Annotated in this window: 77 protein-coding genes; 46 read left to right on the forward strand and 31 right to left on the reverse strand. The window is 65.5% G+C overall.

All coding sequences use genetic code 11. The features are described 5' to 3' along the window. Positions 1-168 (reverse strand): metalloregulator ArsR/SmtB family transcription factor (locus A6723_RS26085; RefSeq protein WP_139093060.1); only part of this gene is annotated, 168 nt, incomplete at its 3' end. On the opposite strand from A6723_RS26085, the gene A6723_RS31870 reads away from it, so the two are divergent. Both A6723_RS31870 and A6723_RS26090 read left to right on the forward strand, forming a co-directional pair. Next, positions 167-472, forward strand: coding sequence for a hypothetical protein (locus A6723_RS31870; RefSeq protein ID WP_139093061.1), 306 nt, complete (start codon positions 167-169; stop codon positions 470-472). The two genes, A6723_RS26085 and A6723_RS31870, sit on opposite strands and share 2 nt — an antisense overlap. A gap of 321 nt (positions 473-793) precedes the next feature. Further along, on the forward strand, positions 794-1,657 hold the full coding sequence (locus A6723_RS26090; protein ID WP_054909758.1) for a GyrI-like domain-containing protein: 864 nt from the start codon (positions 794-796) through the stop codon (positions 1,655-1,657). Between the two features lie 195 nt (positions 1,658-1,852). Here A6723_RS26090 and A6723_RS26095 read toward each other — a convergent pair whose 3' ends face one another. The 3 genes from A6723_RS26095 to A6723_RS26105 form a co-directional block, all read right to left on the reverse strand. Next, complete coding sequence (locus A6723_RS26095; protein ID WP_054909757.1) at positions 1,853-4,279, reverse strand: TonB-dependent siderophore receptor; 2,427 nt, start codon at positions 4,277-4,279, stop codon at positions 1,853-1,855. Positions 4,280-4,355: 76 nt separating this feature from the next. Then, the gene (locus A6723_RS26100) at positions 4,356-5,315 is read right to left on the reverse strand and encodes a FecR family protein (RefSeq protein WP_064979889.1); all 960 of its coding nucleotides are present in this window, start codon (positions 5,313-5,315) and stop codon (positions 4,356-4,358) included. Beyond that, on the reverse strand, positions 5,315-5,791 hold the full coding sequence (locus A6723_RS26105) for a sigma-70 family RNA polymerase sigma factor (RefSeq protein WP_233298557.1): 477 nt from the start codon (positions 5,789-5,791) through the stop codon (positions 5,315-5,317). Before A6723_RS26105 ends, A6723_RS26100 begins: the two co-directional genes overlap by 1 nt. Positions 5,792-6,178: 387 nt before the next feature. Here A6723_RS26105 and A6723_RS26110 point away from each other — a divergent pair, with 387 nt between their 5' ends. Together A6723_RS26110 and A6723_RS26115 are read left to right on the forward strand one after the other, a co-directional pair. Continuing rightward, entirely contained in the window at positions 6,179-6,844 is a 666-nt protein-coding gene (locus A6723_RS26110; protein ID WP_054909754.1) for a TetR/AcrR family transcriptional regulator, read from the forward strand. A 55-nt stretch (positions 6,845-6,899) separates the two neighbouring features. Then, the gene (locus A6723_RS26115) at positions 6,900-8,426 is read left to right on the forward strand and encodes an MDR family MFS transporter (protein ID WP_054909753.1); all 1,527 of its coding nucleotides are present in this window, start codon (positions 6,900-6,902) and stop codon (positions 8,424-8,426) included. A 75-nt stretch (positions 8,427-8,501) separates the two neighbouring features. On the opposite strand, the gene A6723_RS26120 is transcribed toward A6723_RS26115, so the two are convergent. The 3 genes from A6723_RS26120 to A6723_RS26130 all read right to left on the reverse strand — a co-directional run bounded on the left by A6723_RS26120 (position 8,502) and on the right by A6723_RS26130 (position 11,452). After that, entirely contained in the window at positions 8,502-9,044 is a 543-nt protein-coding gene (locus A6723_RS26120; protein WP_064979890.1) for a GNAT family N-acetyltransferase, read from the reverse strand. Between the two features lie 93 nt (positions 9,045-9,137). Then, positions 9,138-10,424, reverse strand: coding sequence for a glycosyltransferase (locus A6723_RS26125; protein ID WP_054909752.1), 1,287 nt, complete (start codon positions 10,422-10,424; stop codon positions 9,138-9,140). An 86-nt stretch (positions 10,425-10,510) separates the two neighbouring features. After that, positions 10,511-11,452: a GntR family transcriptional regulator gene (locus tag A6723_RS26130; protein ID WP_054909751.1), complete on the reverse strand. Its 942-nt coding sequence runs from the start codon at positions 11,450-11,452 to the stop codon at positions 10,511-10,513. 201 nt (positions 11,453-11,653) lie between these two features. On the opposite strand from A6723_RS26130, the gene A6723_RS26135 reads away from it, so the two are divergent. From A6723_RS26135 to A6723_RS26175, 9 genes are all read left to right on the forward strand, one after another. Further along, positions 11,654-12,703 (forward strand): spermidine/putrescine ABC transporter substrate-binding protein, encoded by a 1,050-nt coding sequence (locus A6723_RS26135; RefSeq protein WP_054909750.1) that lies wholly within the window; start codon positions 11,654-11,656, stop codon positions 12,701-12,703. A 184-nt stretch (positions 12,704-12,887) separates the two neighbouring features. Further along, a complete protein-coding gene (locus tag A6723_RS26140) occupies positions 12,888-13,760 on the forward strand; it encodes an ABC transporter permease (protein WP_054909749.1) in 873 nt (290 codons plus the stop codon). Continuing rightward, the gene (locus A6723_RS26145) at positions 13,753-14,556 is read left to right on the forward strand and encodes an ABC transporter permease (protein WP_054909748.1); all 804 of its coding nucleotides are present in this window, start codon (positions 13,753-13,755) and stop codon (positions 14,554-14,556) included. Before A6723_RS26140 ends, A6723_RS26145 begins: the two co-directional genes overlap by 8 nt. Further along, entirely contained in the window at positions 14,549-15,628 is a 1,080-nt protein-coding gene (locus A6723_RS26150) for an ABC transporter ATP-binding protein (protein ID WP_054909747.1), read from the forward strand. The genes A6723_RS26145 and A6723_RS26150 overlap by 8 nt, the downstream gene beginning before the upstream one ends. 33 nt (positions 15,629-15,661) lie before the next feature. Continuing rightward, the gene (locus A6723_RS26155) at positions 15,662-16,966 is read left to right on the forward strand and encodes a glycosyltransferase (protein ID WP_054909746.1); all 1,305 of its coding nucleotides are present in this window, start codon (positions 15,662-15,664) and stop codon (positions 16,964-16,966) included. Next, complete coding sequence (locus tag A6723_RS26160) at positions 16,959-17,339, forward strand: cupin domain-containing protein (protein WP_054909745.1); 381 nt, start codon at positions 16,959-16,961, stop codon at positions 17,337-17,339. Before A6723_RS26155 ends, A6723_RS26160 begins: the two co-directional genes overlap by 8 nt. 138 nt (positions 17,340-17,477) lie before the next feature. Then, complete coding sequence (locus A6723_RS26165) at positions 17,478-17,822, forward strand: cupin domain-containing protein (protein ID WP_017519228.1); 345 nt, start codon at positions 17,478-17,480, stop codon at positions 17,820-17,822. 4 nt (positions 17,823-17,826) lie between these two features. After that, positions 17,827-18,879, forward strand: a complete 1,053-nt coding sequence (locus tag A6723_RS26170) for an aminoglycoside phosphotransferase family protein (protein ID WP_054909744.1) — start codon at positions 17,827-17,829, stop codon at positions 18,877-18,879. Beyond that, positions 18,876-20,378, forward strand: a complete 1,503-nt coding sequence (locus A6723_RS26175) for an aldehyde dehydrogenase (RefSeq protein WP_054909743.1) — start codon at positions 18,876-18,878, stop codon at positions 20,376-20,378. Before A6723_RS26170 ends, A6723_RS26175 begins: the two co-directional genes overlap by 4 nt. Positions 20,379-20,382: 4 nt before the next feature. On the opposite strand, the gene A6723_RS26180 is transcribed toward A6723_RS26175, so the two are convergent. Both A6723_RS26180 and A6723_RS26185 read right to left on the reverse strand, forming a co-directional pair. Continuing rightward, positions 20,383-20,979 (reverse strand): GNAT family N-acetyltransferase, encoded by a 597-nt coding sequence (locus tag A6723_RS26180; RefSeq protein ID WP_054909742.1) that lies wholly within the window; start codon positions 20,977-20,979, stop codon positions 20,383-20,385. Positions 20,980-21,138: 159 nt separating this feature from the next. After that, positions 21,139-22,461, reverse strand: coding sequence for a CapA family protein (locus A6723_RS26185; RefSeq protein WP_054909741.1), 1,323 nt, complete (start codon positions 22,459-22,461; stop codon positions 21,139-21,141). 282 nt (positions 22,462-22,743) lie between these two features. Between A6723_RS26185 and A6723_RS26190 the strand changes: the two genes are divergently transcribed. The 6 genes from A6723_RS26190 to A6723_RS26215 all read left to right on the forward strand — a co-directional run bounded on the left by A6723_RS26190 (position 22,744) and on the right by A6723_RS26215 (position 31,048). Beyond that, positions 22,744-24,597 carry a DUF1302 domain-containing protein gene (locus tag A6723_RS26190; protein ID WP_054909794.1) on the forward strand — a complete coding sequence of 618 codons (1,854 nt, stop codon included), beginning with the start codon at positions 22,744-22,746 and terminating at the stop codon, positions 24,595-24,597. A 37-nt stretch (positions 24,598-24,634) separates the two neighbouring features. After that, a complete protein-coding gene (locus A6723_RS26195; RefSeq protein ID WP_054909740.1) occupies positions 24,635-25,993 on the forward strand; it encodes a DUF1329 domain-containing protein in 1,359 nt (452 codons plus the stop codon). Positions 25,994-26,379: 386 nt separating this feature from the next. Further along, the gene (locus A6723_RS26200; RefSeq protein ID WP_054909739.1) at positions 26,380-27,285 is read left to right on the forward strand and encodes a LysR family transcriptional regulator; all 906 of its coding nucleotides are present in this window, start codon (positions 26,380-26,382) and stop codon (positions 27,283-27,285) included. Positions 27,286-27,405: 120 nt separating this feature from the next. Next, on the forward strand, positions 27,406-28,593 hold the full coding sequence (locus A6723_RS26205; protein WP_054909738.1) for a M20 aminoacylase family protein: 1,188 nt from the start codon (positions 27,406-27,408) through the stop codon (positions 28,591-28,593). 2 nt (positions 28,594-28,595) lie between these two features. Next, entirely contained in the window at positions 28,596-29,870 is a 1,275-nt protein-coding gene (locus A6723_RS26210; RefSeq protein ID WP_054909737.1) for an MFS transporter, read from the forward strand. A gap of 68 nt (positions 29,871-29,938) precedes the next feature. Further along, entirely contained in the window at positions 29,939-31,048 is a 1,110-nt protein-coding gene (locus tag A6723_RS26215; RefSeq protein WP_054909736.1) for a M14 family metallopeptidase, read from the forward strand. Here the strand turns inward: A6723_RS26215 and A6723_RS26220 are convergent. The 13 genes from A6723_RS26220 to A6723_RS26280 form a co-directional block, all read right to left on the reverse strand. Continuing rightward, positions 31,018-31,533 (reverse strand): GNAT family N-acetyltransferase, encoded by a 516-nt coding sequence (locus A6723_RS26220; protein ID WP_054909735.1) that lies wholly within the window; start codon positions 31,531-31,533, stop codon positions 31,018-31,020. The two genes, A6723_RS26215 and A6723_RS26220, sit on opposite strands and share 31 nt — an antisense overlap. 107 nt (positions 31,534-31,640) lie before the next feature. After that, positions 31,641-31,820 (reverse strand): hypothetical protein, encoded by a 180-nt coding sequence (locus A6723_RS26225; protein WP_024762799.1) that lies wholly within the window; start codon positions 31,818-31,820, stop codon positions 31,641-31,643. A gap of 165 nt (positions 31,821-31,985) precedes the next feature. Next, positions 31,986-32,462 carry a hypothetical protein gene (locus A6723_RS26230; protein ID WP_233298526.1) on the reverse strand — a complete coding sequence of 159 codons (477 nt, stop codon included), beginning with the start codon at positions 32,460-32,462 and terminating at the stop codon, positions 31,986-31,988. 311 nt (positions 32,463-32,773) lie between these two features. Then, on the reverse strand, positions 32,774-34,132 hold the full coding sequence (locus A6723_RS26235) for an OmpA family protein (protein ID WP_054910956.1): 1,359 nt from the start codon (positions 34,130-34,132) through the stop codon (positions 32,774-32,776). Positions 34,133-34,318: 186 nt separating this feature from the next. Beyond that, positions 34,319-36,112: an acyl-CoA dehydrogenase gene (locus A6723_RS26240; protein ID WP_054910955.1), complete on the reverse strand. Its 1,794-nt coding sequence runs from the start codon at positions 36,110-36,112 to the stop codon at positions 34,319-34,321. Between the two features lie 231 nt (positions 36,113-36,343). Continuing rightward, the gene (locus A6723_RS26245; RefSeq protein WP_054910954.1) at positions 36,344-36,940 is read right to left on the reverse strand and encodes a GNAT family N-acetyltransferase; all 597 of its coding nucleotides are present in this window, start codon (positions 36,938-36,940) and stop codon (positions 36,344-36,346) included. Then, positions 36,937-38,004, reverse strand: coding sequence for an alpha/beta fold hydrolase (locus tag A6723_RS26250; protein WP_233298522.1), 1,068 nt, complete (start codon positions 38,002-38,004; stop codon positions 36,937-36,939). Before A6723_RS26250 ends, A6723_RS26245 begins: the two co-directional genes overlap by 4 nt. 2 nt (positions 38,005-38,006) lie before the next feature. Continuing rightward, a complete protein-coding gene (locus A6723_RS26255; RefSeq protein ID WP_054910952.1) occupies positions 38,007-38,447 on the reverse strand; it encodes a hypothetical protein in 441 nt (146 codons plus the stop codon). Positions 38,448-38,461: 14 nt separating this feature from the next. Beyond that, a complete protein-coding gene (locus tag A6723_RS26260) occupies positions 38,462-39,772 on the reverse strand; it encodes an alpha/beta hydrolase (protein WP_139093062.1) in 1,311 nt (436 codons plus the stop codon). Between the two features lie 165 nt (positions 39,773-39,937). Beyond that, on the reverse strand, positions 39,938-40,354 hold the full coding sequence (locus A6723_RS26265) for a MaoC family dehydratase (protein ID WP_054910950.1): 417 nt from the start codon (positions 40,352-40,354) through the stop codon (positions 39,938-39,940). A 14-nt stretch (positions 40,355-40,368) separates the two neighbouring features. Continuing rightward, entirely contained in the window at positions 40,369-40,809 is a 441-nt protein-coding gene (locus A6723_RS26270; RefSeq protein ID WP_054910949.1) for a MaoC family dehydratase N-terminal domain-containing protein, read from the reverse strand. A gap of 18 nt (positions 40,810-40,827) precedes the next feature. Beyond that, positions 40,828-42,012: a lipid-transfer protein gene (locus tag A6723_RS26275; RefSeq protein ID WP_054910948.1), complete on the reverse strand. Its 1,185-nt coding sequence runs from the start codon at positions 42,010-42,012 to the stop codon at positions 40,828-40,830. A 25-nt stretch (positions 42,013-42,037) separates the two neighbouring features. Further along, entirely contained in the window at positions 42,038-43,138 is a 1,101-nt protein-coding gene (locus A6723_RS26280) for an acyl-CoA dehydrogenase family protein (RefSeq protein WP_256235802.1), read from the reverse strand. 260 nt (positions 43,139-43,398) lie between these two features. On the opposite strand from A6723_RS26280, the gene A6723_RS26285 reads away from it, so the two are divergent. Further along, positions 43,399-44,955, forward strand: a complete 1,557-nt coding sequence (locus tag A6723_RS26285; RefSeq protein WP_054910946.1) for a long-chain-fatty-acid--CoA ligase — start codon at positions 43,399-43,401, stop codon at positions 44,953-44,955. Positions 44,956-44,992: 37 nt separating this feature from the next. Here A6723_RS26285 and A6723_RS26290 read toward each other — a convergent pair whose 3' ends face one another. Beyond that, a complete protein-coding gene (locus A6723_RS26290) occupies positions 44,993-47,803 on the reverse strand; it encodes a LuxR C-terminal-related transcriptional regulator (protein WP_054910945.1) in 2,811 nt (936 codons plus the stop codon). A 287-nt stretch (positions 47,804-48,090) separates the two neighbouring features. Between A6723_RS26290 and A6723_RS26295 the strand changes: the two genes are divergently transcribed. The 17 genes from A6723_RS26295 to A6723_RS26375 all read left to right on the forward strand — a co-directional run bounded on the left by A6723_RS26295 (position 48,091) and on the right by A6723_RS26375 (position 70,148). After that, positions 48,091-49,251 carry a CaiB/BaiF CoA-transferase family protein gene (locus A6723_RS26295; RefSeq protein WP_054910944.1) on the forward strand — a complete coding sequence of 387 codons (1,161 nt, stop codon included), beginning with the start codon at positions 48,091-48,093 and terminating at the stop codon, positions 49,249-49,251. A gap of 190 nt (positions 49,252-49,441) precedes the next feature. Beyond that, positions 49,442-50,581, forward strand: coding sequence for an acyl-CoA dehydrogenase family protein (locus A6723_RS26300; RefSeq protein WP_054910943.1), 1,140 nt, complete (start codon positions 49,442-49,444; stop codon positions 50,579-50,581). Between the two features lie 28 nt (positions 50,582-50,609). Beyond that, positions 50,610-51,797 carry a lipid-transfer protein gene (locus tag A6723_RS26305; protein ID WP_054910942.1) on the forward strand — a complete coding sequence of 396 codons (1,188 nt, stop codon included), beginning with the start codon at positions 50,610-50,612 and terminating at the stop codon, positions 51,795-51,797. A 108-nt stretch (positions 51,798-51,905) separates the two neighbouring features. After that, positions 51,906-53,063, forward strand: a complete 1,158-nt coding sequence (locus A6723_RS26310; protein WP_054910941.1) for an acyl-CoA dehydrogenase family protein — start codon at positions 51,906-51,908, stop codon at positions 53,061-53,063. A 25-nt stretch (positions 53,064-53,088) separates the two neighbouring features. After that, positions 53,089-54,105 (forward strand): acyl-CoA dehydrogenase family protein, encoded by a 1,017-nt coding sequence (locus A6723_RS26315; protein ID WP_054910940.1) that lies wholly within the window; start codon positions 53,089-53,091, stop codon positions 54,103-54,105. Further along, the gene (locus tag A6723_RS26320) at positions 54,102-54,890 is read left to right on the forward strand and encodes a crotonase/enoyl-CoA hydratase family protein (RefSeq protein WP_054910939.1); all 789 of its coding nucleotides are present in this window, start codon (positions 54,102-54,104) and stop codon (positions 54,888-54,890) included. The genes A6723_RS26315 and A6723_RS26320 overlap by 4 nt, the downstream gene beginning before the upstream one ends. Before the next feature lie 59 nt (positions 54,891-54,949). Then, on the forward strand, positions 54,950-55,783 hold the full coding sequence (locus A6723_RS26325) for an SDR family NAD(P)-dependent oxidoreductase (RefSeq protein ID WP_054910938.1): 834 nt from the start codon (positions 54,950-54,952) through the stop codon (positions 55,781-55,783). Positions 55,784-55,940: 157 nt separating this feature from the next. After that, positions 55,941-57,497, forward strand: a complete 1,557-nt coding sequence (locus A6723_RS26330; protein ID WP_054910937.1) for a long-chain fatty acid--CoA ligase — start codon at positions 55,941-55,943, stop codon at positions 57,495-57,497. 39 nt (positions 57,498-57,536) lie between these two features. Next, entirely contained in the window at positions 57,537-58,361 is an 825-nt protein-coding gene (locus A6723_RS26335; RefSeq protein ID WP_082450910.1) for an SDR family NAD(P)-dependent oxidoreductase, read from the forward strand. Between the two features lie 138 nt (positions 58,362-58,499). Beyond that, positions 58,500-58,982, forward strand: coding sequence for a PaaI family thioesterase (locus A6723_RS26340; protein WP_054910935.1), 483 nt, complete (start codon positions 58,500-58,502; stop codon positions 58,980-58,982). Between the two features lie 152 nt (positions 58,983-59,134). After that, a complete protein-coding gene (locus A6723_RS26345) occupies positions 59,135-60,970 on the forward strand; it encodes a DUF1302 domain-containing protein (protein ID WP_054910934.1) in 1,836 nt (611 codons plus the stop codon). A gap of 22 nt (positions 60,971-60,992) precedes the next feature. Continuing rightward, positions 60,993-62,357 carry a DUF1329 domain-containing protein gene (locus tag A6723_RS26350; protein ID WP_064979893.1) on the forward strand — a complete coding sequence of 455 codons (1,365 nt, stop codon included), beginning with the start codon at positions 60,993-60,995 and terminating at the stop codon, positions 62,355-62,357. Positions 62,358-62,576: 219 nt separating this feature from the next. After that, positions 62,577-65,027, forward strand: coding sequence for a LuxR C-terminal-related transcriptional regulator (locus tag A6723_RS32575; RefSeq protein ID WP_054909285.1), 2,451 nt, complete (start codon positions 62,577-62,579; stop codon positions 65,025-65,027). A gap of 183 nt (positions 65,028-65,210) precedes the next feature. Next, positions 65,211-66,551, forward strand: a complete 1,341-nt coding sequence (locus A6723_RS26360) for a coniferyl aldehyde dehydrogenase (RefSeq protein ID WP_256233823.1) — start codon at positions 65,211-65,213, stop codon at positions 66,549-66,551. Positions 66,552-66,623: 72 nt separating this feature from the next. Further along, positions 66,624-67,709, forward strand: a complete 1,086-nt coding sequence (locus A6723_RS26365; RefSeq protein ID WP_054909287.1) for a Zn-dependent alcohol dehydrogenase — start codon at positions 66,624-66,626, stop codon at positions 67,707-67,709. A gap of 84 nt (positions 67,710-67,793) precedes the next feature. Next, positions 67,794-68,990 (forward strand): acyl-CoA dehydrogenase family protein, encoded by a 1,197-nt coding sequence (locus A6723_RS26370; RefSeq protein ID WP_054909288.1) that lies wholly within the window; start codon positions 67,794-67,796, stop codon positions 68,988-68,990. 12 nt (positions 68,991-69,002) lie between these two features. Next, on the forward strand, positions 69,003-70,148 hold the full coding sequence (locus A6723_RS26375) for an acyl-CoA dehydrogenase family protein (RefSeq protein WP_054909289.1): 1,146 nt from the start codon (positions 69,003-69,005) through the stop codon (positions 70,146-70,148). Positions 70,149-70,202: 54 nt separating this feature from the next. Here A6723_RS26375 and A6723_RS26380 read toward each other — a convergent pair whose 3' ends face one another. Then, positions 70,203-70,544, reverse strand: a complete 342-nt coding sequence (locus tag A6723_RS26380) for a hypothetical protein (RefSeq protein ID WP_054909290.1) — start codon at positions 70,542-70,544, stop codon at positions 70,203-70,205. A gap of 142 nt (positions 70,545-70,686) precedes the next feature. Here A6723_RS26380 and A6723_RS26385 point away from each other — a divergent pair, with 142 nt between their 5' ends. After that, positions 70,687-71,460 carry an ABC transporter ATP-binding protein gene (locus tag A6723_RS26385; RefSeq protein WP_054909291.1) on the forward strand — a complete coding sequence of 258 codons (774 nt, stop codon included), beginning with the start codon at positions 70,687-70,689 and terminating at the stop codon, positions 71,458-71,460. A gap of 134 nt (positions 71,461-71,594) precedes the next feature. On the opposite strand, the gene A6723_RS26390 is transcribed toward A6723_RS26385, so the two are convergent. From A6723_RS26390 to A6723_RS26420, 7 genes are all read right to left on the reverse strand, one after another. After that, entirely contained in the window at positions 71,595-73,220 is a 1,626-nt protein-coding gene (locus tag A6723_RS26390; protein ID WP_054909292.1) for a dienelactone hydrolase, read from the reverse strand. Then, positions 73,217-74,413: an MFS transporter gene (locus A6723_RS26395; protein ID WP_054909293.1), complete on the reverse strand. Its 1,197-nt coding sequence runs from the start codon at positions 74,411-74,413 to the stop codon at positions 73,217-73,219. Before A6723_RS26395 ends, A6723_RS26390 begins: the two co-directional genes overlap by 4 nt. A 1-nt stretch (position 74,414) precedes the next feature. Then, on the reverse strand, positions 74,415-74,606 hold the full coding sequence (locus tag A6723_RS26400; RefSeq protein WP_054909294.1) for a hypothetical protein: 192 nt from the start codon (positions 74,604-74,606) through the stop codon (positions 74,415-74,417). Further along, positions 74,603-75,754: a PepSY domain-containing protein gene (locus A6723_RS26405; protein ID WP_054909295.1), complete on the reverse strand. Its 1,152-nt coding sequence runs from the start codon at positions 75,752-75,754 to the stop codon at positions 74,603-74,605. The genes A6723_RS26400 and A6723_RS26405 overlap by 4 nt, the downstream gene beginning before the upstream one ends. Before the next feature lie 20 nt (positions 75,755-75,774). Then, positions 75,775-78,186 carry a TonB-dependent receptor gene (locus tag A6723_RS26410; protein ID WP_054909296.1) on the reverse strand — a complete coding sequence of 804 codons (2,412 nt, stop codon included), beginning with the start codon at positions 78,184-78,186 and terminating at the stop codon, positions 75,775-75,777. A 124-nt stretch (positions 78,187-78,310) separates the two neighbouring features. Next, positions 78,311-79,249: a FecR domain-containing protein gene (locus A6723_RS26415; protein WP_054909297.1), complete on the reverse strand. Its 939-nt coding sequence runs from the start codon at positions 79,247-79,249 to the stop codon at positions 78,311-78,313. Beyond that, a complete protein-coding gene (locus A6723_RS26420; RefSeq protein ID WP_054909298.1) occupies positions 79,246-79,752 on the reverse strand; it encodes a sigma-70 family RNA polymerase sigma factor in 507 nt (168 codons plus the stop codon). Before A6723_RS26420 ends, A6723_RS26415 begins: the two co-directional genes overlap by 4 nt. 521 nt (positions 79,753-80,273) lie before the next feature. Here A6723_RS26420 and tssB point away from each other — a divergent pair. From tssB to A6723_RS26460, 8 genes are all read left to right on the forward strand, one after another. Continuing rightward, complete coding sequence (tssB, locus tag A6723_RS26425) at positions 80,274-80,774, forward strand: type VI secretion system contractile sheath small subunit (RefSeq protein WP_054909299.1); 501 nt, start codon at positions 80,274-80,276, stop codon at positions 80,772-80,774. Positions 80,775-80,795: 21 nt separating this feature from the next. After that, positions 80,796-82,340: a type VI secretion system contractile sheath large subunit gene (tssC, locus tag A6723_RS26430; RefSeq protein WP_054909300.1), complete on the forward strand. Its 1,545-nt coding sequence runs from the start codon at positions 80,796-80,798 to the stop codon at positions 82,338-82,340. A gap of 21 nt (positions 82,341-82,361) precedes the next feature. After that, a complete protein-coding gene (gene tssK, locus A6723_RS26435; RefSeq protein WP_054909301.1) occupies positions 82,362-83,717 on the forward strand; it encodes a type VI secretion system baseplate subunit TssK in 1,356 nt (451 codons plus the stop codon). After that, complete coding sequence (gene tssL, locus A6723_RS26440; RefSeq protein WP_054909302.1) at positions 83,714-84,385, forward strand: type VI secretion system protein TssL, short form; 672 nt, start codon at positions 83,714-83,716, stop codon at positions 84,383-84,385. Before tssK ends, tssL begins: the two co-directional genes overlap by 4 nt. A gap of 2 nt (positions 84,386-84,387) precedes the next feature. Next, entirely contained in the window at positions 84,388-86,139 is a 1,752-nt protein-coding gene (locus A6723_RS26445) for an OmpA family protein (protein ID WP_306304367.1), read from the forward strand. A gap of 12 nt (positions 86,140-86,151) precedes the next feature. Next, a complete protein-coding gene (locus A6723_RS26450; RefSeq protein ID WP_054909303.1) occupies positions 86,152-86,643 on the forward strand; it encodes an Hcp family type VI secretion system effector in 492 nt (163 codons plus the stop codon). Positions 86,644-86,761: 118 nt separating this feature from the next. Next, positions 86,762-89,398: a type VI secretion system ATPase TssH gene (gene tssH, locus A6723_RS26455; protein ID WP_054909304.1), complete on the forward strand. Its 2,637-nt coding sequence runs from the start codon at positions 86,762-86,764 to the stop codon at positions 89,396-89,398. Positions 89,399-89,400: 2 nt separating this feature from the next. Beyond that, a partial coding sequence (locus A6723_RS26460) for a contractile injection system protein, VgrG/Pvc8 family (RefSeq protein WP_256546978.1) occupies positions 89,401-89,762 on the forward strand: 362 nt, incomplete at its 3' end.

The following is an 89,762-nucleotide window of genomic DNA, read 5'->3' on the forward strand; positions in this document are numbered from 1 at the left end:
GCCGCTGCTGCGCAGTTGTGCCAGGTGGCGGCTGATCTTCGGCTGGCTATCGTCCAGCGCGCACATCAGCTCGCAGACACACAGCTCGCCCAGGCTGGCGATGAGCAGGGTGGCGCGAGCGCGGGTCTCGTCGGCCAGGCTCTTGAAGACTTCGGGTGGAGTGATCATGGCTTTATCTGGATATATGGAAAAACGAATATACGGTTTTCCATATATCCTGCGCAAGCTTCCGGAGCCCGAACATCTGCAACGGACAGTTGCGCACCGCAGGCGCGAGGCACCTTTCGAGCAGTCTGTCGCGCACGCCTGCTGGCGGGACATCCGTTTCTCCTGCGGCGCAGTGATCATCACCGCGCTGATCGATGGCTTCTGGCTGGAGTGGGCGCTGGACCACAAGGCCTTCAGCGCGCGCAAGGCGGAGAAATGCTGCCTGCAGACGGCGCAGCTGTTGACCGGCGTTACGCCGGCCTAGGTGGGTTACATCGCGGACGATGGCGGCCTGCGCGACATTCCGCCAATCGCCGACTCCTCGCACGGTAGTGCTGACCGACGGCCCTGCGGCCGAGCTTCCGAAAGTCCTTCGATGAAGATCAATGCTTTCCGGCAGGCGGGCAGGGGCGTGGTTGTTCTCGCCCTTATCCACCTTGCGTGGAGCGAGCGCCAAGGCGGTGAGGCTGCCGCTATCGCACAAAGCTGGCATGCTCCGGGCTTGATCTGAGCAAGCCCGGCTAGGTGCGCCCCTGCAGGATTGGGGGATCCTGTCGTCGACCGCATATCCAGGAGCTGCCGTCCGGTGTCCGATATCCCGATTGCTTACGCCAAACGCTTCGACGCGGTGCTCGCCTATATCGATGGCCACCTTGAAGGTGATCTTTCGGTAAAGGCGTTGAGTGAGGTGGCCCATTTCTCGGTGTACCACTTCCACCGGCAGTTCACCGCCTATGTGGGTGTGCCCGTTGCCCGCTATGTGCAGTTGATGCGGTTGCGGCGAGCGGCGCATCGCCTGGTGGCCGGCGCGCAGTACTCGGTGCTGGAGGCCTCGCTCGACGCCGGCTTCGACAGTCCCGAGGCCTTCAGCCGAGCCTTTCGCCGGGACTTTGGCATGGCTCCCAGGGCCTTCCGGCAGCAGCCGGACTGGCGGGCCTGGCATGCGGTCTTCGCCATTCCCCACTTCTCCAGGAGCATTACCATGCAAGTACGTATCGTCGATTTCGCCGAAGTCCGGGTCGCAGTCCTCGAGCACTGCGGTCCTCCCGCACAGCTCGACGAGAGCGTGAATCGGTTCATCGAATGGCGCATGGGCAGCGGCTGCTCGCCCGTCGTATCGAGTCGCACCTTTGGCATCCCCTACGGCAACCCTGACACGACACCGGCGGAGGAGTTTCGCTTCGCCATCTGCGGTGAGATCGACGGGGAGGTGGCGCCGAACGACTATGGGGTTCGCGAACTGGTCATTCCCGGCGGCCGCTGCGTCGTCGTGCGCCACGTCGGCTCGCCCGATCACATTGGCGAGAGCATCTACCCGGTTTATCGAGACTGGTTACCCGGAAGCAACGAAGAGCTCCGCGACCATCCCCTGTTCTTCCACTACCTGAGTGTCTATCCGCACACGCCGCTGGAGCAGTGGCAGACGGATGTCTACATCCCGTTGCGATAAGGCGGAGCCTCACCCCTGGGCCGTCGTCACGAGTTGCGCGTGACGACGGCATTCCGGTGCGCCAGTCTGGCAGACATGGCCAAGGCCTGGACTCCCGGTGAGCGCGCGTTCCCCAGCAATGCGGTGAGGCATGGATGCCTGGAGCCGGCCGTCGATGAGGTCGGCCCCGGGCATCGCTGCGGTTCCGCGTCGTGGCTACCAGTCGTAGCTCATTTCCAGCGAGGCCACCCGCTCCTGGCCGTAGTAGCAGCCGAATGCGTAGTTACAGTCGGAGACGTACTCCCGGTCGAACAGGTTCTGCACGTTCAGGCGCGCTTGCAGGCCCGCCATGCTTGGCGAGAAGCGGCTGAAGTCGTAGCCGAGGGTGGTGTCGTAGACGACATAGGCGGGGGTATGGAAGCTGTTCGCCGCGTCACCCGGCTTCCTGCCCGTGTAGCGTGCGCCGACGCCCCAGGTGAGGCCGTCGACGGTGGCCTGGCTGAAGTGGTAATCCACCCACGCAGTGGCCGAGACAGGCGCCTGGGCTTCGCTGCGGTTGTCCTCGTTGCCGTAGGTTTCCCTGGTGTAGAACGAGTCGATGTAGGTCGCTGCGGCGAGCACGTCGAACTGCTCGATGCTGGACTTGAGCTCCAGTTCGACACCGCGCGAACGTACCTCGCCGGACTGGCTTTCGTACTGCGGATAGTCGACGTCGCCGGTAAGGACGTTCTTCTGCTTGATCTGGAACACCGCGGCGGTCAGCAGGGTCTTGTCGAACGGCTGGTACTTCACCCCCACTTCGTACTGCTCGCCCTCGGTGGGCTTGAACGCATTGCCGCCGCGCTCCGGCGCGGCGGTGCCCACCGTTGGCAGGAAGGACTCGGAATAGCTGACGTAGGGCGCCAGGCCGAAGTCGGTGACGTAGGTCAGGCCGATGCGCCCGGTGAACTTGTTGTCGCGCTGCTCGGTGATGCTGCGTGCGAGCAGGTCCTTGTTCTCCACCTCGGCCCAGTCCTGGCGCCCGCCGATGGTGAGGATCCACTGGTCGAGCTTGATCTGGTCCTGCAGGTAGAGCCCGGTCTGGCGAACGGTGTTATCCCACTTGGTGGTCAGCTCCGGGCGCACGTTGCCGGTGTCGGTGTTGTTCTTCCCATAGAGGTTCACGGGTTCCGCGTTGTAGGCGTTGTAGCCGTCGTACTTGCGGTTGAAATGCCGATAGTCGACGCCGGCCAGCGTGGTGTGCTGCAGGGCGCCAGTGTTGAAGCGGTATTCCAGGTTGTTATCGAGGGTGTAGGCGCTGTTGTGCTGGCGCCAGTCGACCTTGGTCCGGTTGGCGCGGGTGTAGTCGGTGACGCCATCGGCGTCGGTAACGAAACTGCGCAGGTAGAAGCCCCGGTAGCGATCATCCACGTCGGTGTAGCGGGCGGTGGAGCGGAACTGCAGGTCTTCGTCGAAGCGGTGGCTGAAGTCGTAGCCGAGGATGTACTGGTCGCGCTTGTAGTCGTTGTAGCGCGAGTCGCCGGAGAAGAAGTCCCGGTCGATGCGCTGGCCGCTGGGGCCGCGCACCAGGCTGCCGATGCGCGGCAGCGACTGGTAGTCCTCCAGCCCATCGTCGCGCTGGACCTGGGCGAGCAGGGTAAGGGCGGTGTCCTCGGTGGGCGCCCAGGTCAGGCTGGGAGCCAGCAGCATTCGCTCGCTGTGAGTGTGGTCGACCTGCTCATTGCCCTTCTTGGCGACCCCGATGACGCGGTAGGAGAAGGCTTTCTGCTCATCCAGCGGACCGCTGGTATCGAACGCGCCATTGACCCGGTGGTAGCTGCCCAGACCAAACCTGACCTGGCTGCGCTGCTCGGTGGTGGGGCGCTTGGAGACCATGTTGACCAGCCCGCCGGGCTGGTTCTGGCCGTACAGCACCGAGGACGGGCCCTTGAGTACCTCGACACGTTCCAGCGTGTAGGGATCGATCTGCGGGGCGCCGCCCAGACTGCCGGCGTAGGGAAGGTAGGCGCCGTCGAGGTACAGCGGCGTCGGCGCAAAACCACGGCTGGTGATCTCGTCGGCGATGGAGTTGCGGTCCGTGTAGCCGTTGACGCCCAGGCCGGGGGTGTAGCGCAGCGCCTGGGTGAGGTTCTGCGCGCCCTGGGCCTGGATCTGGTCGGCGGTGATCACATTGATGGTCTGCGGGACCTCCAGGATCGGTGTGTCGGTCTTGGTGGCGGTGCCGGTGCGGGTCGCCACGTAGCCTTGCACCGGTCCCCAGGCCGATTCAAGGTTGGCGCCATTGATGGTGGTCGGTGACATCTCCAGTGCGTCATCGGCGGGAGCCAGCACGTATCCGTCGGCCACCGCCCGGGCCTGCAGGCCGCTGCCGTGCAGCAGCTGGGCGAAGCCTTCCTCCAGCGAATAGCTGCCGTGCAACGCTGACGCCTGGAGGCCGCGTACCTGTCCGGCATCGAAGGACAGCGCCACGCCAGCCTGGCTGGCATAGCGGTTCAGGGCGGTGCCCAGGGGGCCGGCGGGGATATCGAAGCTGCGGCTGTCCGCCTGGGCTGCCAGCGACAGTGCCGGCAGGCCCAGGGAGGCGGCCAGGCCCAGTTGCAGGGCCAGGGCCAGCGGAGAGAGGCGACGCGAGGAGCGGTTCATGAAGGTTCCTGTTGGGTTGGCTTATGTCATTCAGGACGGGCCACTCGGCCAAACTGGAACCGATATTGAAAAATAATTATTCGCGTGGATTTTCCCGGGTCACCTGCAGCAGCCACGGTCCGTAGGACTTCACCTGCAGCGGGAAGCTGCGCGCCAGCAGGCGCAGTGCGCGCTGCGGGTCATCCATCGGCAACACCGCGGAAACCCGCAGGCCGGCCAGCGTCTTGGCGTCGTAGGCCAGGTAGCCGCTGAAGTTGCGATCCAGTTCCTTGAGCACTTCGGGCATCGGCCGGTCCCAGACCACCAACTGGTGGTTGCGCCAGGATCGCTCGAAGGTGTTGCTGTCCACCCGCTGCGGCTGGCCGAGGCCCTGATCGTCCAGGCGCAGGCGCTGGCCGGCCGCCACTTCCACGCTGGCGCCGGAGACGCTGCGCACTTCGACGCGGGATTCGAGCATCGTCAGCCAGGTGGCGTCGTCGCGGCGTTCGACGATGAAGCGCGTACCCAGTGCGCGGATGCTGCCGTGGGCGGTTTCGACGACGAAGGGGCGGGCGGCGTCATGGGCCACCTGCACCAGGATGTCGCCCTGGATGAGGTGCACGGTGCGGCGATGGGTGTCGAAGTCGAGGTCTGCTGCCGAGCGGCCGTCGAGGATGACCTGGCTGCCATCGTCGAGACGTGTTTCCTGCCACTGGCTGGTTCCGGTACGCAGGTCGGCGAGCAGGTAGGCCGGCGGATTGGCGTGCAGGAACAAGCCCAGTGGCAATAGCGCCGCCAGGGCCAGTGCGACCCCGCCGGTGCGACGCCTCTGGCGTTGCCGGTCCAGGCTGTGTGCTGCATCCAGTGCTGCATGCGCGGGTGCTGCAGACAGCCTGTCGAAGCGCCGCAAGGTGCTCGTCAGGCTGGCTGCCGCCGCTGCGCGACGAGCATCGCTCGCGCACCATGCATCGAACTCGGCCTGCCGTTGCGGCTCGGCTTCCAGGCGCACCAGCCACTCGGCAACCTGCTGGAGCAGGGCGTCTTCGTGCCGGCTCATCATGCTCCGCCCAGTTGCCGGTGGCAGTGCAGCAGAGCCTGCACCAGGTACTTCTGCACCATGCGCGTGGAGACGCCGAGGCGTTCCGCGATCTGCTCGTGAGTCAGGCCGTCGAGATGGCGCAGCAGAAACGCCATGCGCGCCTTGGCGTTGAGCCCGAGAAGGGCATGGGCGATCTGTTCCAGCGCGTCGATTGCCTCGGCAACCTGCTCGGCGGAAGGGTGACCATCTGCTTCGTCGAGGACGCGTGCCAGTTCGTCCAGGTAGGCCTGCTCGATGGCTTGCCGGCGCGCGCGGTCAATGAGCAGCCGCCGCGCGATGGTGCAGATGAAGGCGCGCGGTTCCTGCAGTCCCAGAAGGTCCCGGGAGGCCAGTATGCGCACAAAGGTGTCATGGGCCACGTCGGCCGCGTTATCGCGATGGCGCAACCGCTTGCGCAGCCAGCCCAGCAACCAGGCATGGTGATCGAGATACAAGGCCTGTACGTCAGCGTGTCGAGGGCTGGAAGCAGCGGGTGGGGGCAACGCGAATCCTTGCGTGATAACGTCTTGCAGTTGCGAAGTAATCTCATCTTAATGTGCGTGCCATCAGGCAGGCAAGGAAAATGGAGTAGTCGGCGAGTGCCCAGCCGCTTCGGCAAACGAGCAGTTGCGGCTGGCCGACCGCCGTTGTCGCAAGCGTTCCTGTCCATCGAAGGTCTAGATGGAGCGCGCCTCCAATGATCCGCTCAGGAGGGCACCGACCAACGCCCGGAGGCTGATCCCAACCGAGAGAGCAGCTCGTCGTAATCCTTAAATTTAAATTGAATTTAGATTTAACCTGCTTCAGGCTTGTCGGCACTGTTCAGCTATTGAGGAAAAACCATGGCCTCCCGCGAAGCTCGAAAAGATGGTGAAGCGACCCGCCTGCGCATTCTTGAAGCCGCCGGTGAGCTGTGCGCCACGCTCGGCTTCGGTGAAACCAGCAACAAGGCCGTCGCCGCCAAGGCGGAGGTCGACCTGGCGTCGATCAACTACCACTTCGGCAGCCGCAACGGTCTCTACCAGGCCGTGCTGGGTGAGGCCCGTCGACGCTTTCTCGACATCGCCGACCTGCAGCGGATCATCCAGGGCGGGCAGTCGGCGCCGGACAAGCTGCTCGCGCTGACCGAACTGGTCGTGCGCAAGGCGGTGCGCGGGCGGGAAAGCTGGCACCTGCGGGTGCTGGCTGCCGAAGCACTGGCGCCCAGTAGCCATGGCCAGGAAGTGCTGCACCCCGAAAAGGCGCTGAAGCTGACGTTGCTCAAGCAGCTGTTCAGCGAGATCACCGGGATTCCGCCCGACGACCCCGCGTTGGTGCCCTGCATTCTCAGCGTCACGGCGCCCTGGGCGATGCTGCTGATCGGACCTCGTGGCGGGCATGGCGCCCTGCGCGACATTCTCGACATGCCAGGTCCTGCGGTCGTCGCCCAGCTCTACAGCTTCACTCTGGCCGGCCTGCAGGAAGTAGGGCGGCAGCACCGTCTGCGCCTGCCCACCACGGGCGAATGAGCCCGCTTCCATTCCTTCTACTTCCCACGACACCTCATCTCATCAGGTCCGCTCCATGCAAACGGCTTCCGAACAACCCCTGGCCACGAACCTGAGCCCCTCGGACGACGCTCAGGCGACGCAGCCATCCATCCCCCTGTTGCTGGCGGCGTTGCTGCTGGTGATGTTCCTCGCGGCGCTGGACCAGACCATCGTGTCCACCGCGTTGCCGACCATCGTCGGCGAACTGGGCGGCCTGCACCTGTTGTCCTGGGTGGTGACCTCCTACCTGCTGGCCTCCACGGTCGTGGTCCCGCTGTATGGGAAATTCGGCGACCTGTACGGCCGCAAGCTGGTGCTGCAGACCGCCATCGTGCTGTTCCTGGCGGGCTCGGCGCTCTGCGGGCTGGCGCAGAACATGACCGAGCTGATCCTCCTGCGCGCGCTCCAGGGCCTGGGCGGCGGCGGCTTGATGGTGGTGGCGATGGCGGCCATCGGCGACGTCATTCCGCCGGCCGAGCGTGGCCGCTACCAGGGGCTGTTCGGTGGCGTATTCGGCCTCGCCACGGTGGTCGGTCCGCTGGTGGGCGGCTTCCTGGTCGAGCAGTTGTCCTGGCGCTGGATCTTCTACATCAACCTGCCGCTGGGCTTGCTCGCCCTGCTGGTGATCGGCAGCGCGTTCAAGCCCCACGTCGCGCGGGTGAAACACGTCATCGACTACTTTGGCGCGTTCTTCCTGACCCTGGCCCTGGCCTCGCTGGTGCTGATCACCAGCCTGGGCGGCAGCACGCTCGAGTGGACCTCGATCGACATCCTGTGCCTGTCGCTCTTCGCCGTTGTCGGTGTGATCGGCTTCGTCCACGAGCAACGCATCGCGGCGGAACCTATCATGCCGCTGCACCTGTTCCGCCACCGAACCTTCGTGCTCGCCGGGCTGATCGGGTTCACCGTGGGTGTTTCGCTGTTCGGCTCGGTGACCTTCCTGCCGCTCTACATGCAGGTGGTCAAGGACGCCACGCCGACCAGTGCGGGCCTGCAGATGCTGCCCCTGATGGGGGCAATGCTGGTCGTCTCGGCTATTACCGGTCGCCTGATCAGCCGCTGGGGGCGTTACCGGGTATTCCCCATCCTTGGCACGCTGCTGCAGGTCATCGCCCTGGCGTTGCTGAGCCGTCTGGACCTGCAATCGTCGATGTTGCAGATGAATCTCTACATGGCCTTGCTCGGCGCCGGGCTGGGCATGGTGATGCAGGTGCTGATCCTGGCGGTGCAGAACAGCGTCGAATTCCGCCACATGGGCGTGGCGACCTCCGGGGCGACCCTGTTCCGCTCCATCGGCGGCTCGATTGGCGTCTCGGTGTTCGGCGCATTGTTCTCCCACGAGCTGATGAGTCGGCTCGTGAGTGCCTTCCCGGCCAGTGTCGGCTCACCGGCCAACCTGTCGCCGGCCGCTGTGCATGCCTTGCCCGCAGCGTTGCAACAGGCTTACCTGGAAGCCTTTTCCGGATCGATGCACTGGGTCTTCCTGGTGGCGTGCATGGTCAGCGCCGTGGCCTTCGCGCTGTCGTGGCTGCTGCAGGAAGTTCCGCTGCGCAAAGCCTGACGAGACCTCGGCCGCCGATCCGCTGCGGATCGCCCGGCCGCAGGACGGCGGCCAGGCAGGCCGCGAGTGTCTCGCCTATTCGGCGCCTTGGCTGGCCCACTGCTCGCGCGAAAGCTCGAAGCAAAGCCATTGCGCGGGAGTGCCCGAAAGATCCAGTTCAGCGTCGTACGCCAGCCTGGCGCCCAGCTTTGCCGTACCTTTCTGCGAGCGGATGTTGCTCGGCGCGATGTGGAACCACACGCGCTCGAAGCACTGGAAGGCATGGCCGAGCATCAGGGCCTTCAGTTCGCGGTTGGTCGCGCCGCCCCAGTAGCGGTGGTTGATGAAGGTGAAGCCGATGCCGATGTCTTCCGGCTGGTCCGGCACCGGGTAGTAGCGCGAGCAGCCGATGGCCCGGCCGGTTGCCCGGTCGAGGATCAGCAGGCAGCCACCGGCATTCACCAGGAACTGGAAGTAGGGCTCGAAGACCTCGCGGCGGTAACGATCCTTTGCCGGGTGCCCGGCCCAGGTTTCGGGCGAGTTGGCGGCGCCGTAGAGGGCGTCGAAATCCTCGCTGCGCAGCGGGCGAAGTTGCAGGGAATCGCCGAGCAGGGTCGGCTGGTCATCGAAGGTGGTCATGCTGGGCTCCAGGGGTAATGGAGCTCAGCTTAAGGGCGGATCGGAACCTTGCAGAGAGCCAATGGCACGTACTTGCGCGGTGCCATTGGCTGCTTAGTCGCAGCAGATGCCGAGAATCGCCTGCGCGGCCGACGCTGTGCCGCGTGAGGCCTGCATCTGTTCGCGCACACCGGCCAGCCGTTGCTGCACGGCCTTGTCGGCGAGCAGTTCGGCCAGCGTGCCGGGCAGCGCCGCCAGCGGGTTCTCGAAGCGTGGCAGGTAGCGCGCCACGCCGACTTCCTCGGCGCGCCGGGCATTGTCGTGGCCGTCCCAGCAGTAGGGGATGATCACCGACGGCAGGCCGAAGTAGAGCGCCTCGCAGAAGCTGTTGTTGCCGCCGTGATGGATGAACAACTGGCATTCGCGCAGCACCGCCGGCTGCGGGTACCAGCTGTCGAGGTAGACGTTGTCGGGCACGCTGTCGTAGTGCTCGCGGTAGGCGCCGACGTTGATCAGGAAGCGATAGGGCAGTTGCGCGGCGGCATCGATCAGCTTGCGCATCATCTCGATATCGGCGGCGCCGAGGCTGCCGAAACTCACATAGATCAGCGCAGCATCGTCGTGCCGCGGGAACTGCGGCGGGATATACGGCGCCTCGCTGCGCACGCAGCCGTCGAGGTACAGATAGCGCTCGGCCGGCAGCGGATTCTGGCGCTCGTAGCGCACGGGGGTGGGCGAGAGCAGCAGGTTGAGCCAGGGCGAATCCTCGAGGAACTGGCCGGCGGGCAGGGCGGGGTGGCCGCACTCGGCGAGGAACTGCGCGAAGCGTTCATGGGCCGGCCGGGTGGCCTGCAGGTAGTGCTCGCGATAGGTTGCGCAGGCTTGCGGGTCGCTGCTGCTGGCGCCGGACAGGTAGGGCGGCACGGCAGCGTCGGGCAGTTCGGTTTCCGCGCAGGAGATCATCCGCACCCAGGGACAGCCGGCGGCGGAGATGGCCGGGAAGCTGACCACGTTGTCCAGCACGATGGCATCGGGCTTGAGCCGGGCGAGCAACTGCTGCAGCGGTTTTTCCGACTCGATGGCGGTATCGATGATGGCTTCCCAGGCCGGCGCTACGTAGCTGTCGATCTGCGCCAGGGGGGGCTGGTCGAAGTAGGGCACGTTGCGCTCGATGAAGCGCTCCCAGTAATGCTGGTGGTCGGCGGCGGAGAGCGGCGAGTCCAGTTGCAACGGGTACTCGGCGAAGCCGTACTCGGCGAAGATGCCCTGGAAATGCGCATGGCAGATGAACACCGGGCGGGCGCCGAGTTCGCGCAGGGCCTGGGCGATGCCGATGCAGTTCAGCGCGGCGCCGAAGCTGGCCTCGGGGAAGAAGGCGATGGTTCTTGTTCTTTGCGTCATGGGCACATCCGGGTGTTGCTCACGGGCACTGCGTGAAACTGATACTGCATTTTTTCGTTAAAAAAAACACCGTGTGAGAAAAATAATCAGCGACGGCCCAGGGCGAACGACTGCGGAATCCCGCGGTTGGCGGTCTGCGGGCGCTGCGCGAAGGACAGCCTCAGGTGCAGGCGCATCAGGTCGGCGGCGACTTCAAGCTGGCCGCGTTCGATCTGCTCGATGATCCGCAGGTGCTCACGCAGGGCTTCCTGCAGGCGGTGCACGCTGACCATCGGCAGCAGGTTGGGCAGGCGGCGCAGGCGCTGGTGCTGCAGCAGGGCGTCGCCGACGAAACGGTTGCCGCAGCCCTGGGCGATCAACTCGTGGAAGCCGATGTCGAGTTCGCGGAACTGGGCCACGTCGAAGCGCTCGATGGGCGCCGCCAGCAGTTCTTCCATGGCCCCGCGCAGCAGGGCAAGGCGCGCCAGGTCCGGCTCGAAGCCGGGGGCGAGGAGGGCTTCGGGTTCGAGGATCAGGCGATAGCGCAGGCTGTCTTCCAGTGCTGCGAGGTTGTTCAGCAGCGGGCGGAACGACCAGCTCTGTCCGGCGCCGCGCTCCAGCACCTGGTCCTCGCTGAGCTGCGCCAGGACCTTCTGCGCGGCGACTCGACTGATGTCGTAGCGGCGCATCAGTTCGCTGGCGCTCAGGCTGTTGCCCAGGCGGCCGGCCATGCGGTCGCGCAATACCGAGGCGGCCAGCGCTTCCTCCTCGGCCTGGGGCAGGGCGGAGCCGAGCACCTGGGCGGACGGGTCGGCAGTGAGGCGATACCCCTTGCCCGGCTCGTGGGCCACCAGTTGCTGTTCCAGCAGCAGGTCCAGGCCGGCGCGGATCAGTGTGCGCGAGACGCCGAAGGTGCGCGCCAGCTGTTGCTCGGACAGCGCATCGCCATCGGCGAGACCGGTGTCCTGGGCGTGCTCGATGATCCGCCGGGCCAGTTCCAGGTGGTTGGTGCGCGGTCTTTTCTCGGTGTCCTTGCTCAAGCGGCTCATCTCCAGCGGTCCCGGCGGGCTTGTCGTCGCGGGGCGAACCCTTATGCCACAGCGAGGGTGGTCCAACAAGAATGTGAGAAATGGTTGTAGGAAATTGTTGACTTCGCCAGCTGTTCGGTTTTTATTTTGAAAAAAAGACATGTAGTACGCTTTTCGTTCCGCTGCCGTCGACACAACAACAATCATCGTCAGGTGCGCAAGATGAAGCTGAAGACCATGCTCTACGCAGGGGCAACCCTCGCGCTCACGCTGTCCGCCACCACGGCCAGTGCCAAGGATCTGGTGATCTCCATCTGGGACGGCTACATGGCCCCGGACAACCTGGAGAAGTTCCAGAAGGCCACCGGCCTGGAAGCCGACAAGTCGCTCCATGCCACCAACGAAGAGATCATGGGCAAGCTCATGGCCTCCGGCGGCGAGGGCTACGACGTGGTGTTCGTCTCTTCCCCCTTCGCCGAGATCCTGCACAAGCAGGGCCTGCTCGCCGACATCGATCCGGCCAAGGTGCCGAACCTCAAGAACCTCTACCCCGAAGCGCAGAAGCTCGAGTACGACCCGGGCAACCACTTCTCCGTGCCCTACACCTGGGGCACCACCGGCATCTGCTACCGCTCGGACAAGGTCAACCCGGCACCGTCGAGCTGGAGCGACCTGCTCAAGCCTTCCGACGCCCTCAAGGGCAAGACCACCATGCTCGCCACCGACCGCTGGCTGCTCGGCGCCGGCTTCCTGGCCAATGGCTGGTCGGTCAACGACGGCAACCCGGACCAGATCAACGCGGTGCGCGACCAGCTGATCGCCACCAAGAAGCGCCTGCTGTCCTTCGACGACACCACCTTCTACTCCAAGCTGGCTTCGGGCGAGGCGCTGATGGCCCACGCCTGGGATGGCTGGTGCAACTACGGCACCCAGGCCAACGAATCGATCAAGTTCGTCGTGCCCAAGGAGGGTTCCGACCTCTGGGTGGACACCATGGTCGTGCTGAAAAGCTCTAAGAACCCCGACGCCGCCTACCGCTTCATCAACTACATGCTGGAGCCGGCGAACCACGCCTGGGTCGCGGAGAACATCCTCTACAAGGTGCCCAACCAGGCGGCGATGGCGACCCTCAAGCCGGACCTGCTGGCCAAGTACCCCAACCTCACCACCACGCCGGCCGAGTTGGTCAAGCAACAACAGTTGCGTGACGTGGGCGGCTCGACGCAGAAGGCGTACACCCGCGCCGTGACCGAGATCATGGCGGCCCAGTAGTAGGGCCGGCTGCGCGTCGGCGATGCTGCGTTGAGAACAAGCGCGGGCTTGCTCATTTAGCGGCCTAAACTCCGCGCCCGCGCTTGTTCTCGCCTTGCCTCGCTCTAGCTCGCTCGCCCCAGAAGTTCACTGCATTTAATAACCCTGAAGCACCCCGCCTGGCGTGGGGTTGGGGGAACTACGCATGACCGCTTTATCCGCCGACCGCAAATTGTCGGCCTGGCTGCTCGCGCCCGGTCTGGGCTGGCTGGCCCTGTTCCTGCTGCTGCCGTGCCTGCTGGTGCTGGTCTACAGCTTCCTCGAGCGCGGTGCCTACGGCGGCATCGACTACGTGTTCACCTGGGAAAACTACCGCCGCGCGGTGGACCCGCTGTACCTCGACATCCTCCTGCGCTCGGCGAAGATCGCCGGCCTGGCCATGCTCTTCGCGGTGATCATCGGTTACCCGGCGGCCTACGCCATCACCCGCACCACGCCTCGCCGGCAGGCGGTGTACCTGTTCCTGGTGATGCTGCCGTTCTGGAGCAACTACCTGATCCGCACCTATGCCTGGATCGTCCTGCTCAACCGCGAAGGCCTGCTCAATCGGCTGTTCAACCTGCTGGGCTACAGCGGCGAGCCGATCAACCTGTTGTACACCGACGCCACCGTGGTGCTCGGGCTGGTCTACAACTACATCCCCTTCGTCATCCTCGCCATCTACAGCTCGCTGTCGCGCATCGACAACGAGCTCTGGGAAGCCTCGCGGGACCTTGGCGCGTCCGGCTGGACCACTTTCCGCCGAGTGATCCTGCCGCTGTCGGTGCCCGGCGTGGCGGCCGGCGCGGTGTTCGTCTTCGTGCTCTCCATCGGCAACTTCATCACCGCCGACCTGCTGGGCGGCAAGCAGGTGCAGATGGTCGGCAACCTGATCTACGCCCAATTCCTCACCGCACGGGACTGGCCGTTCGGCGCGGCGCTGAGCTTCTTCCTGATCGGCATCATGCTGCTGCTCCTGTTCATCCAGGCCATGGTCTCGCGCCGGGCCCAGGGCGCGGAGGGAGAACGCCATGCGTAACTCCTCCGGCATCGCCCTCGGCACACACCTGTGGCTGGTGTACGCCTTCCTCTATGTGCCGATCCTGGTGCTGATCCTGCTGTCGTTCAACGCCAGCGGCCTGCCCACCGCGTGGGGCGGCGCATCTCTGAAGTGGTACACCAAGCTGCTGGCCAATGCCTCGATCCAGCACGCTGCGCTGAACACCCTGATCGTCGCACTGACCTCTACCTTCATCGCCTGCGTGCTTGGCACCTTACTCGCGCTGGGCGTGGAAATGCGCGCGCGTAGCAGCGGCAAGAAAGGCAGCAACATCGCCGACACCCTGCTGATGGCACCGATGATCATCCCCGACATCGTCCTGGCCATTGCGCTGCTGAGTTTCTTCAACCTGCTGAAGATGAGCCTGGGGCTGCACTCGATCATCCTCAGTCACGTGGTGTTCAACATCGCCTTCGTCTGCGCGGTGGTGCGCACGCGCCTCAAGCACTTCGACTATTCGATCCTCGAAGCGTCCATCGACCTGGGCGCCGGCTGGTTCACCACCGCGCGCCGGGTGCTGCTGCCGGCGATCTTCCCCGGCGTGCTGGCCGGCGGATTGCTGGCGTTCACCCTGTCGGTCGACGAATTCATCATCGCTTTCTTCAACTCCGGCTCCGGCAGCGCCTCCACCACGCTGCCGATGCAGATCTACTCGATGATCCGCTTCGGTGTGACCCCGGAAATCAACGCCCTCGCCACCCTGGTGATGCTGGTCAGCTTCACCGCGCTGTTCGCCTCCCAACGTCTGAACAAGGTGCCCAAAGCCCATGACTAAGTCTTCCGACCTGCTGGTGCTGGACCAGGTCAGCAAATCCTATGGCGAGGGCCTGACGGCGGTGGACCAGGTGTCCCTGGCGATCCGCGAGAATGAGTTCTTCGCGCTGCTCGGCCCGTCCGGCTGCGGCAAGACCACGCTGATGCGGATGATCGCCGGCTTCGAGACGCCCAGCTCCGGCGCCATCTACCTCAATGGCCAGGACATCTCGCCGCTGCCGCCGAACAAGCGCCCGCTGAACCTGATGTTCCAGTCCTACGCGCTGTTCCCCAACATGACCGTACGCAGCAACATCGCCTACGGCCTGGAGATGGAGAAGCTGCCCGCCGGTGAAATCCGCCAGCGCGTCGATGCAGTGCTGGAAACCGCGCAGCTCGGCCCGCTGGCCAACCGCCGCCCGGACCAGCTTTCCGGCGGCCAGCGCCAGCGCGTCGCCCTGGCCCGCGCGCTGGTCAAGCGCCCGCGCGTGCTGCTGCTGGACGAACCGCTCGGCGCGCTGGACAAGAAGCTGCGCGAGAAGATGCAGTTGGAACTCAAGCGCCTGCAGCACGAGAGCGGCATCACTTTCATCATGGTCACCCACGACCAGGAAGAAGCCCTGGTGATGTCCGACCGCATGGCCGTGCTGCGTGACGGCAAGGTCTGCCAGTGCGGCAGCCCCAGTGAACTCTACGAGAACCCGGGCAGTCGCTTCGTCGCCGACTTCATCGGCGTCAGCAACCTGATCGAGGGCCGCCGCGTGGGCACCAACCGCCTGCAGGCCGGCGATCAGGTGCTGAACATCGAGACCACCGCCCAGTCCTGCCCCGAGAGCGTGACCCTCGCGCTGCGCCCGGAGCGCCTGCGCGTGCTGACCGATGCCACGCCCGCCACTGACAACCAGATCCACGGCCAGGTGGCGGAAGTCGCCTACCACGGCCTGGACACCAACCTGCACGTGAACACGGCGCTGTCCAGCAAGCCGCTGATCGTCCGCGTGCCGTCCTCGGACTACGACTTCTTGCGCCTCGCCGCCGGCATGCCGGTGCGCCTGGGCTGGGATGCGCGGCACGGCCGCGTGCTGACTCACTGATTGCTTCAAGAACAAGACTTACAGGAGAGCACCATGAGTAGTGAACGCAAGGTCATCGCCTTCTTCCCCGAGGCCGCCTACGGCCCGGCCCTCAATTCGGTAGGCATCGCCCAGGCCTGCGAGGCGCTGGGGCACAAGGCGGTGTTCCTCACCGACCCGGGCATGACCGGGGTGTACTCGGCCTACGGCTTCGAGGAGCACTACGTGAACATGTCCGAGCCGATGCCGGCTGAGGAGATGGCGCGCTACTGGACCGACTTCATCAACGGCCACATCCCCAACTTCCGCAAGGCGCCGATCGACCAGCTCGACAACTACGTGAAGGAGTGCTGGGAGGCCATCGTCTCCACCTCCAAGTGGGCGCAGAAGGAGCTGCCGGCGATCCTCGACCGGATCAAGCCGGACCTGATCTGCGTCGACAACGTGATCCTCTTCCCGGCCATCAAGCACTACGGCAAGCCGTGGGTGCGGATCATCTCCTGCTCGGAGAACGAGGTACACGACCCGGACATCCCGCCGTACCTGTCGGGCATGAGCGTGGAAGACAAGGAGGGCCACGCGCGCTTCCAGAAACGCTTCGAGGAAGTGATCGCGCCGATCCACGCCGACTTCAACGACTTCCTCGCCGAGTGTGGCGAGCGCCCGTATCCGCTGGGCACCTTCTTCGAAGAGTCGCCCTACATGAACCTGCTGCTGTACCCGGACCCGGTGAAGTTCCAGCGCCGCCATCCGCTGCCGGCGCGGCAGTTCCACTACCTGCAGGGGTGCGTGCGCAGCGACAAACCCTACGAGATTCCGCAGTTCAAGGCGCACAACGACAAGCCGCTGCTGTACGTCAGCTTCGGCAGCCTCGGCTCGGGCGATGTCGACCTGCTCAAGCGCCTGGTCACCGCTATCGGCAAGCTGCCGTACCGCGCGCTGTTCAATGTCGGCGAGCACGTGGAGAAATACGACGACCTGCCGGACAACGTAATCGTTTCCAACTGGTACCCGCAGCCTTCGGTGATCGCCCAGGTCGACGGAGTGATCCACCACGGCGGCAACAACAGCTTCACCGAGTGCCTGTTCTTCGGTAAACCGGCCATCGTCATGCCCTACGTCTGGGACGGCCACGACAACGCCATGCGTGCCCAGGAGAGTGGCCATGGCCTGCGCATGGATCGCTACGACTGGAGCGAGCAGGACCTGGCGCGCAACATCGCCCAGCTGCTCGGCGACGACCTGATGCAGGAGCGCCTGGCGCGCACCAGCGACTACATGCGCTCGCGCAAGGGCCCGGAAGACGCCGCGCGCATCCTCGACCAACTGATGGGCGGCAAGGCGGTGAACCATGGCTGAGTCCAAGGGCCCCTTCTTTAATGGAGCGGCCAGCGCGCCGCACATCCGTGGGGCCCGCGACTACGACGACCTGGTGGACTGGGGCGTGCAGTCCGACGCGCTGGAAGGCGTCTCGCATTCCAGTGGCCGCCTGCTGTTCAAGGGCCCGAATAACAGTCCCGAGACCGGTCTGTGGGTCTGCACGCCCGGCCGCTGGCGGCTGTCGATCCCGCGCGACGAGCTGTGTCACTTCGTTGCCGGGCGCGCCACTTACCGCTCGGACGAGGGCGAGGTGATCGAGGTCGAACCCGACACCCTGGTGCTGTTCCCCGCCGGCTGGACTGGCGAATGCACCGTGCACAGCACACTTCGCAACCTCTACATGCTCGCCTGAACCCGTAGGGCGCATAACGCCCCAAGCGTTATCCGCCGTCGAGTTTTGCGCCGAGCCCATCGGCGGATAACCGCAAGCAGTTATTCGCCCTACGCCTTATCCGGCCGCCCGAGAGGGTGGCCATTGCTGGAGAAAGACATGAAGACTCCCGTTATCCATCGCCCGCTGCAAGTCACCGAACTCAAGGACTGGGGCGTGATCCCGACCATGCTCGAGGGCGAGTCCCACGTCAGCGGCGTGGTGCTGCACAAGGGGCCTGAAGGCCAGTCCGAATGCGGCATCTGGCACTGCACGCCGGGCAAGTGGTTCTGCCACGTGACCAGCGACGAGTTCTGCCATTTCCTCGAAGGCCGTTGCACCTATGTGCACGAATCCGGCGAGGTGATCGAGATCGAGCCGGATACCGCGGCCTTCTTCCCCAAGGACTGGAAGGGCGTGTGCACCGTGCACGAGACCATCAAGAAGGTCTACATGATCCGGTGATGCCATGAACCTGCCTTGTGAAACCACCCGCGCCGCCGCCCGCGAGACCTTTCTCGCCGGCAGCGGCCTGGCCGGAGAGACGCTGACCGCGCTACCGGCCGACGCCTCGGCGCGGCGCTACTTCCGCGTCGATGGCAAGGGCCTGCTGCTGATGGATTCGCCACCCGGCGCCGAGCCGCTGGCGCCGTACCTGCGGGTGGCACAACTGCTGCGCGACTGCGGGCTGTCGGCGCCGAACGTGCTGGCCGCCGACCGTGAGCTGGGCCTGGCGCTGATCGAGGACTTCGGTGACGCCACCTATACCCGGCTGTTCGCGGCCGGTCACAGCGAAACGGAGCTGTATCGTCTCGCCGTGGATGCCCTGGTGCGCCTGCACCGCGCCGGCCCGCAAGCGGCAGAGGGTGTGCCGGCCTACGACGGGCAGAAGCTGGGCGAGGAAGCGGCGCTGTTCATCGATTGGTACGCGCCGCTGCTCATCGGCGAGAAGGCCGCCGCGCAGTTGCGCGAACGCTATCTCGCCGAGTTCGCCGCGCTCTGGCGAGACGCCTCGATGCGCCGCGAAGTACTGGTGCTGCGCGACTATCACGTCGACAACCTGATGCTGCTGGAGGGCAGGGAGGACGTGGCGGCCTGCGGGTTGCTGGACTTCCAGGACGCGCTGTTCGGCGCACCGGCCTATGACCTCATGTCACTCCTCGAAGACGCGCGGCGCGACATTCCCGAAACGCTGCGCGTGGCCCTGCTCACCCATTACCTCAGCCAGCGCCCGGAAGTGGACGGCCGGCGCTTCCTGGCCGACTTCCAGGTGCTCGCCGCACAGCGCCACGCCAAGGTGCTGGGCATCTTCGTGCGCCTGGCCAAGCGCGATGGCAAGCACGGCTATCTCAAGCACCTGCCGCGCGTACTGCGGCTGTTCCAGCGCGCGCTCGACAGCGAACAGCTGCGCCCGCTGGCGGCGCTGCTCGACGCAAACCTGCCGAACTGGCGCCAGCCGCTGGAGAGCGACGTGATCGCCCAGCGTCTGGCCTCACCCGAATCCCTGCGGAGCATTCCATGACCGACTTTCACGTTGACGTGCCCCTGCGTTTCATCGGCCCTCACTACCAGGGTGTGGCCACGCAGCGCCTGCGCGACATCATCAATCCCGCTGACCTCACGCCCGTGGGCCGCATTGCCCTGTGCGATGCGGAGGACGTGGACGCCACCATCGACGCCGCCAACGCTGCCCAGCGCGAGTGGAAGCGTGTCGATGCGAAATCCCGCGCGGCGATCCTTCACCAGTTGGCCAACGCCATCGAGACCGACCAGGCGACCCAGCGCGAAGTGGCGCGGCTGATGACGCTGGAGATGGGCAAGCCGTTCCCCGAGGCCATGGGCGAGCTGGCCAACTGCGCGCCGATCTTCCGCTACTACGCCGAGATGGCCCGCGATGAAGCGGGCAAGGTAGCCGGCACCACCCAGCTCGGCTCGTTCCAGCATGTGCGCTACGAACCCTATGGCGTCAGCGTGCACATCATGCCGTTCAACTTCCCCATCCTGCTGATGTGCTGGACCCTGGCCGCCTCGCTCGCGGCGGGCAACGCCTGCATCGTCAAGCCGGCGGAAAGCACCACGCTGTGCACGCTGAAATTCATGGAGCACTTCAAGGTGCTGCCGGCGGGGATGGTCAGCTGCGTGCCGGGCGATGCCAGTACCGCGCAGCGCCTGGTGCAATCCGAACGCACCCACGCCGTGGCCTTTACCGGTAGCGTCGCCGCCGGCAAGGCAGTGGCAGTAGCCTGCGCCGAACGCATGAAACCGGCGGTTATCGAGGCCGGCGGCAGCGACCCGATGATCATTTCCCGCCACGCACCGCTGGAAGTCGCGGCAGCGGGCGCGGTGACCGCAGCCTTCCACCTGAGCGGGCAGATCTGCACCTCGGCCGAGCGCTTCTATGTGGTCGACGAAGTGCACGACGAGTTCGTCGCGCGTTTCGCCGAGCGGACTCGCGCGTTGCGCATCGGTCACGGGCTGGAGCGCTCAGAGATCGGCCCGATGGTCAGCGAAGCGGCCCGCGCCAAGGTGATTCGCCTGGTGGACGATGCCATCGCCAAGGGTGCCACGCTGGTCTGCGGCGGGCGTATTCCGCCGCAATTCCCGGTGGGCTGGTACTACGAGCCGACCATTCTCACCGACGTCACCCCGGCGATGGCGATCTTCCACGAGGAGTGCTTCGGCCCGGTGGCGGCGATCTGCAAGGTGAAGGATTTCGACGAGGCCGTGCGCCTGGCCAATGACTCGCCCTTCGGCCTGGGCGCCTCGCTGTTCTCCACGGACCTGGCCGAAGCCATGGAGGCGGCGGACCGCCTGGAAGCAGGCATGGTCTGGGTGAACAACCCGCTGATCGACAACGACGCGCTGCCGTTCGGCGGCTGGAAGATGTCCGGCATGGGCCGCGAACTGGGCCGTCAGGGCCTGGACGCGTTCCGCCGCTCGAAGATGGTGATCATCGATCACCAGCCGCAGATCCACTCCTGGTGGTATCCGTACAGCGACGAGGTGTTCTACCAGGGCTGATCCTTCAAGCCGAGGCGCGGCCCAGCCTTTGCTGCAGCCGCGCCTTCACCTCGGGCCATTCGCTGTCGATGATGCTGAAGCGCACCGAGTTGCGCTTGCGGCCGTCGGGCATGATGCGTTCGTGGCGGACGATGCCTTCCTGCACGGCGCCCAGACGCAGGATGGCGGCGCGAGATTTCTCGTTCAGCTCGTCGGTGGTGAACTGCACGCGCACGCAGTCGAGTTCCTCGAAGGCGTAGGTGAGCAGCAGGAGCTTGGCCTCGGTGTTGATCGGCGTGCGCTGCGCCGACAGGGCGAGCCAGGTGTGGCCGATCTCCAGCTTGCGGTTGGCGCGGTCGACCTTCCAGAAACGCGTGCTGCCGACGATCTTTCCGTTGCGCCGATCGAGGATGGCGAAGGGCAGGACGGTGCCTTCCTCCAGGCCCTTTTCAGCCTTGGCGATGTAGCTATCCACGGTGTCCGGGCCGGGCACCACCGTGACCTTGAGGTTCCACAGTTCGCCGTCGGTGGCTGCATTGAGCAGTGCGTCGCGGTGTTCCGCGCGCAGGGGAATGAGTTCGACGTGCTGGCCGATGAGGTGGGGGCAGGTGAGGGCGGGCATGCTGTTGGGCTCTGGGTGAAACGAACCCGAAGCCTACCGTATGCAGCAGGCTTTTCGTAGGAGCGAGCTTGCTCGCGAACCGCACGGCAGAGGTGGTCCCGGCGAAAGGCTGTTCGCGAGCAAGCTCGCTCCTACAAGGAGGACGGTGTGGGACGACGGTCAGAGCGCCACGCGAGCGACATCCCCCTCCAGTACCAGGCGCGTCCCGTAGGGCTCTGACAGCGCGGCAAAGCGCTGCAGGATCGCTTGTGCGTGTTCGCCTTCGACCAGGCGCGGGCGGCCACGGCGGTGGACCGCTTCGCCCAGGCCCAGGCTCACCGGATGCAGTTCGATGCCGGTGAGACGGCGGCCATCGAACTGGCAGACCGGTACCAGGCTCTCCCAGAAGCGCGCATCGGAGGGGAAGCTGCGGGTGTCGTTCTGCGTACGTTGCAGGAAGACCTTGGAAGGCGTCTGGTTGCGGTCGACGCGGAACTGCTCGTAGCTGTCCGCCGGCAGGCGCTCGACCAGCTCGTTCTGGCCGATGAAGTTGCCCAGGCTGTAGAAGATCGGCTTGCCGTTGTAGATCTCCATGCCGCGCAGCAGGTGCGGGCCATGGCCGACCACGATGTCGACGCCAGCGTCGATCATCCGTCGCGCGACCGGCTGGATGAATTCGGCGGCGGCTTCCAGGTTCCATTCGCCGGTGGTGTCATGACCCAGTTCGTGGGCGTGGATGCTCAGTACGACGATGTCGGACAACGTCCGTGCTTCCTCGACCCAGCGCAGGATGTCGTCCATGTCCTTCTTGCGCGGCAGGGTGCGCAGGCGCGAGCTCTCGCCCTGGCGGAACAGCAGCGGGGTGAAGGGACCGAATACGGCCAGCGACGGATCGGGAATCGGGTGGGCGAAGCCCAGGTCCACCGCGCCCTGGTAGAGGCGGTCCAGGCCGAGGCTGGCGATGATCCCGCGCATGGCTTCCATCTGCGTGCCGTCCAGCTGGTGCACAGTGTCGTAGCGCAGCGGGTTGAGGCCGGGGCGGCCAGGCATGTCGCGGGTCTGTTCGCTGGCCTCCTGGCCCTTGCCGAAGGTGGAGGTGCAGGCGAGCAGCGAGACGGTGCCGGCGGGCTTGGTGCAGTACACCGGGCGGCGCGCTTCCTCGAGGTTGCGGCCGGTGCCGGCGAACAGCAGTTCGCGTTTCTCCAGCTGCGCGTGGGCGGCGTGCAGGCCGGCAATGCCGTAGTCCAGGCTGTGGTTGTTGGCGGTGGAGAACAGGTCGAAGCCGCCGTCCACCAGCTCATCGAGAATCCACGACGGCGCGCCGAAGTGCGAGCCGCCGCTTTCCAGCACTGCGTCGCCCTGGAAGTCGTTGGGCAGTACTTCCAGGTTGGTGAAGCTGACATCGGCGCCGCGCAGCAGGTCGAACAGCGGGCGCAGGGTTTCATCGTCGCGGCTGTTCAGGCGGCGCTGCAGGATGCTGTCGCCGGTCAACGCAATCTTCATGGTCCACCTCATCGTTGGGAGTCGCTGATGGCGGCGGACTTTAGGCCAATGCGCAGGCGCGGTCGGCTGAATCCTGGGTATCGCGATAGCTGCCGGTTATCACCCGCGAACCCTCACGGGCTGCCGGTCGCAGGCGTTTCGATTCTGGCTATGGGCATCACTTTTTTTCAGCAGTCAGCCTTGTGACAGCGCTCTTACCATGCGACCGCCTCCCGGCTTGAGAGCCGGGACGCAGGAGTGGCACGGCTTGCCGTGACCAGCACGTTCCAGGCGGAGAGCAGCATGAAAAAAACAATAACCGGCGCCGCAGGCTTCAGGCCGCACGCGCTGGCGCTGGCAACCAGCATGGCCCTTGGCGGGGCATCTTCGGCTCAGGCAGTGAGCTTCAACGTGGGGGAAATCGAAGGGCGCTTCGACTCGACCCTGTCCATCGGCGCCAGCTGGGCGATGGACAGCCCGGACAAGAAGTTCATCGGCTCCCGCAACGGCGGTACGGCCTCCAGCCAGACCTCCGATGACGGTCGGCTGAACTTCAAGAAGGGCGAAACCTTCTCCAAGATCTTCAAGGGCCTGCACGACCTGGAGCTGAAGTACGACGATAGCGGCCTGTTCCTGCGCGGCAAGTACTGGTACGACTTCGAGCTGAAGGACGAGCACCGCCCGCTCTACGACATCGACGACAACGGCCGCGACATGGCGGCGCGCTCCTCTGGTGCCGAGCTGCTCGACGCCTTCATCTACCACAACTACGACTTCCACGACCTGCCCGGCACCGTGCGCCTTGGCCGCCAGGTGGTGAGCTGGGGCGAGAGTACCTTCATCCAGAACGGCATCAACTCGATCAACCCGGTGGACGTCGCTGCGCTGCGCCGCCCGGGCTCCGAGGTGAAGGAAGCGCTGATCCCGGTGAGCATGCTGTATTTCAACCAGGGGCTGACGGACACCCTGTCCATGGAGGCCTTCTACCAGCTCGAATGGGAGAAGACCGTGCCGGACAACTGCGGCACCTTCTTCGGCAGCGACGTGGCGGCCAAGGGCTGCGACATCAACATGGCGGTGAACGGCAGCGACTTCGACCGCGACATCGATGGCACCGGCATCAGGGGTGGCTATGGCTACGTGCCGCGCACCGGCGACCATGACGCCCGCGACGGTGGCCAGTTCGGCGTGGCGTTGCGCTGGATGGTCAACGACACCGAGTTCTCCGCCTATGCGATGAACTACCACAGCCGCACCCCGACCAGTAACTGGGTGGTGGGCAAGGGCGCGCTGGCCGACCCGGTGGGCGGCCTGATCGGGCAGGGCGGGCGCAGCACGGCCAGCTGGTACCTGGATTATCCGGAAGACATTCGCCTCTACGGCCTGGGTTTCAATACCACCTGGGGCAGCACCGCGGTTCAGGGCGAGATCAGTTACCGGCCGAACATGCCGATGGGCATCAACTCCAGCGACGTCTCCGGCGCTGCCACCCTCGGCTCGGCGTCCACCAACGCGATGGTCAACGCCGGCTTGCCGATCTTCGCCAGCGGCTGGGCGGATTCGAGCTACGGCTCGCTGATCCAGGGCTACAAGCGCCTGCCGTACACCCAGGCCCAGATGACCTTCACCAACACCTTCGACCAGATCCCGGTGATCGGCGCCGAACGCCTGACGTTGGTGGGTGAAATCGGCTTTGGCCATATCGACGACCTGGGCTCCACCGATGGCTCCGACCTGCGCTTCGGCCGTAGCAGCGTTTACGGCAACGGTGAGCTGGCCAGCGCCGGTAGCTCGTCGCTGCTGGGCCTGTCGGGTAACGCGCTGTGCGAGAAGGTGGTGAATACCGCCAACCCTGGGCAGTGCAACGACAAAGGCTTCTACACCCAGAACTCCTGGGGTTATCGCCTGCGCGCGGGCCTTGAATACAACGACCTCATCGGCGGCATCTCGCTGCGCCCGAACCTGGCGTTCTCCCACGACGTGGAGGGCTACGGCCCGACCTTCAACGAGGGCGACAAGTCGGTGAGCGTCGGCGTCGATGCCGAGTACCTGAGCCGCTACACCGCGAGCATCAGTTACACCGACTATTTCGGCGGTGATTACAACGTCAACACCGACCGCGATTTCCTTGCCGTCAGCCTGGGCGTCAGCTTCTGACGCCGCCTGCTCCACTCTCAGTCCCAGAGGTATCAGCATGAACAACAAGCAATGGTTGCAGGCCGGCTGCCTGACCCTGAGCCTGCTCGCCGGGCACGTGATGGCCGCGGTGGGCGCCGACCAGGCCGCGCGCCTGGGCAATCAACTCACCCCCATCGGCGCGGAGAAATCCGCCAATGCCGACGGCAGCATCCCGGCCTGGACCGGTGGCCTGGCGCCGAACGCCGGCAAAGTCGATGCCGGTGGTTTCCTCGCCGATCCCTACGCCGCCGACCAGCCGCTGTTCACCATCACCGCGCAGACCGCCAGCCAGTACAAGGACAAGCTGACGCCTGGCCAACTGGCGATGTTCCAGCGCTTCCCCGAGACCTATCGCATCCCGGTCTACCCGAGCCACCGCAGTGCGAGCTATCCGCAAACGGTGCTCGACGCGGCGAAGAAGAACGCCACTGCAACCTCGCTGGCCGAGGGCGGCAACGGGCTGAACAACTTCACCATGACCATCCCGTTCCCGATCCCGCAGAACGGCCTGGAGGTGATCTGGAACCACGTCACTCGCTACCGCAGCAATGCCATGCTGCGCACCACCGCGCAGATGAACCCGCAGACCAACGGCGACTACACCATCAGCTACATGAAGGAACAGTTCGCCTTCCCGTTCGGGCTCAAGGACTACGACCCGGCGAAGATGAACAACATCCTTTACTACTTCCGCCAGGAAATCCTCTCGCCGCCGCGCCGCGCGGGCAGCGTGATGCTGGTGCTGGAGACCATCGACCAGGTCAAGGAACCGCGCATGGCGTGGATGTACAACGCCGGCCAGCGCCGCGTGCGCCGCGCTCCGCAAGTGGGCTACGACAGCCCCGGCGCGGAAGGCATGCGTACCTACGACGACTTCGACATGTTCAACGGCGCGCCGGATCGCTATGACTGGAAGCTGGTGGGCAAGCAGGAGCTGTACATCCCCTACAACAGCTTCAAGCTCGACTCGCCGGCGCTGAAGTACGACGACATCGTCAAGCCCGGCCACCTCAACCCGGACCACACCCGCTACGAGCTGCACCGCGTCTGGCACGTGGTGGCGACCCTGAAGCCGGGCCAGCGCCACATCTACAGCAAGCGCGACCTGTACATCGACGAGGACAGCTGGCAGATCGCCGAGGCCGATGCCTATGACGGTCGCGGCAATCTCTGGCGCGTGTCCGAAGGCCACGCGCGGCCGTTCTACGACCAGCAGTTCACCTGGCTGACGGCGGAAACCCACTATGACGTGCTGTCCGGCCGCTACACGGTGTCCGGCCTGCGCAACGAGGAGAAGAGCAGCTACGACTTCGCGGTGAAGTCCAGCAGCAACGACTTCACCCCCAACGCCTTGCGCGCCACCGGCATCCGCTGACGGCGGGCTTTACTGGCGCTCACCGGCGCTCCTGGTGTTGACTCAGCGGCCTTCGGGCCGCTTTTTTCGTTCGCCATAACCTGGAGAGGATCGTAGGGCGAATAACCTGGAACAGGTTATCCGCCGCTCCTGAATGGCGGATAACGCTGGCGCGTCATGCGCCCTGCGAACTGACCCCTGCGCAATTTGTAGGATGGGTGGAGCGCAGCGATACCCATGCTGTCGTTGTACGGGATCGATGGGTATCGCTACGCTCCACGCCATCCTACGAAAGGCACGCTGCGCGACCCGCCGGTCCGGCGCCGTTTACCAACCGTTACTCACGCCGGCCTCGATTTTGCTTTATGTTCCGACCTGTTACCGATCTCCGAGCCGTCGCCCACGCCATGAAGTTGCATCAACTCCGCGCCATCGTTGCCATCTGCGAGAGCGGCAGTATCCAAGAGGCTTCGCGCCTGCTGCATATCTCCCAGCCCGCCCTGTCCAAGAGCATCAAGGAGCTGGAGGCCGAGCTGGGCGTGCCGCTGCTGGTGCGCTCCAACCGCGGCATCACTGCTACCGAGTATGGCGAGCGCCTGGTGCGCCGTGCCCGCCTGGTGGTGGAGGAAGTGCGCCGCGCCCGCGACGAGATCGAGACGCTCAAGGGCGCGATGGATGGCCGCGTGGCCATCGGCGTGTCGCCCGTGACACCCAGCCAGCAGTTCGCCAGCTGCCTGCTGCGTTACCGCAAGCGCTACCCCAAGGTGCAATTGCAGATCAGCGAACTGCGCCCGGCCAAGCTGCTCGAAGGCCTGCGCGAAGGCCAGCTGGACCTGGTGCTGACCTCGCAGCCGTCCTCGCGCAACGTCGATGGTTTCCATTGGCAAGAGCTCTACGCCCAGCCCACCACGCTGGCGGTGCGCAAGGGGCATCCACTGCGCAACGCCCGCTCGCTGCACGAACTGCTCGACGAGGAATGGCTGGTACCCGACTCGCTGGATGTTTCCCTCGCCGGACAGATGTTCGAGCAGTACCAGGTGCGTTATCCCGAGCGTGTCATCGAGTGCGCCTCGGTGGTGCTCTACGCGGAGCTGGCGGCCAACACCGATGCGGTGAGCTTCTGGTCGCGGCGCGTGTTCGACCTGCCCATCGTTTCCAGCACGCTGGATGCCCTGGATATCGCCGAGACCGTGCCGGGCACCGACATCTCGCTGGTCTGCCGGCCGCCCGAGCTGATGACCCGCGAGGCGCAGACCCTGGTGGACGAACTGGTCTACACCTTCAAGGGCCCGCACCTGCGCAAGGCCGACTGATCCTGGCTCGAGAGCGGCCGTCGATAACCAGCCTTGATAAGCATGCGTGAAGGTCATTATTCAGCATCGCGCGCGTGGGGCATCCTGCCGGCCACATCAGAACAATGAGCAGGATGCGGCATGAGTCAGCACCCCACGATAGAAAGGCTTGCGGCAAGCACCGAAGATTTCGCGCGGATTCGCCGGGACCTCCACCAGCATCCCGAACTGGGCTTCGAGGAGGCGCGCACCAGCGCCATCGTCGCCGGTTACCTGCGCGAATGGGGCTATGAAGTCCACGAGGGCGTCGGCGGCACCGGCGTGGTTGGCGTACTGCGCCAGGGCAACAGCGCGCGCAGCATCGGCATCCGCGCCGACATGGACGCGCTGCCCATCGACGAGGCCAGTGGCGTTCCCTACGCCAGCCAGCACGCCGGCCGCATGCACGCCTGCGGCCACGACGGCCACACCGCGATACTGCTCTGCGCCGCCCGTGACCTGGCAGAGCAGCGCCACTTCGACGGCACCCTCAACCTGATCTTCCAGCCCGCCGAGGAAACCCTCGGCGGCGCCGTGGCGATGATGGACGACGGCCTGTTCGAGCGTTTCCCGTGCGATGCGGTGTACGCGCTGCACAATGCGCCAGGCCTGCCGGTGGGCTGTTTCCTGACTCGCGAAGGCGCGCTGACGGCATCGTCCGATCGCGTGTCAATCCGCCTGACCGGCGTCGGCGGCCACGGCGCCATGCCGCACCTGACCAGGGACCCGATAGTCGCCGCCGCCGAACTGGTGCTGGCGCTGCAGAGCATCGTCGCGCGCAATGTGCCGTCCACCGAAGTGGGCGTAGTGACCGTGGGCATGCTCAAGGCGGGGGAGGCGGCCAACGTCATTCCCGACCACGCTGACCTGCGCCTCAGCGTGCGTGCCACCAAGCCGGAAGTGCGCGAGCTGCTCAAACGGCGCATCGGCGAAATCACCCGCGGCGTCGCCACCGTGCACGGCATGGAGCTGCAGTACGAATACGAAGAGCTGGTGCCGGTGCTGGTCAACACGCCAGAGGAAACCCGCCTCGCACGCCAGGTGCTGACCGAGCTGGTCGGCCCGCAGCGCCTGCTGTCCGAGATCCCTTCGGGCTTCCTCGGCAGCGAGGACTTCGCCTGGATGCTCGAGCGCCGTCCCGGCTGCTACATCGCCCTGGGCAACGGCAACAGCGGCCCCAGCGGCTGCATGGTCCACAACCCCGGCTATGACTTCAACGACGCAGCCATTCCCTTCGGTGCGGCCCTCTGGGTGCGGCTGGTGGAAACCTTCCTGGGCACGGGAGCCTGAGCATGACCCGACGTAATGGGGTACTCATCCTGCTGATGCTGGTGATGGTCATCAGCGTGCTGGACAAGACCATCTTCGCCTTTGCCGGCGCGCAGATCATCGACGAGCTGAAGCTCTCGCCAACCGAATTCGGCTTCATCGGCAGCGCCTTCTTCTTCCTCTATTCCATCTCCGGGGTGCTGGTGGGCTTCCTCGCCAACCGCTTCCCGACGCGCTGGATCCTGGCCGGCATGTCCGTTGTGTGGATGGCCTCGCAACTGCTGGTGGCACTGTCCAGCGGCTTTGCCGCACTGGTCGCCGGGCGCCTGTTGCTGGGCGCTGGCACCGGGCCGGGCACGGCGGTCACCCAGCACGCCTGCTTCAAGTGGTTCGGCCCCAAGGAGCGCGTGCTGCCCTCGGCGCTGATCCAGGTATCGATCATGCTCGGCGCCGTGCTCGGTGCGCTGAGCCTGCCGCTGGCGATCCAGCATTTCGGCTGGCGCACCGCGTACTTCCTGCTGGCACTGCTTGGGCTGGTCTGGCTGGTCGTCTGGCTGCTCTTCGGCCGCGAAGGGCAGCAGACCGCGGAAGAAGGGCCGGGATCGACGCTGCGCCTGCCTTACAGCCGGCTGCTGCTCAACCGCAGTTTCATCTGGATTACCCTGATGGGCTTCCTCAGCTACCTGCCCACCGCGCTGGTGTACAGCTGGGTGCCGGTGTACCTGCAGAAGGGCCAGGGCATGACGCCCATGCAGTCGGGCTACACCGTGATGGTGGTGACGGTCGGGGTGATACTCGCCAACCTGCTGCTCTCCACACTGTCGCAACGGGCAATGAAACGCGGCGCCTCGGTGCAGCGCGCCATGGTCCTGCCACCGATGCTCTTTGCGGCAGTCGCCGGCGTCGCCTTCTGCGCACTGACCCTGCTGCACGGCGATCGCCTGGCGATCCTGGTGCTCTATGCCCTAGGCGCGATCCTGGTGAACGTCCTGCCGACCTTCTGCAACACCCTGGTCGCCTATATCGCGCCGAGCGTACAGCGCGGCTCGATGCTGGCGATCCATATCGGCGGCATGACCAGCGCCGGCATGCTCGCGCCGTGGATAGTCGGCCAACTGGTCGAGCTGCGCGGTGGCGACATCGCCCATGGCTTCGAGACGGCGCTCGGCCTGTTCGGCGTGCTCACCGTGGTCTGCGCCGTCCTCGGCTGCCGGATCATCGCCCCCGAGCGGACCCGCCAGTCCTTGCAGGGCGAGCACAGCGACGCTGCGCTGCCGGGCGCCGTCGGCCACGCCTGATTTCCCCACCAAGGGCCCGCACGCCGGGCCCGTCTTTCTCGACTCGAATGCGATCATCCGGAGTGGTGATGACCCCGTCTGCCTGTTTTTCCCAGAGCTACGCCGAAGCGCGTGGCAAGTTCCTCGCCGCCTGTCTCTCCGCCGGCCTAGTCGTCGAATCCCATCGCCATCCACTGCCGGGCCGCGACGGCGAGCCCCTGGCGCTGGACGCGGCACGCAGCGGCCCCGCCGATGCGCAGAACCTGCTGATCATCAGCAGCGGCTGCCACGGCGTGGAGGGCTTCTGCGGCTCGGCTGTACAGGTCGCGCTGCTCAACGACCCCGACTGGCTGGAACTCTGCGCCAAGGCCGATTGCGCGGTGCTCTACCTGCATGCGGTCAACCCCTACGGTTTTTCATGGTGGCGGCGCTGGACCCATGAGAACGTCGACCTGAACCGCAACTTCATCGACTTCTCCCTGCCGCGCCAGCGCAACCAGGCCTACACAACCCTGGACCCGATCCTGATACCGCGCCGCTGGCCGTCCTTCGCCAGTCACCTGCGTCTGCTGCGCTACGCCATGCGCCATGGCCGCAAGCGATTGCAGGCGGCCATTTCCAGCGGGCAGGACAGCCACCCCAACGGCCTGTTCTATATCGGCGCCAAGCCGACCTGGAGCAACCAGGCGGTGCGCCAGGTGCTGCGCCAGCATGCGCGTGAGTGTGCTCGCCTGGGATGGATCGACTTGCACACTGGTTTGGGGCCCAAGGGTCATGGCGAGCGCATCTACGTGGGTGGTGACGACCCACGGACGCTGGCGCGCACGCGTCGCTGGTGGGGAGCCGAGGTGACTTCTGCGAGGGAAGGGGGATCGGTGTCGGTGCAATTGCAGGGGCAGATGATCCTGGCCGCCGCCAGCGAATGCCCGCAGGCCGGGCTGACCGCCATCGCCTTGGAGTACGGCACGCTGCCGGGGCTCAAGGTCCTCAAGGCGCTGCGCGCCGACCAATGGCTGGCCAACAATCCCGGCGTGCCGGCAGACAAGGCCCGGCGTATCCATCGCCAACTGCGCGATGCCTTCTACGTCGACGAGGATGGCTGGAAGTGCCAGGTGCTGGAGCAGGCCGGTGAGGCGGCGCGACAAGCCCTCGCCGGGCTGGGTGAGGCTCAGCCGGCGCTGGCTCGCGCGTCCAGATAACAGATCGTCGTGCGCCGTGACCCATGGGGCCGGCGCTGCGGGTCGGCGACGGTTTCCAGTTCGAGGAAACCGGCCTTGCGCATCATGCCGGCGGAGCCCGGGTTCTCTTCGTGACGCTCGATGTAGATGTCGGGCAGGCCGCGGGCGAGCAGATCGGTGATGGCTGCGCGCAGCAGGCGGGTGCCCAGGCCGCGTCCGGCTTCGCCACGGTGCACAGTGGCCTCGGCTATATAGGCATGGCGTGATCGCCCTTTCTGCTGGAAGCGGCCGAAGGCATCGCTTTCATGAAAAGTCACCAGCCCGCGCAACTCGTCGCCTTCCACTGCGACCAACGCCCATATCGCTCCCTCGGCGATGCCCTGGAAATGCTCGCGCACCGGACCTTCGGGCAGGAAGTTCCAGTCGTTGGGGCCGTGCTCGAAGATGAGTTCCAGCATGCCCTGCACGTCTTCGGCGTGGGCGGGGCGAATCTGCAGGTCGGCCATGGCGTGTTCCTGGAAGTCGGCTCGAAGTAGGGACGAACGACTCTAGCCACGGTCGATGCCCGGTTGCAGGCACAGTGGCGCAGGAAAACTGTACGGGTGGGGCCGGATCAGCGGCCGGGCAGCATCGGCGTCAGGTGCAGGATGTTCAGCAGGTGCGGAACGCGCAGCGGGTAGCAGGCCTGCAGGCGCACGCGCGCCTCGGAAAGGGTCATCTGACGGGAAAACGAACGCAGCACGGTCTTGCCCAGGCAGTGACCGTCCTGAAAATGCACGAGGAATTCATTCATGGCGAAGCGACAACGAGGAAACACGCACGAGGTGGCGCACAGGGCGCGAATAATAGCGGCTTCGGCGCGTTCATCGTTGCCATAAATCATCCTTTGCAGGAACTGTCCGACGGAACGCTTGGTCCGCCACCGGCCGAACCGACGACCGGTGGTGTCGGAAATGGCCTAGAGCCCGGAGGCATGCTCGTAAGAGTAGTCCAGGCGCAGGACGTTGTAGTCCAGGCGCATGCCGAAGGCGTGCATGAAGAAGGCCTCCAGCTGCAGCTCCAGCGAGCGCGAGGTCAGCGTCGCCAGGCGCGCACCCTGGCGGCGCGTGCGGCGGTTCACTGCGGTGAATTCCTCGTGGACTATGCCCTGGGCGGCCGGGTCGGCAATCAGGCGATAGCAACTGTCCGGCAGGTCATCGCGCTGGGTGGCCGACAGGCTGAGCTCGGGGTGCCCTTCGGCATTGGTGATCAACTCCACGCTGCAGCGCAGACCTCGGTCGCGGGCGAAGCGCGAGGCCTCTTCGAAGGCCGGCAGGGCCTTCTGCAGGACCTGGATCTCGAAGGCGAGGAAGAATTGCTCGTCGAATTCAACGTCCTGGGTATCGCGGGGTGCCTGGTTCAACATCGCCGGCATCTCCTGTGTCGATGAAGCCATGAAACGTCCGGAAGCGACCGTCGGGATCGCCGAAGTTTCGTCATCGCGGCATTGCGGACACAACGCACACAGTCGGTCGGCAATGCCATTTGCCTGAACGAAAGGCCATCTCACTGAAGCCACGCCTGGCTGTCAACGAGCATTTCCATATAAGGACGGCCGCAGGCAATAGCCAAGCGTTCACAGTGGAGAGGCGGGACCAGTCGGTGGCACGATTGGCGTGGTAAACACGGGGTGTAATGAAGTCTTTACAGAGAGTGGCCGCCCATCCTTGATTCGGATGGGCGGCCAGGACGGCTGTCTACTGCGCGTCACTCACCCTGGACGGTGAACTCGATGCGGCGGTTCTTGGCCCGGCCTTCATCCGTCGCGTTGTCGGCAATCGGCTTGCTGGAGCCGTAGCCCTTGGCGATCAGCGAGGAGGGTGCGACGCCCAGCTCCACCAGCTTCGCAACGACGGCGTCTGCGCGTTTCTGGCTCATATCCAGGTTGCCCTGGTCGGTACCGACGCTGTCACTATGGCCGCCCACCTCGATGTGCGTTCCCTGCGGGGCAGCCTTGATCGCCTCGGCTGCCCGGGAAAGGATTTCCAGGCTGTCGACGGTGATCGCGTTGGAGTTGGTATTGAAGTAGACATTCATCAGGTTCAGCGCCTGAACCAGGTCCTGGGCGCTGAAACCAGCCTGCAGCCCCGCCAGAGCTGCGGTCGCGCGCTCCCACAGGCCACTGATGGAATAACCACTGAACAGGGCACGCAGTTGCTGGCTGATGTCGAACCGCTTGTCCTCCGGCAGAGCCGAGGTGTCGATGGACAGCTTGTCACCATCGAAGCCGATCTTCAGGCCACTGGCATTGAGTTTCGGCAGGGCATCGATGAGCCTGTCCAGCCAGTCGGCCGGCAGGGTCTGCGGGTCGACCTGGATATTGCCTGAGACGTTGCTGGCGCCGAACTGGGTCTTGAGTGCATCCCATAGCCGCTGCTTGTCCGCCTCGCTCGCCAGACGGCCATGAGCGGTGATATGGCCATCCTGATTCGCCAATTGGAACTGGGCGGGTTCTGGTGCCTGTTGCACAGGCTCCTGGACAACGGTTTCCTCCGCCGCCGGCACAGGTTCAGGCGCCACCACTGGGGCGGCGGCGGGCGGAGTCTGCTGTGCTATCAGGGTCGGGCGGCATTGGCTGATCGCCAGGATGAACAAGGCAATCAGCAAGGCGAGAATCAGCCAGAATAGCCAGCCTAATCCTCCACGCTGTTTCTTCGGAGCAGGGGTCGCGCTTCCATTGAGCAGGGCCGCCAGCGGCGCCGGCAGAACGCCGGAGCTGGGATCTCTGCCGTCAGCGGTGATCAGCGCGACGAGCTTGGGCAGCGTTTCCGCGCCCGCCATGTTGACGGCTCCCGGAGTAACACCAAGCAATTGGGCGATACGGTTGCTTTCCTGCTGGCCGAAACCTGCGCTGAACTGGTCGGGGTGCAGCACGTTGTCTGCTGGACGGGCGCCGATCCACGATTGCAGCAGATCGCCAAGTCCTGCGTCCTCGAAGCGTTTCGTGAGCCCCGCGAAGCCGCCAGTACGGGTGTTGACGAGCGAGTCTGCCAGCAGGCCGACAAAACGTCCGGCCTGGTGACCCATGCCCCGCTGTGCGGCCTGGTGAATGAGGGTGTCTAGCATCAGAATCTCCGTGGGAAAGAATGCCGGTCCGTCGCGTATGCCACGGACCGATTAGCTCGGCGTAATTCCTTTATGAGCCGAAAGCGGTCTCATTCTCGGAGGCACCCCATGCCGAGTCAGTCAGTCATTTCCCATTCGGAGAATCTTCATGCCGCAATTCGCCAGGCGCTGCAGATGGCCCTGGCGTCAGAACGCGAAATCGTCCATCGCCAGCGCTGCATCGCCGCCATCCATGATCGTTTGCGCCAACCCCGGCGCGCGGGTGAGGTAGTGCCCGGCGTAGAACTGAGCGGTGCGCAGTTTGGCGCGGTAGAAGGCGGCATCGCCGGTTGCATCTGCCAGGCGCTGCCGGGCGACCTGGGCCGAGCAGGCCAACTGCCAGCCGCCGCTGACGATACCGAACAGCTCCAGCAGCGGGACCGAACCCAGTGCGACCTGGCGTGGCTGCTCGGCATAGTGCTGGACGACGAACCGCACGGCATCATCCAGGGCGTTGATCGCGGAGAAGAACCGGTGGCGGATCGCGGCCAGGGCCGGATCGTCATCCGGTAGCAGCCGCTGGACCTCACGCATGCGGGCGATCAGGGCGAAAGCGGTGGCGCCCTTGTCACGGGCGATCTTGCGGCCGATCAGGTCGCTGGCCTGGATGCCGGTGGTGCCTTCGTAGATCGGCGTGATACGGGCATCACGCAGATGCTGGGCAGCGCCGGTCTCCTCGATGAAGCCCATGCCGCCATGGACCTGCACGCCGAGGGAGGCGATATCCACCGCGTTCTCGGTGCACCAGCCCTTGACCACCGGGATCATCAGCTCGACATAGGCCTGGCGTTCCTCGCGCACCGCGGCGTCGGGGTGCCCGTGGGCCATGTCGGTGGCCAGTGCGACATCGCAGGCCAGGGCGCGCATGGCCTCGACCCGCGAGCGCATGGACATCAGCATGCGGCGCACGTCGGGATGGCGGATGATCGCGACCTTGTCACGGCCGGGCACACCGATCTCGCTGCCCTGCACGCGCAGCCGCGCGTAGGTGGCGGCGCGCTGGTAGGCGCGCTCGGCCAGGCCGATGCCTTCGATACCCACCGAGAAGCGGGCGGCATTCATCATGATGAACATGTATTCCAGGCCGCGATTCTCTTCCCCCACCAGCCAGCCCGTGGCGCCGCCCTGGTCGCCGAACGCGAGCACGGCGGTCGGGCTGCCGTGGATACCGAGCTTGTGTTCGATGGAAACGCAGTGCACGTCATTGCGTTCGCCCAGGCCGCCATCGGCATCCAGCAATACCTTGGGCACCACGAACAGCGAGATGCCCTTGACTCCGTCCGGCGCGCCGGGCACGCGGGCCAGTACCAGATGCACGATATTGTCGGTGAGGTCGTGCTCGCCATAGGTGATGAAGATCTTCTGCCCGAACAGCTTGTAGGTCCCGTCACCCTGGGGCTCGGCGCGGGTGCGCACGGCAGCGAGGTCGGAACCGGCCTGGGGCTCGGTGAGGTTCATGGTGCCGGTCCACTCGCCGCTGACCAGCCTGGGCAACCAGGTCTGCTTCAGTTCGTCGGAGCCACGCAACTCGATGGCCTCGATGGCGCCGCGGGTCAACATGGGGCACAGGCCGAAGGCGACGTTGGCGGCGTTCCACATCTCTTCCACCAGCGCCGAAACCAGCCGAGGGGCGCCCTGGCCGCCGAATTCGGGCGAGCAGGAAAGAGCGTTCCAGCCATTGCTGGCGAACTGTCCATACGCCTCGCGCCAGCCTTGGGCCGTACTGACCTGTGCGTCGTGCCAGCGCGCGCCCTGGCGGTCACCGACGACGTTCAGCGGTGCCAGCACGCCCTGGGCGAAGCGTGCGGCCTCGTTGAGGATGGCGTCCACCAACTCGCCGTTCATGTCTTGCTGGCCGGGCAGGCTGTCAAGCGAATCAAGCAGATTCAGCTCACTCAGAACGAATTGCATGTCGCGCAGCGGGGCGCTGTAGTCACTCATGGCGAAGCTCCTGTTCAAGAAGACGGGCAGGGCGGGTTGCTCAGGAGTACTTGAACCTGTTCCCGCCGAGGGAGTGGTGGTCGTCGGCGCTGAGTGCCTGTCTGTTGAGACAGGCGTCAGACGCTCAAGGTGCCATCGGCGATCGATGGAATCGCCGATTCAGCGTGCCGAGGCGTGACCGGGAGCCTTCCGGCGGCGTAGCGGGCTGTTGGGAATGGCGCTAGCGGGTGGTCATTCGTTGAGTGCCGAAGACATCCCCCTGGCCCGCGAGCGCAAGTGCAACTGGCTGACTTCGAGGCTGAGCAAGGCCAGGTCGTAGGTCTTGCCGTCGTGATCCTTGACGTGGTTGCGCAGCACCGACTCAGGCCGGAAGCCAAGGTCCTCGAACACGGCAATCGCTGCGCTCTGGTCCACGGTCATCTGCACCGTGAGCTTCTCCAGCCCCTGGGCCAGGGCTTGCGCGAAGCTTTCCTCGGTCAGCACCCGGCCCAGCCCGCAACCGCGCCAGGACGGCTTGACCAGGATGCGCAGGTCGCCGACGTGGGGCGACCAGGAAAGTGCGTCGGTGACGACGGCGGAACAGCCGACGATTTCGCCCCCGGCAACTGCCACCAGGCTGGTGATGCGCTCGCCCAGTGCCGCCAGCCAGGCCGAGATGACGCGCGGATGGCTGATGTTGCGGCGCACGAAGAGCAGGTCATGCACCGGCAGGCGGCCGATGAAGTCGGTCAATGCGGGACCGTCGTCGACGCTCATCAGCCGGAGCTCTACCAACGCGCCATCGAGTGTCAGGCTATGCGGGTATTTACGTGGGAGGGGCTTCTTCATACGGAACGTTTCCCTAACCATTGATCGAGTGCCGGCCATAGCCGTTTGACTGCCGAGGGGCCGGCCACGAGGCTGACGTGCCCGCCGGGGAGTACCAGTTCTTCCTTGTCCGTCGAGCTGACTTTCTCCAGCAGCGGGCGCGCGCAGGCGGGGGGCACCAGGGAGTCGTACTGGGCGACGACGTGCAGCAGCGGGACGCTGATCTGCCCGAGGTCGACCGGGCGGCCACCGATGCGCAGGCTGCCGTTGTGCAGTCCGTTCTTCCACACCAGTTCCTTGACGATCTGCCGGTAGTAGTCGCCGGCCAAGGGCAGGGTGTCGTCGCCCCAGCCGTTCATGATGCGGTAGCCCTTGACGTATTCGGCGTTCCACAGGTTGTCCCAGAGCCGCAGCTGGCCGGCGATGCGCCCGGCCGGCCGAAGCATGTCGAAGGCGTTCTGGATCATGCGCGGCGGAATGATGCCGAGGCGGTCCACCAGGCGATCGACGTCGAAGACTTCCGGGTTGGCGACGATCCGTTGCCAGGCGACCTGCGACCAGTCGATCGGCGTGGTAAAGCACACCAGGTTCTTCACCGGGCCCTCGGGGTGCAGCGCGGTGTAGATGCTGGCGAGAATCCCCGCCATGCAGTAGCCGACCAACGAGACGTCTTCGCTGCCGGAGTGCTCCTGCACGCGGCGCAGGCAGTCTGGGATGAAGTCGAGCACGTAGTTCTCGATCTTCAGGTGTTGTTCCGCGCGAGTCGGTGGACTCCAGTCGACCACATAGACGTCGTAGCCGCGGTGCAGGAGGAACTCGATAAGGCTCTGCCCTTTGGCCAGGTCGAAGATGTACGCCTTGTTGGTAGTGGCCATGACCAGCAGCAGCGGCACCCGGTACACCTCGTCCGCCGTGGCGTGGTAGTGGTACAGGTTTAGCGTGCCGCGCCGGTGCAGCAGGGTCTTGGGCGTCATCCCGACCGCCGGCCTCGGCGAGCTGAGATAGTCGAGGGCGTTCGCCTGGCGCTGCAGCATGCGCTTGGCTTCACTACGCAGGCGTCCGGGCAGGCCGCGATCGAAAGGCATGCTCATTGCTCCTTTTTCGGGCGCCGGCGCGTAGGTTGCGCAGCGGGCTTGCGCGGTTTGGCCCCGGCGCGGGCACGGGCTTCGGCCAGCGCCTGCTCGGGCTCGATGCTCAGCGGCCTGCGGGTGCGCGGCGGGCGTGGCGCCAGTACCGGCTTGTCGGCATCGACGAGCAGCAGGTCGAGCTTGTCCTCGACCCGCCGTACGGCCGCGGCCAGCTCGCCGACTTCGCCACGGCTCGGCAGGTCCAGCCGTTCCAGCACGCAGGCGAGGGACTTCTCCAGGGCGAACTGCACGCCCAGGGAGACCTGGGTGTAGCGCGAGATCGCCTGGGAGAACTCCTTCGAATCCATGTTTCGCGCCGCAAAGTCATTGATGCCATTCTCCAGCCGGGTAATGGCGTCGCGGCACAGTTGCAGGGGATCGGGAAGCAGCGAGAAGGCCATGACTGACTCCAGGTTCAGGGGCGTACGGGATAGGTCTGGGTGGTGATCCGTCGCTGAAGCTGCTCGTCCAGTTGGCGGCGCATCAGGTTGGCCGGCGCCAGGCAGGGGGTGAGCATCCACTGGGTGAAACCGGCGAGTGTTGGCGACACCCGTCGCAGCAGGGCGTCGCGCCAGCCGTCGGTGGCGCTCCAGACGGTCAATGCGGTGCGAGTGGCTTCGCCAACCGCGCCACCCGGCGCGGTTTCATCGGCAATCTCCAGCGTCCGGTCGCTGGCCGGCTCGCCAGCGAAGACGTGCGCCAGTGCCGCTCCGATGCGCTGCAGCGCGTCCTGGCCCGCGCCGACCACGGCGTCGAAATTGAGGAAGCCATGGAACTGCCCGGCATAGTGCAGCAGCTCCACGGGAACCTTGGCGGCACGCAGGCGGCAGGTGTAGTCGAGGCCGTCGTCGCGTATCGGGTCGAAGCCCGCGCTGACCACCAGCGCAGGCGGCAGCTTCGCCAGATCCGGATTACGCCGGGGTGACAGCCACGGGGCGGTGGGGTCCAGCGTCTCGATCGCGCTGGCGGCGACCAGTTGGATCTGTCCGAGCAGGCTGTCGGTGATCAGGTAGCCGTCGGCGTTTTCCGCCAGTGAAGGGAACGCCAGCACCAGCTCCGTCGCCGGGTAGGCGAGCACCTGCAGGCTGAGTTCTGGGCCGCCGCGGCGTACGCTTTCCTGGGCGACGGCGGCGCAGATATTGCCGCCGGCGGAGTCACCTCCGATCGCCAGGCGGCGAGTGTCGATACCCAGTTCCTCGCCGTGCGCGGCGATCCACTCCAGCGCTGCGAGGAAGTCTTCGCGTCCGGCCGTGAGGTCGTGCTCCGGCGCCAGGCGATAGCGCACCGCAATGGTGATGCACCCGGCCGCAACGGCGATGTTGCGGCAGATGCTCTCTGCGGTATCCAGGTCGCCCACCACGAATCCGCCCCCATAGCACCAGAGGAAGGCCGGCAGCAGTTGGTCCGTCCGGTGCGGCTTGAACACGCGCAGGGCGAGCGGGCCGCTCGGGCCATCGATCTCAAGTTGGGTGACGGATGCTACCGGCAGGCGGCGACCGAGCGCCTGGGCGGTCAGGCGCCAGACCTTGCGAATCTCGGACAGCGAGTAGTGCTCGATCGGCCGCACGCGGGTGGCCAGGTTGAGCATGCGTAGAAAGACCCGCGCATCGCGGTCGGGAGCGGCTGCCCGCCAGACCTGGGGCAGCCCTTCGCCGGACGGTCGCGGGGCCACCAGCGCGGGTGGCGAGGGGAGCAGGGGGGCAAGCTGAGGGACCAGTTTCTTCAAGGGGCGTCCTCCGACGATCCATGTGCACAGCAGGTAGATCCTGCTGCCACGATATGGCTGGCCGGATGCGCTCACACCACCCGAATCAGGCGGTTCCGCCGGCGCCCTGGGTGTGTAGGAAAAAGCCCCGCCAGGGCGGGGCTTCTGCGCTAGCGCCAGCGTCGCTCAGAGCGCCACCACCGCATCGCCGAGGATCTTCACCTCGCCATACTGGTTGGCCGTCTGGATCTCCAGCCGGACCCGGCGTTCACCCTCGGCTTCGAACTTCTCCACCACCTTGCCCGAACAGGTGATCACATGGCCGAGGTGGGTGATGCCGGTGAAGCGCACGCCGAAGTCGCGGATCTGCCGCTGGTCCACCCATTGGGTCAGCAGCCGGCCGAGGTAGGCCATCGACAGCATGCCGTGGGCGAACACGTCGGGCATGCCGGCCTTGCGTGCCACGTCGATGTCGATATGCACTGCGTTGTGGTCGTTGGAGGCACCGGCGAACAGCGCCAGGGTGGTGCGGTTGATCGGCGCCAGGGTCAGCGGCGGCAGCAGTTCGCCGGGCTGGATCGAGTCGTAGTTCAGTTGGCTCATTGGGGTTCTCCGCTTCAGCCGTTGCGCTGCACGAGTACGCTGCGCAGGTCCGCCACGTGTTCGCCGCGCTGGTTTGTCACGCGGGTTTCGCGCACCACGAATTCCAGGGCACCGCCTTTCTTGTCATAGATGTCGGCGATCCGTACCTCGAAGGTCAGGGTGTCGCCGGCATAGGCCGTGCGGTGGTACTTGAACGATTCTTCGCCGTGGAGGACGCGTGCCGGCACGATGCCCAGCTCATCGCGCCAGGCGTTGGAGGGGATGAGGAACTCCAGGGAGAAGAGAAAGGTTGGCGGCAGCGGCACGCCGGGGTACCCGGCGTCGCGCGCGGCCTGTTCGTCGGTGTAGAGCGGGTTGGTTTCGCCGATGGCCTTGGCGAAGAAGCGCAACTGGCCCAGCTCCGCCTTGGCGGAGAAGGTCGGCAGCTGCTTGCCGATATGTTTCTTGTCGATCATCAGGGCTGTCTCCGCCGATCAGTTCTTCTGGTAAAGGGTGACCACGCCCGCACCGCCCAGGCCGAGGTTGTGCTGCAGGGCGATGCGCGCGCCTTCGACCTGGCGATCACCGGCGCTGCCGCGCAGCTGGTGGGTCAGCTCGAAGCACTGCGCCAGGCCAGTGGCGCCCAGCGGGTGGCCCTTGGAAAGCAGGCCGCCGGAGGGGTTGGTTACCCACTTGCCGCCGTAGGTGTTGTCGCCGTCGAGGACGAACTGCTCGCCGCCGCCTTCCGGGCACAGCCCCAGGCCTTCGTAGGTGAGCAGTTCGTTCTGCGCGAAGCAGTCGTGCAGTTCCACCACCTGGACGTCCTGCGGGCCCACACCGGCCTGTTCGTAGGCCTGGGTGGCGGCGAGGCGGGTCATGTCGAAGCCGACCACGCGGATCATGTCGCGGGTGTCATAAGTGCTCGGCAGGTCGGTGGCCAGGGCCTGGCCAGCGATCATCACGTCGGTGCGCAGGCCGTGCTTCTTCGCAAAGCGCTCGGACACCACGATCGCCGCCGCGCCACCGCAGGTTGGCGGGCAGGCCATCAGGCGCGTCAGCACGCCTTCCCAGAGCATCGGCGCGGCCATCACTTCCTCGGTGCTGACCACGTTGCGGAACACCGCCAGCGGATTGCGTGCGGCGTGGCGGCTGGCCTTGGCGCGGATTGCGGCGAAGGTTTCCAGCTTGGTGCCGTACTTCTGCATGTGCGCGTAGCCGGCGCCGGCGAACTGGCGGATGGCCGTGGGCAGGTCGGGCTGGCCAATCAGTTCGTTGGTCAGCTGCAGGGCACGCTCGGTGGCAGGGGCGCGGTCGGTCCAGGCGGATTTCAGCGCGCCGGGGTTCATCTGCTCGAAGCCGAACGCCAGGGCGCAATCGACCATGCCGCTCTGCACCGCCTGGCGCGCGAGGAACAGCGCGGAGGAACCGGTGGCGCAGTTGTTGTTGACGTTGACCAGCGGGATGCCGGTCATGCCGACGCGGTACATCGCCTTCTGCCCGCAGGTGGAGTCGCCATAGACGTAGCCGGCGTAGGCCTGCTGGATGGCGGCGAAGTCCAGCCCGGCGTCGGCCAGGGCCAGGCGGATCGCCTGTTCGCCCATGACGTCGTAGCTGTCGCTGGTGCCGGGCTTCTTGAACTGGATCATGCCGACGCCGGCGACGAACACTTTGTTGCTCATGTCAGGTTTCCTGTGGTGGGAGGGATCAGAGCTTGCGCGCGATGAGTTCGCGCATGACTTCGCTGGTACCGCCGTAGATGCGGTTGACGCGCATGTCGACGAAGGCGCGGGCGATGGGGTACTCGAGCATGTAGCCGTATCCGCCGTGCAGCTGGACCATGTCGTCGAGGCACTTCCACAGCGTCTCGGTGGTGAACAGCTTGGCGATGGCGGCTTCTTCCAGGGTCAGGCGGCGGCGCATGTGTTCGGCCAGGTAGTGGTCGACCATCAGCCGTGCGGCAACGGCCTGTGCCTTGATGTCGGCGAGCTTGAACTTGGTGTTCTGGAAGTCCCACACGGTCTGGTTGAAGGCCTTGCGACTCTTCACGTAGTCCAGGGTCTGCTCCAGGCAGACCTCCAGGCGGGCCGCTGCGGAGACGGCGATGGTGAAGCGCTCCTGGGGCAACTCGCCCATCAGGTAGGCGAAGCCCTGGCCTTCTTCACCGAGGCGATTGCCGACCGGTACCCGCAGGTTGTCGAAGAACAGTTCGGCGGTATCGGCCGCGGCCTGGCCGACCTTTGCCAGCTTGCGACCGCGCTGGAAGCCGGCGCGCGTCGCTTCCACGGCGATCAGGCTGATGCCCCTGGCACCCGCGTCCGGGTCGGTCTTGCAGACCACGATCACCAGGTCGGCGGTGAGGCCGTTGCTGATGAAGGTCTTGCTGCCGTTGATCACGTAGTCGTCGCCGTCGCGCACGGCGGTGGTACGCACCGCCTTGAGGTCGCTGCCGGTACCCGGTTCGGTCATGGCGATGGCGAGGATGATTTCGCCGCTGCAGGCGCCGGGCAGCCAGCGCTGCTTCTGCTCTTCATTGCCGCAGCGGGCGATGTAGGGGGCGATGACGTCCGAGTGCATGGAGAAGTAGGCGCCACTCACTCCGGCACGGGCGAACTCCTCGTTGAACACCGCGCTGTGGCCGAAGTCACCGCCACCGCCGCCGTATTCCACCGGCAAGGTGATGCCCAGCAGGCCTTCGCGCCCGGCCTTCAGCCAGGTTTCGCGGTCGACCTGGCCGACAGCGTCCCAGGCTGCCTGGCGCGGCACGCATTCGCGCTCGAAGAAGCGGCGCGCGGTAGTGCGGAACATCTCATGGTCTTCGCGGAAGACGTTACGTTGGATATGCACGGATGACTCCTGGTCCGCTGCCCTTGCGTTCGGCCAGGGCGTAATGGGTTCTGGTGGTTCCAGGCTCTACGGTAGGGTCGTGCCGACGGAGCGAAGCCACCCGCGCTGGGTGGCGGAGCGCCGGCTGCTGGCGGTGCGCTACCCGGTGCGGGTGGTCAGCGTCCGGGAGGCGCTTGCTCTACTGGGCGCAAAGGCCCGGATGGCGGGAAAAGGAGTCCAGCATGTACCTGACGCACAGCCTGCACCGTTCGTTGCAACAGACGCCGGAGGGCATCGTCACGGTGTTTGGCGAGCGCCGGCGGACCTTCCGCGAGTTCGCCGAACGGGTCGCCCGCCTGGCCGGTGCCATGCAGGCGCTGGGGGTGCAGGCCGGCGACCGGGTCAGCATGCTGGCGCTGAACTCCGACCGGTACCTGGAATACATCCTGGCCACCTGGTGGGCCGGCGCCGTGCTCAACCCGGTGAACATCCGCTGGGCAGTGCCGGAGATCGTCTATTCGCTGGACGATTGCGACACCGCGGTGCTGTTCGTCGATGAGCGCTTCCTGCCGCTGGTGGAGGGCATTCGCGCCAGCGCCAGGCGGGTGCCAATCCTCATCTATGCGGGGGAGGGTGAGGCGCCTGCCGGCATGCTCTGTTTCGAATCGCTGATCGCCGGCGCGACAGCGGTGGAGGATGCCGGGCGTGGCGGCAATGATCTCGCCTGCATCATGTACACGGGCGGCACCACCGGCTTTCCCAAGGGCGTGATGCAGACCCACCTGAACCTCTGGTCGGCGTGCATCCAGGCCATCGCGCAGGCGCCGCGCAATGCTGACAGCCGTGAGCTGTACGCCATGCCGCTGTTCCACGTTGCCGGCCTGGCGCGGGTCATCTGCGGTTTCCTGATCGGTGCGGCGCACGTCATCGTGCCGGCATTCGAGCCAGCGAACGTGCTGGCGACGCTCGAGCGCGAGGCGGTGAGCGATGTGCTGCTGGTGCCGGCGATGATCCAGGCACTGCTTGCCCACCCCGAACTGGATCGCCATGACCTGAGCCGGCTGCAGCGCCTGACCTACGGGGCGTCGCCTACCGCCGGGATCGTCGTCGAGCAGCTCCTGGCCAGGCTGCCGCACCTGCAGCTGTCGCATTCCTACGGGCTCACCGAGGCCTGTCCGATCGTCTCCACCAATCCGCCGGCCAACCACGGCGTCGCAGCGCGGCGCAGTGGCCTGTCGCGTTCGGTGGGGCGTGGTGGCTATGGCGTCAGGATGCGTATCGTCGACGGCGAAGGGGGCGAACTGCCGCGTGGCCAGGTCGGTGAAATCAGCGTGCGCGGACCGAACATCATGGGCGGTTACTGGAACAAGCCCGAAGAAACGGCCAAGGCACTACGCGATGGCTGGCTGTTCACCGGCGACGCCGCCTATATGGACGAGGAGGGCTACCTGTTCATCGTCGACCGGCTCAAGGACATGATCATCAGCGGCGGCGAGAACGTGTATTCGGCGGAGGTCGAGAATGCCATCGCCCGGCACCCGCAGGTGGCCATGTGCGCAGTGATCGGCATTCCCCACGCGCAGTGGGGCGAGGCCGTGCATGCGGTCGTGGTGTGCAAGCCCGGTGCTGCCCTGGATGAAGAACAGGTGCGCGCCCATTGCCACGAGCTTGTTGCCGGTTACAAATGCCCGAAGACCGTCGAGTTCCGCGATTCGCTGCCATTGAGCGGCGCCGGCAAGATTCTCAAGCGCGAGCTGCGCGACCCTTTCTGGGCCGGCATGCCGCAGCGGATTGGTTGAGCGCTGGCGTGGAACTCCCCGGCGAACCGGGGAGTTGTCAGACGGCTGACTCCATGTCCCGCAGCCGGGCGACGGCCTCGTCACGACTGCCAACGCCGAGCTTGCTGTAGATGTGCCGCAGGTGCCATTTGACGGTCTCGTGGGACAGTCCCAGCGCGCGGGCAATCTTCTTGTTCGGCAAGGCCTGGGCCAACAGGCGCAACACTTCCATTTCACGTTCGCTCAGCGGCTCCGTGGTGGCAGCGGCTTGCCGTCGCGTTTCGGCCGGCTTGCCAGCGCTCACGCGGGATGCCCGGTCCTGGATTGCCTGCAGGCGTTCGACGTAGAAGCGCAGCACCGGGTCGAGCGTCGAGCCGTTGGCGACCTGGTCGATCAACTGCAGCGCCCGCGGGTGGGTATCCAGCAGGCTGCGCACCTGGCCGTAGCGGTGGCCGGCGCGCAGCGCCGCCAGTACCTTGTCCCGTGCGGCGTCTGGCAGGCCGCGCTGCTCGTCGAGAATAGCAGCGAGCATCTTCAGGCGCGTCACATCGAGCTGGCGGCCTCCGGAGTCGCAGAAGTCGATGAGCAGAGTCAGCCTGCGTACGGCCTCGAGCAGATCGCCCTGGGCGATCTGCCAGCGAATCCGCGCGTTTTCCGCCAGTGCATGGATCTCGCGGGAGGCTCCAGGCCCGCTGCCGACATGCCGTGCCGCGATGCTCTCCAGGCGTGCCAGCTTGGTTTCCGCAGCGACCAGCTCGCCCAGTTGCAGGTGCCAGAGGATCTGCCCCTGCAGGCTGTGTGCCTGCAACCGGTCGAGCCCGAGGCGGCGGGCGTACTCGTCCAGGCGATCGAGGTAGGCGAAGGCTTCGCGATGGTTGCCGGCGAGCCATTGGCATTTGCCCAGCACCTCCAGCACCCGCAACACCGAATCGGGGATCGACATGCGCTCGAAGGCGTCGACCCGGTCGGCCAGCAGCTGGTAGGCGGCTTCCGCCTCGTTGCTTTCGTACAGCGCCTCGCCGAGCAGGGCCGTGGCGAGGAACAGGGCGTCGATGCAGGGTCGGCCGCCGCGCTCGGCCTCATAGATCACTTCGCGGTAGATGCGCTCGGCCTGGATCATCTGACCTTCCATGGCCAGGCTCAGGCCGATCAGGGCGCGACCGAGGAGGGTGCCCGAAGCGGTGCCGCGCAGGGGAGAGCCGTCTACCAGCATGGTCGGCCGGTCGATCTGCAGACGCCGCGCGCGCTCGAATTCGCCGTGGTGCATGTACAGCCAGGAAAGGATGTTGATGCCGCCGCCGACGGTGAAGCCATCGGCCTCCACCGGCGGTGCGAGCAGTTCCGGCAGATAGGCCATGGCCTGGTCGGTGTCGTCGCGCTGGACCGCGACCGCCGCGCGCAGGACCGTGATGCGAAAGCGCGTGGCGGGGTCGCTCGGCGGCACGTCACGGTCCAGTTCCTGCAGGGTCTTTTCGCTGGCGGGCAGGTCGCGGGTGTAGATCTGCATGCGCGCCAGCACCAGGCGCAGGCTGATGCGTGGCTGCAGTTGCTCCAGCGGCAATTGCTGCACCAGGTCGATCAGGAAGCGGATCTCGCCACGCGCCGTCAGGTCGTCGACGCGTTGCTCGACCAGCTCGGCGGCGTCCGCTGCCCGACCGCCGAGTACGGCGTGGCGGATCGCCTCATGCATCTGCTCGTGGTCGCGTAGCCATTCCCAGGCGCGAGTGTGCACGGCTTGGCGCTGCTCCTCGGGGCGCGCGGCAAACAGTTGCAGCAGGGTCTCCCGCAGCAGCGGGTGCAGGCGATACCAGACCTCCGCTTCGCCACCGTCGATGGCGATCAGGAACAGGTTGTCGTTCTCCAGGCGCTGCAGCAGCTCGCGTGCTTCGCCGATGGCTTCCGGCCGGCCGACCAGCGTTGCGCACAGCGGCGCACAGAAGCGGCTGCAGACTGCGGTGTGCAGCAGCAATTCGAGGTTGGTGGGCGAGAGATGGGAGAGTACTTCGGCTGCGAAAAAACGCGCGAAGGCCTGGTTGTCGCTCAGGTGCTCCTGCGGTAGCAGCGCCGTTCGGCCGGGGCCGGAAAGGCGCTGGCGGCTCTTCTTGTAGCTGGCCGCCACCAGTTGCAGGCCGGCGATCCAGCCGTCGGTCATTTCGTAGATGCTCTGGACATCACGGGAGTCGACTTCGCCCAGCTGGGCCCTGAGGAACGCCTCGGCCTCCGTCGGGGTGAAGCGCAGGTCGCGCAGGTCAAGCTCGAGCACCAGTCCATGGCTGCGCAACCGGGCCAGCGACAGCGGGATGGCGCTGCGTGAAACCAGTACCAGGTGCAGATTCGACGGGGCGTAGTCGAGCAACCATTGCAATGTCTGGTGGATCTCCGGATCGCTGAGCGCGTGCAGGTCATCGAGCACCAGCACCACGTCGCGCGGGTGTCCGGCAATGCCCTGGACCAGGGTGATCACGGTGTTCTCGGCCGCCTCTCGGTCGCTGCCGTAACCCTCCAGCAGCGCGGCGTCGCGCACCATCGCCGGCTCCACCTGGGCCAGGCTCGCCAGCAGGTAGTCGAGAAAGCGCATCGGTTGGTTCTCGTCGCTGCTCAGCCCCAGCCAGGCGACGTCGAACCCCAGCGGCAGCAGCAGTTGCCGCCAGGCGACCAGCGCGGTGGTCTTGCCACAACCGGCAGGGCCCTTGATGACGATGCAGCGCTTGCGCCGCGCTTCCTGCAGCTGGGTGTGCAGGCGTTCTCGCGCAACGATGCGGCCGCTGTTGCGGGGTGGTGTCAGCTTGCTGCTGTCGACGGAATCGAACGTCGGATTTCCATTGAGGACGGCAGGCGACTGATTTGTTGTTGTAGGTCGGGTATCCATGGGGCTTCCAGGCAGGTGCTACCGAACGGCTTTCAGTCTAGTGGCACAGCATGAAGCAAGTTCCCAGGCTTCCACCAGTGGTCGCTCGTCGGGGGATTTCGCCATCGCCTTGCAGCCCACGCAGTTACTGCGTCCGGGCGCTTCCGGCCACCCGACACGGGTGGTCGTGCCGGCTCGGGGGTTGCTCTACTTTTCGCCAAAGCGTGCCAACCCCCCGGCCGGCTGCAGCGTGGGTGAGGGCGATCCGAAAAACCAACCGACTAGGCGGTCGGAGCAGGGGGCTGTAGATGGGTGTTCTCAACGGGGTTCGCGTACTGGAGTTCGAGGCCATAGGGCCAGCGCCATTCGGAACCATGCTGCTCGCCGACATGGGCGCCGATGTGCTGCGGATCGACCGGCCGGTGGCTGCCAGCGACCTTGGCCCGAAGCTGGACGGTCCGCGCCTGGACCTGATCGGGCGCAACCGCCGCTCGCTGACCATCGACCTGAAGACGCCCGAGGGGGTGGCTTGCGCCCTGGAGTTGATCGACAAGGCCGACGTCCTGATCGAAGGCTTCCGCCCCGGCATCATGGAGCGGCTGGGCCTGGGCCCGGAGGTGGCGCTGGCGCGCAATCCGCGCCTGGTCTACGGGCGCATGACCGGCTGGGGCCAGACGGGGCCGTTGGCACAGAATGCCGGTCATGACCTCAACTACATCGCCTTGTCCGGCGTGCTCTCGGCCATCGGCCCGGCCGGCGGCCGCCCGGTGCCGCCACTCAACCTGGTGGGCGACTATGGCGGTGGCGGGATGTTGCTGGCCATGGGCGTGCTCGCGGCATTGCTCAACGTTCAGCGGGGCGGGCAGGGCCAGGTGGTGGATGCCGCCATGACCGAGGGCGCCGCGCAATTGGGCGCGATCTTCTGGGGGCTGGTGGCCAGCGGCAATTGGCGCGAGCAGCGCGGCAGCAACCTGCTGGACGGTGGTGCGCCCTGGTACGACACCTACCGCACCCTGGATGGGCACTACATGGCCATCGGCCCGGTGGAGTCGCGCTTTTATGCGGAGCTGCTGGAGAAGCTCGGCCTGGCTGACGCCGCGCTGCCCGGACAACACGACCGCGACGGCTGGCCGAAGCTGCGTGATGCCTTTACCCGCGCCTTCCTCGGTCGCACGCGGGACGAATGGAGCAAGGTCTTCGAGGGCAGCGACGCCTGCGTATCGCCGGTACTGGGATTCAGCGAAGCCGCGGAGCATCCGCACAACCGTGCGCGGGGCAGTTTCGTCGAGGTCAATGGCATCGTGCAGCCGGGGCCGGCGCCGAGGTTCCAGGGCACGCCATCGGCTCCGCCGCGGCCTGCTCCGCGACGTGGCCAGCACGGTGGCGCGGCATTGCGCGACTGGGGTTTCGATGCCGCCCAGGTCGCGGCCCTGCGCAGCCGCGGACTGGCGTTCATCGACGAAACCTGAGGCGGACCATTCCCCATCAAGGCGCCTGCGGGCGCCTTTTTTGCGTCCTGCGTTTGGCCGATGCCGGTGCGCCGGCATCGCCACCCAACGTGGGGGGCCGTCTCGCTCGCCTTCCTCTCTAGATTCGTTTGCAGAACAACAGCAGGCCAGCGGGCCGGTTGCGCGATTTCGCAGACCATTTGGAGAGCCGATGCACATTCAACGTACCGTTTACCGTGACGACCACGAGATGCTGCGCGAGAGCGCACGACGCTTCTTCGAGCGTGAATGCGTGCCGCGCCAGGCAGCCTGGGACGCTGCCGGCCAGGTTGACCGCGAAACCTGGTTGAAGGCCGGGCGCGAAGGCCTGCTTTGCCTCACCGTGCCGACCGAGTATGGCGGCGGTGGCGGTGACTTCGGTCACTGCGCCGTGCTGATCGAAGAACTGCACCGTGCCGGCATTTCCGGCTGGAGCCTGGGCGTGCATTCCGACATCGTCGCGCCCTACATCGTCCGCCTCGGGACCGAAGAGCAGAAGCGCCGGTGGCTGCCGGATATCTGCGCCGGCAAGACCGTGCTCGCGGTGGCCATGACCGAGCCGGGTTCGGGCTCCGACCTCAAGTCGATCCGTACCAGCGCCGTGCGCGATGGCGACGAGTGGGTGATCAACGGCAGCAAGACCTTCATCAGCAACGGCCTGCAGTGCGACATGGTGGCGGTGGTCTGCAAGACCGACCCAGCCGCTGGGGCCAAGGGCTGCAGCATCATCATGGTCGAAGCCAACCGCGAGGGCTTCCGTCGCGGGCGCAAGCTGGAGAAGGTCGGCCAGGCGGCGGCAGATACCTCCGAACTGTTCTTCGATGACGTCCGCGTGCCGGTCGGCAATCTGCTCGGCGAGGAGAACAAGGGCTTCATCCACCTGATGGAGGAGCTGCCCCAGGAGCGCCTGGTGATCGCCGTGTACAGCGCCGCCAAGCTGGAGCGCATGCTCGAGCAGACCCTGGACTACGTGAAGGAGCGCAAGGCCTTCAACCAGACCGTCTGGGACTTCCAGAACTCCAAGTTCAAGCTCGCCGACATCAAGGCCCAGGCCACGGCCGTGCGCCTGATGGTCGACTACTACCTGGGCGAACACATGTGCCGCCGCCTGACGTTGCAGGAGGCTGCCATCGCCAAGCTGTTCGCCACCGAAACGCTGTGCAAGTGCATCGACGATATGGTCCAGCTGCACGGCGGCTACGGCTACATGCTCGAGTACCCGATCGCCCGCGCCTTCGTCGACATGCGCGTGACGCGCATCTTCGGCGGCACCAGCGAAGTGCTGCGCGAACTGATCGCACGCCAGCTGTGACCCCATCCTTCCGTATTCAGGTGAAAGCATGAGCGAGAAAGTACTGGTTGCCGGCGTCGGCATGATTCCCTTCAGCAAGCCGGGGGCCAGCCCGAGCTACACGGAAATGGGCGCCGAAGCGGTGCGCCGCGCCCTGGCCGATGCCGGCATCGGCTACGGGCAGGTGCAGGAAGCCTACGCTGGCTACGTCTACGGCGATTCCACCTGCGGCCAGACCGCCCTCTATGAAGTGGGCATGTCCGGCATCCCGGTGGTCAACGTCAACAACAACTGCTCCACCGGCTCCACCGCGCTCTACCTGGCGCGCAAGGCCATCGAGTCGGGCTCCGCCGATTGCGTGCTGGCGCTGGGTTTCGAACAGATGCAGCCGGGTGCGCTGAAGTCGCAATGGAGCGACCGTCCGCCGACCCGCGAACGCTTCCTGCCGGTGCTCTGGGGGCAGACCCCGGACATGGACGGCATGCCGCAGGCGATCCGCACCTTCGGCGGCGCCGGGCGCGAATACATGGCGCGCTACGGCTGCAGCATGGAGACCTTCGCGGCGGTGCGCGCCAAGGCCAGCCGCCACGCGGCGAACAACCCACTGGCGTTGTTCCGCAAGGTGCTGACCACCGAGGACGTGATGAACGACACGGTGATCCTGCCCGGCGTGCTGACGCGCCTGATGGCCTGCCCGCCAACCTGTGGCGGCGCGGCGGCGATCCTGGTCTCCGAGCGTTTCGCGAAAAAGCACGGCTTGCGCAGCGACGTGCAGATCCTCGCCCAGGCGATGACCACCGATACCCCGGAATCTTTCGACCCGCCCTCGATGCTCAGCTGGGTCGGCTCGCACATGGTTCGCGCCGCGGTCGGCCAGGTCTACGAAAAGGCCGGTGTCGGTCCCGACGACATCGACCTGTGCGAGCTGCACGACTGCTTCGCGCAGATGGAAGTCATCAGCTACGAAACGCTTGGTTTCTGCCCTGAAGGCGGCGCCGAGCGCTTCGTCCGCGACGGCGACAACACCTACGGCGGACGCATTGTCATCAATCCCTCCGGCGGCCTGCTCTCCAAGGGGCACCCGCTGGGCGCCACCGGCCTCGCCCAATGCTACGAGCTGACCCAGCAACTGCGCGGCAACGCCGAGCAGCGCCAGGTCGAGGGCGCACGCCTGGCGCTGCAGCACAACGTCGGCCTGGGCGGCGCCTGCGTCGTCACCCTGTACGGCAAGAACTGAGCGAGCAGCGGCGGTCCAGCGGGGCCGCACGCCAGCAACGAGGATGCGAGAGATGCAACACCTGCCTAGCGCCCAGAGCGGCGAGACTGATCAACCGGAGGCTGCCCGATGAGCTCACTGCTCGACGCCTTCCGCCTGGAAGCGCTGCCGGCACCGGCCGAGGCGTTCCGCGCCGAGGTGCGGCGTTTCCTCGCCGAACACCTGCCGGCAGTGCCGGCGGACATTCGTGCGCGCAGTTGGACTGGCTTCGACGCCGCCTTCAGCCGCCAACTGGCCGCGCGCGGCTGGGTCGGCCTGACCCTGCCGCAGAGCTGCGGCGGCGCCGGCCTGGATGCCTTCAGCCGCTTCGTGCTGGTCGAAGAACTTCTGTCGGCCGGGGCGCCGGTGGCGGCGCACTGGATCGCCGACCGCCAGAGCGGCCCGCTGATCCTCAAGTTCGGCAGCCAGGCGCAGCGTGACTTCTACCTGCCGCGTATCTGCGCCGGGGAGGCGTTCTTCTGCATCGGCATGAGCGAGCCGAACTCCGGCTCGGACCTGGCCAGCGTGCGCAGCCGCGCCGTGCCCTGCGCGGAGGGCTGGCGCCTGAACGGCCGGAAGATCTGGACCACCAACGCCCAGCACGCGCACTACATGATCGCCCTGGTGCGGACCTCCGGCGTACCGGACGACCGCCAGAAAGGCCTGTCGCAGTTCATCGTCGACCTGCGCCAGCCGGGGGTGAACGTGCGGCCGATCGCCGACCTGGCGGGTGATTCGCACTTCTGCGAAGTGACCTTCGACGACGTGCTGCTCGGGCCGGATGCCCTGGTGGGCGAGGAGGGCAGCGGCTGGCAACAGGTCAACGCCGAGCTGGCCTTCGAGCGCAGCGGGCCGGAGCGTTTCTATTCCAGCGTGGTGCTGCTCGACCTCTGGGCGGAGCACCTGCGCCGCGTGGGTTGCAGCGCGGCCGAGGCCAGCCAGTTGGGGGCCTTCGTCAGCCAGCTGGCCAGCCTGCGCTGCCTGTCGCTGGCGCTGACCGCCAAGCTCGCCCGGGGCGAGAGCCCGGTGATCGAAGCGGCGCTGGTCAAGGACCTCGGCACCGAGTTCGAGCAGTCGATTCCGGTGGCCATCGCCGCCGCCCTCGGCGCGAACCCGGACGCCCCGGTCGACGCTGAGCTGTACCGCACCCTGGCCTACCTGAGCCAGATATCCCCGACCTTCTCGCTGCGTGGCGGTACCCGCGAAATCCTTCGCGGCATGATCGCCCGCGGCCTCGGCCTGCGTTGACCGGCACTCGACAGGACTCCCGACGATGTTCACTGAAGCAATTGAAAAACTCCTGGCCGATCACTGCACCGCGACGTTGATCCGTGCGGTGGAAGGCGGTGAAACACCCACGGCGCTGTGGCGTCTGCTGGAGGACAGCGGCTTCCTCGAACTGCTGACCCCAGAGGAAGAGGGCGGCGCCGGCCTCGACCTGGCGGCACTGTTTCCCATCCTCCAGGCCTTCGGTCGCTACGCGCTGCCGGTTCCGGCGGCACAGAGCATCGCCGCCCGCGCGTTGCTGTACGGCAGCGGCGTGGCCGCACCGGCAGGCATGCTCAGCCTGGCCGGCAATGCCCGGCGCGAAGCGGACGGGACGCTGGTCGCGCCCCTGGTGGCCTACGGGCGGTTTGCCGACTACCTGCTGGCCAATGTCGACGGCGACCTGTTGCTGCTCGACTGTGCCAGCGCCCAGCGTTCGTCGTCCGGCGTGCATGGCAGCCTCTGCGCCGACCTGCGCTGGTCAGCCGGGCCTGTACTGGCGACCGTGCCGGGACGGGGCGAGGCCCTGCGTGTATTCAGCGCCGCGGTACATGCCGCTGCCATCGCCGGGGCAATGAACTGGTGCATCGACAAGACCCTGGAGTACTGCAACGACCGGGTGCAGTTCGGCAAGGCCATCGGCAAGTTCCAGAGCATCCAGCACCAGTTGGCCGTGATGGCCGAGCAGGTCGCCGCCGCCACCGCCTCTGCCGAAATGGCCTTCAGCGGCAGCGACCGGCTGCCCCAGGCGATTCCCGCGGCCATCGCCAAGGCCCGCAGCAGCATGGCTGTCCCTTTGGTGACTGCCACCGCCCACGCCCTGCACGGCGCCATCGGCGTAACCGAGGAATTCGACCTGCAACTGTACAGCCGCCGCCTGCACGAATGGCGCCTCGCCGAGGGCGCCGAAGGTTACTGGAACCGCCTCGTCGGCTCGGCATTGCTGGCCCTGTGCGGCACCGGCTGCAGCGAGTTCGTACGCCAGGCCACTCCCTTCAGCGCAATCCAAGGACAACCCGCATGAGCGAGCTGCTGCAGTATCAACAGGACGGCCATGTCGTCACCCTCACCCTCAACGATCCCGAGCGGCGCAACCCGCTGACCGGCAACGGCATGGTCGAGGCGCTGCTCGATGCCCTGGATCGAATCCACCGCGACAGCAGTGTCCGCGCCGTGATCCTGACCGGCGCCGGTACGGCGTTCTCCTCCGGCGGCAACGTCCGCGACATGGAGCGCTACGCGAAGATGCCGAACATGGCGCTGCGCCAGGAGTACCGCCTGGGCATCCAGAAGGTGCCGCTGGCGCTGTTCAACCTGGAGGTTTCGGTGATTGCCGCGATCAACGGCCACGCCATCGGTGCCGGGCTGGACCTGGCCTGCATGTGCGACATCCGTATCGCCGCGGAGCAGGCCAAGTTCGCCGAAAGCTTCGTCAAGCTGGGGATCATCCCCGGCGACGGCGGCGCCTGGCTGCTGCCACGGATCGTCGGCCTGTCGCGGGCCAGCGAGCTGACCCTGACCGGGCAGACCATCGATGCGCGCCAGGCGCTGGACTGGAACCTGGTCTCGCGTGTGGTGCCGGCCGCGGAGCTGCTGCCTTGCGCCCGCGAGATCGCCGAGGCCATCGCCGCCAATCCACCGCACGCCGTGCGCCTGGCCAAGCGCCTGATGCGCGAGGCGCTGCATACGCGCCTGGACACGCTGCTGGAGATGTCCGCGGCCTACCAGGTGCTGGCGCACCAGAGTGCCGACCACCAGGAAGCGGTGGCGGCTTTCATCGAAAAACGCACGCCGGTGTTCACCGGCTGAAACCAACCCGCGCGCCGGGTCATGCGGCCCGCTGCGCAGAGCATTCAGGAGTCGACACAATGAAGAAACTCGAAGGCAAAGTGGCACTGGTGACCGGTTCCGGCCGTGGCATCGGCCGCTGCGTGGCGCTGCAACTGGCGGAAGAGGGCGCGCGCTTGGTGATCAACGACCTCGACCAGGCACCGGCCGACGAAGTGGTCGCGGAAATTCGCGCCGCCGGTGGCGAGGCCGTGGCCTGCGTGGGCAGCGTGACCGCGCCCGACTTCGCCGAGCGCTTCGTACAGACCGCGGTGAAGCACTTCGGCAGCATCGACATCATCGTCAACAACGCCGGCTTCACCTGGGACAACGTGATCCAGAAGATGAGCGACGAGCAGTGGTACGCCATCATCGACTGCCACCTGACGGCGCCGTTCCGCATCCTCCGCGCCGCTCAGCCGATCATCAGCGCCCTGGCCAAGAAGGAAGCGGCCGAAGGCCGCGAGGTGCTGCGCAAGGTGGTCAACATCTCCTCCGGTGCCGCCGGCGGCAACGCCGGGCAGAGCAACTACTCGGCGGCCAAGGCCGGCATCCTCGGCATGACCAAGACCCTGGCCAAGGAGTGGGGTCGCCTCAAGGTCAACGTCAACGCCGTGGCCTTCGGTTTCATCGAAACCCGCCTGACCCAGGCGCTGGCCGGTGACGAGAGCAAGACCGTGAACATCGAGGGCCGCGAGATCAAGGTCGGTATCCAGCAGGCCTACATCGACAACGCCAGCCGCGCCATCGCCCTGGGCCGACCGGGCAAGCCGGAGGAGGCCGCCGGTGCCGTGGTGCTGCTGTGCCTGCCGGGTTCGGACTTCGTCTCCGGGCAAACCCTGTATTGCGGTGGTGGCCCTGGCGGCAACTTCTGAACCCTGCAGGCGCGAACCCACCTGCCTGTGCGGTTCGCGCCCCAGCCCTTGCCGCCGGTTCACCACCCACCACGGGTAGGTGTCCATGGAGCAGTCATCACTAGGATGCCTCAAGGCCGTCGCCCGGCCGGACATGGCTCCCAAGAGGACAATAACAATGCACATGACCCATGCTCTTCAGCGCGCACTGCTGCTTCACCCTGACCGTCTGGTCACCATCTTTCGTGACCGCCGGCGCAACTACCGCGAGTTCGGCGAGCGCGTCGCCCGCCTGGCGGGGGCCCTGCAGGCGCTCGGTATGCAGCCGGGCGATCGCGTCGGCATGCTCGGCCTGAACTCCGACTGGTACTTCGAGTACGTGCTCGGGACCTGGTGGGGCGGCGGCGTGATCAACGGCGTCAACACCCGCTGGAGCGTCCCGGAGATCGTCTACTCGCTGGACGACTGCGATACGCGCATCCTGCTGGTCGACGACAACTTCCTGGCCATGGCCGAAGACATCCGCCGCAGCGCCAAGGTCGCGCCGGTGCTGATCCACGTTGGCGATGGGCCGGCGCCGGACGGAATGCTCTCCTACGAGCAACTGCTGCGTGAGGCCCGGCCGGTAGAGGACTGCCAGCGAGGCGGCACCGACCTCGCCAGCATCATGTACACCGGCGGCACGACCGGACATCCCAAGGGCGTGATGCACAGTCACCAGAACATCTGGTCGATGCTCATGGCGCGCCTCGCCGGCCATCCGATCGAGGAAGGCGCGGTGGTCCTGCATGTCGCGCCGATGTTCCACGCGGCGGCGCTGGCCGCGGTACTGCTGCAGTACATGATGGACCTGCCGCACGTGTTCATGCCGGGGTTCGAGCCGGTGGAACTGATGCAGACCATCCAGCGCGAGCAGGTCCGCGAGACCCTGCTGGTACCGGTCATGCTGCAGGTGATCCTGACCCACCCGGAATTCCACCGGTACGACCTGAGCAGCCTCAAAAGCATGGTCTACGGTGCTGCGCCGATATCCCCGGCGCTAATGAACCTGGCCCTGGAGCACCTGCCCGGCCTGGAGTTCACCCAGGGCTACGGGATGACCGAGACCACCAGTGGCGTCGTCTTCAACGGCCCGGAAAACCACAGCGCCGCGGGCGTCGCCAGCGGTCGCATCCGGGCTGCCGGCCAGCCGGGCATCTCGGTATTGGCGCGGATCGTCGACGAGCAGGGCGAAGAGGTCCCGCGCGGCAGCGTGGGCGAGATTCTCCTGCGGGGCCCGCAGATCATGCTGGGTTACTGGAACCGCCCTGAGGAGACCGCCCAGGCCCTGCGCGGTGGCTGGATGCACACCGGCGATGCCGGCTACATGGACGATGAGGGCTACATCTACATCGTCGACCGGGTCAAGGACATGATCGTCAGCGGTGGCGAGAACGTGTACTCGGCAGAGGTGGAAGGCGCGATCGCCAGCCACCCGGCGGTCGCGCTCAGCGCGGTGATCGGCATCCCCCACGCGAAGTGGGGCGAAGCGGTGCACGCCGTGATCGTCCTCAAACCCGGCACCCGCGCCGAGGGCGAGGAGATCATCGAGCATTGCCGGCGCTTCATCGCCGGCTACAAGTGCCCGAAGACCGTCGAGTTCCGCGAAGCCATGCCGCTCTCGGCGGCCGGCAAGATCCTCAAGCGCGACCTGCGCAGCCCCTATTGGAAAGACCAGCAGCGCGCGGTCAATTGACCGCGCGGCAGGCTAACCGTGACTGACAAGGAGACAAACGTGAGCAAGAACCTCGAAGGCAAGGTTGCCATCGTATCCGGCTCCGGCCGTGGCATTGGCCGTGAGATCGCCCTGAAGCTGCACCGTGAAGGCGCCGCCGTGGTGATCAATGATCTGGATGCCGCACCGGCGGAAGAACTGGTCGCGCAGATCGTCGGCGAAGGCGGAAAAGCCGTGGCCTGCGTCGGCAGCGTCACCGACGGTGACTTCGCCGAGCGCTTCGTCGGTACCGCGCTGTCGTCCTTCGGCGGCCTCGACATCATCGTCAACAACGCCGGCTACACCTGGGACAACGTGATCCAGAAGATGACCGACGAGCAGTGGGACGCCATCCTCGATGTGCACGTCAAGGCGCCGTTCCGCATCCTTCGCGCCGCCTCCGCGCATTTCCGCGAGTGTGCCAAGAAGGAGGCCGAGGAGGGCCGGGAAGTGTTCCGCAAGGTTGTCAACATTTCCTCGGTGTCCGGCGTGCGCGGCGGTGCCGGCCAGGCCAACTATTCCTCGGCGAAATCCGCGGTGAATGGGCTGACCAGGGCACTGGCCCGCGAGTGGGGTCGTTACAAGGTCAACGTCAACGCGGTGGCCTTCGGCTTCATCAAGACCCGCCTGACCGAGGTCTCCGCCGAGGACAACACCGTGCTGAACATCGATGGCCACGACATCAAGGTCGGCATCCGCCCGGAAATGGCGAAGAACGCCGCCTCGATCATTCCCCTGGGCCGTGCCGGCACCCCGCAGGAAGCCGCCGGTAGCGTCTACCTGCTGTGCGCGCCGGAATCCAACTACATCTCCGGCCAGGTGCTGATCGTCGACGGCGGTCGTTGACTGGGCCGGGCCACCCTCGGGTGGCCCGGTTCCTTCCGCCTTCCGCCCGATTCCTCCGCCACTCCAGCCCAGCGGCGACAGCCGTAGCCTCTCGACATCGACTGTCCCGCTCCGACTCGTACTCCGAGGGACAAACCGATGATTGCCAACGAGCCCACTTCCGATTCGCCTCTACTGCCCATTCCTGCCGGCTTCGAGCCGTTGCGCCGACCCGATGGCCAATACGGCTTCGTCCAGCACTGCCAGGGCATCTACCTGCACAGCGAGCGCCGCGTCGTAGCAGCGCGTGTGCTGCCGGTCCACCTCAATGCCCTGAACATCGCCCACGGCGGCTTTCTCGCCACCCTGGCCGATACCGCTTTCGGCGCGCTGCTGCGCCTCGCCGGTGATTTTCCGCAGGCGCCGGTGACCATCGAGATGAGCGTCGACTACATCCATCCGGCCCGGCCGGATGCCTGGATCGAGGCGCACCTGGAGGTCCACAAACTGGGTCGCAATCTCTGCCGCGCCAGCCTGGGCCTGATGGATGGGACGCAATTGATCGTGCGCGCCAAAGGTACCTTCATGGCCAATCCACCCAGCCTGCGTGATACCCCGCGCCGCGAAACCTGTGCTGTGTAACGCACGGTAACGCGCCTTCCACGCGCAGGGTTCCAAGCCACCGATTCGCGGCGAAAAGCAGCGAATCGAATTACCCGATCGGGTGAATAGCAGAGCGGGGCGCATCGCTAGCATGAGCGCTCCAACACCGTTCACCTTCTTTGGAGCGCCGCATGACAAGAACAACAAAGCGCGGAGTCTTTCAGCCGCAACTGCTGGCTGCAGCCGTCGCCTTGGGCGTCAGTGCCACTGCCAACGCCGTCGATTTCAACATCGGGGAGATCGAGGGCAAGTTCGACTCGTCGCTGACCTTTGGCAGCAGTTGGGCCACCAGCGCACCGGACAAGCAGTTCATCTCCAACTTCAACTCGATGGGCGTGGCCGGTGGCAAGTCGTCATCGCGCACGGTCGATGACAACCGCCTGAACTTCAAGAGCGGCGAGAACATCTCGACCATCGTCAAGGGCCTGCACGATCTGGAGCTGAAGTACGGCGACAGCGGCGCCTTCGTCCGTGGCAAGTACTGGTACGACTTCGAGCTCAAGGACGGCCATCAGCATTTCTACGACATCGACGACTCCGGGCGCGACCAGGCGGCCAAGTCATCCGGCGCGATGTTCCTCGACAGCTTCGTCTACCACAACTACAACCTCGGCGACCTGCCCGGCAACGTGCGCCTGGGCAAGCAGGTGGTGAGCTGGGGCGAGAGCACCTTCATCCAGAACGGCATCAACGTGATCAACCCGATCGACGTTGCGGCGGTGCGCCGGCCGGGTTCGGAAGTCAAGGAAGGTCTGATTCCGGAGAACATGATCTATGTCTCCCAGGGCCTGGCCGACAACTTCACTGCCGAAGCCTTCTATCAGATCACCTGGGAGAAGACGATCACCGACAACTGCGGCACCTTCTTTGGCAGCGATGGCGTACCCAAGGGCTGCGACGACCGCCTGGTGGTCAGCGGCCTGGACCTCGCCCCCGGCGCCGCGCTCAACAAGGGCGGAGCTGCCGCTGTCGCCGGCGGCCTCGATGATGTCTACATCCCCCGCGCCAAGGACAACGATCCGCGCAACAGCGGCCAGTTCGGCATCGCCCTGCGCTGGTTCGTGCCGGAGCTGAACGACACCGAGTTCGGCGCCTATGCCCTGAACTATCACAGCCGCAACCCGTTCCTCAGCACCATCCGCACGACCGGCCCGGGTACGCCGCCCAGCGCCCTCAACGTGCCGCGCAATGCCAAGTACTTCATCGATTACCCGGAAGACATCCGCCTCTATGGCCTGAGCTTCGCCGCCAACGTGGCGGGCACTTCGCTGGGGGGTGAACTGAGCTACCGGCCGAACATGCCGCTGCAACTGAGCACGCCCGATCTGCTCAGCGCGACGGTAGGCACCGCGAGCTCGCCGTTGCTCACTACCGGTTTTGCCACCACCACGCCGGGCGGCGTGATCGATGGTTACGACCGCATGCCGGTACTGCAGGCGCAGATGACCGCGACCAAGCTGTTCAACCAGGTCTGGGGATCTGACCGCCTGACCCTGGTGGGCGAGGTCGGCTACAACCGCATCAACGGCCTGGGCGATTCCGATGGCACCGACCTGCGCTTCGGCCGCAGCCCTGCCTTCGGTTCCGGCATCCTGCCCGGCGCCGCGGGGTTGGCAACCTGCAAGGGCAGTGCGGTGGGACAGCCCAACGCAAGCAACCCGGCGCAGCAGTGCAACAGCCACGGTTTCTACACCACCAGCTCCTGGGGCTACCGCGTTCGCGCGCAACTGGATTACCCGAACGTTTTCGCCGGCGTGAACCTGTCGCCGAACCTGGCCTGGTCGCATGACGTCGATGGCTGGGGACCGAACTTCGAGGAGGGCGCCAAGGCCGTCAGCCTCGGCTTGAACGCGGACTACCAGAACACCTACACCGCCGCGCTGAACTACACGAATTTCTTCGACGGCAAATACAACACCATGACCGACCGCGACTATGTCTCGCTGAGCCTCGGCGTCAACTTCTAACCAGCAACAGCGGAGAATCGACATGATCAGAAGTACTATGCTGCGCACCGGCGCTATGGCGCTGTCGTTGCTGGCAACCGGCGTAATGGCTGCCGTCACCCCCGAGGAAGCCGGGCAGTTGGGTACCAGCCTGACGCCACTGGGCGCGGAGAAGGCCGGCAATGCCGATGGCAGTATCCCGGCCTGGACGGGCGGCCTCAAATCCGGAGCCGCTCCAGTACAGAACGGTTTCCTCGGCAACCCGTTCGCCGATGAGAAGCCCCTGTTCACCATTACCGCGGCCAATGCCGAGCAGTACAAGGACAAGCTGACGCCGGGCCAGCTCGCCCTGTTCAAGCGCTACCCGGACAGCTACAAGATTCCGGTCTACCCGACCCATCGCACTGCCGCGGCTCCCCAGGCGGTGTATGACGCCGTGAAGAAAGGCGCGACGGTGGTCAAGCTGATCAACGACGGTAACGGTCTGGCGGATTTCAATACCCACTATGTACCGTTCCCGATTCCGAAGTCCGGGGTGGAAGTGGTGTGGAACCACGAGACGCGCTACCGCGGAACCAACATGGAGCGCTTCAGCGCCCAGGCCGTGCCGCAGACCAATGGTGACTTCACCGTGGTCGGTTTCAAGGAGAACCTCGGCTTCCCGCAGTACATCACCGACAGCGACCCGGCCAAGACCGGCAACATCATGTACTACTACAAGCAGGAGATCGTCGCGCCGTCGCGTCTGACCGGTACCGTGAACCTCGCCTACGAGACCATCGACCAGCTCAAGGAGCCGCGCCAGGCCTGGACCTACAACGCCGGCCAGCGCCGCGTGCGGCGTGCCCCCGAAGTGGCTTACGACGGCCCCGGCAGCGCCGCCGACGGCATGCGTACCGCCGACAACTCCGACCTCTACAACGGTTCGCCGGACCGCTACACCTGGAAGCTGATCGGCAAGAAGGAGCTGTACATCCCCTATAACAGCTACAAGCTGTGGTCGCCGACGCTGAAGTACGCCGACATCATCCGCCCCGGTCATATCAACCAGGATCTCACGCGCTACGAGCTGCATCGCGTGTGGGAGGTCGAGGGCACGCTCAAGCCGGGCGAGCGCCATATCTATGCCAAGCGCCACATGTATTTCGACGAGGATACCTGGGCCCTGGCGGAGATCGACCATTACGACAGCCGTGGCCAACTCTGGCGCGTCGCCGAGGGCCACCAGGTCAACGACTACGAGCACGGCCAGGCCGCCTATGCGGTGCAGACCCTCTACGATCTGATCGCCGGGCGCTACATGGCGATGAACATGATCAACGAGGCCAAGCGCGGACCGCAGTTCGACCAGCAGTACAGCAACAACGACTTCACTCCCGCGGCCCTGCGCAACGCCGGCATCCGTTGAGCCATGGCGGCGAGCCGGACCTCGGCTCGCCGCAACTCCCCGTCCTGCTCGACATTGCTCTGCGTCAAACGCCACGGGGGCTTGCCCCGTGGCCACCTGATATGGGGGGCGTCTGCGCTCCCCGGCACTTCCAAGATGCTTGCCAATGCAGCGAGGAGCGCGATTGCGCTCCGTTGCTGGAGTGATCGCTTCGTCTAACACCATAGATCGAGGTCCGTCATGCAAGGTCTGGGTGCCAGTATTTCGCCTGCCGATGGGCAAAGGGCTTCGCTGCCGGCCCTGCCGTCAGCGTATGTTCCGCGCTGCGAACTGCAGGCTCGCCTGCGCCGCAGCCGCCAGCGTCTGTGCCTGCTCTGTGCGCCGGCCGGCTATGGCAAGAGCGTCCTGCTTGGAGCGAGCCTGGCCGCGCCGGCCAGCGGCGAGCAGGTGTTGTGGCTGAGCCTGGGCGGTCACGTCGAATCACTGCACGAGCTGTGCTCACATATTTGCCGGGAGCTGGGTCTGAGCCCGGCCCAGGGCGCCGCGCCAATCACCCTGCTCAGGTACTTCGCTGCACATCCGACGCCGACCCGACTGGTGCTCGACGACCTGCCTGGCGAGATGTCGATCGAGTTGAACAACTGGTTCGATCATCTGCTGGCGCTGCCGTCCGGCCATCTGCAACTACTGGTCAGCAGTCGCCAGCGGCCGAACTGGAACCTCCCGCGCCTGATGCTGCGCAACGAATTGCTGGAGCTGGATGCCAGCCAACTGGCCATGACCCGCGCGGAGTTCGACAGGCTGCTCGAGGTTTCCGCCAGCTCAATGCCGGCGACCGCTCGCGAACAGCTCTGGCAACGTGCCGAAGGCTGGTGGGCCGGCATCCGGCTGCTATTGGGCGAGGGCGCCGACCACCCCACCGGCAAAGGTCCCGGACTGATCCGGGACTATCTGGACCATGAACTGCTGGCGCGCCTGGGGGAGGCCGAACGGAACATCCTCTACGGGCTGGCGCACCTGCCGAGGTTCTCCATCGAGCTGTGTGCCCAATTGTGGGAGGAGCATGGCGGCCGCCAGGCGTTGCGGCGGCTGATGCAATGCCAGGCCTTCATCTTCCCGCTGGAGGCCCGTGGCAGCTGGCTGCGGGTCCTGCCCCTGGTCGCCGAAGCGTTGCAGGAGCGTGTCGATGCGGTCGAGTTGTCACGCTTGCGCCTCCATTCCTGCCGAATATTGAGCATTGCCGGGCACCTGAACGAAGCCATCGAGCAGGCGCTGCAAGCCGAGCAGCCTGAGGTTGCCGCCAACTACATGCAGAAGCTCTTGCCGAGCTGGCAGCTCGCCGAGCACAACCTTCACCGCCTGCTGGAGTGGCGCCAGCAGTTGCCGGGGCACCTGCTCGAAAGCACCCCGCGCCTGGTCTATCTGTGCTCCCTGGCGCTGTATGGCAGCGGCCGGCTGGAGGAGGCCGACCGTTGCCTGGAGAGTATGGAGCGCTTCCTGCCCTGTGCAGACCCGCTGCTGGATCGTCGCCTGCGGGCCAACTGGCAGGCCCTGCGGGGACTTTCCCTGGCCACCCGAGGGCAGCCCGAGGAAGCACGGCTGGCCTGCCATGAAGCGCTCGACCATTTGCCGGGCGGGGACTGGATTTCCATCGTGGTGTGCTATTCGACGCTGGCGCGCCTGGCCATGGCTGCCGGGCGCCTGGGCGACGCCAGGACGTTGCTCGACGATGCCGTCGAACTGGCGCGTCGTGAGGGCTGCCTGGACAGCGAAGTGCTGATCAACACGGATCGCCTGCGCTTGTTGATTCTGCTGGATGAAGTGCCTATCGCCGAAGGGCTGCTGGCGGAAACCCTGGAGTGGCGCACGGCGGCGAATATCCCGTGTGATCCACTGCTGGCACGGCTGTTGTTCCTGCAGGGCGAACTGCACCTGCACCAAGGTCGTGTCGAGGAGGCAGAGAAGTCGCTTCGTGCAGGGCTGTCGCATGCCCGCCAGGGCTCCGCGCCGTACAGCCAGTTCGGCCATCTGCTGCTGGCGGAGGCGGCCAGCCGCAGCGGCCATCATGAGCAGGCACTGTTGCATCTGCACGAGGCCGAGCGACGCATGCATTGCGGCCGCGTCGACAGCGAGTGCTACAGCGGGTCGGTACTGCTGCAGTCCTTGCGGGTTCTCGCCCGACGCCATCAGTGGCGCACCGTGCTACGCCGTGCCGCCAGCCCGGAAGCCCATCGGCCGGCCTTGCTGCAGCCCAGCCTGGCGCAGGAGATAGAGCTGATCGTGGCGCAGGCCGAACTGGGCTCCGGCCAGCCGCAGCAGGCGCGCCTACGCCTGCTTGCCTTGGCGCAGGACTGTGCCCGCCGGCGCTATCGGCTGCTCGAAAGCCATGCCCGCGCGCTGCTGGTGCAGTTGCCTGAGGTGGCAGAGGGGAGTTCGGCGCCCGGCGCCGCCGCGGTGGGGCCGGGTGATGTGGATGAGGCGAGTATTTCCGCATGCCTGGAAGACCTGACCCCGCGAGAGTCCTCGGTGCTGACGCTGCTGGCGCGCGGCATGTCGAACCAGGAGATCGCCGACAGCCTGTTCCTCTCGGTGAACACCGTGAAGTACCACGCGAAGAACATCAACGCCAAGCTGGGCAGCACCCGGCGCACCCAGGCGATTGTCTTCGCCAAGGCCATGGGCCTGATCTGACGGTGCATTGCGACGCCACGTCGGAGGCGTGCTTCACCACCTGAGGCGGGTGGGGCCCTGCTGCGAAAAAGGCTCAAAGATGGCGAAAACCCGCTGCGGGACAGCCGGCGATTCTCCGCTCCCGCAGGACGGACCCCGGATGGGCGCGCCATGCCCGATGACATCAGAACAATAGGAGCCGTTGTGACCAGCGCCATTGAATCCTCGCCCCATGCCGCCATCCGCGCCATTCTCGACAAGCAGCGCGCTGCCAGTCGCGCCAGCAGCACCTGGAGCGCCGAACAGCGCATCGAGCTGCTGGGGCGGGCGATCGACCTGCTGGTCCGCCACGAGAAGGCGATCATTGATGCGTTGACTGCCGACTTCGGTCAACGCAGCCCGATGTTCTCCCGTCTGAGTGAAGTATTGGGCCCACTGGCGACGCTGAAACAGGCCCAGGAAGCACTCACCGAATGGATGCAGCCGCAACCGCGCCAGGTCCCTCGGGGAGAGGCCTGGGTGCAGTATCAGCCGCTGGGCGTGGTGGGTATCGTCACGGCCTGGAACGTGCCCGGCAATATGTTCTTCAACGGCCTGGCCGGCGCTTTGGCCGCCGGTAATCGGGTGATGATCAAGCCCTCGGAATACACCTCGCACACGTCCGCGCTGTTCGCCCGTCTGATCGGCGAGGTCTATGCGCAGGACGAAGTCGCCGTCATCACCGGTGGCGCCGAGGTCGGCCAGGCATTCTGCAGCCAGCCCTTCGATCATCTGCTGTTCACCGGGGCCGGCAGCATTGGCAAGCAGGTGCTGCGCGCCGCTGCCGAGAACCTGGTTCCGGTCACCCTGGAGTTGGGCGGCAAGTCGCCGACGGTGATTTCCCGCTCCGCCGATTTCAGGAAAGCAGTGGCCAAGATCGTCGTCGGCAAGGTGCTCAATGCGGGGCAGCTGTGCGTGGCGCCCGACTATGTCTTCGTTCCGGAAGAGTCACTGGACGCGTTCGTCGCGGTGGCCAAGGCGACCCTCGCGGGCTTCCTGCCGCACCTGGCGGACAACCCCGAGTACACCGCGATCATCAATGCGCGCCACTACCAGCGTCTGCAGGGCTACCTCGATGAAGCCCGTCGTGCCGGCGTGGAGCTGATCGAGCTGAACCCGGCGAGTGAAGTGCTGGATGCCGCCACGCGGAAGATCGTACCCACCTTGCTGCTGAACCCGGGCGACGAGCTGCAGGTGATGCAGGACGAGATCTTCGGCCCGTTGCTGCCGATCAAGCCCTATCGCTCCCTCGACGACGTAGTCGCCTTCGTCAATGCCCGGCCACGTCCGCTCGCCCTCTACTACTTCGGCCAGGATGCCGGTGAAGAGTCCCTGTTGCTCAGCGCTACCTGCTCCGGCGGCGTGACCCTCAACGACGTCATGCAGCATGCCGCCATGGAAAGCCTGCCGTTTGGCGGTGTGGGCGCCAGCGGCATGGGGGCGTATCACGGCGTGGATGGCTTCCGCACCTTCAGTCACGCCAAGGCCGTGTTCCGCGCGAGCTGACATCAGCCGTACGTCCCAACGCGCGCGGCGCTGGTCCGCTGCGCCTTCCTGTCCTGTTGCGAGAGAGAACTCATGAAAGCTGCGGTATTCCATCAAGTCGGCGCCCCGCTGAGCATCGAGGAGGTCGGTATCAGCAAGCCCGGCCCGCGCGAGGTGCTGATTCGCACCCACGCCGTGGGCGTCTGCCATTCCGACCTGCACGTCATCGAGGGCGCCTTCCCTTATCCGGGGCCGATGGTGCTGGGCCACGAGGCCGCCGGCGTCGTCGAACAGGTCGGATCGGAAGTGCGCACGGTGAAGCCGGGCGACCACGTGGTCACCTGCCTGACGGTCTACTGCGGCCACTGTCCCCATTGCGTCACCGGGCACATGGCGCTGTGCGTTTCGCCGGAAACGCGCCGCGGCAAGCACGAGGAGCCGCGCATGACCTATGCGCACAAGCCGATGCCGCAGTTCGTCAACCTCTCCGGTTTCGCCGAGCAGATGCTGGTACACGAGCATGCCTGCGTGGCTATCCGCCGTGACATGCCGCTGGATCGCGCGGCGCTGCTGGGTTGCGCCGTGACGACCGGTACCGGGGCGGTCTTCAATACCGCCAAGGTGCGTCCGGGCGAAACGGTGGCCGTGCTCGGTTGCGGTGGCATCGGCCTGGCTGCGATCAACGGCGCGGCGCTGGCCGGGGCAGGGCGGATCATCGCCATCGACATGCTCGACTCGAAGCTGGAACTGGCGCGCCAGTTCGGCGCTACCGACGTGGTCAATGCCGCCGGTGGCGACGCGGTCAAGCAGGTCATCGAGCTGACCCGTGGTGGGGTCAATCATGCCTTCGAGTGCATCGGCCTCAAGCAGACCGCCGAGCAGGCCTTCGCCATGCTGGCGCGCGGCGGCTCGGCCACCGTGATCGGGATGATCAAGCCTGGCCTGAAGATCGAGGTCGATCCCTTCCAGTTGCTCAATGAGCGTCGCCTGCAGGGCTCGCTGATGGGCTCCAATCGATTCCCGGTGGACCTGCCGCGGCTGGTGGACTTTTACCTGCAAGGGCGCCTCAAGCTTGACGAAATGATCTCCCAGCGTATTCGCCTGGAGCAGATCAACGACGCCTTCGACGAACTGCGCCGCGGCGAACTGGCTCGTTCGGTGATCGTCTTCGACCAGTGAGCTACCTCGCTCGCGGCCTGGCGCCGCGAGCGCCGTCCACCTGATACCGGCCTTGCCGCCGACGGATTGCCGAGGAACCACCCGATGGACATTCATTTCACGCCCGAGGAAATCGCCTTCCGCGAGGAGGTCCGGGCATTCCTGCGCAGCGAGCTGCCGGCGGAGATTTCCAGCCGCATTCTCCAGGGCAAGCGCCTGAGCAAGGAGCAGCAGGTTGCCTGGATGCGCACCCTTGACCAGCGCGGCTGGTTGGCTCCAGGCTGGCCCTTGGAGTACGGCGGCACCGGCTGGGGAGTGGTGCAGAAGCACATCTTCGAAGAGGAATGCTTCGTAGCCGGGGCGCCGAAAGTAGTCTCCTTCGGCGCCAAGATGGTCGCGCCGGTGCTGATCAGGTTCGGCACGCCGGAGCAGAAGGCGCGCTTCCTTCCGCGTATCCTCGATAGCAGCGAGTGGTGGTGCCAGGGCTATTCCGAGCCGGGCGCCGGTTCCGACCTCTCGGCACTGAAGACCCGCGCGGTGCGTGACGGCGAGCACTACGTGGTAAACGGCCAGAAGATCTGGACCACCCTGGCGCACTATGCCGACTGGATGTTCTGCCTGGTGCGCACCGACCCGGAAGCGCAGCAGCAACGCGGTATCTCGTTCCTGCTGATCGACATGAAAACTCCGGGCATCACCATTCGCCCGATCATCACCCTGGACGGCGAGCACGAAGTCAACGAAGTGTTCTTCGACAACGTGCGCGTACCGGTGCAGAACCTGGTGGGGCGCGAGAACGAAGGCTGGACCTGCGCCAAGTACCTGCTGACCCACGAGCGCACCACCATCGCTGCCATCGGCATGACCAAGATCATGCTGCAGCGTCTCAAGCGTGTTGCCGCTCGCGAGCTGCGCAACGGCCGTCCCCTGCTTGAGGACCCCCTGTTCCGCGCCCAGGTTGCCGATGTCGAGATGCAGGCGATGGCCACCGAGATGAGCAACCTGCGTACCCTGGCCGCCGCTCGCGATGGCGGGGCGCCCGGTGCGGAGAGTTCGATCCTGAAGATCAAGAGCACCGAGCTGCGGCAACAGATCGCCTACCTGATCAGCAAGGCCGTGGGTGCCTACGCCTTGCCGTTCCTCGAAGACGAACTGGGCCATGGCGAGGCGTGCGAACCGCTGCATACCGCCGACAGCAGCGCTGCCACCTACCAGTACCTGGATACCCGCAAGGCCTCGATCTACGGGGGCGCCAACGAAATCCAGAAGAACATCATCGCCAAGATGATCCTCGAGCTGTAAGGAACCACGAACATGGACTTCAGACTCACAGAAGAGCAGCAGATGCTGCAGGACACCGCGGCCCGCCTGGTCCGCGATACCTACACCTTCGAGCAGCGCGAGACGCTCCTGCGCAGCCCGCAGGGTTTCAGCAGCGAATCCTGGAAGCAACTGGGCGCGCTGGGGCTGACAGCGGTTCCCTTCGCAGAAAGCTATGGTGGCTTCGCCGGTAGCGGTGTCGACATCCTGCTGATCGCCAAGGAGCTGGGCCGCGGCCTGTGCCTGGAACCCTACCTGCATTCGGTGGTGTTCGGTGGCGGCCTGCTGGCCCAGCTAGGCAACGCTGCGCAGCGTGAGGAATTGCTGCCGCAGGTGGCCGAGGCCAGCCTGCAACTGGCGGTTGCCCTGGAGGAGCCGCAGAGTCACTACCAGCTGCATGACCTGCGTACGCGTGCGGAGCGGGTCGAGGGCGGTTGGCGCCTGAACGGCCACAAGAGCGCCGTGTTTGCCGGCCACAGTGCGGGGCTGATCCTGGTGTCGGCACGTACCAGTGGAGGCGAGCGTGACGAATCCGGGGTCAGCCTGTTCCTGGTCGACCCGCAGAGCACCGGTGTGCGCCGGCGTGCCTACCCGACCATGGACGGACGCAAGGCGTGCGACCTGCATCTGGACGACGTGGTCGTCACCCCTGCAGCGTTGCTGGGCGAGGAGGGGGGAGCCCTGGCTGCGCTGGTCTATCAGCAGGGCCGCGCCATTGCCGCGCAGTGCGGCGAAGCCTTGGGCAGCATGGAAGCGGCTTGCCAGCTGACGCTCGATTACCTGAAGGTGCGCCAGCAGTTCGGCCAGCCCATCGGTAAATTCCAGGCCTTGCAGCACCGCATGGTCGACATGCGCATCGAACTGGAACAGGCCACGTCCATGGCGCTGCTGGCGGCCTGTGTCGCCGACGAGGCGGACAGCGACGAGCGCAGCCGGACCCTGGCCGCCGCGAAGTACATCGTCAGCCGGGCTGGTCGCTACATCGCTGACCAGGGTATTCAACTGCACGGCGGGATCGGCCTGACCTGGGAATATGCGTTCTCGCACCACGCCAAGCACCTGCTGATGATCGCCCGCCAGTTCGGCGACGATGATCATCACCTGCAGGTCTTCTGCGAACTGATGCAGCCGGCCGCCTGAACCGGCCACCGGCAGGAAGTCCCGATTTCGGGCCGCCGATGGCGGCCCGCTTTTTCAGGCTGGCAGGGCGGACGTCATCATCCAGGTGATGAACCCGGCGTTCACCGCCGTGAACACCAGGGCGACCAGGAACACCGTATCGGCCACTTGCATCATCCGCTGGCTGCGCAGCGTGCGGTGCGTGCGCAGGCTCCAATAGGAGCAGAGGGCGGCGACCAGGTAGAACATGAGGTTGACCGCCACCATGTCATCGATGATCAGGTCTTCCCGGCGCAGGGTGAGGATTACCCGGATGATGCCGATCACGGTCAGGCATACGCCCACCATGGTGGCAGAGACGGAGAAGATGTGGACGCAGATATCGTCGTCCAGGGAGGGCGTTTCCGGAGTGGTCATGGCTGACATCCCGACAGGCGTCTCGGCGATCGGTGAACGCTAGTCACTGTAGGTTATCGCGTGCTTAACAGCGAAGAGGCTGCTGCGACGGTGCCAGGCATGGTAGAAGGGAAGCCTTCGTTCGCTGCCTGCCGACTTTCCCATGATCGACTTCAACAACATTACCGCCTACCAGCAGCAGACCCGCGTGCTGGATGGCTTTTCCCTGCATATCGGCGAAGGCGAGAAGGTCGCCATCCTCGGCCCCAACGGCGCCGGCAAGAGCACGCTGCTCAAGCTGATCAGCCGCGAGCTTTATCCGGTGGACCGGCCGGACAGCTCGCTGAACCTGTTCGGTCTGCAGAACGTCACCCTGTGGGACCTGCGCAGCCGCATCGGCTTCGTCTCCCAGGACCTGCAGGAAGACTACACACCCTTCACCCAGGCGCTGGACGTGGTGATCTCCGGTTTCTTTGGCGCCATCGGCAGCCACGGTCACCTGCAGCCAACGCCGGAACAGGCGGAGAAGGCACGCGAGATGCTGGCCCAGGTGGAGATGGACGGCTACGCCGAGCGCATGTTCCAGCGCCTGTCGACCGGCCAGAAGCGCCGCCTGCTGCTGGCCCGCGCGCTTATCCACGAACCCCGCGCGCTGATTCTCGACGAGCCGGCCAATGGCCTGGACATGGGTGCCAGCCTGCAGATGCTCACCCTGCTTCGACGCTTCTGCGGCCCGGAGCACGCGATGATCATCACTACCCATCACCTCGACGAGATCATTCCGGAAATCGAACGGGTGGTGCTGATCGCCAACGGCAAGGTCGTGGCCGACGGGCCGAAGGCGGAGATTCTCACCAGCGAAAACCTGTCGGCGCTGTACCAGGCTCCGCTGAAAGTGACCGAGCAGGATGGCTGGTACCGCTGCTGGCATGCCTGAGGTACTTGTCTGTTTGTAGGAGCGAGCTTGCTCGCGAAGAGGTTTGGCGCTCTGCCGAACTCGATATAGGGTTCGCGAGCAAGAGCCAGGCGCCCCCTCGCTCCTACAAGGGCTCTTTGCCGACCGCTCCTGTTCTACCGCCCTGACACCTGCCGCTGCAGGTGCATCGTACGGATGCGTTTGTCCCAGTGGGCGCGTTCGGCTTCCGGTAGGCCCTTCCACCATTGGCTCACCGCGCGATTGCTGTAGGGCGTCAGCCAGTCGGCATACGGCGCCATTTGCGCCTGCGGGAAGCCGTTGTCGCGGCCGCGCAGGTAGTGGTCGAAGAAGCCCAGTACCAGCGTCGCGGGGGCCTCGATCAGTACGTCGGTGGGTGCGCTGCCGATCAGCCTGTCACGCAGTGGCCGGCGCAGGTACAGCGCATTGTCGGTGAGGCCGGCGTGCAACGCATCGCGCATGACCAGACGATGGATGCGCGGGTTCTGCCCGGCGTGCTCGATACGTTCGTAGGAGAAGTCGTTGAAACTGCGTGGCTGTGCTGGCGAGGTGAGACCAAGTATGCCGTAGAACAGCGACAGGTCTGAATGCAGCATCAACAGCGGTACCGGCAGGTCCTCGTCGAACGGCGTGAAGTCGAAGTCGCCGCCATCGAGGTTCACCGCCGCGGCGCAGCGCGTGTCGACCATGCACACGGCGCCGGTGGTCGAGCCGCCGAAGGACATGCCCATCTCGCCGACGTGGCTGAAATCGCTGGCGGCTACCAGGTCGGCCACGTTTGCCGGCACTTCTCCGGCCTGCAGGCGATCGTGGACGAACAACCGATCAGCCAGCCAGATCGGCGCGCTGAGATGGGTGGCGCGGTCCGCCGGTGGCTTGAGTTCGGTGGCGAAGCGCAACTGGCCGTCCAGGCGACGAGCCAGGTCGTCTTCGCCGTAGCCTTGCAGCAGGAGCGGGGAGAAACCGTGTTCGAAGGCATCGCGCAGGTGGTCGTAGAGTGCCGGGTCGGTCGGCGCTACTTCACCGTTGGGGAACAGCGTGGGCGAGGCGTCACCGGTGTGCTGCACGGAGTAAACCGCATAACCGTGGCTGGCGAGTTCCTCCATGATCCGTCCGTTCATGCCGGCAAAGGAGCCATAGCCATGGCTGTAGAGCACGACCGGCAGGCGCCCTGGGGCGGGGCGCAGCGGGGCATTCTCATAGGAATTGGTGCGCAGGTGGCGGAGGTGCGTGAGCAACGGTGGGAAATGCAACAGCTCGCCGAAACCGCGTGCGGTGCTGCGGCTTTCGGCGTCGCTGAAATAGTTGCGGGGCTGTGCGCCCACGGTCGGTCTGGCCGGGTACCAGACGCGCACCAGGAGCCGGCGCGCCTTGCCGGCGGGGGCGCCGAGCAGGCCGGTGCGACTGGGGTCGATCAGCTCGAAGTCACGCACGCCCACCGGATAGGGCCCGCTGGGCTTGGGCATCGGCGACACCGGGAAGAAATACAGGGAGGCGACGGCCACACCCGCCAGCAGGGTGAAGAATATCCCTGACCAGGCCGGTACCCGAACCGGGCGCTTTCTCCGCAACAACAGCCCGAGAACGAGCAGCAGGGCGGTGGCGGCTGCCATGCCGGCTTGCCAGCGATCATCCCAGACGTCGTAGAGCGCCACGAGCAGCGCCAGCAGGGCAGAGCCGAGCGCCAGCGGGCGGCGGCGCAGCCACCAACCCAGCAGGGCGACGGCGAGCAGCACCAGCAGCAGGCCGTCGGCGATCGTCATGCAACGGTGCCCTTGCGCGGCAGCACGGTCCAGGCCACGCCCAGGACCAGCAGCACGGCAATCAGCACATAAGGTGCGCGGCTATCGACCTGGTGCAGCAGGGTGCCCAGCAGCGGGCCGGTGATCATGCCCAGGCCGTGCACGGCGACCAGGCTGCCGGCGGCGGCGCCCTGTTCGTCGGCTTCCACGGCGTTGGCGTTGAGCGCCGAGACGGCGGGGAAGACCCAGCCCATACCGGCAGCGGCGACGAAGCACGATGCGTAGAGCATCCACGGTGCGACAGCGATGCACACCGAGGCAAAGCCCAGTGCCGAAATCACGCCGCCCACGCCGATCAGCCGCAGCGGTGCCCAGTTCAGCTTGCGTACCAGGATCTGCGCGCAGATCAGCGCTACCCCAACCGAGGTCAAGGCGATGCCAGCGACGCGGGCGGCATCGGCGGGCGGCAGTTGCAGGCGATCGAGGGCGAAGAAGCCGACGGTCATCTGCGCAACGGTGACGCAGACCATGGCGATGAAGCCCAGGGTCAGCGAGCGGCGCAGACGCCGGTCGGTGATCGCCAGGGCCGGGCCCTTGCGCTCGCTGAGGCGTTGGCTGTCGGGCAGCCACTTCCACAGCACGGCCAGGGCCAGCAGCGGCAGCAGGCAGGTGAGCAGCAGCGGCAGGGCCAGACCGAGCATGGCCAGCAGGCCGGCGAAGCTCGGCCCGACCACCATGCCCACGGCGCTCGCTGCACCAAGCCCGGCCATGGCGGAGGCGCGCTTGTCGGCGCTGACATGGTCAGCCACCAGTGCCGCCGAGCAGGCCGGTACGGCGGCGTAGAAACCGCCCGCCAACCCTCGCAGCGCAACGATGCCGATGAAGGCTGGTAATGGCGACATCGAGGTGTTCAGCGCCAGGGCCATGAAGGCGCAGAGCAGGGCGTAGGTCAGCGCAAAGCCGGCCAGGCCGCTGAGCAGCACGCGGCGGCGGCCCAGGCGGTCGCTGGCGATGCCCCAGACGCGGGCCATGAGCATCCAGGCGATGCCACCGACGGTCACCGTCATGCCCGCCTGCCAGGGCGCCAGGCCCAGGGTGCGCGCCACCGGGCCGATCAGCGCGACGAAGGACATCACGGCCACCGTGCAGACGAAAGTCTCGAACATCAGCGGACGCAGGTTCAGGGTCGGCGCCTGGGGTGGCATGGCGGTCATTTCAGCGGGGCTCCTTGGGTCGACGGGGCATTCTCATTCCTACAAAGACGATCAGCAGCAGCGGAACACCAAGGGAAATCCACGACAGCACGTCGAAAACCCCATCGCCGAGCAGTGCGGAGAGCAGCCCGAAGGTGCTCAGCACGGCCAGCGCGATGGGCCAGCGGAAGATCATCCAGAGTCCGCGCCTCATGCCTTGACCTCCGTCTTCAGACCGCCGGAATCCAGTTCCGCCAGGCGTTTCTCGAGGGGCGTGCGGCGTCGGCCAAGCCACAGGTACAGGCCGCTGGCGAGGATGACGATGCTGACGATATCCAGCAGCGCCCAGACGATCTTCAACGGCATGCCGCCGTAGTCGCCGAAGTGCAGCGGCTGGGACAGCAGCAACGTCTTCACGTACAGCGGCATCTCGCGCATGTCGGTCAGCTCGCCGGTTTCGGCATCCACCAGCGCGGGCTTGAGCAGGCGTTCGGTGAGCGGCGTGTTGCCGCGCATGAACACGGCGTAGTGGTGCTTGCTGCTGAACTGCGTGCCGGGGAAGCCGACGAAGCTGACCTCCATGTCCGGAGCGGCCTTGCGGGCGGTGTCGATGGCCTTGTGCAGCGAGCCGAGGCTTTCCAGCGGCGGCGCGTCCTTGTAGGGCGCGGTCATCTCGGCCAGCTGGCCGCCTTGCCAGAGCATCAGGATCGGCAGCGCCAGGGTGTTGATCACCCCGGTGACGCCGACCACCAGCACCCAGGCGAGGGTGACGATGCCCAGCACGTTGTGCAGGTCCAGCCACTTCAACCGCGAGCTGCGCTGGGAGCGCACGGTGGCGAAGTCCAGCTTGCGCATGAATGGCGTGTAGACCACCACGCCGGAGACCAGCGACGCCACCAGCAGCAAACCCATGAAGCCGAGGAACAGGTAGCCGGGCAAGCCCATGAACAGGTCGGTGTGCAGCTTCAACATGATGTGCATGAAGCCGCCCGGCGGCGGCAGCGGATCGAAGAACTCCCCGGTGCGGGCGTCGAAGGGCTGGATGTGGCCATCCTCCGGCGGCGGCACCAGGGTCGGAGCCGTGAGGACCGCGCCCAGCGGATCGTCCTGTTCCCAGAACACGAAGCGCACCACTTCGCCGGGCCGCTTCGCCAGGGCGCGGGCCACCACGTCGTCGTAGTCGATCTTCGGCGACTGCTCGGTGAGCGGCTTGAGCTCCGGGTGCGGTTCGAAGGTGTGCTCGATCTCTTCATGGAAGATCAGCGGCAATCCCGTGAGGCAGAGCATCAGCAGGAATACCGTGGAGATCAGGCTGGTCCACTTGTGCACCAGGTACCAGGTGCGAAGGGCTTTGGCGGTCATCGTCAGGCTCGTTCTTTTCGTTAGAAGTCCACGCTCGCGGACAACTGCAGGGTGCGCCCCTCGCCCAGGTACAGATACCCGGCGGTGGAGGTGCCCCAGTAGTCTTTGTCGAACGCGTTATCCAGGTTGGCGCGCAGCACCACCGGCTTGCCGAGGGTCTCGAAGCGGTAGCGCGCGCCCAGGTCCAGGCGCCACCAGTCGGGGATGCTCAGGCTGTTGGCCTGGTCCACATACTGCTCGCTGGTGTAGATGGTCCGCGCGGTCACCGTCAGGCCCGGCACCTGGGCGATGTCGTACTCACCGCCGAGATTCAGTTGCCGGCGCGGCACGCCAATGCCGTTGTTGCCGTCGTACTGGCCGTCCTGGGTTTTGGTCAGCTTGGCCTGGGTATAGGAGGCGCCACCGAGCAGGCGTGCCCCTTCGGCCACCTCGCCGAACAGGCTCAGCTCCAGGCCACGGTTGCGCTGCTCGCCGCCACGGGTGAAGCGGCCATTGTCGTTCACGCTGCTCGGGCGCTTGATCTCGAAGGCGGCGAGGGTGGCGCCGAAGCCGTCCCATTCGCCCTTGACGCCGACTTCCTTCTGCTTGGAGACATAGGGAGAGAGCATTTCCCCGGCGTTGGCAGTGCCAATGGGCGCGGTTTCGCCTGGGCTCAGGCCTTCGATGTAGTTGGCGTAGAGCGAGATGTTCTCCCACGGCTTGACCACGACGCCGGCCATCGGGGTGGTCTTTTCCTCGTCGTAGCCGGCGCCTGCCGGGGTGCCGACGTTCATCTCGTAGTTCTGCGACTCCACTCGCTGCTTGCGCGCACCGACGGTCAACTCGACGCGGCCGTCGAGAACCGACAGGGTGTCGGCAAGCGCGTAGCTGGTGAGCGTGGCTGCGGTGTACTTCTGCACGTTCTTCGGATAGTCGTCGGTGCTCGGCGTGCCGGAGTAGATCGGGTTGTAGAGGTTCGACGCCCTCGACGGGAAGGCGGTGTAGAGGAAGAAGATGTCCGAGTTCTGCACCACGCGGGTCGCGCCGAAGTTCAGCTTGTGTTCTACCGGGCCGGTGTTGAAGGTGCTGCGCAGGCCGGCTTCGGCGGAGTGCGAACCGACGTCGTAGACCTGCCAGGCCGGGGAGGAGACGAAGTCGCCGTCGTTGCCCGTCAGCACCGGGTTGCCGGCCAGGGCGTCCATCTCGCTGCGGCGGTCGCCGTAACCGGCATAGCCAGTGAGCCAGTCGGCAATGTCGTATTCGCCGCGCACAACCAGGGTGCGGTCGGTCATCTCCGAATCGCCGTAGCCGGGGTAGTTCAGGTCGTTGTCCGGGGCGTGGGGGATCTTCGTCACGCCAGGGCCGGCGGTGAACTGGCGCACGACGTTGGTGATGTCCTCGCGCTGGTGGATGTAGTCGGCAGACAGGCGCAGGCGCTCGCCGGTGTAGTCCAGGCCAAGGGAGCCAAGGCTGTCTTCGAGTTCCTGCTTGTCCACCGTGGTATCGCCGTTGCGGTACACGCCGTTGAAGCGCACGCCGAACTCCTTGCCCTCGCCAAAGCGGCGGCCGATGTCCAGGTGGGTGCCGAACACCGAGTCGGAGAGGTAGTCCACGGTCACGCGGTTCAGTGGTTCATCCCCAGCTCGCTTGGTCACCAGGTTCACCGCGCCGCCGACGTTGCCGCTGGGCGGCATGCCATTGAGCATGGTGCTCGGGCCCTTGACCACTTCCACGCGCTCGGCCATTTCCACCGGCACGCGGAAGAACGGCGCCAGGCCGTACATGCCGTTGAGCGCGACATCGGCGCTGACCACCGGGAAGCCGCGCAGGGAGAAGTCCTCGTTGAGGTTGGTGCGGGCGCTGCCGATCTGCGCCGAAGGCTCGTTGCTCAGCACGTCGGCGACGCTGCGCGCCTGCTGGTCCTGGATGGTCTTCTCGGTGTAGCTGGTGATGCTGAAGGGCGCGTCCATCAGGTCGGTATTGCCCAGCAGGCCCAGGCGGCCACCGCGCGCCACCTGGCCGCCGGCGTACTCGGCCGGCAGGTCCTCCGGGCCGGCGGCCTGGCCAGTGATCAGCGAGGGCTGCATCTGCAACGCATCGGGGCTGGGCGAACGGATCAGGGTAAAGGTGCCGTCGCCGCGCTGCTCCAGTTCCAGGCCACTGCCTTGCAACAGGTGGTCCAGGGCTCCCTGGGTCGAGTAGTTGCCACTCAGGCCCGGGCTCTGCAGGCCGTCGGTGAGGGCCGGTTCGAAGGAGAGGCGCACGCCGGTCTCGGCAGCGAACGACGCGAGGGCGCGGCCGAGCGGGCCGGGGGCGATGCTGTAGCTGCGCACTTCACCGGGGGCTGGTGCGGCCATTACCGCCGGAGCGGTGACGGCAACCGCCAGGGAGAAGAGGGCGGTGCGCACCGCCAGGGAAAGCGAAGAGGGCTGGACGTGTCTGCTGCTGGACATGGACGGGGTACCTTCGGGCCTCTGCGGGCTTCGTGTCGGGAGATGTTCCCCTGTTGCCAGCTGAAGTGAGAAAAAGTCTCACTTCTTTTTGAAAATATTTTGCATCAACGCCCGGCGCCTGTCTTCAGGCCGCTGCGAGGGTGATCCAGAAGTCCGTCACCCGGCGGATTCGCAGGGAGTAGGTGGACTGCAGCATCGATAGCGCGAGGTTGCTGTCCAGCAGCGGGAAAGCCCCGGAAACCGCCAAATGCGCCACCGCCGGATCACAGCGCAGCACACCGCGGCGGTAGCGGCCCAATTCGCTCAGCAGCGTCTGCAAGGGCATGCGGTCGGCCATCAGCATGCCGTGGGTCCAGGCGTCCGGGGCCAGCGAGGGGACGACCGAGGTGATGCCGAGTGCCGACAGCAGCACAGACTCCCCGGCGCCCAGCCATTGGCCGGCTCCGTGCGACGGCACTACTTCGACGCGGCCCTGGAGAACGGCAACGCGGGTCGCCCCCTCGTCCTGGCGCACATTGAAGCGCGCTTCGCGGGTGTGCATGCGGCCTTCGCGGGTCGTGACCAGGAAAGGTCGGCTGTCCACGCGCGCATCGAGGAAGATCTCCCCCCGCAACAGGCGCACCAGGCGCTGCGCCGGAGTGAAGGCGATGTCCACGGCGCTGTCGGTATTGAGCGTCAGCAGGCTGCCATCGGGAAGCGGCCATCTGCGCTGCTCGCCGACGCCGGTGTGCTGGTCCGCGCTCCAGTCCTGCCAGGGCTGCGTACGCCAGGCGGCCAGGCCAACCGGCGCGACGGCCAATAGCATGGCAAGCTGCTTGAGCGCACGGCGGCGGTCGAGCTGGCGTTCACGGCCCAGGGTCGGCATGGCCAGTGCTGGCGGCAGGCTGCCGAGATGCCCCATCAGGCGCTCGGCACGATCCCAGGCGCGGGCGTGCTGGGGGCTCTGGCGTTGCCAGTCGGCACAGGCGCGGCGGGTTTCCTCGCTGGTGTCCTGATGCAGGCGCACCAGCCAGTCGGCCGCTTCGTCGAGGATGCGCGGAGCGATGGGCTCTGCGGCGCTCATTCCATCAGCTCCAGGCAATGGCGGAATGCCTGCTGCATATAGCGCTTCACCGAGCCAAGGGAAACGCCGAGGCGCTCGGCGATGGCCTCGTACTTCAGCCCCTCGACCTGCGCCAGCAGGAAGGCCTGGCGCACCGGGTCGGGCAAGCGCGAAAGCAGGGTGTCGATCTCGTGCAGGGTTTCCAGCACCAGGTAGCGCTGCTCCGGCGAAGGCGCGAGTTCTTCGGGGATGCTGGCGAGGGCTTCGAGGTAGGCGCGCTCCAGCGACTGGCGCTGGAACCAGTTGATCATCAGCCCCTTGGCCACCGTGGCGAGATAGGCTCGCGGCTCGCGAGCCTCCAGCACACGGCGTGAACCGAGCAGGCGAGTGAAAGTGTCCTGGGCCAGGTCCGCCGCCTGTTCGTGGCAGCCCAGGCGCCGGCGCAGCCAGCCCTGCAGCCAGCCGTGATGGTGCTGGTAGAGGTCACTGACGGCGGCGTGGAGGGGAGCGTCGAGCGCGGGCATGGCGAAGCTTTATCATTTGAGAATGCTTCTCATGATAGGGGTTGCCATGGTCTGCTCACAAGTCCCGACAGAGGACAAAATCAGGTCGGGATGGACTCCTGGCGTCGAAGGGTCGAAATCACACCGGTTGATATCGAGACGTTCTTATTGAGCCAATTAATAGTTCTGAATTTTCCTACGACTAACTTCCGCTCGGCAGTTTGAAAATCTACTTTTCATCAGATATTTCTGGCTGATTCTTGTAGGGAAATTCCTAAAATCTACAAACTCTAACAGTTGGTGTTGAATTAGTTCTGGCTCGTGGCAGTCTCGTGTCCTCTCACGAAAGGTCTTTGTTGGCGCAGCGAGATTAAGTAGCAGTACGGTTCCAGATATTTTTTGTGGGGTGGTACGGCCGGTCGCTGCACAGACCGTTCGCCTTGAGTGGCTTTGATTTCAGATTCGTCGCGCGCATCGGCCGTGCAGAGCTTTCTGTCGCGTTGTGTGCATGCATTAACAAAGGAACTGCAAGGCAGGTAATCATGGCATCTGATAGTTTCCAGAATGAAGTGCCGAAGGCGCGCGTTAATATAAAGCTGGACCTGCATACCGGCGGGGCGCAGAAGAAAGTGGAACTCCCACTTAAACTCATGGTATTGGGCGATTACAGTAACGGCCGTGAGCATCGCCCCCTGTCCGAGCGCAGCAAGGTCGATATCAATAAGAATAACTTCAATAGCGTGCTGACCGAATTTCACCCGAGTGTGAAGTTGGCGGTGCCTAATACCGTGGCTGACGACGGCTCGGACGCTGCCGTCGAGTTGACGTTCCGCGACATGAAGGATTTCGAGCCGGAACAGGTCGCTCGGCAGATCCCAGCGTTGCGCGCCATGTTGGCCATGCGCAATCTGCTCCGCGACCTCAAGTCCAACCTGCTGGACAACGCCACCTTCCGCCGAGAGCTGGAGCGCATCCTCAAGGATGACGCCCTGAGCGACAAGCTGCGTGCCGAACTGGCTCAGCTAGCTCCTCAAGACCGCTAATCAACTATCAAGGAGTGACTTATGTCTGCGTCTGCGGAAGGAACTGTTGCGCACGCTGGAAGCGCCAGCGTCGTAACTCATGAAGGCCAAGGCATTTATGCCAGCCTGTTCGACAAGATCAATCTCAATCCTGTGTCGCAACTGACGAACATCGAGATTTACCAGAATAGCGATGCACTGTCCGAAGCTTCCGCGGATGAACGGGTGACAGCTGCGGTCAGTGTTTTTCTTGATCTGCTGAAACAGTCCTCGCAGAAGGTCGAACGCCTCGACAAGACCTTGCTGGACGAGCATATCGCTTCCCTGGACGCCCAGATCAGCCGCCAGCTGGATGCTGTGATGCACCACGAAGACTTCCAGCGCGTCGAGTCGACATGGCGCGGGGTCAAGTCATTGATCGACCAGACCGATTTCCGCCGCAACGTGCGCATCGAGCTGCTGGATATCAGCAAGGATCACCTGGTGCAGGACTTCGAGGATGCGCCGGAGATCGCCCAGAGCGGCCTGTACGTTCACACCTACACCAATGAATACGACACTCCTGGTGGTGAGCCTATCGCCGCTGCCATCTCCAACTACGAGTTTGGGCGTGGTCCGCAAGACATTGCCCTGTTGCGCAATATCTCCAAGGTGGCCGCAGCGGCGCACATGCCTTTCATTGGCTCTGTCGGCCCGGCGTTCTTCGGCAAGGAGTCGATGGAGGAGGTGGCGGCCATCAAGGACATCGGCAACTACTTCGATCGCGCGGAGTACCTGAAGTGGAAGTCCTTCCGCGACAGCGATGACTCCCGTTATATCGGCCTGACCATGCCTCGCGTGCTGGGTCGACTGCCGTATGGTCCGGATACCATTCCGGTGCGCAGCTTCAACTACATCGAGAGTGTGAAGGGGCCGGACCACGATAAGTATCTCTGGACCAATGCTTCGTTCGCCTTCGCGGCCAACATGGTGAAGAGTTTCATCAACAACGGCTGGTGTGTGCAGATTCGTGGACCGCAAGCTGGTGGCGCAGTGACCGGATTGCCGATTCACCTCTTCGACCTGGGTACCGGCAACCAGGTGAAAATTCCCTCTGAGGTGATGATCCCCGAGACCCGCGAGTTCGAGTTTGCCAACCTGGGTTTCATCCCGCTGTCCTACTACAAGAATCGGGACTACGCGTGCTTCTTTTCCGCCAATAGCGCGCAGAAGCCGGCGCTCTACGAAACTGCGGACGCGACGGCCAACAGCCGAATCAATGCCCGTCTGCCATACATCTTCCTGCTATCGCGAATTGCCCACTACCTGAAGCTGATCCAGCGCGAAAACATCGGCACCACCAAGGATCGGCGTGTGCTCGAGTTGGAATTGAACAACTGGATTCGTGGATTGGTCACCGAGATGACGGACCCCAGTGATGACCTGCAGGCCTCGCATCCTCTGCGCGACGCCAGAGTCACGGTGGAAGACATCGAGGATAACCCGGGCTTCTTCCGCGTGAAGCTCTATGCCGTACCGCACTTCCAGGTGGAAGGCATGGACGTGAACCTGTCTCTGGTCTCGCAGATGCCCAAGGCCAAGGCCTGAGCATTCACACGGAAGCCACACATGAAAATCGATCGCCCCTTATGGGGGGCGGGGGCATTACTGTCCCCGCAGCAATTCCAGCAGCAGGCCCGATGGGAAGCCTGGACCAACGAATGCGTGGCGCGTATGTCGCGTGCTTACCCCTGGGGCGTACAGGCTGCAGTGTTTGACTTGGATGCACTCAGGCTGGGCAAGCTCAAGGCCACACGCCTGCGTGTGCGGATGCCGGACGGCACGCTGATCGACGGTGATGCGTCCGATCGACTGCCGCCGGCGGTGGAGCTCGATCGGCTGACCGAGGATGGAGCTCCAACCGCTACGCTGCTGCTGGCATTGCCGCTCGAACATGCCAATGGTGACAACTGTCTGCTGGAGGAAGGCACGGCCTCCAAGCCAACGCGCTATCGCCGTGATTGGCGCGAGGTGCAGGACCTCTACGGTGACGAGACCCAATCCATCGCGGTGCTGGAACATGTGTTGTCACTTCGCCTGGACAGCGATGAAAACGCTGAGTACTTGACCTGCCCGGTAGCACGAGTGGTCCGCGACGTTCAGGGGATCTGGACCCTGGACCCGCAGTTTGTCCCACCGCTGCTCAGCTTCGAGGCCCAGCCGCAGCTGCTTAGCCAGTTGGACAACCTGATGACTCAATTGGCCGCCAAGCGCGGCCGATTGATGGGCATGCGCCGCGAGAGCAACCAGCGCATGGCCGACTTCGCCGTGGCGGATGTTTCGCTGTTCTGGCTGCTCAATGCATTGAACAGCTACCAACCCGTATTGGCGGACCTGCTGGCACATCCAGCACGGCATCCCGAAGGGGTGTACCTGGAACTCACCAAGCTGGCTGGCAGCCTGCTGACCTTCTCTTTGGAGCATGACATCGGGGCCATACCGGGTTATCAGCATGAGCGGTTGGAACTGGTCTTTCCGCCTTTGTTCGCGCTCATCTCGACCCTGCTTGAGGCCAGCCTGCCGTCCCGTGTGATCGCGCTGGAACTTGAGCACCCCAACACACACCGTTGGCAAGTGGTTTTGCACGATGGCCGGCTACGCGACGCAGAGGGAGTCGACTTCTACCTTTCGGTGCGCTCCAGCCTGCCTGCCGCCCAAGTGCAGAGCCAGTTCCCGCGCCTTTGCAAAGTTGGAGCGCCAGACGACGTCGACCATCTCGTCAACGTTGCACTCGATGGTGTCCCCCTGGTTCCGCTTGGCCATGTGCCGGCAGCGGTTCCCGTCCGTCTGGGAAACCTGTACTTCGCCTTTGACCTGAGCCACCCCAAGGCGCGCGACATGCTGGCGGCCGGTATCTGCGCTCTCTATGTCCCCGGCACGCTCGGAGACGTTCAGTTGGATCTGTTCGCGGTGCTGCGCTCATGACCAGGGTCACAGGCAAGTCGCCCACCGTGGACATCGATGCCCTGTTGCTGGACAGCTATCTGCTGGTCGTGGAGTTGCATCAGAAGGCCTCGCCGAAGGACGGGAATGAGCTGTGGTCTCATTGCGCCGAGCAGGTTGCGTACTGCCGTAACCTCCTTGTCGATGCTGGCGTGAGTCAACGTGCGGTCAACCAGATCAGCTATGCCCAATGCGCATTGCTCGATGAAACCGTGCTGCGCAATGCGTCGGAGCAAGCCCATGCAGTCTGGGCAGCAAAGCCACTCCAGGCACATTTTTTCAGCCGCCACCAGGCAGGTGAGCAGCTCTACGAAGATATGCGCGAGGCCCTGGCTGAGCCCGCCCCCGACTTGCGAGTTCTGACCTGCTACCAACGCGTCCTGATGCTCGGTTTTCTGGGGCGCTACCCTTCCGAGACAGCGCCCGAACGTGAGCAGCTACTCGTCGCTCTCAATGAGCATGTCGAGCCCTTTGCTGCTGCGGGATCGATGCCGCTGCTGGTCCGTTCGCGCGGGGGCAGTTGGCGCCACTGGCTCAGGCTGCCTTGGCTGCACCTGACGGCCGCTGCCGTGCTGTTGATCGGCCTCTGGTTGGTATTGTTCGGAGTACTTGGGAACACCGTCTCCACGCTATTGGCCGGCCAGGTTTAACCATGGCTATGCAGCTCAAAGCAGCGCGTGCCCTTTGGCTTTGGACAGGGGGGCTCGGCCTGGTGCTGATCCTGGCGATTCTGCCGCTGTCCAAGCTCGCGCAAGTGCTGTCGGCGCTTGTCGTGATTATCCTGGTTGTTGCGGGGTGGCTTCTCAGCAGCCGTTCTGCATCGCAGCATCGCCTTGCTATTGCACTGGCCAGTGGCTGTGCGCTGCCGGCGGACGGCTACCGCGGACCGGTGGTGGCGGTGTGCGGGGATGGCCTGCGCTTGCTCTTCGGGGACGCACCGGAGAGTCAACTGGCTCTGCGCATCACCGAACAGGGGTGCTACCTGCGAGTCCCGAGTCTGGACCGGTTGCCCACGATCATCGATTACGTGTTGGCCAACCGCCCCCACTGGGCAGGCCAACTGGGCGTCTTTTACATCGTCAACCCAGCCGAGCAGACCGACAGTGCCCAGCTCACCGGTGCCATCCAGACGTTCCGGCACCAGATTGCGCGCATCCGTAGAAACGGCGTGGCCTTGCCCGTCCTGCTGGGCAGTTACCTGCCATCCCCTCAGGCTGACGGCAGTTGGTTCACCTGGGAGGCGGAACAAACGGGGATGTCTGTGCGGGAGGGCATGGGGCATCTATCGGTAGGGCAGTGGCAACAGCGTGCGGCGGATAGCTCCAGCAGCTCAATGCGCCTGAGAGCCAGCGTGCAGATCGAGAGCCTGGGCCGCTGGTTGGTCATGTCGGTCCTGCCGCACCTGGTGTCCGGTGATTCTCGGGATGCACCCTGTCCAGCTATTGCGTGTGCCATGACACTGGTGTCCGGCTCCAGGGCCGTCTCACCTGGAAGTTTGTGGGCGCGCTGGCTCCACGACCGCATTGCGCTTCTGCCGGTTGTGGCGGCAACGGAACAGGTGTCGCTCCCGTTCCCCGATCCGCTTCTGCCCATACTGCCCCAGCAGACGGGCCTTACGCCGACTCGCCGCGCAGCCGTGCGTGGCCTTTGGCTTTTCGTCCTCGCCGCCGGCATTGCGCTGTGCAGCTCGGCTTGGCAGAACCGTCTGTTGTTGCGCCAGGTCAGCGACGACCTGCGGCGCTATCAGGCGATACCCGAGCCCAGCACACTTGAACAGCCTGAATTTCAGTTGCGGGAGCAGGCAGTCAACGTACTGCGTGGTGATGCTACGACACTGGATCGCTACTACCGCGAAGGCGAGCCTCTTTCGCTGGGGCTTGGCCTTTACAGCGCCGAACGAATCCGGCCTCCAATCCTGGCAGCGCTTGCTGCCCACAGAGTTCCGGCGCCGAAGCCGGTGTTGGCGAAGATCCCCGATCCGGTTCGCCTGGACAGCCTTTCACTGTTCGCCAGCGGCAGTGCCGAGCTCAAGCCCGGCTCGACCAAGGTATTGATCAGCGCCCTGGTAGACATCAAGGCCCAGCCGGGTTGGTTGATCGTGATTGCCGGGCATACCGACGCCACCGGTGATCCCCAACGCAACCAGTTGTTGTCGCGCGCCCGTGCAGGCGCGGTACGCGACTGGATGCAGCGCATGGGCGACATCCCCGACAGCTGTTTCGCCGTTCAGGGCTTTGGCGCAGACCAACCACTCAGCAGCAACGACACACCGGAGGGGCGAGCAGCCAACCGCCGGGTCGACATCCGCCTGGTGCCAGAGTCGGGAGCCTGTGTGCTCCCCACCCAGGTGTCCGGCGGCCAACCCCAGCCGCGGCAAAAGCCAGCGGCGCATTTGTCTCTGTAGAAGGAACCTCACATGGCAATCCCAGTTTACCTGTGGCTCAAAGACGACGGCGGTGCGGACATCAAAGGTTCGGTCGACGTCCAGAAGCGCGAAGGTAGCGTTGAAGTGGTAGCGCAGGATCACTGCCTGTACATCCCCACCGACAACAACACCGGCAAGCTGACAGGCACCCGCGTACACACGCCGTTCGTCTTCACCAAGGAAATCGATGCCTCCAGCCCCTACCTGTACAAGGCAGTGAGCTCGGGTCAGACCCTGAAGAGCGCCGAGTTCAAGTGGTACCGCATCGATGATGCCGGCCAGGAAGTCGAGTACTTCAACACCCTCCTGGAGAACGTCAAGGTCGTGAAAGTCGCGCCGAAAATGCACGACGTGAAGGACCCGGGCAAGGAGAAGCACAACCATCTGGAACTGGTTGAGCTGCGCTACGAGAAGATCACCTGGACCTACAAGGACGGCAACATCATCCATTCCGACGCCTGGAACGAGCGTCAGAGCGCCTAAACCTGCCTCACTGGCCGGCGGTTCCCATCCCGCCGGTCGGTGATCACGCCGCCCCAGTTCTCGCCTCGCTGCACGCAATGCATGGGAGCGAGATGAACGCGTCAGCAAGGATCGCCCCATGGCCCAGTCCACCCACCTGCTTCGCCGCCTGAATCCCTATTGCGCACAAGCCCTCAGCGCTGCCGCATCGCTGTGCCAGACTCGCGCTCATGCCTTCATCACTCTCGAGCACTGGCTGCTCAAGTTGCTGGAGACGGGGGAGGGCGACCTGACCCTGATTGCCCGTCGGTATGAGTGGGATCTGGACAGTCTCTGGCAGGGGTTACTGGATCACCTCGACACCTTGCCACGCAGCGTGCGCGACAAACCTCAGCTGTCGCCCAAGCTCGAACAACTGATCAAAGACGCCTGGCTGATGGCTTCGCTGCAGGGTGAAGTCGAAACCCTGCGCTCGGCGCACCTGCTCAGTGCCCTGCGGGAAACGCCGGAATTGTTGGAGTGCGACGCCGCGTGGCCCTTGCTCAGTGTTGGCCATACCCAGATCGAGCGCCTGCTGCCCGTGTTGGACGAACAATCCCAGGAGCGCCAGTCGATCCAGCAAGAAGCAGCCCTGGCCGAGGCGCCGCCATACCCGGCGGCAACCCAGCCTGCCGCGAAAGCTGAAGCCAACATCGCGATCCTCGACAAGTTCACCCAGGACATCACCGCCAAGGCCTGGGCAGGTGGTATCGACCCAGTCTTCGGCCGTGACAACGAAATCCGCCAGGTCATCGATATCCTCGGCCGCCGGCGCAAGAACAACCCCATACTCGTCGGCGAACCCGGCGTTGGTAAAACCGCACTGGTCGAAGGACTCGCCTTGCGGATTGTCGGCGGCAACGTGCCGGACAGCCTCAAGCAGGTCTGCGTTCGTACACTCGATCTTGGCCTGTTGCAGGCCGGCGCGGGCGTGAAGGGCGAGTTCGAGCAGCGCCTGAAGAACGTCATCGATGCCGTGCAGCAGTCGCCAACGCCAATCCTGCTGTTCATCGACGAAGCCCACACCCTGATCGGCGCCGGCAACCAGGCCGGCGGTGCCGATGCCGCCAACCTGCTCAAGCCCGCGCTAGCTCGTGGCGAACTGCGCACCATCGCTGCCACCACATGGTCCGAGTACAAACAGTACTTCGAACGAGATGCCGCCCTGGAGCGCCGCTTCCAGATGGTCAAGGTCGACGAGCCCGACGATACCAGCGCCTGCCTCATGCTGCGCGGTCTGAAGGCCCGCTATGCCAGCCACCACGGGGTACATATTCAGGACGCGGCCGTGCAGGCCGCCGTGACCCTGTCGCGTCGCTACCTGACCGGCCGCCAATTGCCGGACAAAGCCGTCGACCTGCTTGACACCGCCAGCGCCCGTGTCCGCATGAGTCTTGATTGCGAACCGCAACCGCTGGTGCAGCTCAAGGCGGAACAGCAAGCGCTGCTGCTTGAGCGCCATGCACTCGAAGAAGATGCCCAGCTCAGCGGCACTCTGGCAACAGAGCGCCTGACGGCCATCAGCACCCGCGAGCTCGAGTTGCAGGATCAACTCCTCCAGCAGCAAGAGCAATACCAGCAGGAGCTCGCGCTGACCCGTGAACTGCTGGAAGCTCGAAGCAGCGCACCGCAGGCGTGCACAGGTCTGCAAGAGCAACTGGAAGCCCTCCAGGGCGACCACCCACTGTTATCACTGGACGTCGACGCCCGCTGCGTCGCCGAAGTGATCGCCGACTGGACCGGTGTCCCCTTGGGCAGCCTGCTCAAGGACGAACAGACCAACCTGCTCGAACTCGAACAACAGCTTGGCCAACGGGTCATTGGCCAGGACAGCGCCCTGACCGACATGGCGCAACGACTGCGTGCTGCCAAGACCGGCCTCACCTCCGAGAACGCACCGCTGGGCGTCTTCCTGCTGGTGGGCACCAGCGGCGTCGGCAAGACCGAAACCGCCCTGGCGCTGGCCGATTGTCTGTTCGGTGGTGAAAAGTCCCTGGTCACCATCAACCTTTCCGAGTACCAGGAAGCCCACACTGTCAGCCAGCTCAAGGGCTCTCCGCCGGGTTACGTCGGCTATGGCCAGGGCGGTGTGCTGACCGAAGCGGTCCGCCAGCGCCCCTACAGCGTGGTACTGCTCGACGAGGTAGAGAAGGCCCACCGCGACGTCCTCGATCTGTTCTACCAGGTGTTCGATCGCGGCTTCATGCGCGATGGCGAAGGGCGCGAAATCGACTTCCGCAACACCGTCATCCTGATGACCTCGAACCTGGGCAGCGATCGACTGCAGGCCTTGCTGGAAGAGCGTCCAGAGGCCACCAACAGCGACCTGCAGGAGCTGTTGCGCCCGGTATTGCGCGACCACTTCCAGCCCGCGTTGCTCGCGCGCTTCCAGACCCTGATCTACCGGCCGCTGGATGCCACCGCGTTGGGCCAGATCGTCGCCATCAAGCTCGGCCAGGTCGCCAAGCGTCTGCAGCACCACTACGGCATTACTTGCCGCATCGATGACGGCCTCAACCAGGCACTGGTCGACGCCTGCCTGCTGCCCGACAGCGGCGCCCGCAACATCGACAGCCTGCTCAACCAGCAGATCCTGCCAGTGCTCAGCCAGCAACTGCTGCAACGCCAAGCCAGCCAGCGCAGAGCCACCGCTGTCACCCTCGACTACAGCGTTGAGAACGGCATTGCCTTGGCGTTCAGCGAAGAGCCTTCGGCTCTCGAAAGCGCGGAGGTCTGACCATGCTCAACGAGATACGCACCTTCTTTGACCACAGCCGGCACACCGTCACAGTAGATGGCCAGAGCGCCTTGCTGGATGTGCTCGCGTTTTCCGGAACCGAGGCACTCAGCGAGACATTCTGCTACGCCATCGAGGTAACCAGCCCGGATCTCGACATCGCTGCCGACACCCTGCTCGGCAAGGATGCCAGCTTCAGCCTGCGTGCCGTCCCGCCCTCGATCACCATCCTCGGTTTCACACCGCCGCCCGTAGCTCCACTGCGCACACTTCATGGCGTGATTACCCGCTTCAAAAGACTCTCGGCCTCYCGAGATGAAGCACGCTATGAGCTGACCCTGGAACCGCGCCTGGCCCTTCTCGA

The organism is Pseudomonas sp. AU11447, assembly GCF_001672555.2.
GTDB classification, from domain to species: domain Bacteria; phylum Pseudomonadota; class Gammaproteobacteria; order Pseudomonadales; family Pseudomonadaceae; genus Pseudomonas; species Pseudomonas nitroreducens.

What these genes read in the sequence shown, in the direction of transcription:
- A6723_RS31870 (WP_139093061.1), top strand. Translation starts at nt 167, where the DNA reads ATGGCTTTATCTGGATATATGGAAAAACGAATATACGGTTTTCCATAT.
- A6723_RS26095 (WP_054909757.1), bottom strand. Translation starts at nt 4,279, where the DNA reads ATGAACCGCTCCTCGCGTCGCCTCTCTCCGCTGGCCCTGGCCCTGCAA.
- A6723_RS26100 (WP_064979889.1), bottom strand. Translation starts at nt 5,315, where the DNA reads ATGAGCCGGCACGAAGACGCCCTGCTCCAGCAGGTTGCCGAGTGGCTG.
- A6723_RS26110 (WP_054909754.1), top strand. Translation starts at nt 6,179, where the DNA reads ATGGCCTCCCGCGAAGCTCGAAAAGATGGTGAAGCGACCCGCCTGCGC.
- A6723_RS26115 (WP_054909753.1), top strand. Translation starts at nt 6,900, where the DNA reads ATGCAAACGGCTTCCGAACAACCCCTGGCCACGAACCTGAGCCCCTCG.
- A6723_RS26120 (WP_064979890.1), bottom strand. Translation starts at nt 9,044, where the DNA reads ATGACCACCTTCGATGACCAGCCGACCCTGCTCGGCGATTCCCTGCAA.
- A6723_RS26125 (WP_054909752.1), bottom strand. Translation starts at nt 10,424, where the DNA reads ATGACGCAAAGAACAAGAACCATCGCCTTCTTCCCCGAGGCCAGCTTC.
- A6723_RS26130 (WP_054909751.1), bottom strand. Translation starts at nt 11,452, where the DNA reads ATGAGCCGCTTGAGCAAGGACACCGAGAAAAGACCGCGCACCAACCAC.
- A6723_RS26135 (WP_054909750.1), top strand. Translation starts at nt 11,654, where the DNA reads ATGAAGCTGAAGACCATGCTCTACGCAGGGGCAACCCTCGCGCTCACG.
- A6723_RS26140 (WP_054909749.1), top strand. Translation starts at nt 12,888, where the DNA reads ATGACCGCTTTATCCGCCGACCGCAAATTGTCGGCCTGGCTGCTCGCG.
- A6723_RS26145 (WP_054909748.1), top strand. Translation starts at nt 13,753, where the DNA reads ATGCGTAACTCCTCCGGCATCGCCCTCGGCACACACCTGTGGCTGGTG.
- A6723_RS26150 (WP_054909747.1), top strand. Translation starts at nt 14,549, where the DNA reads ATGACTAAGTCTTCCGACCTGCTGGTGCTGGACCAGGTCAGCAAATCC.
- A6723_RS26155 (WP_054909746.1), top strand. Translation starts at nt 15,662, where the DNA reads ATGAGTAGTGAACGCAAGGTCATCGCCTTCTTCCCCGAGGCCGCCTAC.
- A6723_RS26160 (WP_054909745.1), top strand. Translation starts at nt 16,959, where the DNA reads ATGGCTGAGTCCAAGGGCCCCTTCTTTAATGGAGCGGCCAGCGCGCCG.
- A6723_RS26165 (WP_017519228.1), top strand. Translation starts at nt 17,478, where the DNA reads ATGAAGACTCCCGTTATCCATCGCCCGCTGCAAGTCACCGAACTCAAG.
- A6723_RS26170 (WP_054909744.1), top strand. Translation starts at nt 17,827, where the DNA reads ATGAACCTGCCTTGTGAAACCACCCGCGCCGCCGCCCGCGAGACCTTT.
- A6723_RS26175 (WP_054909743.1), top strand. Translation starts at nt 18,876, where the DNA reads ATGACCGACTTTCACGTTGACGTGCCCCTGCGTTTCATCGGCCCTCAC.
- A6723_RS26180 (WP_054909742.1), bottom strand. Translation starts at nt 20,979, where the DNA reads ATGCCCGCCCTCACCTGCCCCCACCTCATCGGCCAGCACGTCGAACTC.
- A6723_RS26185 (WP_054909741.1), bottom strand. Translation starts at nt 22,461, where the DNA reads ATGAAGATTGCGTTGACCGGCGACAGCATCCTGCAGCGCCGCCTGAAC.
- A6723_RS26190 (WP_054909794.1), top strand. Translation starts at nt 22,744, where the DNA reads ATGAAAAAAACAATAACCGGCGCCGCAGGCTTCAGGCCGCACGCGCTG.
- A6723_RS26195 (WP_054909740.1), top strand. Translation starts at nt 24,635, where the DNA reads ATGAACAACAAGCAATGGTTGCAGGCCGGCTGCCTGACCCTGAGCCTG.
- A6723_RS26200 (WP_054909739.1), top strand. Translation starts at nt 26,380, where the DNA reads ATGAAGTTGCATCAACTCCGCGCCATCGTTGCCATCTGCGAGAGCGGC.
- A6723_RS26205 (WP_054909738.1), top strand. Translation starts at nt 27,406, where the DNA reads ATGAGTCAGCACCCCACGATAGAAAGGCTTGCGGCAAGCACCGAAGAT.
- A6723_RS26210 (WP_054909737.1), top strand. Translation starts at nt 28,596, where the DNA reads ATGACCCGACGTAATGGGGTACTCATCCTGCTGATGCTGGTGATGGTC.
- A6723_RS26215 (WP_054909736.1), top strand. Translation starts at nt 29,939, where the DNA reads ATGACCCCGTCTGCCTGTTTTTCCCAGAGCTACGCCGAAGCGCGTGGC.
- A6723_RS26220 (WP_054909735.1), bottom strand. Translation starts at nt 31,533, where the DNA reads ATGGCCGACCTGCAGATTCGCCCCGCCCACGCCGAAGACGTGCAGGGC.
- A6723_RS26225 (WP_024762799.1), bottom strand. Translation starts at nt 31,820, where the DNA reads ATGAATGAATTCCTCGTGCATTTTCAGGACGGTCACTGCCTGGGCAAG.
- A6723_RS26230 (WP_233298526.1), bottom strand. Translation starts at nt 32,462, where the DNA reads ATGGCTTCATCGACACAGGAGATGCCGGCGATGTTGAACCAGGCACCC.
- A6723_RS26235 (WP_054910956.1), bottom strand. Translation starts at nt 34,132, where the DNA reads ATGCTAGACACCCTCATTCACCAGGCCGCACAGCGGGGCATGGGTCAC.
- A6723_RS26240 (WP_054910955.1), bottom strand. Translation starts at nt 36,112, where the DNA reads ATGAGTGACTACAGCGCCCCGCTGCGCGACATGCAATTCGTTCTGAGT.
- A6723_RS26245 (WP_054910954.1), bottom strand. Translation starts at nt 36,940, where the DNA reads ATGAAGAAGCCCCTCCCACGTAAATACCCGCATAGCCTGACACTCGAT.
- A6723_RS26250 (WP_233298522.1), bottom strand. Translation starts at nt 38,004, where the DNA reads ATGCCTTTCGATCGCGGCCTGCCCGGACGCCTGCGTAGTGAAGCCAAG.
- A6723_RS26255 (WP_054910952.1), bottom strand. Translation starts at nt 38,447, where the DNA reads ATGGCCTTCTCGCTGCTTCCCGATCCCCTGCAACTGTGCCGCGACGCC.
- A6723_RS26265 (WP_054910950.1), bottom strand. Translation starts at nt 40,354, where the DNA reads ATGAGCCAACTGAACTACGACTCGATCCAGCCCGGCGAACTGCTGCCG.
- A6723_RS26270 (WP_054910949.1), bottom strand. Translation starts at nt 40,809, where the DNA reads ATGATCGACAAGAAACATATCGGCAAGCAGCTGCCGACCTTCTCCGCC.
- A6723_RS26275 (WP_054910948.1), bottom strand. Translation starts at nt 42,012, where the DNA reads ATGAGCAACAAAGTGTTCGTCGCCGGCGTCGGCATGATCCAGTTCAAG.
- A6723_RS26280 (WP_256235802.1), bottom strand. Translation starts at nt 43,138, where the DNA reads ATGTTCCGCACTACCGCGCGCCGCTTCTTCGAGCGCGAATGCGTGCCG.
- A6723_RS26285 (WP_054910946.1), top strand. Translation starts at nt 43,399, where the DNA reads ATGTACCTGACGCACAGCCTGCACCGTTCGTTGCAACAGACGCCGGAG.
- A6723_RS26290 (WP_054910945.1), bottom strand. Translation starts at nt 47,803, where the DNA reads ATGGATACCCGACCTACAACAACAAATCAGTCGCCTGCCGTCCTCAAT.
- A6723_RS26295 (WP_054910944.1), top strand. Translation starts at nt 48,091, where the DNA reads ATGGGTGTTCTCAACGGGGTTCGCGTACTGGAGTTCGAGGCCATAGGG.
- A6723_RS26300 (WP_054910943.1), top strand. Translation starts at nt 49,442, where the DNA reads ATGCACATTCAACGTACCGTTTACCGTGACGACCACGAGATGCTGCGC.
- A6723_RS26305 (WP_054910942.1), top strand. Translation starts at nt 50,610, where the DNA reads ATGAGCGAGAAAGTACTGGTTGCCGGCGTCGGCATGATTCCCTTCAGC.
- A6723_RS26310 (WP_054910941.1), top strand. Translation starts at nt 51,906, where the DNA reads ATGAGCTCACTGCTCGACGCCTTCCGCCTGGAAGCGCTGCCGGCACCG.
- A6723_RS26315 (WP_054910940.1), top strand. Translation starts at nt 53,089, where the DNA reads ATGTTCACTGAAGCAATTGAAAAACTCCTGGCCGATCACTGCACCGCG.
- A6723_RS26320 (WP_054910939.1), top strand. Translation starts at nt 54,102, where the DNA reads ATGAGCGAGCTGCTGCAGTATCAACAGGACGGCCATGTCGTCACCCTC.
- A6723_RS26325 (WP_054910938.1), top strand. Translation starts at nt 54,950, where the DNA reads ATGAAGAAACTCGAAGGCAAAGTGGCACTGGTGACCGGTTCCGGCCGT.
- A6723_RS26330 (WP_054910937.1), top strand. Translation starts at nt 55,941, where the DNA reads ATGCACATGACCCATGCTCTTCAGCGCGCACTGCTGCTTCACCCTGAC.
- A6723_RS26340 (WP_054910935.1), top strand. Translation starts at nt 58,500, where the DNA reads ATGATTGCCAACGAGCCCACTTCCGATTCGCCTCTACTGCCCATTCCT.
- A6723_RS26345 (WP_054910934.1), top strand. Translation starts at nt 59,135, where the DNA reads ATGACAAGAACAACAAAGCGCGGAGTCTTTCAGCCGCAACTGCTGGCT.
- A6723_RS26350 (WP_064979893.1), top strand. Translation starts at nt 60,993, where the DNA reads ATGATCAGAAGTACTATGCTGCGCACCGGCGCTATGGCGCTGTCGTTG.
- A6723_RS32575 (WP_054909285.1), top strand. Translation starts at nt 62,577, where the DNA reads ATGCAAGGTCTGGGTGCCAGTATTTCGCCTGCCGATGGGCAAAGGGCT.
- A6723_RS26365 (WP_054909287.1), top strand. Translation starts at nt 66,624, where the DNA reads ATGAAAGCTGCGGTATTCCATCAAGTCGGCGCCCCGCTGAGCATCGAG.
- A6723_RS26370 (WP_054909288.1), top strand. Translation starts at nt 67,794, where the DNA reads ATGGACATTCATTTCACGCCCGAGGAAATCGCCTTCCGCGAGGAGGTC.
- A6723_RS26375 (WP_054909289.1), top strand. Translation starts at nt 69,003, where the DNA reads ATGGACTTCAGACTCACAGAAGAGCAGCAGATGCTGCAGGACACCGCG.
- A6723_RS26380 (WP_054909290.1), bottom strand. Translation starts at nt 70,544, where the DNA reads ATGACCACTCCGGAAACGCCCTCCCTGGACGACGATATCTGCGTCCAC.
- A6723_RS26385 (WP_054909291.1), top strand. Translation starts at nt 70,687, where the DNA reads ATGATCGACTTCAACAACATTACCGCCTACCAGCAGCAGACCCGCGTG.
- A6723_RS26390 (WP_054909292.1), bottom strand. Translation starts at nt 73,220, where the DNA reads ATGACGATCGCCGACGGCCTGCTGCTGGTGCTGCTCGCCGTCGCCCTG.
- A6723_RS26395 (WP_054909293.1), bottom strand. Translation starts at nt 74,413, where the DNA reads ATGACCGCCATGCCACCCCAGGCGCCGACCCTGAACCTGCGTCCGCTG.
- A6723_RS26400 (WP_054909294.1), bottom strand. Translation starts at nt 74,606, where the DNA reads ATGAGGCGCGGACTCTGGATGATCTTCCGCTGGCCCATCGCGCTGGCC.
- A6723_RS26405 (WP_054909295.1), bottom strand. Translation starts at nt 75,754, where the DNA reads ATGACCGCCAAAGCCCTTCGCACCTGGTACCTGGTGCACAAGTGGACC.
- A6723_RS26410 (WP_054909296.1), bottom strand. Translation starts at nt 78,186, where the DNA reads ATGTCCAGCAGCAGACACGTCCAGCCCTCTTCGCTTTCCCTGGCGGTG.
- A6723_RS26415 (WP_054909297.1), bottom strand. Translation starts at nt 79,249, where the DNA reads ATGAGCGCCGCAGAGCCCATCGCTCCGCGCATCCTCGACGAAGCGGCC.
- A6723_RS26420 (WP_054909298.1), bottom strand. Translation starts at nt 79,752, where the DNA reads ATGCCCGCGCTCGACGCTCCCCTCCACGCCGCCGTCAGTGACCTCTAC.
- tssB (WP_054909299.1), top strand. Translation starts at nt 80,274, where the DNA reads ATGGCATCTGATAGTTTCCAGAATGAAGTGCCGAAGGCGCGCGTTAAT.
- tssC (WP_054909300.1), top strand. Translation starts at nt 80,796, where the DNA reads ATGTCTGCGTCTGCGGAAGGAACTGTTGCGCACGCTGGAAGCGCCAGC.
- tssK (WP_054909301.1), top strand. Translation starts at nt 82,362, where the DNA reads ATGAAAATCGATCGCCCCTTATGGGGGGCGGGGGCATTACTGTCCCCG.
- tssL (WP_054909302.1), top strand. Translation starts at nt 83,714, where the DNA reads ATGACCAGGGTCACAGGCAAGTCGCCCACCGTGGACATCGATGCCCTG.
- A6723_RS26445 (WP_306304367.1), top strand. Translation starts at nt 84,388, where the DNA reads ATGGCTATGCAGCTCAAAGCAGCGCGTGCCCTTTGGCTTTGGACAGGG.
- A6723_RS26450 (WP_054909303.1), top strand. Translation starts at nt 86,152, where the DNA reads ATGGCAATCCCAGTTTACCTGTGGCTCAAAGACGACGGCGGTGCGGAC.
- tssH (WP_054909304.1), top strand. Translation starts at nt 86,762, where the DNA reads ATGGCCCAGTCCACCCACCTGCTTCGCCGCCTGAATCCCTATTGCGCA.